The organism is Spirochaeta cellobiosiphila DSM 17781 (assembly GCF_000426705.1).
Lineage (GTDB): Bacteria > Spirochaetota > Spirochaetia > DSM-17781 > DSM-17781 > Spirochaeta_E > Spirochaeta_E cellobiosiphila.
Window position 1 is genome coordinate 115344 of the sequence record NZ_AUFW01000007.1, and the last position, 115343, is coordinate 230686.

At 36.0% G+C, this 115343-nt stretch carries 90 protein-coding genes, 2 tRNA genes and 1 pseudogene (1 of these 93 only partly in view); 51 read left to right on the forward strand and 42 right to left on the reverse strand.

The annotated features are described in order from the left end of the window. The 9 genes and pseudogenes from K345_RS19100 to K345_RS0100520 form a co-directional block, all read left to right on the forward strand. On the forward strand, positions 1-1773 hold the 3' portion of the coding sequence (locus tag K345_RS19100) for a DEAD/DEAH box helicase family protein (protein ID WP_053227936.1). 432 nt of this gene lie to the left of the window's left edge; 1773 of the gene's 2205 nt are visible here — the last part of the coding sequence; the start codon falls outside the window, past its left edge; it ends in the stop codon at positions 1771-1773. Further along, positions 1730-4090: a sigma factor-like helix-turn-helix DNA-binding protein gene (locus K345_RS0100480; protein ID WP_156888248.1), complete on the forward strand. Its 2361-nt coding sequence runs from the start codon at positions 1730-1732 to the stop codon at positions 4088-4090. Before K345_RS19100 ends, K345_RS0100480 begins: the two co-directional genes overlap by 44 nt. A 397-nt stretch (positions 4091-4487) precedes the next feature. Then, on the forward strand, positions 4488-4922 hold the full coding sequence (locus tag K345_RS0100490; protein ID WP_037570686.1) for a GNAT family N-acetyltransferase: 435 nt from the start codon (positions 4488-4490) through the stop codon (positions 4920-4922). 123 nt (positions 4923-5045) lie between these two features. Continuing rightward, positions 5046-5507 (forward strand): GNAT family N-acetyltransferase, encoded by a 462-nt coding sequence (locus K345_RS0100495; protein ID WP_028972500.1) that lies wholly within the window; start codon positions 5046-5048, stop codon positions 5505-5507. Positions 5508-5557: 50 nt separating this feature from the next. Continuing rightward, positions 5558-5812, forward strand: a pseudogene (locus tag K345_RS23735) (HD domain-containing protein); the annotation flags it as partial. A 63-nt stretch (positions 5813-5875) separates the two neighbouring features. Then, positions 5876-6448, forward strand: coding sequence for a GNAT family N-acetyltransferase (locus K345_RS0100500; protein ID WP_053227937.1), 573 nt, complete (start codon positions 5876-5878; stop codon positions 6446-6448). Positions 6449-6841: 393 nt separating this feature from the next. After that, positions 6842-7675 (forward strand): HNH endonuclease, encoded by an 834-nt coding sequence (locus tag K345_RS21980; RefSeq protein ID WP_053227938.1) that lies wholly within the window; start codon positions 6842-6844, stop codon positions 7673-7675. A 320-nt stretch (positions 7676-7995) separates the two neighbouring features. Next, on the forward strand, positions 7996-8469 hold the full coding sequence (locus K345_RS0100510) for a hypothetical protein (protein WP_156888249.1): 474 nt from the start codon (positions 7996-7998) through the stop codon (positions 8467-8469). Between the two features lie 438 nt (positions 8470-8907). Continuing rightward, entirely contained in the window at positions 8908-9528 is a 621-nt protein-coding gene (locus tag K345_RS0100520) for a hypothetical protein (RefSeq protein ID WP_156888250.1), read from the forward strand. Between the two features lie 291 nt (positions 9529-9819). Here the strand turns inward: K345_RS0100520 and K345_RS21985 are convergent, their stop codons facing one another. Further along, positions 9820-10377, reverse strand: a complete 558-nt coding sequence (locus tag K345_RS21985) for an ankyrin repeat domain-containing protein (protein WP_028972505.1) — start codon at positions 10375-10377, stop codon at positions 9820-9822. Between the two features lie 774 nt (positions 10378-11151). On the opposite strand from K345_RS21985, the gene K345_RS0100530 reads away from it, so the two are divergent. After that, positions 11152-11877, forward strand: coding sequence for a metallophosphoesterase family protein (locus K345_RS0100530; protein WP_028972506.1), 726 nt, complete (start codon positions 11152-11154; stop codon positions 11875-11877). 300 nt (positions 11878-12177) lie between these two features. Here the strand turns inward: K345_RS0100530 and K345_RS0100535 are convergent, their stop codons facing one another. Beyond that, a complete protein-coding gene (locus K345_RS0100535; RefSeq protein WP_028972507.1) occupies positions 12178-12600 on the reverse strand; it encodes a hypothetical protein in 423 nt (140 codons plus the stop codon). A 548-nt stretch (positions 12601-13148) separates the two neighbouring features. Here K345_RS0100535 and K345_RS0100540 point away from each other — a divergent pair. The 4 genes from K345_RS0100540 (at position 13149) to K345_RS0100555 (ending at position 15652) form a co-directional block, all read left to right on the forward strand. Beyond that, positions 13149-13439 (forward strand): YciI family protein, encoded by a 291-nt coding sequence (locus tag K345_RS0100540; RefSeq protein ID WP_028972508.1) that lies wholly within the window; start codon positions 13149-13151, stop codon positions 13437-13439. Between the two features lie 147 nt (positions 13440-13586). After that, positions 13587-14288: a class I SAM-dependent methyltransferase gene (locus K345_RS0100545; protein WP_028972509.1), complete on the forward strand. Its 702-nt coding sequence runs from the start codon at positions 13587-13589 to the stop codon at positions 14286-14288. 286 nt (positions 14289-14574) lie between these two features. After that, on the forward strand, positions 14575-15075 hold the full coding sequence (locus tag K345_RS0100550; protein ID WP_028972510.1) for a hypothetical protein: 501 nt from the start codon (positions 14575-14577) through the stop codon (positions 15073-15075). 106 nt (positions 15076-15181) lie between these two features. Further along, entirely contained in the window at positions 15182-15652 is a 471-nt protein-coding gene (locus K345_RS0100555; RefSeq protein WP_037570688.1) for an NUDIX domain-containing protein, read from the forward strand. A gap of 160 nt (positions 15653-15812) precedes the next feature. On the opposite strand, the gene K345_RS0100560 is transcribed toward K345_RS0100555, so the two are convergent. Further along, positions 15813-16298, reverse strand: a complete 486-nt coding sequence (locus tag K345_RS0100560) for a hypothetical protein (protein ID WP_028972512.1) — start codon at positions 16296-16298, stop codon at positions 15813-15815. A gap of 652 nt (positions 16299-16950) precedes the next feature. Beyond that, a complete protein-coding gene (locus K345_RS23005) occupies positions 16951-17091 on the reverse strand; it encodes a hypothetical protein (protein WP_156888251.1) in 141 nt (46 codons plus the stop codon). A 159-nt stretch (positions 17092-17250) separates the two neighbouring features. Between K345_RS23005 and K345_RS0100575 the strand changes: the two genes are divergently transcribed. From K345_RS0100575 to ypfH, 7 genes are all read left to right on the forward strand, one after another. Further along, a complete protein-coding gene (locus K345_RS0100575; protein ID WP_028972514.1) occupies positions 17251-18153 on the forward strand; it encodes a leucine-rich repeat domain-containing protein in 903 nt (300 codons plus the stop codon). Between the two features lie 152 nt (positions 18154-18305). Then, entirely contained in the window at positions 18306-19019 is a 714-nt protein-coding gene (locus tag K345_RS0100580) for a hypothetical protein (RefSeq protein ID WP_028972515.1), read from the forward strand. Positions 19020-19091: 72 nt separating this feature from the next. Continuing rightward, positions 19092-20048, forward strand: a complete 957-nt coding sequence (locus K345_RS0100585; protein WP_028972516.1) for a hypothetical protein — start codon at positions 19092-19094, stop codon at positions 20046-20048. Between the two features lie 126 nt (positions 20049-20174). Beyond that, complete coding sequence (locus K345_RS23740) at positions 20175-20270, forward strand: hypothetical protein (protein WP_425423276.1); 96 nt, start codon at positions 20175-20177, stop codon at positions 20268-20270. A gap of 103 nt (positions 20271-20373) precedes the next feature. Beyond that, positions 20374-20811, forward strand: coding sequence for a GNAT family N-acetyltransferase (locus K345_RS0100590; protein ID WP_028972517.1), 438 nt, complete (start codon positions 20374-20376; stop codon positions 20809-20811). Positions 20812-21519: 708 nt separating this feature from the next. Continuing rightward, the gene (locus tag K345_RS0100595) at positions 21520-22653 is read left to right on the forward strand and encodes an NHL repeat-containing protein (RefSeq protein WP_211227805.1); all 1134 of its coding nucleotides are present in this window, start codon (positions 21520-21522) and stop codon (positions 22651-22653) included. A 561-nt stretch (positions 22654-23214) separates the two neighbouring features. Next, positions 23215-23841 (forward strand): esterase, encoded by a 627-nt coding sequence (gene ypfH, locus K345_RS0100600; RefSeq protein ID WP_053227939.1) that lies wholly within the window; start codon positions 23215-23217, stop codon positions 23839-23841. A gap of 183 nt (positions 23842-24024) precedes the next feature. On the opposite strand, the gene K345_RS0100605 is transcribed toward ypfH, so the two are convergent. After that, positions 24025-24921: an AraC family transcriptional regulator gene (locus K345_RS0100605; RefSeq protein WP_028972520.1), complete on the reverse strand. Its 897-nt coding sequence runs from the start codon at positions 24919-24921 to the stop codon at positions 24025-24027. 106 nt (positions 24922-25027) lie between these two features. On the opposite strand from K345_RS0100605, the gene K345_RS0100610 reads away from it, so the two are divergent. The 3 genes from K345_RS0100610 to K345_RS0100620 all read left to right on the forward strand — a co-directional run bounded on the left by K345_RS0100610 (position 25028) and on the right by K345_RS0100620 (position 28601). Continuing rightward, entirely contained in the window at positions 25028-25723 is a 696-nt protein-coding gene (locus K345_RS0100610; protein ID WP_028972521.1) for a YczE/YyaS/YitT family protein, read from the forward strand. 34 nt (positions 25724-25757) lie between these two features. Beyond that, positions 25758-26564: a MerR family transcriptional regulator gene (locus K345_RS0100615; protein ID WP_028972522.1), complete on the forward strand. Its 807-nt coding sequence runs from the start codon at positions 25758-25760 to the stop codon at positions 26562-26564. A gap of 69 nt (positions 26565-26633) precedes the next feature. Beyond that, a complete protein-coding gene (locus K345_RS0100620; protein WP_028972523.1) occupies positions 26634-28601 on the forward strand; it encodes an FAD-dependent oxidoreductase in 1968 nt (655 codons plus the stop codon). A gap of 62 nt (positions 28602-28663) precedes the next feature. Here the strand turns inward: K345_RS0100620 and K345_RS0100625 are convergent, their stop codons facing one another. From K345_RS0100625 to K345_RS0100645, 5 genes are all read right to left on the reverse strand, one after another. Next, a complete protein-coding gene (locus tag K345_RS0100625) occupies positions 28664-29878 on the reverse strand; it encodes an SH3 domain-containing protein (protein WP_028972524.1) in 1215 nt (404 codons plus the stop codon). A 154-nt stretch (positions 29879-30032) separates the two neighbouring features. Further along, positions 30033-31727 carry an AMP-binding protein gene (locus K345_RS19115; RefSeq protein WP_083963561.1) on the reverse strand — a complete coding sequence of 565 codons (1695 nt, stop codon included), beginning with the start codon at positions 31725-31727 and terminating at the stop codon, positions 30033-30035. An 11-nt stretch (positions 31728-31738) separates the two neighbouring features. Next, the gene (locus tag K345_RS0100635; protein ID WP_028972525.1) at positions 31739-32221 is read right to left on the reverse strand and encodes an FKBP-type peptidyl-prolyl cis-trans isomerase; all 483 of its coding nucleotides are present in this window, start codon (positions 32219-32221) and stop codon (positions 31739-31741) included. Between the two features lie 15 nt (positions 32222-32236). Beyond that, entirely contained in the window at positions 32237-33820 is a 1584-nt protein-coding gene (locus K345_RS0100640; protein ID WP_028972526.1) for a hypothetical protein, read from the reverse strand. A 43-nt stretch (positions 33821-33863) separates the two neighbouring features. Continuing rightward, positions 33864-35864, reverse strand: coding sequence for a DUF6909 family protein (locus K345_RS0100645; RefSeq protein ID WP_028972527.1), 2001 nt, complete (start codon positions 35862-35864; stop codon positions 33864-33866). Between the two features lie 171 nt (positions 35865-36035). Here K345_RS0100645 and K345_RS0100650 point away from each other — a divergent pair, with 171 nt between their 5' ends. Next, positions 36036-39491, forward strand: a complete 3456-nt coding sequence (locus tag K345_RS0100650) for a PPi-type phosphoenolpyruvate carboxykinase family protein (protein ID WP_028972528.1) — start codon at positions 36036-36038, stop codon at positions 39489-39491. 63 nt (positions 39492-39554) lie between these two features. On the opposite strand, the gene K345_RS0100655 is transcribed toward K345_RS0100650, so the two are convergent. From K345_RS0100655 to K345_RS0100675, 5 genes are read right to left on the reverse strand one after another with little or no spacing between them, the layout of a single operon-like run. After that, positions 39555-40442: an ATP-binding protein gene (locus tag K345_RS0100655; protein ID WP_028972529.1), complete on the reverse strand. Its 888-nt coding sequence runs from the start codon at positions 40440-40442 to the stop codon at positions 39555-39557. Positions 40443-40444: 2 nt separating this feature from the next. Further along, the gene (locus K345_RS19120; RefSeq protein WP_245584590.1) at positions 40445-43162 is read right to left on the reverse strand and encodes a DNA translocase FtsK; all 2718 of its coding nucleotides are present in this window, start codon (positions 43160-43162) and stop codon (positions 40445-40447) included. Positions 43163-43222: 60 nt separating this feature from the next. Continuing rightward, entirely contained in the window at positions 43223-44035 is an 813-nt protein-coding gene (locus K345_RS0100665; protein ID WP_245584591.1) for an undecaprenyl-diphosphate phosphatase, read from the reverse strand. A 14-nt stretch (positions 44036-44049) separates the two neighbouring features. Next, positions 44050-46008 carry a flagellar assembly lytic transglycosylase gene (locus K345_RS0100670; RefSeq protein ID WP_028972531.1) on the reverse strand — a complete coding sequence of 653 codons (1959 nt, stop codon included), beginning with the start codon at positions 46006-46008 and terminating at the stop codon, positions 44050-44052. Positions 46009-46024: 16 nt separating this feature from the next. After that, complete coding sequence (locus K345_RS0100675) at positions 46025-46981, reverse strand: LysM peptidoglycan-binding domain-containing protein (RefSeq protein ID WP_028972532.1); 957 nt, start codon at positions 46979-46981, stop codon at positions 46025-46027. Positions 46982-47061: 80 nt separating this feature from the next. Between K345_RS0100675 and K345_RS0100680 the strand changes: the two genes are divergently transcribed. After that, complete coding sequence (locus tag K345_RS0100680) at positions 47062-48423, forward strand: tetratricopeptide repeat protein (RefSeq protein ID WP_028972533.1); 1362 nt, start codon at positions 47062-47064, stop codon at positions 48421-48423. Here K345_RS0100680 and rsmG read toward each other — a convergent pair. From rsmG to mnmE, 3 genes are read right to left on the reverse strand one after another with little or no spacing between them, the layout of a single operon-like run. Next, on the reverse strand, positions 48420-49043 hold the full coding sequence (gene rsmG / locus K345_RS19125) for a 16S rRNA (guanine(527)-N(7))-methyltransferase RsmG (RefSeq protein WP_053227942.1): 624 nt from the start codon (positions 49041-49043) through the stop codon (positions 48420-48422). The two genes, K345_RS0100680 and rsmG, sit on opposite strands and share 4 nt — an antisense overlap. Further along, positions 49044-50888 (reverse strand): tRNA uridine-5-carboxymethylaminomethyl(34) synthesis enzyme MnmG, encoded by a 1845-nt coding sequence (gene mnmG, locus K345_RS0100690; RefSeq protein WP_028972534.1) that lies wholly within the window; start codon positions 50886-50888, stop codon positions 49044-49046. Next, positions 50889-52250, reverse strand: a complete 1362-nt coding sequence (gene mnmE, locus K345_RS0100695; RefSeq protein ID WP_028972535.1) for a tRNA uridine-5-carboxymethylaminomethyl(34) synthesis GTPase MnmE — start codon at positions 52248-52250, stop codon at positions 50889-50891. 89 nt (positions 52251-52339) lie between these two features. Between mnmE and K345_RS0100700 the strand changes: the two genes are divergently transcribed. Both K345_RS0100700 and K345_RS0100705 read left to right on the forward strand, forming a co-directional pair. Beyond that, positions 52340-52789, forward strand: a complete 450-nt coding sequence (locus K345_RS0100700; protein WP_156888254.1) for a hypothetical protein — start codon at positions 52340-52342, stop codon at positions 52787-52789. Then, complete coding sequence (locus tag K345_RS0100705; RefSeq protein ID WP_028972537.1) at positions 52790-53518, forward strand: glycerophosphodiester phosphodiesterase; 729 nt, start codon at positions 52790-52792, stop codon at positions 53516-53518. Here the strand turns inward: K345_RS0100705 and K345_RS0100710 are convergent. The 4 genes from K345_RS0100710 to K345_RS0100725 form a co-directional block, all read right to left on the reverse strand. Then, on the reverse strand, positions 53515-54597 hold the full coding sequence (locus K345_RS0100710; protein WP_028972538.1) for a hypothetical protein: 1083 nt from the start codon (positions 54595-54597) through the stop codon (positions 53515-53517). The two genes, K345_RS0100705 and K345_RS0100710, sit on opposite strands and share 4 nt — an antisense overlap. A gap of 23 nt (positions 54598-54620) precedes the next feature. Continuing rightward, positions 54621-55274: a hypothetical protein gene (locus K345_RS0100715; protein WP_028972539.1), complete on the reverse strand. Its 654-nt coding sequence runs from the start codon at positions 55272-55274 to the stop codon at positions 54621-54623. Further along, positions 55271-56152 (reverse strand): hypothetical protein, encoded by an 882-nt coding sequence (locus tag K345_RS0100720; protein WP_028972540.1) that lies wholly within the window; start codon positions 56150-56152, stop codon positions 55271-55273. The genes K345_RS0100715 and K345_RS0100720 overlap by 4 nt, the downstream gene beginning before the upstream one ends. A 98-nt stretch (positions 56153-56250) precedes the next feature. Further along, positions 56251-58122 (reverse strand): hypothetical protein, encoded by a 1872-nt coding sequence (locus K345_RS0100725; protein ID WP_028972541.1) that lies wholly within the window; start codon positions 58120-58122, stop codon positions 56251-56253. Positions 58123-58188: 66 nt separating this feature from the next. Here K345_RS0100725 and alr point away from each other — a divergent pair, with 66 nt between their 5' ends. Next, on the forward strand, positions 58189-59295 hold the full coding sequence (gene alr / locus K345_RS0100730) for an alanine racemase (protein WP_028972542.1): 1107 nt from the start codon (positions 58189-58191) through the stop codon (positions 59293-59295). A gap of 14 nt (positions 59296-59309) precedes the next feature. Here the strand turns inward: alr and pepT are convergent, their stop codons facing one another. Further along, on the reverse strand, positions 59310-60551 hold the full coding sequence (gene pepT / locus K345_RS0100735) for a peptidase T (protein ID WP_028972543.1): 1242 nt from the start codon (positions 60549-60551) through the stop codon (positions 59310-59312). Positions 60552-60559: 8 nt separating this feature from the next. Beyond that, positions 60560-61000: a flavodoxin domain-containing protein gene (locus tag K345_RS0100740; RefSeq protein ID WP_028972544.1), complete on the reverse strand. Its 441-nt coding sequence runs from the start codon at positions 60998-61000 to the stop codon at positions 60560-60562. Between the two features lie 106 nt (positions 61001-61106). Between K345_RS0100740 and K345_RS19130 the strand changes: the two genes are divergently transcribed. The 6 genes from K345_RS19130 to K345_RS0100770 all read left to right on the forward strand — a co-directional run bounded on the left by K345_RS19130 (position 61107) and on the right by K345_RS0100770 (position 66108). Beyond that, complete coding sequence (locus K345_RS19130; protein ID WP_037570822.1) at positions 61107-62012, forward strand: DUF2156 domain-containing protein; 906 nt, start codon at positions 61107-61109, stop codon at positions 62010-62012. A 164-nt stretch (positions 62013-62176) separates the two neighbouring features. Beyond that, positions 62177-64285, forward strand: coding sequence for a glutamine synthetase III family protein (locus K345_RS0100750; protein WP_028972545.1), 2109 nt, complete (start codon positions 62177-62179; stop codon positions 64283-64285). Positions 64286-64365: 80 nt separating this feature from the next. Next, entirely contained in the window at positions 64366-65706 is a 1341-nt protein-coding gene (locus tag K345_RS0100755; protein ID WP_156888255.1) for an MATE family efflux transporter, read from the forward strand. 24 nt (positions 65707-65730) lie between these two features. After that, positions 65731-65946, forward strand: a complete 216-nt coding sequence (locus tag K345_RS0100760) for a hypothetical protein (protein WP_028972547.1) — start codon at positions 65731-65733, stop codon at positions 65944-65946. Positions 65947-65955: 9 nt separating this feature from the next. After that, positions 65956-66028, forward strand: a tRNA-Arg gene (locus tag K345_RS0100765). A gap of 6 nt (positions 66029-66034) precedes the next feature. Continuing rightward, positions 66035-66108, forward strand: a tRNA-Asp gene (locus K345_RS0100770). A gap of 42 nt (positions 66109-66150) precedes the next feature. Here K345_RS0100770 and K345_RS0100775 read toward each other — a convergent pair. Next, entirely contained in the window at positions 66151-66873 is a 723-nt protein-coding gene (locus K345_RS0100775) for a hypothetical protein (protein WP_028972548.1), read from the reverse strand. 63 nt (positions 66874-66936) lie between these two features. Between K345_RS0100775 and K345_RS0100780 the strand changes: the two genes are divergently transcribed. After that, the gene (locus K345_RS0100780) at positions 66937-67776 is read left to right on the forward strand and encodes a sugar phosphate nucleotidyltransferase (RefSeq protein ID WP_028972549.1); all 840 of its coding nucleotides are present in this window, start codon (positions 66937-66939) and stop codon (positions 67774-67776) included. Here K345_RS0100780 and K345_RS0100785 read toward each other — a convergent pair. Continuing rightward, a complete protein-coding gene (locus K345_RS0100785) occupies positions 67768-68610 on the reverse strand; it encodes a glycosyltransferase family 2 protein (RefSeq protein WP_028972550.1) in 843 nt (280 codons plus the stop codon). The genes K345_RS0100780 and K345_RS0100785 overlap by 9 nt on opposite strands. A 56-nt stretch (positions 68611-68666) precedes the next feature. Between K345_RS0100785 and K345_RS0100790 the strand changes: the two genes are divergently transcribed. Next, the gene (locus tag K345_RS0100790; RefSeq protein WP_028972551.1) at positions 68667-69155 is read left to right on the forward strand and encodes a flavodoxin domain-containing protein; all 489 of its coding nucleotides are present in this window, start codon (positions 68667-68669) and stop codon (positions 69153-69155) included. 25 nt (positions 69156-69180) lie between these two features. After that, positions 69181-70293 (forward strand): hypothetical protein, encoded by a 1113-nt coding sequence (locus K345_RS0100795; protein WP_028972552.1) that lies wholly within the window; start codon positions 69181-69183, stop codon positions 70291-70293. Here the strand turns inward: K345_RS0100795 and K345_RS0100800 are convergent. Further along, on the reverse strand, positions 70290-78176 hold the full coding sequence (locus K345_RS0100800) for a FlgD immunoglobulin-like domain containing protein (protein WP_211227806.1): 7887 nt from the start codon (positions 78174-78176) through the stop codon (positions 70290-70292). The genes K345_RS0100795 and K345_RS0100800 overlap by 4 nt on opposite strands. A 135-nt stretch (positions 78177-78311) precedes the next feature. Here K345_RS0100800 and K345_RS19135 point away from each other — a divergent pair, with 135 nt between their 5' ends. After that, entirely contained in the window at positions 78312-78716 is a 405-nt protein-coding gene (locus K345_RS19135; RefSeq protein WP_083963563.1) for a response regulator, read from the forward strand. Between the two features lie 77 nt (positions 78717-78793). Next, positions 78794-80050 (forward strand): 3-phosphoshikimate 1-carboxyvinyltransferase, encoded by a 1257-nt coding sequence (gene aroA / locus K345_RS0100810; protein ID WP_028972554.1) that lies wholly within the window; start codon positions 78794-78796, stop codon positions 80048-80050. A gap of 1 nt (position 80051) precedes the next feature. Here the strand turns inward: aroA and K345_RS0100815 are convergent, their stop codons facing one another. Beyond that, entirely contained in the window at positions 80052-81350 is a 1299-nt protein-coding gene (locus tag K345_RS0100815) for a CBS domain-containing protein (RefSeq protein WP_037570702.1), read from the reverse strand. A gap of 127 nt (positions 81351-81477) precedes the next feature. On the opposite strand from K345_RS0100815, the gene K345_RS0100820 reads away from it, so the two are divergent. Then, positions 81478-83685, forward strand: a complete 2208-nt coding sequence (locus K345_RS0100820; protein WP_028972556.1) for a methyl-accepting chemotaxis protein — start codon at positions 81478-81480, stop codon at positions 83683-83685. Positions 83686-83969: 284 nt separating this feature from the next. Further along, the gene (locus tag K345_RS0100825) at positions 83970-86060 is read left to right on the forward strand and encodes a methyl-accepting chemotaxis protein (protein WP_028972557.1); all 2091 of its coding nucleotides are present in this window, start codon (positions 83970-83972) and stop codon (positions 86058-86060) included. Between the two features lie 56 nt (positions 86061-86116). Here the strand turns inward: K345_RS0100825 and htpG are convergent, their stop codons facing one another. Next, on the reverse strand, positions 86117-87991 hold the full coding sequence (gene htpG, locus K345_RS0100830) for a molecular chaperone HtpG (protein ID WP_028972558.1): 1875 nt from the start codon (positions 87989-87991) through the stop codon (positions 86117-86119). A 157-nt stretch (positions 87992-88148) separates the two neighbouring features. Here htpG and K345_RS19140 point away from each other — a divergent pair, with 157 nt between their 5' ends. Next, positions 88149-89420, forward strand: coding sequence for a hemolysin family protein (locus tag K345_RS19140; RefSeq protein WP_053227943.1), 1272 nt, complete (start codon positions 88149-88151; stop codon positions 89418-89420). Positions 89421-89462: 42 nt separating this feature from the next. Here the strand turns inward: K345_RS19140 and K345_RS19145 are convergent, their stop codons facing one another. After that, positions 89463-90608, reverse strand: a complete 1146-nt coding sequence (locus tag K345_RS19145) for an aminopeptidase (protein WP_053227944.1) — start codon at positions 90606-90608, stop codon at positions 89463-89465. 111 nt (positions 90609-90719) lie between these two features. On the opposite strand from K345_RS19145, the gene leuS reads away from it, so the two are divergent. Then, positions 90720-93221 (forward strand): leucine--tRNA ligase, encoded by a 2502-nt coding sequence (gene leuS / locus K345_RS0100845; RefSeq protein ID WP_037570828.1) that lies wholly within the window; start codon positions 90720-90722, stop codon positions 93219-93221. Here the strand turns inward: leuS and K345_RS0100850 are convergent. Further along, entirely contained in the window at positions 93207-93845 is a 639-nt protein-coding gene (locus tag K345_RS0100850) for a hypothetical protein (protein ID WP_211227807.1), read from the reverse strand. The two genes, leuS and K345_RS0100850, sit on opposite strands and share 15 nt — an antisense overlap. A gap of 156 nt (positions 93846-94001) precedes the next feature. Here K345_RS0100850 and K345_RS0100855 point away from each other — a divergent pair, with 156 nt between their 5' ends. Continuing rightward, positions 94002-95429, forward strand: a complete 1428-nt coding sequence (locus K345_RS0100855) for a TP0584 family protein (protein WP_028972561.1) — start codon at positions 94002-94004, stop codon at positions 95427-95429. Between the two features lie 4 nt (positions 95430-95433). Here the strand turns inward: K345_RS0100855 and pheA are convergent, their stop codons facing one another. From pheA to K345_RS21990, 3 genes are all read right to left on the reverse strand, one after another. Beyond that, positions 95434-97146 carry a prephenate dehydratase gene (gene pheA, locus K345_RS0100860; protein WP_028972562.1) on the reverse strand — a complete coding sequence of 571 codons (1713 nt, stop codon included), beginning with the start codon at positions 97144-97146 and terminating at the stop codon, positions 95434-95436. A gap of 8 nt (positions 97147-97154) precedes the next feature. Then, the gene (locus K345_RS0100865; RefSeq protein WP_053227945.1) at positions 97155-97847 is read right to left on the reverse strand and encodes a lytic transglycosylase domain-containing protein; all 693 of its coding nucleotides are present in this window, start codon (positions 97845-97847) and stop codon (positions 97155-97157) included. 74 nt (positions 97848-97921) lie between these two features. After that, positions 97922-101197: an ATP-binding protein gene (locus K345_RS21990; protein ID WP_053227946.1), complete on the reverse strand. Its 3276-nt coding sequence runs from the start codon at positions 101195-101197 to the stop codon at positions 97922-97924. A 104-nt stretch (positions 101198-101301) separates the two neighbouring features. Here K345_RS21990 and K345_RS19155 point away from each other — a divergent pair, with 104 nt between their 5' ends. Further along, on the forward strand, positions 101302-101664 hold the full coding sequence (locus K345_RS19155) for a response regulator (protein ID WP_053227947.1): 363 nt from the start codon (positions 101302-101304) through the stop codon (positions 101662-101664). 10 nt (positions 101665-101674) lie between these two features. Then, positions 101675-103261 carry a peptide ABC transporter substrate-binding protein gene (locus tag K345_RS19160; RefSeq protein ID WP_053227948.1) on the forward strand — a complete coding sequence of 529 codons (1587 nt, stop codon included), beginning with the start codon at positions 101675-101677 and terminating at the stop codon, positions 103259-103261. On the opposite strand, the gene K345_RS22710 is transcribed toward K345_RS19160, so the two are convergent. Further along, positions 103169-103885, reverse strand: coding sequence for a TVP38/TMEM64 family protein (locus K345_RS22710; RefSeq protein ID WP_083963564.1), 717 nt, complete (start codon positions 103883-103885; stop codon positions 103169-103171). The two genes, K345_RS19160 and K345_RS22710, sit on opposite strands and share 93 nt — an antisense overlap. 68 nt (positions 103886-103953) lie before the next feature. On the opposite strand from K345_RS22710, the gene K345_RS0100885 reads away from it, so the two are divergent. After that, positions 103954-104451 (forward strand): CarD family transcriptional regulator, encoded by a 498-nt coding sequence (locus K345_RS0100885; protein ID WP_028972564.1) that lies wholly within the window; start codon positions 103954-103956, stop codon positions 104449-104451. Between the two features lie 18 nt (positions 104452-104469). Continuing rightward, positions 104470-105135 (forward strand): endonuclease III domain-containing protein, encoded by a 666-nt coding sequence (locus K345_RS0100890; protein WP_028972565.1) that lies wholly within the window; start codon positions 104470-104472, stop codon positions 105133-105135. A 60-nt stretch (positions 105136-105195) separates the two neighbouring features. On the opposite strand, the gene fusA is transcribed toward K345_RS0100890, so the two are convergent. The 7 genes from fusA to K345_RS0100925 form a co-directional block, all read right to left on the reverse strand. Next, a complete protein-coding gene (fusA, locus tag K345_RS0100895) occupies positions 105196-107280 on the reverse strand; it encodes an elongation factor G (RefSeq protein ID WP_028972566.1) in 2085 nt (694 codons plus the stop codon). A gap of 160 nt (positions 107281-107440) precedes the next feature. Continuing rightward, complete coding sequence (locus tag K345_RS0100900; RefSeq protein ID WP_028972567.1) at positions 107441-108085, reverse strand: CBS and ACT domain-containing protein; 645 nt, start codon at positions 108083-108085, stop codon at positions 107441-107443. A 241-nt stretch (positions 108086-108326) separates the two neighbouring features. Beyond that, positions 108327-109031, reverse strand: coding sequence for an ABC transporter ATP-binding protein (locus K345_RS0100905; protein WP_028972568.1), 705 nt, complete (start codon positions 109029-109031; stop codon positions 108327-108329). Next, on the reverse strand, positions 109031-109828 hold the full coding sequence (locus K345_RS0100910; protein ID WP_028972569.1) for an ABC transporter ATP-binding protein: 798 nt from the start codon (positions 109826-109828) through the stop codon (positions 109031-109033). Before K345_RS0100910 ends, K345_RS0100905 begins: the two co-directional genes overlap by 1 nt. Next, positions 109828-110820 carry a branched-chain amino acid ABC transporter permease gene (locus tag K345_RS0100915; protein WP_028972570.1) on the reverse strand — a complete coding sequence of 331 codons (993 nt, stop codon included), beginning with the start codon at positions 110818-110820 and terminating at the stop codon, positions 109828-109830. Before K345_RS0100915 ends, K345_RS0100910 begins: the two co-directional genes overlap by 1 nt. A gap of 1 nt (position 110821) precedes the next feature. Then, positions 110822-111691: a branched-chain amino acid ABC transporter permease gene (locus K345_RS0100920; RefSeq protein ID WP_211227813.1), complete on the reverse strand. Its 870-nt coding sequence runs from the start codon at positions 111689-111691 to the stop codon at positions 110822-110824. Between the two features lie 116 nt (positions 111692-111807). Beyond that, on the reverse strand, positions 111808-112947 hold the full coding sequence (locus K345_RS0100925; RefSeq protein WP_028972572.1) for an ABC transporter substrate-binding protein: 1140 nt from the start codon (positions 112945-112947) through the stop codon (positions 111808-111810). 564 nt (positions 112948-113511) lie between these two features. On the opposite strand from K345_RS0100925, the gene K345_RS0100930 reads away from it, so the two are divergent. Next, entirely contained in the window at positions 113512-114636 is a 1125-nt protein-coding gene (locus K345_RS0100930; RefSeq protein ID WP_028972573.1) for a hypothetical protein, read from the forward strand. Positions 114637-114760: 124 nt separating this feature from the next. Then, on the forward strand, positions 114761-115285 hold the full coding sequence (locus tag K345_RS0100935) for a phosphoribosyltransferase (RefSeq protein WP_037570704.1): 525 nt from the start codon (positions 114761-114763) through the stop codon (positions 115283-115285). Positions 115286-115343 lie beyond the last annotated feature (58 nt).

Here is a 115343-nt window from a genome sequence, read left to right on the forward strand (position 1 = left end):
CAAAAAGCTGTAATTGATGATTGTATTGAACACACAGAAAATGGCGCAACAAAGCTATTGATTGAAATGGCTACAGGGTTAGGTAAAACTTACACTTCTGCATTATTGATAAAAGAAATTCTGAATATTTATCCATATAAGAAAATTCTTTTCCTTGTACATCAACTAGAAATAATGAACCAGTCTTATATTGCATATAAAAATGTTTTTGGTATTGGGAACTATAGTTATGCTGCATCTGTAGGTGGACAATTGTCTAATTTTAGTGAAGATTTTTCGTTTGGAGTGGTTAATTCTATTTATACCAATTTACCAAAGCTACAAAAAAATCTGTTTGATATTATTGTTATTGATGAAGCACACCATGCTCCGGCAAACATGTATACCCAGGTTTTGCATTATCTTTCACCAAAACTTCTAATAGGAATGACTGCTACTCCTTTCAGAGAAGATGGAAAGGATGTTTTTCATGTTTTTGGTGGTTTTGATGGGCACATAGGAAAATATGATTTAGTTTGGGCTCTAAAAAATAGAAGACTTGCATTTCCTAAATATGTTGTAATGCTCAATGATTTGAATGAGAAAGAGATTTCAAAGATTGAAAAAGGACTTTCTTTAGAAGATTTAGATAAAAAGTTTTTTCTTAATAAGAAAGATGATGAAGTTATTAGATTAATTGAAGAAGCGGTAGAACAAGAAAATATTGAAAATCCCAAAGCCATCGTGTTTTGTCAGTCAATTGAACATATCAATCATTTAGTTCCTTTTTTTAAGCCAGGAACGGCAACTTACGTACATTCAAAAATGGCATCAGAGCAGAGAAGAAGTAATATAAGGAATTTTAGGGAACATGAGTTTCGTTATATTTTAGTATGCGATCTTTTTAATGAAGGAATTGACATACCTGAAACCAATATTCTTGTTTTTTTGAGGAATACAAAAAGCCGAAGAATTTGGTTACAGCAATTAGGACGTGGATTAAGAAAGACACCAAATAAAGAATATGTTCATGTCTTTGACTTTGTTGGTTCATTAGAAAGAATTAATGAGATTAATAGGTTGCAGAATGATTTAGGTGGTATTAAGAAAAAAGTCGAAAGCTACGATCTCGATGACGAGATCATAATTAACGATTTTATTGAAGTCAAATATAGTAAAAATGCGGTTCAAGTTCTTACTTTACTTGAAGAGCAAAAATGGAAATTGCTTCCTGTAATAAGGGCAAGAGAAATACTAGAAAATTATTATACTGTTAACAATTCAATCCCTACTCCTGAAAAGATGTGTGAAGAATTAAAAGACATTTCAACAGATCAAATAAATACTCATTTTGGATCATATTGGGGCTATATTACAGCTGTATTTGGTAAGAATGAATCAATTTATTGCGATCTAAAAAAAAGATATGAAGAATGTTGTCGTAAGTTTAAAAGAGTCAATACAATACCTAAACCTTTAGATATTATTGTTGATACAAGAGTTGAAGGACTTGATATATTTGATTTAAAGAATATAAAAGATTTTAGCTTTCTCGAATCAGATACATTTAAACAAAATGATACTACTTTAGAGATAGAAAATAAAAATGGAAGCATGAGACAGGAAGATGAAAATAGTTTTTTTCTAGAAATAATGAATGTCTTTAAAGATTTCAAAGATCTTAATAAATTGACTGAAGAACAATTATCCTATATTGATGCTGAGTTCACTTCAAGATTTAATTTTTTAAATGAGTATAAAAAATGGGGTGAGAGTAGACATGAGTCTAACTGAAAAAAATAGAAAAATACTTGAAAAAATTGAAAAATTCTGGACTCGAATAAGTAATGAATTTGAAAGTATCGAAATATATCCCGATGATCTTGAGAAATTGACTCCTTCTTTATTATCTGAAGTAAAAGGTTTTGGGGCTAAATATATTTCTGATTATGAAGAATTATATTATAATTTACTTAGTGCGACTGAAAGGCCTTTACTTAAAGAAGAAAAAAAGGCTTCCCTGAATTTTCAATTATCAGAACTCTGGATACAACAGAAAGACCTTCCAGTTCTTGAGAAATTATATGTTCTATTTGGGGACGAATTTTATAATTTTGAATATATTCATTCTCTAGATCTTAATAATATTCCAGGACTTGGAACAAAGTATAAAGACAGCATATACAATTTACTATATAGTCTAGCAGATAAAAATGAAGAATATCATAAAATGGAATTACTCATTAAAGAAATAGATTCAGTCTATCTTAAAGATGAAAGTCAATCTGTTTTATTGAAAAGATATCTTTGTGAATGCTCGAAAATAAGAGATGATTCTACATTAAAAAAGATCATTTTTATTGATTTTAGATGTCTTATTGGCAGAATTAATAAAAATGATCTTATCAAAGTTGTTCAATTTAGAGATAAAATAATATGCGAATATTTGAAATTTAAAGAAGGAAACATTTCAAATATTGATTCTTTTTTTTACTGGTCTTATGAAGAATATTTAAAAAAAGGATTTGATATAATGCAGGACTTGATCAAACTGCATTATAATATTTCATCAATACTAGATAGTCGTTCTTTTGAAATTTATAAACATAGAACAGGCTTTACTGACGAAATAAAAGTCTTGGAAGAGATTGGAGAAATATATGGTGTAAAAAGAGAACGTATTCGACAAATACAGGTAAAGAATATTAATAAAATACAGAAATGTTTACCTGTTAATCCTTCTGACTTATCGTTGATATTATTGAATGAGCTCGAGAAAAATGTAAATAAAATTGATGAGCTAACACAATATTTTTCAGACGAAAATTTTTTTTGCCTATATCTAGATTCATTGAGTAACAACGAAGATGGTTTTTGGAAAGATCAATTTTTTCCAGTGTTTGATTACAAAATCTTCGATGAATTGATTCTAACCCAGCCATCACCATATAGTTACCAAACAATTTCCGAAACAATATATAATTATTACGGATATGAGGGATTTCAACTAAAACGAGTTTTTCACAATGAAATAAAGAAAATATTTCAAGTTGATGAGTCCGGATATAGTCCTAAAAGCTTAAGTCAGCATTATGCAATAACCCATGTATTAGCAAGTTGGCCAAACGGTTTAAAATGGAATACCGTTTTGGAGATTTCAAATAATAGAAAGTTAAGAGACAAAGATTTTGATATTAATAGGTTGATTGGTGATCGCTTTCTACAATCCGGTTATGTATACTTTTCAAATAGATCAAAAATTAGTGAGTATCGTCATACTAAATTTCTTCCAGGTTATGATAAGCTATATGATGACGGTCTAAAAAGATTACGAGATTTTTTAGAATTAAATGATAGGGATGAATATACTCTTGGAGAGTTCTTGGAAACGGATGATATTTTGAGTTTCGGTGTCACCTATTATGATTTCAGGTACTGGATCAGAGAAAATGGAATTAATTATGGTATATATTTTAATGGGAAATCAGGTTCAGATATCATAAGTCTCAAAGAAATTGATGCAAATAATAAGTATACTCAAAAGCAATCAGTCTTAAATCTTATAGAGAAAAATAGTGGATTAACTTTTGTTGATGATATTGTATTTAAGATAAGATCGAAGTCTTATGGTCATGCATATTATTATCTCAATGAACTAATTGATGAACAAAAGATTTTACATTATAAAGAAAGAGCATTCTGTAGCCCAAAATATCTATTTAAGAACGATATAAAAAAAGATAAAATTATAAAGATAATTACGAATTTACCATTTGATAATCATAAAATTATAGAAGTTGACTATCTCAGAATGATTGCAAATCGATTACTCAGTAAGAGTCATTCAAAAATCCTCTATTCTAGCTTGTTGAATTATTTTTCTGATGAATTAAACATTTATAAATCATTTGGATTAGTTTCAAAATCACCTATTCCTTACTTAGGATTCATTTCTATTGCAAATGAGAATTGTGATGAAAAAATGAGTGATAAAGAAAATATTGAGAGATTAAAACAGGTTGTTTTTACAACAGAAGAAGCTTATCGTGTTGTATTAGCGAAATGGAAGCAAGGTCAAAAAAACGTAAGAGGTATAAGCGATACAATATAACAAACGCATTCAACTGACAACTTTTTGTCATAGTTTTTGAGTTCTCAAAAACTACGCCACCCCTTCGGAATAAAATTGCAGGTGATTCGAACGTTAGACGGACCCTGCGGGCACAAGGAGTTATAGTTGATACTAGAAGTAGCTTTTTTACATATAAAGAAAGGTCAGAAAACTCGTTTGAGAGTTCATTTTCAGAAGCTCAACATATTATTTCTCAAAGATTGGAAAGATGTATTGAGACAAAATCTAAATACCTTTTGCTAGTAAATTAGGAAAAAATAGAAGATCATCAAATTGGATTCAGGAAATCGGACCTATATATAAAATGGAAAAATCTATTACACCGCTTCTACGAACCATTTCCTATCGTAGAGCATTTTGAAATGGGAATAGAAAAATGATTAAGATAAGGCCACCAAAAGAAAATGAAGAAATTGAACTGGCTGAAATTAGAGCCAGGTCGATGCGAGAAAGTTTAGAGTCTGTAGGTAGATTTGATGAAACCCGTGTAAGAAAAAGGTTTTTCGATTCATATGATAAAAATGAAACATATGTTGTCGAGGAAAATGCTGATGTGATTGGTTTCTTTTCTATTTCAGAAAATGAACATGAATATTATTTAAAACATCTCTATATAGATCTTAACTACCAGAATAAAGGATTTGGAACTTTAATCTTGAGACATATTATTAACACTTTTTCTGAGAAAGAAATAAAATTGAACGCGCTTAAGGGAAGTAAGTCAAATTGTTTCTATTTAAAAAATAATTTTGTAAAAATCGATGAAGATGAATATGACAATTACTATATTAGGAAAATAGATTTCGTCTGACAACGCTATGTTATGTAGACTCTAGAATATATAATATTTTATTGGTTGAAACGATTTATTTCAAAAAGTAGAATTGTTCAATAAACTTACGGTTATGATGACCTATAAAAGGATTTAGAAGTTATGAATGATATTAAAATAAAATGTCTAGAAAGTGATGAGATTAATAATGTAGTTGAAATGATTATCAAAGATAAAAATGAACAAGGTCTTGAAATAACCGAAGAACAATCAAATAGTATAAAAAACCAATTAAAAGAATTAGTAAATTCTAATAACGCATTAACTTTAATTGCTAAAAATAATAAAGATATTGTAGGTTATATAAATGGACACATAATCCCCTTCCCACTTATCATGAATAAAGAATGTTATATAAGTTGTTTATTAGTCAACTCAGAACAACGTGGAAATAAAATAGGTCACCAACTTTTAGTTGAAATTGAAAATAAAGCAAAAAAAATAGGATGTTGCAGATTAATACTAAATAATCCTAAAAATGCAGATTCATATAAAAGACATTTCTACGCAAAGGAAAATTTTACTGAAAGAGTTCAATTTGCAAACTTTATAAAGACAATATAAGTAATGTTCATTAATTTCGTTAATAGACAAACCTATAACTAGAAGAATATGCTGAAAGCAATACAGATATATCAAGAGTAATAAAAATACTTTTAATTCGTGATTTAGTTGAAATATATACTGGAGATATATTCTTATACGATAAAAAAGGTCGAGAAGATGTAAAACTTCATGAGCAAAGAACAACTAATAAAATTTTTGGATTATTACCTAAATCTCAGATCATAAAAAAGACAGGTTTTATTAAAGATTACTCTTCAGAACTATGGGATTTTACTTTAGATATAATTAAAACCAGACACTAAAGTCGATATTGTTTTATTGAAATAAATAATATATCTTATAATTTTTTAATGTGAGGATTTGGAATGAAAACATATTATATAAGAGATATTCAGGAAAGTGATTTAAAATTATATAGAGAATTAATTCAGCCAGATAAAGAATATCATAAATTTAATGGCCCCTATTATAAGAATAAAACTGAAGAAGAAATAGACGTATATATTCAAGAAATACGAAATAATCTATCTGAAAATAAACTCCCACAAAAGTTCAAAAAACAGATTGTTGATTCAACAAATGAAAATCTCGTTGGTGAAGTTAACTGGTATTGGAAATCAGAAGAAACTAATTGGTTAGAAGTTGGAATTGTCATTTTCAATGATAAATATTGGGGAAAGGGTATTGGATCTATAATACTCCCTGAATGGATAAATCAAGTATTTGATATGTTTCCAGAAATCATAAGAATAGGTTTAACAACATGGTCTGGAAATCTAAGAATGATGAAATTAGCTGAAAAACTTGGGTTAATAAAAGAAGCAGAATTTAAGAAAGCTAGAATAGTAGATAATAATTATTATGATTCAATAAGCTATGGCATCCTAAAAGAAAACTGGTTACAAATTAAAGAACCTACGGTAAGCACACCATTATAATTGTGTACTGGTTCTAATACTTGTGGGACTTCAAATTGTAAAGGGAATGATTGTTATAGGTTCTGATTACTGGCCTGTTCATACCGCATCATATAATAATATGCGAAAATTATCGAAGAATATAATAGATTTAATTAGATAATTTTGACTATTTTAATGATCCTATTTACAGTTTGTTGTATGGGGGAACTAGTAAGTCGGTATTTTTTTAACAAAATTTTTATTTTAAAGGATGCAGATTTGTTTGATTTAATCAGTTATCCATTAGCCTTTTTGATAATTTAGATCATCATATTTTTTAAGAAAATACTTAAAAGAGACAATAAAACAGATGAAATATAACAATCACTTGAAACTTTCAGCCTACTGTCATGCTTTTTGCTTGGATAGAAGATGGTAGATTTCACCACTATACTAGTTGGAAATAAATATGATCGACCTTATCTTGCAAAACTCTGGGGCTATAAATCATTCAATGCAATAAGCAGAGGGGTGTTCACACCACAAAATCAAAAAATTATCGTCCTATTTATAACCAAAGAAAAACAAGAATCATTAACTCAATATGAAGACCATATCGATGAGGATATTTTACATTGGGAAGGTGAAAAGAAGCATGGGTCAGATAAAAGGATATTAACAAAACAGGATGATATACATGTATTTTATCGAGATAGACATCACTCAGATTTTACCTACAAAGGAAAGGCATTTCTAAATAAATTTAGGTTGTATAATGATCGTCCTTCAAAATTTCAATTTGTATTAGTTCAACAGAAAAGATCCTACGCCGATATTATTGCCGAAATCGAATCCGAATATTCTGTTGGTGAAACAGAAAAGAAAGCTATAATAAGTGCTAGGAAAGGACAGGGACTATATCGGAAAAAGTCGATAGATCTGTGGAAGGAATGTTCTGTCACAAAATTTTCAAAAACGAATTTGCTAATTGCTTCTCATATTAAACCTTGGAAAGTATCAAATAATGATGAGCGAATTAATCCATATAATTCGTTATTGCTTATTCCCACATTAGATAAGTTATTCGATCACGGTTACTTAAGTTTCAATAATCACGGTAATATATTAATCTCAAATAAAATATCAGCGGCTGATTATCAAAAAATACATATAAGTGAAGACCTAAAACTGAAAATAGTTCCAGAAAAGACAAAGCCTTTTCTTGAATATCATAATGAATATGTATTTGATTTAATTAATGCCTAAGTGGCATTTATGAATCATTTAGAGTTCGACAAAGCCTATGTCATGGTTTTTGCAGAGGTCCCGGGCGAGGAATAATAAAAGAACCAAGGGACAAGGGCATTGGAGCTTCACAGCGTTGCAAAAACGCACGCCATGCTTTCGCTACGCTCCAGCACGGCTTTGCGACTCAAATGGTTCTTATATTCAATTAAATCTAAACATTTGAAAAAAATATCGCAAATAGAAGAAAAGAAAGACAGAAATTTAGAATTGTACTAAAATGGCAAATTGAAATGACTAAAAACATTAAAATACGTCTATATATATCATTATTCATAATTATGTTTGCTATTATCTTCCAAGCTGTACTTTTTCCATTTAATACGATAAAAGCGGAAAACGCGGTTATAAAACTACTTGATATATACAAAATCAGTGAATATAAAATTAATAGCAATCTAACAAATAAAAAAGTAGATTTTTATTTGTCAATTAATGACGAAAAAGATATTCAATCTATAGAGTCTGATATAAGAGAGATTGCAGATCGTTACTATAGAGGATTTGAAAGTGAAATTATCGTCTTAACACATCATTCAAGCTTTACTACAAATAAACCAGAAGGTACATTTTTTAGATTTGTATCAAAATATGAAATTGATTCGAAATTAAGAATGAATAACCTCGAAAACATAAAGTATTATATCTTTACAAGTGAAATTGAATCGCAAACTAAAGTGACTTTTTCAACAAGTGAAGAAGTTCCACCTTCAGTCTTAGATGAAATATATTTAATATTGAGGAATTATGAATAGCAATGTAAATAATCCAATAAAAGTGAAAGGATGGCTTTTAGTTCTATGTATATATAATACTATTATAAATCCAATTCTTCTTATAATTGGAACTATCGTACCTAAAAATACTGAGGGTTTATTTAGCTATTCAAACTCTCATCAAATGAACTTAGTTTTTCAGTATATAATACTATTTTCAGCAATAATTTCACTTATAGAATTCATTAGTGGCATTTTCATATGGAAAAAGAAAGAATATGCTATCTATTTTTATAAGTTTGTACTAATTATCTCATTAATTATACAGATATATTTAAACGTATTTTCATTAAGTGTATTTAATGAAATGTCATATATCGTTATAGAAACTTTCTTTAAAAATTTATTGAGAGATTTTATCTGGTTTATTATTCCATGGCAATTTATAAAACATTCAGCAGATATAAAAAAATATTTATGAAAAATGATATAAATTACCCTAATGAAATAAACTATTTAATAATATCTGTTAGTTTCTACATTTATTCTCTTTTCGTAAAATTATTACCTGAAATATTACTATTATTTAATGATCATATTGTAATTACACCTCTTCACTATGAGTACGGCTGTATTTTTTCTTATTTAATATTATCAATGTTTGTTCCATTAGTTATATTTAAGAATATCAATTTATATAAAAAAATAATTATCTTATTCTTATCAATATCTATGGCTGATATTTTAGGAATATTTTTTACAAGTTATAAATATGCTCGAATAAATAAATTGCTAATGTTTTTACTATCTCTGGACCGTTTAGAATTTTATATGACAACACTAGTTTTTTCGATTTTTATTGTTCTAATATATAATATCAGAGAGATATCTAAAATTAAAATTCTTTTTGTTTCAATTATGACTGGGCTATTAACTTCTGGAATTAAAATAATGTTTGCCTTCATACAAAATGAACATTATAAGTTTTCAAGTATAGAACATTTATTACTTGGGATTACAATAATCTCCTATGTTTATTTTTTCATTGGCTATGGATATAGTCACATTTCAAAAACAAATTATGTTAATCAAAACTAAAAATCTAACCGTAAACACTTAAAAATATACGGAGGATCCTATATGTATGGTTCGATAAGCTGTGTATATGAAGCTTATTGTAAAAAATGTGGATTTTCAATTTCTAATTAAATGGTAAAATAAATAAACTTTCTTAAAAGATAATAGTGAATAGATTTTTAAAATATTCCTTAAAGACACTTTTCATAAATAATAAGAAACTAATATGAAAAAAGGTATTCCTGAAAAGAATTGTCTCTATGGTGTATTTTAATCGTCACCTTTTCTTCCTCTACTGCCTGCCAGCAAAACCTAAGATCGTTTTTCAAGTGCTTCTTTAAGAAGCCCCTTTATTTTCTCATCCTTGATATCACAAACCAGATCCCATGGTGAATAATCATGGTTGTCATACTTTAAAGGGTTCGCTCCCTTCTCAAGAAGTAACTTAACAGTTTCAAATCTTTTAGACCCCACAGCTTCCATGAGTGGAGAGCATCCGTCTGAATCGGAGACATCAACATCAAAACCTGCATCCATAAGCTTCAGTAGAATATTGTTATGACCCTTTGTTGCCGCGGCATGCATTGGTGTTCTATTGCTGTCGCCCTTCTCCTTTTGAGCGCCAAGACTTATAAGATAATCTACCGTTTCTTCAAATCCGTTCTGGCTGGCATAAAAAAGTGATTTTCCAATTCCAATACCATATCCATCGGTGTCTTTGCCTTTAGAGACAAGGAATTTCAAAACTTCAAGATGACCGTCCTGAGCGGCCATAGCCATGGCACCATCAATTTCACGCCCCTCTTCATAAATCTTCTTTACTTCTTCAAGATCTCCTCTGGATGCTGCTTCTTCAAATTCGTACGACATTTTTTATTCCTTCTTAGATTTTATAAGTTCTGTGAGTTTTGCTTTTTCCTTAGGGTAATTTAATGATAGGAAAAGTTATATTTTCTGTCAAAAGGAATTTATGTCAAAAATGATTGTTTACGAAAAAAAGCTGTCTAAATGACGAGAACAGTATGAGAATATTCAGTTCTCAGAATAAAGCTCTTCCAGATGCAAATACGAGAGAGGAAAATATTATTTTCTATGCGATCAAACCCCACCCAAGGAGGGGCCCTATCAACCTTTAACATGGTGGACAGAAATCTAAAGGGATAAATTACAATTTAGGGAATGAATGTTTTATATCAGGAGAACAGCCATGCCCTTAACGGAGATAACGATCATGGATAAAAAGAAATGATCTGATTCCTGAACGGAAAAGACGTGTTCATGTATAAAGGCGGTATCCCAAATTTGAAATGTAAGAATGTAATGATATTTGGAGTGTCGAGTACAAAGGGCAATAAATATTGCTATTCCCTGTTTTATCATTAAAATAAACGGTCTCTCTAGACCTAATCTAGAGCAGTCTCAGCCTGTTTTTGAAGCTGTCTTTAAGAAGTCTAAACGTCCTTTTCCTAAGAATATAAAGTAAGGAACATCCGCATTGGTAAGGATGATAGTATCTTTGTTGGATCAGCATTCAATGAGCATGAGCTCAAAACTTATGATATAATGGATTATGATTACGTAAAAAGAGTGTAATCAATGTGGTTGAATTTTTGTCTGATTACTTATCCTCAAGGGGCGTAAATAATGAGAATAGCAATTTTAAATGATGTTCATGGTAATATTTATGCTCTCGAAAAAGTGATAGCAGATTTACAAACTCAATCTATAGATAATGTCGTTTTTTTAGGCGACTCAAGCTTTTTGGGACTATATCCTCAGGAATGTTTTGATCAAATCCAGGCATTAAATCCAATTATTAATATAAAAGGAAATACAGATGCCAATGTAGAAGATTTAGATCAGTTTCATCCTACGAATGACTTTGAGCAAATTTTATTGGAAATGTGTGTTTATATGGATCGCAATATGAATTCCAAATCAAAGGATATTTTATTCAAGCTAAAAATTTCTGAAAAAGAAAAATTTGGTGATACTGATATCATTTTCTGCCATGGAAGTCCCTATTCATACAAAGATCAATTGACTGAAGAAAATATAGATAAATTTAAAGAACAAATTTCTGAAGAGAATGTAAAGTCCATTATTTGCGCACACACCCACCAGCCAGCTGAATTTTATATTAATCAAACAATAATCAGAAATTTTGGAGCGATCGGGTATTCATTTAATGGAGACATCAGGGCTCACTATGGAATAGTGGAAATCGTCAATGAGAGAAAGATGAGTTTTATCACACGAGAAGTTGAGTATAGTATTGAAAAATATAAGTCCGAAATCAAAGAGCAAAATCCTCCGTTTAAGGAGATGCTTTTATATTCACTTGAAAATGGAAGACCAAAGCCATATTAATTAGAATATCATTATTCAGGTGAAAATGAATTAATATTCGATATTTTGGATACAGAAGAAGAATCAGAAAATTAAGGCAAATGATATTTTTACATTATTGGTATTATTGGTAAATTGGGATAATCAATATATTCGCCCAGTATTAATTATTGGTTTCTAACAATGACTGCATAACAAGGCCATGAACAGAGACCGAGTCTTTTGTCAGGGTACTTACACTCACTTCGTTCGATTGCAATTAGCTTTAGGAACGACTCGGCTCATTATGACGATGCTATCTAGCAAGGTTTCTCTGACATATTATGTTTTATTACAGTGATATACAGGGTAAAACAGAAATGCAGAAATAATTATTCCATATACGGTTGTAAATCCCGCAATACAAAATGTTTGAGTCAGATTAAAGCCACTTTCTCCAAAGATGCCGCAATAAATTCCTTGAAACGTTGAACATAAACCAATAATAGGGGTAATTAAGGATAGACTGAGATAATATCGAGCTACATTTATATTTTTTGAATTATCATTTTTCTTTTTAAAAGAAAAAATATCTTTAATCCCAAGTATGAATGATTGGTAATCTTTTAAGCCAAGTGTGAATATCGCTAACCCTATAAAAATTATAATAATGCTATCAACATTAATAAAATAACCGACATCACCACAGAAATATGCAGACAATAAATAAAGAGAAGATATTAAAACGAAAGAAATAAATATCAAAATGAGCGATCCTCCTATCCATTTGATATTTTATTATACGCTTCAAAATAAAAATAGTTTAAAAAAATAAATGCTTATCTGTATTTCAACAGTGGCCGTTCGTCGTCGTGGACCAAAGTCGATCCTGACTTTTAATATAAATTTGGTTTTGAAATGGATAAAGAATACTACTATGATAAGGATATCACGTTTACGAACGAATCATGGGCAGGAAGAATGTGAGTACTTAGAGGAATTAGTGTAAGAAAACCAGTATATTCAGACCCAGTACAGCCCGAACAGTATGGTCGACATGAAAGGAGAACACCTACTTCAGTTCACTCTATATCAGAAAGAGAATATTCCTGAATAAATTCCCGACTGGGAATACCCTTCTCCCTTAATTGTGCGCTATGTAACTCATACTGGTGGTTTAAGAATTGGCTTTTTATTACGAGTACATTAATGGGAAAAAACATTGGACTCTAGGAAATGAGAAACGAAATTTATAGAAAATAATATGCGAAAATTATCGAAGAATATCATAGATTTAATTAGAAGGAATTAATATGAAAGAAAAAGATCAACTTTATGTTCGAATTGATAATAAATCAGTTGCCGAGAAGCCCTCGATTGATATTTTTAATAAACATTTAGAATACCTCAAGGAAATATCTTTAAAGAGTGAGTTTTATGGTGGTGGATTTTTTAATAATCCCGGTGGGATGATTATTTTTAAAGCAAGTAGCATAGACAGAGCAAAAGAAATTTGTGATAACGATCCTATAATTAAATCTGGATTTTACAAATATACCTTACATCATTGGGAAATTGTCATTTGTAATAATGTATCAGGATAGATTTATGAGATATTATAATCAGGAAGATTGTCGTCATTTTGAATGATTAATTTTCAAGAAAGAAATTGTTGTTTTGAACAGAAGAGTTATAGTGTAAATCACTGTAGAGCCCTACGGTCACAAATACTGCTTCCCAGGAGGGAATTATTGGGTAATAAAAAATACCGATTGGAAAGTATTGCAAAATCATATGATAAAGCCATTGAGTATGGGCGAAAAGGGATTAATTTATATGAAAATCTTCCAGATTACATAACAAATAACCCCGATTATCCAAAATTTGCCCAATTAATGAATAATGGAACTCTTTCTGATAGTAAGCGTATAGAAATTAAAAATTTTTTATCTCCAGAAGAGAATATGAATTTTATAGATTTAGGATGTTGTTTGAATCTTATGTTCAATAATTATGATGAATGGGCATCTAATTATTATGGAGTTGATATTAGCAGTAATACTATTCAACTTCTCAATGAATATATTATGAAAAAGCAATTATCAATAGGGTCATTGTTCTGTGGCAGCATACATGAGACTCCCTATGAAGATAGTTTTTTTGAAATTGCAACTTGTATTGGTATTCTTGAGTATTTTGAGAAAGACTTTGTTCAGAAAGCAATTATTGAAGCACATCGTATATTGAAACCTGAAGGAAAATTTGTTTTGGATATACCCAATTTAGACAGTTCAATCTTTGGAATTACAAAACAAATAGAGGAATATTTAGGACGCCCTGATAGATTTGATATCTCAGAGAATGATTTTAAAAAAATGATAGAGAATTATTTTGAAATAACGAAAACAGAGGAAGTAGCAGGAATGGTTCAATTCTTTTTAATTCATAAGTAATGAATATGTGACAATAGAACTCAGATAGTCGAGACATTATTGAAAAAGATAAGGATCTAATTCATTTAAGCTACTATACTTAATTGGAGCAAATAAAAGCGGTATAACAAGGGTTTGGACCTGATTGGGCTATGGCGAACAGGTGAAATCGACGTTATATGCACTTAAAAAAGCTTGTGATATTAACTGCTCAGATATGAATATAAATCATTGGATAATGTAGATAGGAAGAGGACAATTATGAAGCGCTTAAGCAGATATTTTGGCGTATCAATCAGGAATCCAAATGCCAATTAGTGCTCTTGTTTTTATTACATTCACAATTCTTTTCATACTCTTATGGTTTTGGATGGCAATAGCAATGCTATGGTATTTTAAAGAGATTCAATCCATTCGAAATAAAGCAACTGAGGTATCGAATAGTAGAAACACCATTACTTCTTTTGAGTTATCTGAATATGATTTGATTTATCCTATGTGTAGAATTTATTTAGGAAAACGAATTCCATATTATGCTAAAATTTATGGTAATGATAAAGAAATAGTAATCTATTCTAATTTCGAGAATATAATTTTATCGATTTCGACATCAAAAATTGAAAATGCCTATATTAAAAGAAATCCAATTGCTCCCTTACTATCTCTAATAATATTAGAACACATTTCAGATTCCATTACATCACCAGTTATCCTGGAGCCTTATGCAGGAGCTTTTAATAGGAAGAAAATTTATTATTTGGTTAACTGGTTAAATGGTAGATACAGAGAAGCATCAGATCTAGAATAATCAATAAATCAGAGGTTATGAAAGGGCATATAAAAAGGACTTGGAGACCGATTTGCCTATTGTCACGGCTCAAGTCGTTGTTATATACCATGTATAAGAGGAAATTATGAAACTACATCCCGTTAGAACTTCTGCTAAAGCTATAATATTACACCAAAATAAAGTATTAACGATAAAAAAGAAGCATGGAAATGATACCTTTTATGTATTACCGGGGGGAGGTCAAAATTTAAATGAGAACCTTCATGAAACACTAGAAAGAGAATGTCTTGAAGAAGTAGGAGCAGAGATCCGAATAAAAAACTTAGTACTAGTACGAGATTACATTTCCAATAACCATGAGTTTGCCAAAGAGCATCCTAATGTACACCAATTAGAGTTAATGTTTGAATGTGAAATATTGAATCTGGAAAATTTACATGTACAAACAGAACTAGATGAATATCAAATTGGAATTGAATGGATCTCAGTTTGTGACTTAGAAAACTATAAATTATATCCCTTAGAAATAAGGTCTAAAATCAAAGAAATAAATAATGATAATTACTCCCCAGTTTATCTTGGAGATATCAACTAAAATAATTGAAGACAAAACTTGAACTATGATGATATAAGATAGATTATTACAGAAGAAGAAAGAATTTCGGACAGTATTGAGAGATAAATTGAGAGAAAGAAATATTTATGTATTTGTCCAAGGTTCATATAATTATCTATAATTGACAATCCCCTTCGCTTTATTTAACTAAACCGTTGTATTTCCATTTAATAAGCTTTGTAGACAAATACAATGATAAATACATCGACAAACCAATGCCAAAATATATAGATATTACCCAAAAAACAGTCCAATCATAATATCTGCAATGAATTATCGCTCCTAGTCCTTTAGCCACAAAATAATTACCAGCTTCAAATAACCATGAAGGTGGATTTGTTAAATCCAATGGTAATGATTTAAATGTTGGTAGATACCAATCTTTTTTCAATGAGGAAAACAGTGATCCCTGCTTCAGCCCATTTGAAATTGTGGCACCCAACTTTAAGCTAAATGTAAAGAAAAGAACTGTAACAGGTATTATAAGACAAAAGGCTACCCAATCAATATTGGAAACTCTTGATATTGTTTCTCCATTGAATCGTGATAGAAAAATCATAATGCCATAAAATAATATCCTGATAATTATCCATTTGTTATCTTTAAAAAAATTAAACTTACTCATAATAACCTCTTAGATTTATTTGCGAATCCTACTTATTCAATCGTTTTGTTAATATCCTGTGTTTACTTATTTCTATCAAATTGTTTATAGATATTTTCTAAAATACAATCATTATTATAGACAAAGTAATAAAACAAATAATAGTAGCACTTAAAAACCAGCCTATCATTGTATATACTTTTTCAAGTTTATTCTTCCATTTCGAGTTCCTTTTATCCCGATATTCTTTTGAAAAAATGTATCTAAAGAGATTTATAAAACCTAATAGAAATTCTAATACAAGCTCAAATAAATCAATTAATAAATCGATTAAAAAATCCATAGTGTTCTCCCTATAGAGGATTACTAATTCGCCAGATTATACTTACATACATTTAAGTTTGTCAAAGACAACCAATATACCTCTTTTCTCCAATGAGAAACAACACAAAATATTCCCTGCAATAGAATCTCAACTGTCCATATGCAATAAGCTTGAATAGAATAGTCAGAAGCTCTGCGGCAAAGCATACTGAAACAGTCTTCAAAGGGGAACTATTAAAAAAGCGTAAATTGCCCAGTGTAAATAAGAAGCCACTCCTTAACCAGTCAATGTATTATTGGAAAGAATCAAGAAGGATAAAATCAAAGAACTATCATTTGATCTAACAATCTAAAAAATCCGGATAATTCGCAAACACCAAATGGGTAAAAAAGTCTTTTCAGTGGCATAGGATTTGTATTGAAGGCTGAATATAGCCATTATAGCTTGTTCAATCTGCCATTCTTCATATTGATCTATTCTATCTTTCATATGGTCCTCTGAACAATTATTTATATTGTTCATAACTATTGATTTTTTAACTTTAATTGAAGATTTGGGTATACAATGAAAATTATTTTGTAGTTTTTAGGATTTTATTTGATCACAGGAAAAGTTGAGATGTAATATGTTCTACAGAAAAGGAATCCAATGAACGAAATTTTAAGAAATAAGATAGAATCCTTTAATTTTCTTTCTTGGGAACATAGAAAAGAAAATCCACCTCAGAATATTTCATATACAAAACAATTAACAAATAATGAAATTGACTTACGTCTAGTAATAACCCAGCTAAATTTGAGTACCGGTAAACAAAAGAAGTTAAATGATGAATGGGCAGAAATTTTACCTTATTTGAATAATGTTAAACAACTATTTTTATATAGTTCTGTTCCTCAGAAAATCTTTGATGCTATAACTCGAATGACTAACTTGGAAGGCCTGTTTGTCAAATGGAGCGGAAATAGAATCAGGAATTTTGAAAATATAAGTAAATTGAAATCGTTAAAACGGTTATATCTGGGAAGTTCAACACAGACTTCAGATTTAAAGTTTATAAGAAATTTATCTAATTTAGAATGGCTGGAGATTCATGAACAAAAAAATTTACATAGTATAGAAGGAATTGAATCTATTTTAAATTTAAAAGGATTCATACTTTCTGGTGGTATAAATGGAAAACAAAAGATAAATGATATTGAACCAATAAAGTATCTTCACGAACTAGAATATCTTGGCCTTCCATCAACATATATCGAATCAGAAAAATTGAATCCAATTTGTAATTTAAAAAAATTGAAATACTTAAACTTACCGATCTATTATCCTATGAAGCAATATGCAAGAATTGCTGCCTATATTCCCAATTGTGATCATGGCATTAATGCATATAGGGAAACTGGGTATAAATGTACAAAGTGTAAAACTGGAGTTAGAGTAAAACCTATGAGAAAAAACAGCAAAGAACTATGTTTAAATTGTGATAACATAAAAATTGGAGTTATCATTAAAGAATTCAATGACTTGAGAGAAAGATATGTAGATGAGATGTAATCTGGAATCTGTAGAACAAACCAATGCAGCAGACCTGTCTATTGTCACAATCTTTCCATACGCTACGATTACGCCAACTTAACACCATACTGCTGATTAGACCATTATATACGCATATCTGAAGATAAAATCGCCAGAGAGGAGTTTAGATTTTGAATAAAAGAAAATTTTTTCAAACTGTTACACGAATAAATTCAATTCTATTTTTAGGAGTTCTTTCAGTTTTTTTAATCCTGCTTTTTATTTTATTAATCGATATTTTACCATTTAATCAAAGAAGAATTGATAATACCATTCAAGTTAATACCACTGAGGAAAAAAATGATAATAATACTAAATACAATTTAGGCTATATTAAAAATATTTACGGTTCAGATACATATATTATAGAACTAAAAACGATTGATACTACAAGTAAGCTAAGTTATTCAGGAGAACCTTCCATGATTAAGAACCTTCTTTTTATTGAAGGAAATCAAATGAATACGCGATGGTTGTTCGAAAGTAACAACCAAATTATAAAAAGCTATAATCAATGGCGGATCCAAAGTGATATAAATTCTAAACCTGGTGATACTTATCAGCTTGTTTTCGATTTAATAAAATATGATTCGGATAATGATGGGAAAATAACTCTTTTAGACAATGTCACAAGAGTTATTACCGATCCTTCCGGGAAAAACCTAATTGAACTAGGGACATATGAAAGAATTCTTAAATCAGATATTGACGTAGCCAATAAGCAATATTTATTACTCGCATATAAAGATGGCCAATTTATTTTTCAACGATTTGATTTAGATGATTTTTCTCTCATCAATGAAATAATTCTGGATGAATTATCTATTCCAAATTTAGAAATATAGATAGCGTATAGACCGACTTGCCTATTGTCATGAAAAAGGTTTTTCAAGCAAAAAAATAAATGGATAGGACTTATGATTACACTTAAAGATTCGGAGCTAATTCTTGAAAGTTTGTTAACACAAAGGGACTGCTGGGAAATTTCCCAAATTGATCAGATAATAAATAAGGTAGTAATAAATTTTCCTTTTGAAAGTGATGAAACAGATATGATAAATTCAATTTTAGATAGAGTTAAACAATATTACAAACCAACTAAAGAATTAATTATAACAGAAGAAAATAGAGACACCTTCGAAGAAGAGATCAATAAAATATCACGATTTGAAGATCTTCATATTCAACTACGTTGTCCAATTCCTAAAATTAGACTTGATAAAAAAATTAAACTTAGATCAATATGGATTTTTTCACCAGAAAGTCTACACTTCTTAAATAATATTGAGTCAGTTGCATATCTACGATTAGCAGAATTAAATAAAAAATGTGAATTTGTTTTACCTTTCAATATTGGTGAATTAGAAATCTTTGGGACATTTTATGATGATTCAATATTTAACAACACTATTATTAATAAAATCAGGTTAACAGGTGGTTCAACAATAGCACTTGAAGGTATTGCTAATACCAGTAATTTATATGAACTCGAAATTTTTAAAAATAGTAGAGTTGATGAAAGGTCTTTAAATTTTATAAATGAAATACCATCTATAAAATACTTGATGTTAGACTATTTACCCAAAATTCAAGATTTTAGATGGCTCCATAATAATGAACTAAGATTTTTGTATATTGGATTTTTATCTAAACTAGGATCACTTAATGGCTTAGAGAATAATAAAAAACTTACTAGAATTGCGTTTTATCGTGGACTTGAAAATTTATTTATGAATTTATTAAAACTTAAGCAAATAGATTTTCTGTACACTTCAGATAATTTATATAATAAGATAGCTGAACTCAAGAAGAGTTTTTTAATAGATAATAGGTTTAACAAGAATATTATATATAAAAGAATAGTTAACACTTAACTGATATAGTTGAAATCAAGAATTTATAGGTAACAAAAGCTGATGCAATAGATCCTTTTGGTCATGATGTTAAATTAATTATGTATGTTTTATAGTTTAAAAAGAGAAGAAAAATGAAAAATCACCATACTAGGCGGCGGAAAATGGGGAACTACCCTTACAACAATTTACGCAAATAAATATAAAGATGAAAATATAGTTTTTTGGATTAGACCACTATAGTTACAGATTTTGCTTTGCAAAATCAGCACCGACCAGCAAACTGGTCGTAGTACGTTGTGTATTCAAAATACGTCAAATGCAATTCAATTTTTGAGGAACTTATATGGTAAAGGTTTTTATTGAACAAGACATACCAGAAGTTGTTGAAATTTGGAATGAAAATTCTGATTTCTTAACATCTGATGGAAAGAAGCATTCGATAGAATCATTCACTGGTTGGCTCGAAGGAAAGCGTCATGTAAATCATGAAATCTATAGTTTTTTTGACAATCAAAAAATTATAGGCTTTTGTATACCCAAAGAAGATCCTGATATTTCTTGGGTAAAAATGTTTGCACTCTCAAAAGATCATCAAGGAAAAGGTCTTGGATCTGGTTATCTGAAAACAATTCAAAGACTTCAAAAACATGATATCGTTCAATGTGAAGTGAAAAAAGATAACGTCAAAGCTCTAAATTTCTTTCAAGAGAATGGTTATAAAGAAATGGAATATGATGAAGAGTATAAAGAATACATTTTGCAGGCACACCTCAAAAATTGAGCTGTACTTAACTAGGCATACATGGCTCCACTCCTTCATCACCCCCTTAAAGGGGTTCCCTGGCAACTTCATGTATGCCTGAAACGTTAAATGAAAGACAGCACTAAATAATTCCCAATTTGGGACAACTTATAGTGCTTCCAAGAGTCGGTACAGTTCCTAAATTAGACCACTATACTTTTACTATTATTTATTAGTTCTACTATCTGCTTCTTGAACTGGTCTGAATATCTCTTTGAAATAATTACTCCTAACATATTATGCAGTATTATGTCTGAGAAAAAACTGTATCTAAGTATGTAGCCAATCTAGTGTATGAAAGTGGTGTGGTTACCAACATTTCAAAGGAGGATTTACTCTTTTTTTATCCTTTCACAACTTTCGATCATAACTCTTCCTGGTGGGTTACGCTGCTATTTTAAGGATGAGATCTGGTTGTTCATCCAGTATTCCTTTTAAACAGAGGCCTTGCGGGCTGTATAGTCTTCCGTTTATTCAATCAGCTGGAATGATGCCTACCATGTTTTTCGAGAAAGGGATGAAAGAAAAGAAATCCCCAGCTAAAAAGGCTCTCTGATTGGGGTAATTCCATTAAACCTCTTCTTGAAAAAAAAACCGGCTTCTGTTGAAAAAAGCATTTAGCGTGCTATAATACTGACCAACTAGTCATTTATAATGACTAACATTTTACATATGAGAGGGTAAAAAGTGAAGAATAATTCAGTAAAGACTCTATTAGGCGTTTGCCTTCTGACTTTAGTAATTATGTTAACTGCATGCAGCAATCCAGTTGGTGGTGGTGACTCTGGGAACTCTGGGAACTCTGGGAACTCTCAGAACTCTGACAACTCTGACAACTCTGACAACTCTGACAACTCTGACAACTCTGAGAAACCAACGCCTTCCAATATTCGTGGCTTGGTCACCACTCTGGCAGGATCTGGTTCTTCCGGTTCTAAAAACGGAACAGGCAGTACAGCAAGATTTGACGGTCCAGCTAGAATCACAACCGACGGGACAAACCTCTTCGTAGTTGATACTTATAATAAGCAGATCAGGAAGATTGTAATTGCAACTGGCGAGGTTACTACATTCGCAGGGTCGGGTGCTGATGGCTCTGACAATGGGATCGGTGCTAAGGCAAGCTTCAACCATCCACAAGGAATCACTACTGACGGAACAAACATTTATGTGGCCGATAAAAAGAATGATCTAATTCGAAAGATTGTAATCGCAACTGGCGAGGTTACCACATTTTATGAGACAAGCTATGGTGATCCATATGCAATTACCACAGACGGGACAAACCTCTATGTCACATATGTTTATGATAACCTAATTCAAAAGATTTCGATTGCAACTAGCGAAGTTACCACATTAGCTGGAACGCACTCTTTTGGCTATAAAGACGGAATAGGTACTGCGGCAATGTTCAAATCCATACAGGGAATTACTACTGACGGGACAAACGTCTATGTAGCTGAACAAGGAAATGACCGGATTCGGCAGATCGTAATTGCAACAGGCGAAGTTACCACATTAGCTGGGTCGGGCTCTGAAGGCTCTGACGACGGGATCGGTGCTAAGGCAAGCTTCAATAATCCACTAGGAATCACTACTGACGGAACAAACCTATACGTGAGCGATTCTAGTAATAACTCAATTCGAAAGATTGTAATTGCAACTGGCGAGGTTACCACATTAGCTGGGTCGGGCTCTCAAGGAGCAAATAATGGAATGGGTAAGGAGGCAAGTTTCTATCTCCCAAGAGGAATTATCTACTTTGGGGCAAGCCTCTATGTGGCAGATTTCAGTAATAATCTCATTCGGAAGATAGAATAACGTTTTGAAATGTGTGTAAAAAAAGGCTGATCTCCATTGAACTGCCCCCAAAAATGGACAATTGGTTCTAAATAGACTGGCTCAATGGCTCCGGTATTTAACCGGAGTCATTGAGGATGTAGGTAATATCCACTCAAGGAAACACCAGCTATGGAGCATAATAGCGAAATCTTCTAATGCTCACTCATTTCCCTGAGAAATCGTTTCATCCACTGTAAGATTGTAGATACGACAAATAGCTCTCAAGGAGTACTTTTGTACTAGTCTGAGGTCCACTACTTATAGCTTGAACAAAAATTTTTAACGAAAAAGAATTGTGTATATCAACTGGTATGGCAAAGAGTCTTTAATCTGTTCTTTTCAAGTTCATATTTTATATCATTTTAATTGTTTTATCTCTTCTGGAGAATGCTTCTGTATTGAATCTGGTGAACTTCCTAAATCTTTCCCTCGTTTAAGTAATCTCTTTTTTTAACTTAATTCTTTTGACTGATAACATTACTTTTCCTATCTTCTATTAACACTAAGTGTTAGATGCTCAACATCTACTAGGAGAAACAAATGTCATTAAATTACATCGAATATCCACCAAAAGACAATGGGGAATATTTAGTTATTATAGCTCATGGTGTAGGTAGCAATAAGGAAGATATGGCACCCATCGGTAAAGCAATAAATCAAACTTATCCAACAGCTCACTGCGTGGTTGTAGATGGTTTCGATGCCTTTGACAGCGGTTTTGGCGGAAGACAATGGTTTTCCATAAAAAATGTGACTGAAGAAAATCGAACGAAACGCATCACATCTGCTTTACCCCAATTTGTAGATATGATTAAAGCACTACAAAAACAACTGGGGTTTTCAGAAAAACAAACAGTGTTAGTTGGTTTTTCACAAGGCACAATAATGTCCCTCGAAACGGTTAAAGCACATGATGGGATAGTTGCAAAAGTATTAGGGTTCTCCGGTCGCTATGCTCAGCTACCTAATGAAGCCCCCAAAGAAACGGCTATTCATTTATTCCATGGAGAAGCAGATCCTGTTATATCAATTCAGTTTGCCACTCAAGCCTTTGAACGATTAAAAAGTTTAGGTGCAAAAGTGAGTTTGGATACAGAAAAAGCTGTCAATCATAGTATTAGTCAATACTTATTTAATTGTGCCATAAAGCGTTTTTCTGAGAAATAAAGGGGAGGAAACTTCTCTTTCTCCTTTGAAAACTTCCACAGATGACTTAAATTCTCGCTCATTGTATTTTCTGGATGTTATCCATTCTATTTCCTTAATTGCCTTCATATGTAATCCATTTCACAAAAATATTCAGGATTGATAATGGGGATAGAGAATTATGACTTGTATTACTAACGTATTTTACCTATCAAATGCCATCCTATACTCCCTAGGAGTCACTCCAAACTTTTTCTTAAACTGTCCAGAGAAATATCCCATGTCGCTAAAGCCACAACGATAACCTATTTCAGAGACAAGCCAATCAGTTCCTTCCAGATATTGAGCAGCGGCCATAAGTCTATACTGAGTAACATAGTTCAATGGTGTCATTCCCAGAGTGTTTTTAAAAAACCGCAAACAAGAACTTCGACTCATAGCCATTACATTAACAATATCCTCTAAGGAGATGGGCTCATAATAATGACTGTGTATGTACATCAGAATTTCTTTCAGTCGTTCATTATTCCGTCGATCCTTTTGGCACTCTGGAAAACTTTGTCCTTGATGATTTTCAATAAGAGTTAAGATGACTTCTGAGAGCGCATTACGAACTCTAAGTTCGTAACCAAATTTGTCATAAGCCAGAATCTCCCAGGATTGATAAATGCCTGCAAGGATGGACTTCTGCCAGGGGATTTCTTCAGTTAATTTGAGAACCGGGAGCTGAGGATTATTAATGAGAGGATTTATATAGGTCTTCCATATCGACTGAGTATTTGCTTCTGCTATGAGTCTAGGATGAAAGACTATAGTAAGAATCATAGTACGGATCCCAGGAACCGCTTCTGCACTGTGAATAACATTGGCATTGATAAATATCCCTTCTCCTTGATTCAATACAAGCTTCTCTGTTCCGAATAGGATTTGCAATCGCCCTTTGGAGACAATGATGAACTCAAGCTCATCATGCCAATGTAAAGGAATGGTTGATTCGGGAAAATGAACACAATAACAAGCGACAGGTAAGAAAAGAGAACCATGGGATTTCTCTTCTCGCTGATTAATGTCTGCATAACTTATACTAGAGGAAAGGGCCATACAATATTCCTACTATTGACGATATTCTCATATAAATCAGAACTATTCTTCTAATTCCTTCTTTATTTATAGTGATATTCTAATATTTAAAGGAAGGAAACTCCAGATGAAATTATTCAATAAAGATTTTACAAGACGGTTTCTGTTGATGTTGTTAGGGATCGTTGGTATGGGTGTATTTTTGTCTTTTCTAATTGAAGTGAATTTTGGTTTGGATACTTCCACCTTTCTAAATATGGCACTTTCCGAAAAGTTCCACATTAGTTTTGGCCTTTGCATGATATTGGTTAATCTTGTTCTCTTCATTCCCCAACTGATATTTGGCCGTAAGCTTATCAATATTGGTACCATTTTAAATATGACACTTATCGGTAATATAAGTGATCTGTGCCGTCACCTATGGGCCCTCTATCTTCCAGGGCAAATCTTTATAGATCCCGCTTATCGAACAACGGTCTTTGTCCTGGCTTTGATTCCTTTTCTTATTTCTGTGGCCTTGTATATGAATGCAAATCTAGGACAAGTACCCTATGATGCAGCACCTACCCTTCTTACTAAGGCATTAAAGCTTCCCTTCCCTGTTGTCAGAATCTGTTGGGACTTCACTGCCATCATCATTGGGCTTCTATTGGGACGGGCCTTAACGGTGGGAACTGTAATAATGGCCCTAAGCATTGGTCCCAGTGTAACTCTTATTGGAAAATTATTAGATCCCAGGTCAAAGAACAAAGCCCATAATCCCCCTATACATCTTCCTAGAGAAAACAAAGATCTTTTAGTTGACAGAAGGAATGAGGGCTAGTCATCATAAGGAATCCTAGACAGGAATAGAGGGAATGAAATATAAACCGCGTGATATACAGAAAATTCTGGGAGTATCAGTTGATACGCTACGATTCTTTGAGGGCAAGGGACTTCTGGCCCCGGAACGAGATAGCCAAAATAATTATCGATATTTTGAATCAACAGATCTCAACAAGATAATGGCCTACAAACTATACAGAGAACTGGAGTTTAACCTTGAGGACTCTCTTAGTATGGTAAATAAGGGTAATGATTTCCAAATAGAAAAGTTGAAAATACAGGAAGAAAAGATTGCTAATAAACTGAAGCACTACCAGAGTATCCAAACCCGTATTAAAGAACTCCTTGATGATCATGAAAACGCCATTGAATTAAACGGAAAATACAGAATTGTGCACAGTCCTGAAATCTTAATTTACTATAACCAGAAAAACAATGAGTTCGATACCAGTGATAAGGTTCTGGAAGCTAATAAGGTTTGGATTGCTCATCTTCCCTATATAGAATTATCCTTTTATATACAGAGGGACAAAAAGGGATTAGCAGGAAACATTAATTTTGGTTATGCCCTAAGATGTTCTAATTCCGTATTAGCTGAAAAACTAAAGCATCATAGCTCTCAGAGAATTCCATCCCAATTATGTCTTCACACGGTAATTCAAAGTTCAAGTACTTCCCCCATATCAACAGGGCATTTTTCCGAAGCTCTTAAATATATTGAGGATAATGGATATAGGCTATCCGGGGATATTACCGGTTGGATACTCAATGAAGAGCAGAAAGACACAGAAAAGATACAATATTTTGAATGCTGGCTTCCTATCTCAGAAATCGCTTGACTCCGTATTTGCTACGGAGTTTATGCTTCTATTTAGATAATTTATTATCTATATAAAAGGAGTAAGTTGATGCATTTGGAAAAAAGGAAACGATGGGAGTTCCTAATATTGAGCATTGCCCTAGTGAGTATCTTCTCAATAAGTGGATGTTCAATGAAAAATGGGGATTTTTCATTCAAACCAGGTACCTACACGGGAGAAGGGGAAGGCCATAATGGTCCCATAAAGGTTGAGGTAACAGTAGATGACAAGAAAATCACTGATGTAAAGATCCTGGAGCATAGTGAAACTGATGGTATAGCGGATGCCGCTCTTAGCAGAATCCCTAAGGCTGTTGTTGATACACAATCTATTGCAGTTGATACAGTCTCAGGGGCTACCATGGTTAGTAATGGTATACTTGATGCCATTAAAGCAGCCTTGCTTAATGCAGGAGCTAAGGATGAACAGTTAGGTAGAGATGTTGTTAAGAAAAACGAAGGGGAAATTAAAGAACTACAGACAGATATTGTGGTCATAGGAGCAGGAGGCTCTGGTACAGCCGCTGCCGTAACAGCTGCAGAACATGGTGCAAAAGTAATTGTCCTGGAGAAGACAGCAATTCCTGGTGGTACTACAGCTAACGGGGGAGGATTCTTTGCCGCTGATAGTGAAAAAGCCCGGGAATTAGGTCAAAAACCTCTTAATATAGATTTGATTTTTGATAAATATATGGAAGAAATGGACTGGAAAGCTGATGCCAATCTCGTTAAACAATTCCTTGAATTATCAACAACTACAGCGGACTGGCTCCAAGCTCATGGCGTTGTATTTCATAAAATGGAAGAAGCAGTACAACAAAGCCATACAGAAGGAACCAATGGTTATCACAAGTATGATGATTTTACCAAGACTAAGGACCAACTGGGGGCCATGCTTGACACAATCAAAAGTAATAATGCAGCTCTGATTCTCTATGAAACTCCCGCAAAGGAACTCATGGTTGAAGATGGTATCGTCAAAGGGGTAATAGCGAAAGCCCACGATGGAACAACCTATAAAATAAATGCGAAGTCAGTAATTATAGCTTCAGGTGGTTTTGTTGGTAACTCTGAGATGGTATCCAAAGCACTAGGCGGCCCCCATGTTAAATCAATCGGTTATGATACCAATGTGGGAGACGGAATCAATATGGCTGTAGACCTTGGGGCAGCAACCAGAGGTATGGAAGCAATGGTTCTTCATACTTTTTCTGTAGACGGAGCCAACAAGGTAACAGGAGACTTTGATCATCCTTTAGCTAAGACCTATGCCACTTCAGCCATAGCCTATACACCTATAATACCCTGGTTAAATCCTGGTGGTTTTAGATACGCCAATGAAGATATTGTATACGATAGAGCCTTAAGTACAAATGCCCTTGTTTCCCAAGGAGACTATGCATGGTTCCTTTATAATGAATCATTATTAAACACTCTTGAACAAAAAGGAGCTAGTGCTGCTGGAATGAATGAACCTATTGCCATGGGACCAATTCATGAGCTGACTCCCATACATAGCGGATGGCCTAACCTGACAGAAATCGTTGATCAAATGGTTGAAGCAGGTGACGTAAAAAAAGCGGATACTCTCGACGAATTGGCAAAAGAAACAGGAATGGATCCTGTGGCTTTAAAAGAGACAATGGCCAAATATAACAGTGATGCGAAGAACAAGAAAGACAGTCAATATGGTAAGCTGGGTCAACATATGTATGATCTAAGCTCAGGCCCCTATTATGCTTTTAAGATAAGACCTAATAACCTTTGTACTGTTGGAGGTGTTAGGATAAACGCCAATCTACAAGTAGTTCTTAATGATCCTGACCAAGGATATACCCCCATTAAGAATCTCTATGCTGCCGGTGCTGATGCAGGTGCTATTTATTCAGATCATTATGCTCACACCATAGAAGGTGCAGCTCAGGGATGGGCCTATAATTCAGGAAGATTAGCAGGAGCAAGGGCAACAGAAAATGCCCTTGGAGGAAAAATTGATCTTCTAGCGGAAAGCAAATAAGCTAATCGATAGAACGGGAAGGTTACCACTATTGGTAACCTTCTTTTCTCATGGAATATGTGTTACTGAAAGTTTTTATTCTTCTTTTTGCTCATTATAATAGCTATTACAATTAATAAAACAACAATACCTATAATCATAGGAACGAGATACACTAAATCATTAGTAACCTCTTTAACACTTCCTCCAAAGCACCAACCATAATAACCTTTACTTGTTAAGACATGATACCAAGGAGCTGTTATACCATCGATAGTATCCGTGGATCCTTTTTCTATTAACTGGACTTCTTCTCCCTTCGGCAAAGTGGCGAAGAAAGCAGAATCTATGGAATCTTTAGCTCTCATTTTTAAGTCATTTGTTAAAGTATGTGTAGGTTTAAATGTAGGTAATAATTTAGGGTTTCTTATGGGATAGTCCATAGAACCATCAGCTCTTGTTGGCCAGTTTAGGTTGGAAATGTCAGCTTCAAAATTTGAATAAACCTCCTCCCACAAAGCATAATAAAAATCACTATCAACTAGTATCATTTCAGCAAGGGGATGATTTATATCATCCAGGTATATGTTCATGTATTTATTATCCTTGACAAATAACAAACCAAAAGTACGTCTCTCACGATATGTAGGAAGATCTAAAAGATAGTCTTCTTGATATTCACCTTGCTCATAATATCTTTTTAACCTGTCAGTGGCTTCAACAGTAGCAAGGTATCCTCCCTCTTTTTTCTCTATATTATGAATCCAATAATGATATGTTGTTAAATAACTGAGTGAAATAGAAATTTGAGATATTACAAAATTACTGGATATCTTGTACTTACCTCGACCATGGCTCAATAAATATTCATTAATTTTACCATAATATTTGTTAACTATTTCTTTACTCTGTCCGGATACAATATCCAGATTAAAAGCAGGAATCCAGATTTCTGCATCTTTTGAAGCATCTAAAGTCAAATAATCATTGGGAAACAATGTACTTGTATTGGCTAACACTAAGGCATTTGAAAGCAATTTATAATTCTTTGTATCATAATTTATAACAGCAAGATAACATCTATTATTATCAATATTACCTAAGTATGAGATACGTTCTCCATAGACTATGGTTCCAGCATCTAATTCAAGCAGGCGATCCTCAGTAGTAAGAGATCCTTTGTCTGGGTACAATATTGCGTCATTTATCAATTTTAATTCTATAGTATTAGTATTCTGACAGTTCAAATCTATTATTATTGCTAAAACCAGGATTAATACAAATATTTTACTTTTCATATATCCATATTATATATCCATTGTAGTTCTATATCTTCATTTTAACCGGTCTAAATCTCGATAGATATTGACGTTTATTATTTGCATCATCTTGATCTTAATAGTATAGGGCACAAAAAAAGCTGCTGTAATGTCTTACAGCAGCCCTTATCTATTATTTATTATTATCTTTCTTTGAACCACCATCACCACTACCAGTAATCTTTTTATACTGGGTATAAAGGAATCGACGAATCGATTTCTTCGGCGTTTTTTCAAAAGGTTCTTTTTGTTCAATTACTTTATTGATTCGACTAAACTTAGCCACCTGTTTATTGATCTCTTCCTGTACGTGATGAAGGTATCCCCCGATATCTTTGGGAATGTGGCTTGCTGATTCTGCTAGATGTGAAGCACTGGAAGCCAGTCCTTCAAAGTATTTGGATATAGAGTCATAATCCAAGTGAATACGGGCCACAATAGATTTATCCTCTTCTTCATACACTAGGGATTCTTCTACAAAGTCCATATTATTAATAAGGGCTTCGATAGCTTCAGGATAAATATTCTCTCCACTAGGTCCAAGAATCACATTCTTGAGTCTGCCCTTAATGAATAAGTGCTTCTTCTTATCGATAAGACCGAGGTCTCCTGTTCGGAACCAGCCATCCTCACTGAGAACTTCTCTGGTCATCTCCGGTTCTTTATAATAACCTTGCATGATACTGGGTCCTCGAACAACGATCTCACCGACACCCTCTTCATTAGGATCATCGATAACGACTTCCACTCCCGGAACTAAAGGACCTACTCCCTTATATTGAACGTTCTGAGGATTTGATCCTGCAATAAGAGGACTGGTTTCTGTCAAACCATAGCCAATGCAATAAGGAAACTTTGCTTCCCTTAGGAATAATTCCACTTCAGGATCCAATCCTGCTCCTCCAATTCCAAAGAAGTGCATACGACCGCCAAAGAGCTTTTTCATTTGCTTACCTGCGATCCGGTTAAGAATTTTTCGGAAAAAGGGAATTGAATGTAATTTGCTTAGAAGCTTGCTCTTCTTGAATTTGGGGAGGATATTCTGACGATATATCTTCTCAATCAGCAAAGGCACACTTAGTAGCATATGTGGTCTTACTTTTTTAAGAGCTGGTAATAAAATAGAGGCAGAAGGGGGCCTTTTTAGATAAAAAACCTGACCACCTCCTAATATAGGAAGAAGGAATCCCAGGGAACATTCATAGGTATGCGCCATAGGTAACAAGGATACCATGATCTGTTTCTCATTATACTTGGGAACATCAAGTCCCATCCAAGCATTCCAGGCAATGTTCTTATTGCTAAGCATTACCCCCTTAGATTTACCTGTTGTTCCGGAAGTATAGATAATACAGGCTGTATCATCTTCTTCGATCTCAGGGACATCTAGTGATTCAGGCACTGGTAAGTCAAAAAAACTTTCTGTAGAAAATACTTGGAAATCCTTGGCTAAGGCTCCTGTATCAACTTTGGATTTTAACCGGGAACTTACAGCAATGGCAGAAGACTCTGAATGAGTCAGAATATTAGTCACGTCAATCTTTGAGAATTCTGTCATTATAGGAACAATAATAGCTCCTATGTTATTAATAGCGAAATAACAGACACCCCACTCAGGTCCATTCTCGGCCAATAGAGCTACTTTATCTCCAGGCTTAATGCCTTTTTGCTGAAAGAAAGCAGATAAAGCCTCCACCTTGTCCTTAAGATCATTATAACTTAAGGGCGTCTCATCAACATAAGACAGCACTGGCAGTGTGGTGTATAGTTTTGTAATTACCCTCCATACATTCTGAAGAGTAAATTTCTTAATATCTGGTCTACTCATATATCTATCTATTAGTGATGGTGTCCATGTTCCCCATGAACATGGCCATGTTCGATTTCTTCGCTAGTTGCTTCTCTAACAGAAACAACCTCTACATGGAACTCTAGAGTTTTACCAGCAAGGGGATGGTTCCCATCAATGGTTATTGTATCCTCTCCAATCTCTTTAACATAAACAATCTGGATCCCCTCTTCGGTTTCTCCTTCCAGCTCCATCCCAACTGCCAAATCAGGAATTTCCTTCAGGTAATCCTTGGGGACATCCTGAACAAGTTCTTCATTATAGATACCATAACCTTCTTTAGGTTCAAGCTTGATATCAATTTTGTCACCTGCGGACTTGTCTTCTAAGGCTTTTTCTAAGCCAGGAACCAAATTCCCCATTCCATGTATGTAGGCGATGGGGCCATGATCTGAACTGGAATCAAGAACCTCACCTGTTTCACTTTTTAATTCAAACTCCAAATACGCGACTGCTTTATCAGCAATTTTCATAGGACTCTCCTTTCATTAGGAACCCAAACGTTCACCTTTCTTGTTATAGGCTATTTTATGGCTTCCTACCTGACCTGGAATATAATCATAACGGTATATAGCAACACCACTTACATTCTCAGTTAATCTTTCATCAATTCCCAGATGTGATACTTGGACAGGTCGACCAAAATGATCGTAGACCCAACGATAATAGGCAACACCCTCTGAGTCAAGAATGTTCTGCTTAAAGATACCCAAGTTTTCCTGTTCTTCTAGCAATCCTTCCTCAGTATAGCTGTAATTATATTGGGAAACAGACTTATTATCTACGGTTAAACGATTATCTATTCCATAATTGCGCTTGCTTAATAGTCGTCCATCACTGTCATACTGGTAGGATATTTTGAAAACCCCTTCAGGTCCTGCCCCTGGTTCCTCATAACGGGAATAGTAACTGATTTCATCAAGGAGACCTTCAGGACTGAATTTCCATTTATATATTCCTACCCCATGGGAATCTTTTTTTAGTATACCATCGATTCCAAAGAAGCGCTTTTCAATTGTTTTTCCATTTTTATCAAGTTTTTCACTATAGACAGCGATACCATAATCATCTTCTTTTTGCTCTAAATCAGTGCCATAGATACGTTTTTCAAACTCTGATCCCTGTTGGAAGAACTCCCATTGATACATCGCTACACCTTCAAAATCCAGAGTAAGCTGATCCTGTACATCATAATGTCGTTCTTCAACAAGGTTACCTGCTTCATCCCGACGGTAAAGATATTCATGAACCCCATTATCATCAGCCACAGGCTTATAGTTTTCATTATAGAAAGACTTGGATATAGCATATCCCCGATCGTCATAAGTCCATTGCGTGTGGGCTATGCGGTACATGTTTTCCCAGGGATTCCCATGGGAATCCAGGAAGGTTTCTTCAATTAGATTGCCAAGACCATCATATTTCCATTGGACCTGGGCATAACCACCTTCACTTTCTGTGAGTTCGCCTGCATCATTATACCCGGCGACAAGGGTCATTTGACCTTGCTGATTCCATTCAAAGCGTCGTTCCTGTAGCCCGTCTTTGGCCACGACAGGACGTCCTTCTATACTAAAACGAAGGGATCTAAGGCGATTACCTTTGTCATCGCTTTCCCAACGATAATAGGCAACACCCAGGTTATCAGGCATGAGCTGGCCATATCTGTCGTATTTGTAGAGGCCTATCTTTTGACCCTTTGCGTTTTTTTTGATTCGTTCACTATAGGCACCTAGGGGATCATGATCGGGCCAGCCCAGAGCATTTTTATAAGATCGTTCTTCATAATCCCCATAATATTGAATATCAATGGATGCCACTTTGAAATTCTCATCCGGAGCAGGAATACCCATTTTAAAATAACTGACCTTAGTGATGCGGCCCTGGCTGTCCTTTTGTATCTTATAGACATTTTGAAGAGCGAATTCTTCTTCACTTACTGGATATCGACCGACAAACTCATAGTTACCGTCAAGTTCAACAAAGCGGTACAGGATTGTTCTGTCCTGTCCAAAGAGAAAAGCTGGTAGTAAAAAAAATAAAGTAAGTATTACTTGTTGAACGTGTGACATATATAACCCCCCTCTTCAACTATCGGCAATTAGGGGGGCTTGTTTAACGAATTATGTGGTTGAGGATTTCCCTGGTGATTCCATATAAGGGTGGTAATCCTTCAGATCGTTTTAGAGGCTGAGACAGATTACTATGATGGCCTAAGGGGAGATCAGAGACATAGTAAAAATATCGTTGATCTATGTTTTTTGACAAAATTCCTATATCACTTAACTCACGGATAGGACGGGAATAAAAACTTCCTTCCATCTCAAGACCAATACAACCCCATATTTTTCTATAAAAATGAAGCATTTCCTTATTCTGTAACAAGGTACCAGATACAGTGAGGAGAGGACCTTTATGAACTCCTACTTGAAGAGTGTCCCGTAATCTCTTACAGGCCTCATCACAGGGTTCTTGTAATAAGAAATATCTGTCCTCCACCTGTTCCAGAAAGGCTGTGGGAACAAGAATGTCTCCCCGTTTGCCTAACAAGGCCCCTGCCTTTCCCAGAATATTTATACTCCTGATTTTGTGACCATAGAGCATGATAAGGTTACGTATTATCTCTTCAGCCTGTTCTCCAAAGGCATAATCAATATTGACAATGAGCTTCTTTTTCTCAGTATTAATAGCTTCTAAAGAATCGTCTAACTTCCAGCCTTTGAGTTTTTCCATATTAACAAGCTGAACTTGAACCCCTGTGCTGGCTGTGTTCTCTATTCTAAGAATTCCATGTTCCAGATCTTCCTTGTCAGATAAAACAGGGCCCATATCCTGTACATAATCAGGGAAAAGCGCATAGGAAAGATCTGTTTGATTCAGCCAGTGTTCTGATAAGTAGGGATGTTGTCTCTCTTTAGCCCAGGAAAGGATAGCTTCTCTATGACTGGCCAAGCTAGGATTTAGACAGTTGATAACCGAATGAGTATTAGAACTAATGATATGAACTTCCCAATCTTCACTTAAATCAGCAGGATCGACTTGCAAAAGATCCTCAGTGGCTTGACGAATCTGGAGTGTCCATTTCTCACTTCGTCGACTATTGTAATTATCAATCTGCTTATGAAGCGTTAGATTGAATGCTTCATTATGGAGAAGAATATTCTGGATTTGTTCTGAAGTATTGTTAGCCCATATATGATATAAACCTTCGGCCTCCTCCTTTGAAAAGGGAAGGCCTTCTATCTGGCTGGAACTTTGAAGGAACCCAAGCCACTTAGGTTCGGACAATCTCTTCCGTATTTTTTCCGCCTCCACACTATAGGTACATAGACAGCTAATGAAATCAAGCAAATCTGAGAAACCATGTCGAAGGAGTATTAAATCCTTACCTTCCATCATTTTCCAAGCCTCTCGCCTTCGTCCTGCAGTAGGTATACTGTCAAAGAAGTCTCCCGGTGAACGATACTCAGGTGGCACATCATCTGTCAAAAGCCAGGAAAACACAGAAGTCACATTCTGGGGTAATCTGCGAATAGCATAGGATAAGGCATTAGTATCAATGAGAGCATTATTCAATACTTCCGGATGAAGAGCGGGTTGTAAGGTTCGGTATAAACGCAGAATTTTACGCCAATCCATAAAGCTTGAATTAAGCCCTCGCTTAACCTCCGCAGTGTAGTGATCAAAAGCATCAAAGAGCCCCTGCTTGTCCCTTAGAATATTACCTAAAGAATGAGCAAAAGCCCGTGAATGAATAACCAAAGAGATAAAATCAGATCCTTTGAGCGACCATAAAACACAGTCTGATAGAGCTTTGGCACTAAAGATTCTTTCAGGTTGTTTAAACAGGATAGCCCTTTCTCCGAAGTAGTGGCCACTCCTGATCATACGTAAGGGCTTTTGTCGATTAGGGGTGATACTTCCTGTCCCGACCAATCCTTCTTCTATCAAATAGATTTCAAAGGATCTATCACCCTTTGAAAAAATGAATTCTCCTTCCCTAAAAGTCACCCTTTCCATCCTCTGGGTTAGGGCCTTCTTTTCTTCTAAGGCCAGGAACCGGAAGGGAATCATATTTTCCAATAATTCGATAAGCTTTTTATCATTTTTTCTCAACTTCTCATCCTCTTTATGTTAATATAATAGTGTAGTCCATCTTGAGAAAGGTGAAGCTTCTTTTAAATAAATAAATTTTTCTTCATTTTTCCATTGATGGATTTCCCCATTATGTGGGATTATTGTTGGGTTTAAAAGCACAGCATAAATATTCTAAACGGAGGCATAAATATGAAACCAAATCGAGATGTTGGTGTTCATCTTGATCAAAGTGATCCCCAGTACAGAGAACGTATCATCCGATACATCAATCTCAAACTGGCGGCGTTGGGTCTCCCTCCTTATACCAAGGCGGGAAGTGAAGATCTTGAGATTGCTCATGATCTAATAGAAGGATTCCGGGAAAAGAATAATCTGCTGTCAGAATACCTCTGTCCAGTCGATCAAAGAATTCAGGATTTCTTGAATGAGTACCTTGATGATGCAGAGGAAGATACAGTTCCTCGTTTACCATCAAATACCTTAGTTCTCGACCGTTATGGTTTGGCAAGAGAAATGTCTATTCCTGCAGACGGTGATGAGTTCATTACTGATATAGTTCATTCTTATAGAATAAAACAAGGGGTTCTTCATAATCCCAAAAATGATAGAAGAACAACAAAAGGATCCTTTCACGTTTGTGAAGGCGGACTACCTGTACCTTTTGATAAAAAATCTGTTCCCAAGACAGCTTTTGCCCGTATCTTAAAAGCGGCCTTAAAGCCTACTGCTGAGTTAAGCCTATTACCCTTCTCTGCAAACCAAGAAGAAAAAGCTCATACCATGGTATCCCTTCTTCTTAGACCTATTGTTTGCCCAGAGGTTCCTACTTATACATCAGAAAAATCTATGGAAATCAGATTCTTTGCTCCCGGTAACCTCGTTAGTAACCTGGACTTTGTTGAATCTATTTTTGGTAATGCAGGAGATCCTAACCTACCTGACAATGATGCAGGATTGGATCCTCAGCATTGGACAGGACATACAGGTTGTGTAATCCTGGCTCCCCATGTGAGTCTTTTAACTAAGAAAGAACTGGGCCTTCCCCAATGGGATAAGGCAACAGAACGACAGAAAAAAGACGGTATGGCATGGAAAAAAGAAGATGAACTTTATAATGATGGAACCCCCTTCAAACTTACCGCAAGAAATGAAGAAGGTGTCATTGTTACTATCATAGCAGATAACTACTTTGGTTATTCCAAGAAGGAAGTTAAGACTCAGATTGGCTATTCTGCTAACTTGTCAGGACTTTGTGAAGAGGAACATGCTGGAGGGGCTTTAACTTTCCCAAGTTACAATCTTGGTGTTAAGTTTGTTCCCGATTCAAACCTACGTAGTAAGGGTCAAACTTTTGATACTATAGTCAAGATATTGGGAAGCACCATTGATGTTAAACCTGAAGGTTATGGAGTTGATACAAAATATCCAAACATCATCTTCCTTCCTGAAAATGCGGTTATTGATCTGGAAAGCCAACAAGCCTCCTGGAAAGAGGGAAGTAAGACTCATTCCATTAGAGTTCTACCTGAAAACACTTATGTCCATCCTACTGGTTATAAAATTCGTATGGAAAAACATCCTAACTCACCCAATTGGCGTTTAGTAGGAACTGTTGCAGAAGGAACACTTTGCCACAAACCATGTACCGTATCTGGTGGAGGTAAGTCAGAGATATCTAAATCTCTTTGGGATGCCATCAAATTCGGTCCTGTTTATATCAATGATTTTGAAAAAGACATGGATATGGCGGAAGCTATCATCAACAGAGATTACCACGACAGATTCAAACCGGAGTTCCATCCCGGAACAAAGGCTTCACGGACTATTCTTAGTGAAAGGAGATCTCTTGGTTCTGTTATTAAACTCTTGACCCCTACAGAAGATTGTACAGATGAGTTTAATGATTGGCTTAGATCAATTCCTAATCACATTAAAAGCTTGGTATTCTCCATAAAAAGATTCTACCAACCTGAATGGGGTGATAATTGGAGAGAGCATTTCAGCGTTGATATCATCAACGGTGTATCTGGTAACCAAGTTAAATTCAAAGGCCTTGATTTAGTGGGTTCTTATTTGAGAGTTGGTTCTAGACACGATGGTTCTGGCTGGACATATAAGTTACGACAAGACTTTATGCCTGCTGATAAGGTACAATGGGAAGATGATATCTCTGCTTCTGTTATCGTTCCTTCCAAAGAACTAGAAGGGTTAAGCGAATCTTACAAAAACCGATCTGTTAAAATCACTACAAACTGTGAGTCAAGATTTTTCCAGAGACCTGATGATGCAGTTAAGAAAGGTTATGATAAACAAGCAGAATTGGATTTATCCAGCCAAGGGAACTTTATCAGTAACTTTGAGCCTTTGAAACAAGAAGAGGCCAAAGAACTAATGCAGGATACTATAGACTTTTATCAATACACTGATCCCATGAAGGATTGTATTGAAGAAATGGCAACCACCGATAAAGACAAGTACTTTATTGTGTCCAGTCATCCTCGTATTGTAAATGGAGCTCCTTCAAAGAATGTTAGATATCTACAAGTTCGTCCAGACTTACTGGATGATACAGACCTTTATTTAGCAGAATTAGGAACAAGACTTTATAGACAGATTCCTATTGATAAACCTGTCTATAATCCTGTTAATGCGGTATTACCGGGAAGACGAAACAACCCATCAGATCATGAAGCGGGTATTAGACCTTTAGCCGTATATAACCCCATTCATTACCAGGAACTACCTGAGATCTTTATGGACTTTACTTGTTCTCTAACTGGTAAGTCTCCTTCCACAACAGGTGCTGGGACAGAAGGAGCGTTAACTAAAGCTCCTTTTAATGCCTTGGTCGCCACAACTGACCTTAACAATGCTCTCTTAAGCTTTATTCTGGGAGATTACAATGGATTTACATCTGCGGCAGGACATATTGGTCCTAACTATAAGGTAGATCATGATGTTAGTTTGTTCATTCCTGAAATGTGGTCACGAATGTCAGAAGCTGAACGGGATCCTAAGTATCTATTAGATAATGGGTATCTGGAAAAGCTGGAAGACTTCGAATACAAAGGGGAAACGATTAAGGCTTCCTGTTTGGGATATAGAATCACTAGAAAGTTTACAACGAACTTCCTTGGAAGGATTTTTGATAATCCTGAGACTGTATTCAATGACGATATGCTTAAGCCTGAACTTCAAAACATGGACGACTTTGTTGATGGGATTAAGAACATTACCGAAACCTTTGCAAAGGTAGCCAAGGAATATCTTGCAGATGGTTCTGTAGAAGGATTTATTCCACCACTTAAAGCTATACTCCATATCATGGTTGATGGAACTTATGAAGGTAAAACAATACATGATCCTGAAATCCGTAAATTATTCACCAGAGAATATGTCATTAACTCTGACTGGTATAAAGAAAGATTAAAACTTCAACAGAGTAAGAAGATTGATCTTTATAAGAAGCATATTAAAAATCTTACTAAGTTTATTAATGATAAAAAGAACAGCAAAACAGTTGAACGTCTTGATCTTAAATCCAGACTAGCATTGGCAGAGAACAATCTGGCCCTATGTAGTGAAGCTGGATATCTAGATAAACTTGAAGGAACAATTGGAGCAGATCCTCTCTACAAGATCTAGAGAACGTTTCGATTAGAAAGGAAGGGCTATCGCCGAGTCAGATGACTTAGGTTGTAGCCCTTTTTATTGGTATTGTTCTAATAAATCATTTAGGGCAACACTTTTGCCTTTAGAATGACAGGCCGCTATGATTTTCTGTGCAGCCCTTCGTGCTCCCAAAAGAGATTTCTGACTATGGATTAGTTCAAAACGAACTGGTGAATTAATATGCTGTAAGGTAGCTTTGCGTCCTTCGATAATGACAAAGGAATCAGAATTGTCTTTGATAAAACGATTGGTAAAGTTAATCACTTCCCCTTGTAGATAATAAGCAAAGGAAGGAAGTAATCTATTGATTTCATTTGTCTTAAACAAAGTATTCTTTACATCCTTTATGGGAATCCTATGAACGCCATCATTATAAAGGACTTCGTTCCCCTCTATACTTATTAGCTGTCTAATGACATCCAATTCTTCTAGACTAATACCATCTAAATTATCTTTTTTACTAGGAAAGTTCTGAAGGAATAGATAGGTATAGAGGCGAAAAATATCCCCATTGGACCATTGAAGAGCATGAGGATAATGGGAGGATAGTAAATCTACTAAGGTACCTTTTCCAACACCAGACTCACCACAGATCAACAAAGTGGTTCCTTTTATATTGTCAGGAAGACTTTTTACTATTAATTGAAGCACATCATCGGGAGTCTTGCCTTCCACATCAATAATGGACCAGCGGAAATTCTCCTTATCTGAAACTGATAGTATTTTCTTATCCAAAGCATAATCAACGCCTCTTTGAAGTTTTTCAGCATCTTCTTTATCCCTTTGAACCAGAAGATTTGCTTCATCCCGGGATATCTTTTCAAATAAAGGATTGGCGTCTAGTAGTTGGATAAGAAAGGATGTCTGTTGAGCAGGATTGAGTTCTTTTATGGAATGAAGTAAATCTCCAACAGTAGAGTTCATGTTTATTCTCCTGATGCTGTAAAATGAATGACTTGTCGTGGTTTAGAACCTTGAGCAGGACCAACGATACCCCGTTCTTCCATCTCTTCAACAAGCCTAGCCGCTCTGTTATACCCTATCTTTAATCTTCTTTGCAAATAAGAAGCACTGGCTTTGCCTGCATGAAGAACGATTTCAAGAGCCTTATCATAAAGAGGGTCTGCATCTTCTGCAAAAAGACTTGCAGTGTCTGTATCATTTTCATCATCTTCCATAAAGATTTCGTCATCTATATAGTCTGGTTTCCCCAAAGTTTTAACATGATCAACTACATTTTCTACTTCATCTTCTGATAGGAACGCCGCCTGCATTCTCACAGGGAAAGGTTCCGATGAAGAAGTAAAGAGAAGGTCTCCCTTACCCAGTAATTTTTCAGCCCCCATTGCATCTAAAATGATTCGACTATCTGTCTTACTGGCTACCATAAAGGCGATACGAGAGGGAAAGTTAGCTTTAATAAGACCAGTAATAACATCAATACTTGGTCTTTGTGTTGCTAAAACAAGGTGAATACCAACGGCCCGGCTCATAGCAGCTAATCGAGCCAAAATACCTTCTAACTCCTTACCACTTGTTGCCATAAGATCGGCAAACTCATCAACAACTACCACAATATAGGGAAGCTTATTTGTCGCTAAGGACCGTTTCTCTACCTTATTATTATAACTGGTAATATCACGAGCCCCTAAGGCATCAAGAAGGGCATAACGTCGTTCCATCTCATACAAACACCATTGGATGGCCTGTAATGCTTTCTTAGGATCCGTAATGACTGGTGTTAATAAATGAGGAATATCATTATAAAATTTCAGTTCGACAATCTTTGGATCAACCATCATGAGTCTTACTTCGTCTGGGGAACGCTTATAGAGTAAGGAACATATTAAGCTATTCACACAGACAGATTTACCAGACCCGGTAGCTCCTGCTATAAGCAGGTGAGGTGTCTTGGATAGATCAACAATCTGGACATCCCCGGAGATATCCTTCCCTAGTACGATAGGCAAAGCTTTGTCATCTTGTTGGAATTGCTCAGAATCAATCATCTCTGAAAAACTTACCAGAGATCGTTTTTTATTAGGAACTTCAATACCCACAGCATGCTTACCAGGAATAGGTGCCACGATCCTAACCCGGGAGGCGGCTAACCTAAGAGCTATATTATCTGCAAGATTTGTAATTTTGCTTAGTTTAACTCCCGGTGCAGGAAGGATTTCAAACATGGTGATAACAGGACCTTTACGAATACCAGTTACTTCTGCTTGAATTTTAAATTCTTCCAGGGTCATTCTGAGCTTTTCTGCGGCTTCTTGAGTAGCTTCATCTATTTTTAAGTAAGACATGTCTCCATGAGGTCTTAATAGGCCAGAAACAGGAACTTTGTACTTACCACCATAGGAACTTCTTAGATCACGTTCTACATGAGGGATACCTTTAGGAAGGTTTGCCTCTCGCAACTGTCCATCCCTATCCTCACCTGGTAGAAGATCCTCTTCATCATCTTCTTCGTCGTCTTCCTCGTCTTCATCATCCTCGCCAAAGTCTTCTTGTTCCAGCACAGGAAGAGTCTCAATAACATCTTCCTTTTTTGCTTCTTGGCAGACAGGTTCTTCAGAATCTTCAATGACTGGCTCAGGCACCACTTCATCTGGAGGAAGGTCTTCCTGTGTTTCCTCTATAGGGGTGGAAATAACTTCTTCTTGATAATTGTCTGGAATATATTCCGTTTCTGGAGGCTCTTCCGGGATTATGGGGTTACTTTCTAAGACTTCACTTTGACCTTTTAATTCTTTTAGGACTTGTTCTTTGGAAAAATAAGTTCCCTGACTAGGAGGTATAAATTGATCTATACCCTTTGGCATAGGATGGGTAACTAATCGTTCCCATTCTACAACCTCACCTTCTTCGGGTGGATTATTGAGCTGATTTTCATACTCTTTAAGCTCCTGATTAAGCCTTTCTTCCATCTCATACATTTCTTTGATAAAAGGGTCTTCTTCATAAACCATTTCTGACTGAGCCTCAACAAAGCTTTGATTGATTAACTCATTACGTTCTTCATAAGAATGAAGTTCTCGATCTAAATCAGGTTCTCTTCTTTCCTCTATGATCGGCTCTTGTTCTATAACTTCTTCTTCTACAATTTCTTCATTCTCATTATCATTTTCAGACCCTGGGAAGAAGCGTTTCTTCGCTTCCTTAGCAATACTAGTCAAACTTTCCTTTACTGATAAACTTTGATTGGCAAATCGCTTGAAAAGGAATTGATATAATATGAAGAGCGCTAATATTTCTATCAGAATAAATAAAGAAAAAAGAACAACACTTCCTGCTTCCCCTACTGTATTACGATAATAATCAGCACCTGGAGAGCCTTCTACTCCAGATACAATCTGAACCATAAGGGCTAATGTTAAATAAGGAATGAGGGAAGCATTCAGACAATAAACCAGCTGATAATGGTTTTTCTTAGATAATAAGAGATACAGAAGCATACCCAGATAGATAGGTATATACCAGGATAAACCGAGAAAAGAGCGATAAAAAAATTTACCCGGAGCAGCAATGATACCTATGACAGGCCAATCTGCCGCACCTAATGAATATAATAAAAGGGACACCCCAATAAAGCTAGCCACTCCAATCAAGGTGTTCTTTACAATGTTGCTAAAAGAATCCACAAGCATCCCCCTTCCCTTTTTATCGGATTATTTAGAAGGATCTTTATAGGGGGCTTAGATCTAAAAAAAGATTAAGCCCAGAACTCCTAAAGGAATAAGATAAAAGCTGAAGTAATATAGCTTTCCTTTTTTAAGTAACCTCAAGAGCCAGGTTAAACTGACCAACCCAACTAAAAAGCTAGCTATTATACTTATGACTAAAACAAAAGGTGTCACAGAATCAAATAGGTTTCCCGCATCTTTTAGGTCAAGGAGTACAGCTCCCAAGATGGCAGGAATGGCTATAAGAAAGCTATATTCACCTGCTTCTTCTTGAGACATTCCCGCTAAGCGACTGGCAGATATGGTAATACCAGATCGCGATATTCCCGGAAAAACTCCTAAACCTTGGGCAAAACCAGTAAAACAACCGACAAACCACATACGCTTTGTGCTTAAATCTGTGCTTTCCTTTTGCTTGCCTTTGTAGACATGAAGAAAGAATAATATCAGACCTGTTACAATAAAAAACAAGAAAGTAAATTTAGGATACTTATCAACTTCTAATTTTTGGATTAATACACCAATAACGCCAGTGATTAAGGTTCCAATAAGGATCATACCAACCATAATTATATTTTTATTATCAGCTTCATTTTTGTCAGACTTAGAAAACTTCAATAACGATGAAATGATACTTCCTATCTTCTTACGAAAAACGATAAAAATGGCCAATAAAGTCGCCAAATGCAGTAATACATCAAAAAGGACAGGAACATCTCCCAAGCCCAATAAATTTCTTAGGACTAATAAATGTCCTGATGAAGATATAGGTAAAAATTCAGCCACACCCTGAAGTGCACCAAGCATTAAGCCTTGCCACCAATCCATCATGTTTCTCTATCCTTTTAGAAAAATTTATCCAGAACCTCTTCTGCTGTTCGTTGATCATAGAGCATACCATAAAACACAGAGGAGACAAGTACCTTTTTATTATAGTTACGTGTCTCTTCAAAAGGTATAACATCAATAAAAAGATCCGACGGCCATCGACTATATTGATTTTTCCATCGACGAAGCCTTGTTAGACCAGCATTATAGGCCATTAAGGCATCACTATAAGAATCTGTTCTATCCCTTAAACGTCTCAAATAATGACTACCTAGTGTTAGATTATCATTAGGATTCTTTAAATCAAAATCCTTCAGCTTTATTCGTTTAGCTTCTTCAGCAGCAGTAGAGGGCATTAGCTGACTCAGTCCTATAGCTCCAGCATGAGATCCTATGTCTGCCTGAAAGTGACTCTCTTCCCGAACTAAACCCCAAAAAATGGGACTGTACAGTTTTTCCTTCTGAATCACCTGATCCATCATTTTCTTATAAGCTTGAGGATAAAAACGGAGGAGTTCTTCATTATTGATTTCATACCCACTATCCCAATACAAATTCATTATTCTAATACTCAATAAAGGTAAATCTTCCTTTATTAGCTCATCTGCGTACCTTAACAACAAAGAAGCTGACAGATTGGGCTTTAGAAGATTTATTTTTTCAGCTCCCTCCTGGACTACTCCAAACCACAAATAAGGTTCCCAAAGGGCATCTTCATATACTACCGATTTGGGTCCACTAGTTTTTCTTAGCCCATTGGGAAGCCCATATTCCTGATGAGTCTTGTAACGACTCATAATTGCGTAAAATCCCCAAGGATAGGCTTGATAGGCCTGATTAAAATAGTATTCTTCGTCCTTATTTATCCATCCTATTTGGGACATTCTAGCAATTGTATAAGCATAGGAAGATTTTATTTCAGCTGTTCCATATTGGGATAACAGTGGCCATAGTTTTACTAAGCCATTCCCCTGTCGTTTGCTGATTTGTTTTAATCGAATATTTTCAAAGAGATCTTCGAAGTATTCATCCCATTGCCAAACAGAGCTATTATTACTTAAAAGTTCAATACCTTTATCAAAGTCAGTTCTAAAAGCAGAATCCAGTTGATACCATAAGACTCGCCTCATTGGAATAGAACTTGATTGATCCTCTATCTCGCTAAAGGAAGTATAGGCACGATCATAATAACCATATTGACGGTCTAATAATCCTTTATAAAAAGAACTATCAGTATCGCTTTTCTGGCCAAACCATTGACTACCCTTTGTGTACTGATTTTGATTCAGAAAATATCTATATATTGAATAATACAGAGAAGAGGGAATATTTATTTTTTGATCCAATAAATCATATATCTGGTTATAGGAATTCCTGGCTAAAGCCAGTCGGAGGTCTTTTATGGCTAATAAATCCTCATCAAATAATTCATCAAATTCGGGATGGATCTCTACATAACTAGCCAATCTTAGATCTAGCGAAGAGGGGCTGGTTTTGGTAAGTAAACTTATCATTTCTGGAGGAATGACTCTTATTCCCTTTTCCCATAAACTTACGCTAAGGATAAGATAATATTCTTCTTGTAATGTGGATGATAATTGTGTCAGATCAACCTTTTCCCATACATCTAAAGATTCGACTCGTTGATCTTGCCAGTACATGGATAGACCATAATTATATAACCAAATATTACGGGGCTTATCCTCCTTTACAAGAGGTTCTAAATAGTTTTTAAGGTTAGCCCATTCACTATTCTGATTATATAACTGGATGACACGTTCAATAGCTTCTTCCCGCCAGGGAGACTCCCTGTCAGTACCTTCTTTCTTAAGATATTCCAAGCGTTCCTGAGGGCTAAGATTTTCATCAAGAGAAGTAAAAAACCAGTAACCGTGAGGATAAGTGCTCCTGTGAAGAGGCGCTTTCTTCTGTGATGCCTGATAAAGGGTGAGTGATTCGTCAGTATGACATGACATTAATAATAATAGGAAACTACTTTTCAGGAATAAGTAAAGTATCTCCCGCATAGATAAGATCTGGATTTGGTATTTCATTAAAATTAGCAATATGTCCGTATAACCAAGGATTTCTATAGTAATTAGCAGATAAATCCCAAAGTGTATCACCCCATTTAATTAAATGTGTCACAACTACAGGATCTGCTGCCACTACTTCATCGTCCGAATTAACCTCTACCTCAACAGGCGCTACTTCTTTCTCAGGCTCTATGGTAACTGGTGTAGGTGGTGGAACACTTTCATCAGCTTCCTCCATCACCTGAGATACAGGTTCTTTTGTCTCCATAGAGGGTTCAGACTCAGGTCTATCTCTAAGATAACCTAGCACCAAGTATATCACAATTGCCAAAAGAGCCAAGGCTAAAACGATGAAACCTGCCTTTAATATGGTGGAACCCTTTTTACTTTCTCTTTGATCATCACCATAATAGCTACCATCATTATCAAGATCATTTTCATCCATTATGGCAGTAGAGAACTCTTCTGGTTCTTCTTCATATTGACCAGCCACGTCTTCAGCATCAGGGAACTCATTCAAAATGTCCTGGGCTGTCGTACCTTCATCAGGATCTAAATCAAAATCTGGAACATCAAACATACCCAAATTCATAGTATCTGTCTCAAGACTTATAGATAGATGCTGTTTTTCACCTGTTTCGGGATCTTCCAACGTACCAGAAAAAACACTTTCACTATCAACACCAACAGTCAAATGGAGTTCAGGACTAGAGGAACTATCCTGACCTAAATCAAGTGTCAGGACGCCTACAGGAGTGGCATTGGCCATTTCCTCGCCCTGCCCTTTAAAGATTGGGACTTTGACACCCTTTTGACCACCATGACTGGTTGTAAGTACAACTCTCTTACTCGTATTTTCCTTCTCATCCATAATGGCATAGAAGGTTCCGTCTGCTTGTTTAATCCCCAACATATATTTATGTCTCCCCTTACCATTCTGACCACTGATTTCCTTGCTTGACAAGGGCTTCTATCAGGTACAATAATTTAGCCATGATTGACATACTACCTTTTTTGGTTATCGGCTCATTAGTCCTATTAATTATATTATTTTTCTTTATAAAAGTCTTGAATTTAAGTGGAAAAGACGGGTCTGGAACAAAAAACAAGAAAAGAAAAGACAGAAACGCTGTCCTTAGAGAAGCAAATAGAAAATTAAGTATTAACCCAAAAGATACAGGAGCCCTTAGTGCTCTAGCGGATATCTATTATACAGACGGAGATATTGAAAAAGCTTATAAGGCCTATGGAGCTTTGTTAAATTTGGTAGCCATGAATCCGGATTTGGATGAATACACTATTAATTTACGTTACGGCCTCTGTGCGATGAAGATGAAAAACTTTGATGAAGCTTATAAAAATCTCGCCATAGCAAGAACGATGAAACAGGATGTTTTTGAGATCAACAATAATTTGGGAATCATAGAATTTCAACGTAAAAACTATGAGAAAGCAGCTGCTTTGCTTCGACAGGCTGTGGCAGAAAAAAGTGACCTTCCTGAAACCTCAAAATATCTTGGTCATAGTTTGTACAAAATGAAAAAATTCAAAGAATCAAGCACCATGCTTAGAAAAGCTCTAGACCTGGAACCAGACGACAAAGAAAGTATGTTCCTTTTAGCACAATCCTATTTTGAACAGAGTCAAAGTGACAAAGCCCTAAAAATCTTTACCCATTTGAGACCAGATCCTGTTATGGGACCTCATGCAGCATTGATGGCAGGAACCATTAATCTGCAACTTAAAAACTTTAATAAGGCTATTATGGATTTTGAAATTGGTTTGAAACACCAAAATCTCACTTCTGATCTTGCGATGGAATTGCGTTATCGTCTGGGAAATGCTTATTCTAATACACAAGAATTAGGAAAAGCTCTAGCTTTATTTAAAGAGATCAGGAATATTAATCCTAGTTATAAAGATGTTAGTGACCTGATAAAAAAGTATTCTGAACTGCACTCCAATAGAAATCTTCAAACTTATTTATTGGCACCTACCAGTGAGTTTGTAACCTTATGTCGCAAGATAACACAGAATATGTTTAAGAAGTCTCGAGTGAAAATTATTGATATTCATGTCAATAAAAATGAGTATGCTGATGTGCTGGCAGAAATATCAACGGCAAAATGGGAAGATGTCATTTTATTCCGATTTGTTAGAACGACGGGTCAAATTGGTGAACTATTTTTAAGAGATCTTCATGCTAGAATTAAGGATATGCGAGCTGGTCGGGGATTCTGCATGACCCCTGGTGAGTATTCAGAAGGGGCGCAAAAGTTTGTTGAAGCTAGACTCATCGACCTTGTAGATAAACAGAGGTTAATGGACATACTACAAAAGTCAGATCGTTTTTAAAACTTGAACTGAAAACTCAATAAATGACGTTCTCTTCCTTTCATAGGAAGAGTGTCTATATTGCTGTTTAGAATCTGTTCTTTGTAGGGAGTTATTTCTTGTTCTGTATGCTCCCTTTTTCCTTTATAGGCACAAATCCATGTGTCCTTATGGGCAATGTTTTTAATATCTTTAACAATATCTTCACTGAAAGGTCGAAAGGCTCTAAAAGTGATCAGATCAAACTTTGATTGAACTTCACCTAAGTTGCGATCAATGATATGAACGTTTTCCAATCCTAACTGAAGTATTGTTGCCTTAAGGAATTTCACCCTTCGACTTGATCTTTCAACAAGATGGATATGCTTATCAGGATTAAAGATAGCCAATGGGATTCCCGGCAATCCTGGACCAGAACCAAGGTCTGCCAAGCTCTCATACTTATGACTATTGATCAATGGCATAGGAGCCAGCGAGTCAACAAAATGCCAATAGTCAAGCTCATCCTCATCTTCATAATTGACCAAACCATACTTAGGATTCCAGAAAATTAACTCTTTCCTATACCTCAAAAGTTTTTCATAGTGAGCTTTATCAACAGTTATGCCGATTTCTTCCAGAAGGGTCTTTATATCTAACATTTACCTTCTACCCAGGGAAACCATCAATACAGCAATATCACCGTTTCGTACTCCATTGATACGGCTTGCCTGACCAATAGAATGGGGTAAAACATTTTTTAGTTTTTCCCGACCTTCCTTGCTCAATCCTTCTATTTCATCGTAATTAATACTAGAAGGAATGATCTGCGTTTCCATTTTCTGAAAGCGTTTAATCTGTCTTTCCTGCTTTAAAATGTACCCTTCATACTTGACATCTAATTCAACTTGGTTCAACCATTCAGGAGAATGACCAAAGGGCATTGTTTCATCTAATTCCAATAAACGTTTTAGGGACACCTCTGGATCCTTAAGGACATTATAAAAATCCTTTCCCTGATGTTTTTTTAGAAGTTCATCTTTCGCTATATCATCACGTGTAAGCTTTCTTTTGTGAAGATATTCCTTTATATGAATGATTCCCTCTTGTTTTTGTTTGTGTTGTTCATAACGTTCTTGAGTATGGAGTCCTAACTGGTAACCTTTGTCAAAAAGTCTGGCGTCACTGGAATCATGACGTAATCCAATACGGTGTTCAGCCCTGGAAGTAAACATTCTATAAGGTTCTTCTGTTCCCATGGTAACCAAGTCGTCAACTAATACACCAATATAAGCTTCTGCTCTAGAAAGGATTAAAGGCTCCTCTCCACGCATACTTAGACCAGCATTAATACCGGCCATCAATCCCTGTGCAGCCGCTTCTTCATAACCACTTGACCCATTTGTTTGACCTGCTAAATATAAACCTTTAAGGATTTTACTCTCTAAAGTAGGAAATAGTTGACTAGGATCACAATAATCATATTCAACAGCATAGCCGGGGCGCATGATTTCTGCATGCTCTAACCCAGGTAAGGTATGAATAAAGGCTTCTTGAACATCTTCTGGAAGAGAACTGGATATACCATTGAGGTACATCTCTTCAGAATCTAAACCTTCTGGTTCAACAAATATCTGATGTCTATCCCTGTCTGGGAATTTTACGACCTTATCTTCTATACTGGGGCAATACCTTGGTCCTGAGCCTACTATTTTTCCAGAGTAGAGAGGACTTCTATGCATATTTTCTTCAATAATTTGATGTGTCTTTTCATTGGTGTAGGTTATATAACATGGTAAAGTTGGTCGTTTAACAGAGGAATGACCAAAACTAAAGGGGACTACATCTTCATCTCCATATTGTAATTCCATTTTTGTAAAGTCCAGACTACTTTTGGCAACCCTTGCCGGGGTTCCCGTTTTCATACGACCTACATTAAAACCAAGTTTTCTTAAAGTAACATCCAAACCATGAGCCGCGGGCTCTCCAATACGTCCTGAGGACTTTTCAAATTCCCCAATAAAGATCTTCCCAGCTAAAAATGTACCAGTGGTCAAGACAACCTTATGACAGGTAAATTTCTTTCCCCTTTCTGTGATAACACCTGTTATCTTCTTATTTGTTGTGTCTACCTGAAAATCAGCAACCGTATCCTGGAAGAGACGCAGATTTTTTTGCAATTCTAACGTTCTCTTGGCCATGGATTGGTATTTCCATTTATCCGCTTGAGCTCTGGGGGCCTGAACAGCAGGGCCCCTACTCTTATTCAGAATTCTGAATTGAATCATCGAAGCATCAATAAGACGGCCCATTTCTCCACCGAGAGCATCGATCTCTCGTACCATATTACCTTTTGCTAAACCACCAACTGCTGGATTACAGGATAACTTACCTATAGTATCCAGGTTCTGAGTGATTAACAGTGTATTAAAATCCATTCTGGCGAGAGCCAAGCCAGCTTCAATACCAGCATGCCCTCCCCCTATAACTATTGCATCAAAATCCATTTATTTCCCCACACAAAAATTCGAGAACATATTATTCAGAATATCAGCGGACGAGACTTCTCCCGTTATCTCACCCAAGGCATCCAGAGCGTCTTTCAAATCAATGGCAATCATATCCAGAGGCATATTCCCATTTAAACCTTCTATTGTTTGTTCCAGACTATCATTAGCTCTATCAAGGAGATCTTTTTGTCTTTGTGAATCTATAACAACGTCTCCCTTAAGCTCATGCCGACCCATAGCCAGTTTATCCTGAATATGCCTTTCTAATTCAATAAAACCGACACCAGTACTGGCACTTAAAGGGACATACCCATCAGGTTTATTAAGGAGAGATACATCCGTTTTGTTCCAGATACATATGAGCTTATCACTATCATATTGATTAATATTTGTTGTATCTTCTATAGAAATTCCAGAGGCACCGTCTATGAGATATAGAATGATATCAGCAGAATCGATTACATCAGCAGTTCTTTTTATTCCTTCTTGTTCGATAGGATCATCTGATAGTCTTAGTCCTGCCGTATCATAAAGCCTGACAGGAATACCTTTAAGGTTGATCCACGATTCCAAATAATCTCTTGTCGTTCCATGTATATCAGACACAATGGATCTATCTTCCCGAAGAAAGAGATTAAACAAACTGGATTTACCAGCGTTGGTTTTGCCAGCTAGAACAATTCTTATACCTTCCTGATATATTTTTCCAGTATTGTATGTTTTGAGTAAAGTTGAGATATCCTCACGAGCCTCTTCGATCCGAACGACAGGTAATTCTACTGCTTGAACTTCATCTTCTGCATAATCAAGTTCAAGAGAAAGGGCACTCAAAAAATTAAGTAATTTGCTTTTAATGGCATTGATTTTTTCTTCTACACCGCCACTCAGACGATTCATGGCTAAAGCTTGAGCCCTATTCGTTTTTGCAGTAACCAATTCATGAATGGCTTCTGCTTTGGTTAAATCAAGTTTGCCCGCCAAAAAAGCCCTCATAGTGAATTCACCCGGAGCAGCATCTCTGAAACCTGTTCTACGCAGCAAATCCAAAATTCTGGATATCCCTGGTCGACTGCCATGAACAAATAACTCAACAGATTCTTGCCCAGTATAACTCTTGCCTTCACGATATATAGCAGCTGTTATCTCATCTACCTTCTCCTTGCTTACAGGATCAAGGAGATAACCATAATGTATTGTATATCCATTGGATTCTAATAACTTTTCTGGCTGGGAAAAGATAGAACTAATGGTCCTGATGCAGTCAGGTCCAGAAGTTCTAATAATAGCCAATGCGCTTTCACCCCAAGGAGTAGCTAAAGCGGCTATCAGATCCTCTGTTTGGTATTCTAAATCTTTCATCTGAATAAAAATAGTGAATTTACTTGACTAGGACAATAGGGTACATATTGATACTTGACTATTTTATAAGCTCAATAGAAACTGTTTTTATGAATGATGAGCCTAATATAAACGATCTAGGCGGATTTGATTCCCTAGACGCTCGAGAACAGATTAAAAATGTAATACTGGCCCTAAAGGAAACACAAAGACAGCATAAAAAGAAAGCTGAAGAACTTAAGCTATGGGAAAATAGGCATAAGCTAGCTACCCAGGCCAGTGAAAGTGAATTGATAAAAGCAGCAGAAACACGTGTTAATGAACTAAAAACAGAAATTGATAAACTTATTCTAGAAGAGTCTTCCCTAAAATCATCAATAGATGTTATGAAAGGACAGTTGATCAATATTGATATTGAAACAGACAAGACAGTTGATGCAGAACTGCTTTTACAGGAATTTGAAAATGTATTAGGCGTAACAACTGATAATAACACGGAAGTAGATTCTCCCGAAATTGACAACGCGTTAAATGAACTCAAGAAAAAGATGGGATTATAAATGATATTTGAAAGAACTAATAAACCTCGCCTATTTGGTCATAGAGGTTGCTCTCAGAAAGCTCCAGAGAACACTCTGGCAGCCTTTTCCCTCGCTAAAACTTATGGCATTGCCGGAGTTGAATTAGATATTCATCCTTGTCAGACAGGTGAAATTATTGTTCTCCACGATACAACCCTGGACAGAACAACAAATGGTTCTGGATCTGTGTATAATTTAGGTATTAATCAGATCAAAGAATTTGATGCAGGTAGCTGGTTCGGTCCAACTTTTTCTGATCAAAAAATACCACTCCTTTTGGAAGTATTTGAATTGTTAGGTAATTCAGTCATTTATGATATTGAAATCAAAAGTGGAAACTATAAAGTAGATGAGTTCCTGTATAATCTTAATCAATTAATATTCAGGTATAATCTACAAAATCACTGTCTAATATCCTCTTTTGATCCATTCATTCTAAGGAAATGGAAGAAGAGTTATACATCGCTCCCAACAGCACAATTATATAGTACACACAAAGAAGTTCCCTTTCTTTTTCGAGGGGGGAAGTTACCAACACTCATATCTAAAGCGGATATGGAAAAACCTCATCATGAACAAATCAAACAAGGGGGCATGAAGCATCCTTTTCTGGCATGGACTGTGAATGATCAAGCTGAATTTGATCGACTAAAAGCATTGAAAGTGTGGGGAGTCATAAGCGATTGTCCGGAAGATTTAATAATCTAAGGTAATTCTTCCTTTAGTTTTTGAGCTAAATCTATTCCTAATTGTCTGTAGGATGAGTTTAAGGTGCTATCCAGGTTCTGACCTTGCATTAGTTTATATCTACGAGTGCGAAGCAAAACTTCACCTGTTTGAACATTAAAAACGCGAATATCGCCATACACTTTAACAGAATAATTTTGACCATCGTAGGAGAAGTCTTCTAATTGAGCAGTTCCAATAATGATTCTCTTTATGGTATCGCCATAATCTCTTTTTATTCTATCAAGTACAGCATTATTATCCTCTTCTAACACATATAAATGATCCAGATTATTAACTTTCAATTGATAACCTGATTTTTTTAAGTGCGAATCTAAACCCAATTCTGTTATGTTTTGTCCAACGGGCTTACCTCCCGAATCAAGATCTAATATCAAAGTACTCGTAGTAATATTCTGTGCCATTGAATATACATTAATCTGAACAGATGATTTTTTTTGTTCTAATAAAGATAATACACTGTCGTATAAAGATTTATTTTGTTCTATCAATTTCTCTAATTCTGGGGGGTATAAAAAAGCTTTTACATTATATAGTCCAACAGATCGTTCCTCAGGAGGAGTAAAAAGAACATAACCCTGACCAGAAGAAATTAAAACCAAATGTTTATCCGTCTTTTTTCCATTTTGAAGTTGGGTGGAATAATTAAGTTTAATGGGAATAGCTGCAAGTTTCTGATTTTCTGAAGAAGTCTTTTGTTCAACGTAAAATTTAAGACCTTGAGATAATTGCTCTCCCAATCTTACGGATACTTTATCTTCTTGACCAGAGCCCATATTAAGATAAGGAAGAACCCCTTCTATTCTACTTATTATAAGAGAATTCTCTTCAATATTACTGGCAGTAAGATAAGTGACGAAAGCTTGATAGTATTGTTCATCAGCAGCAAAAGAATCACCTTTTTCTATAATAGACAATTCTTCATCAAGAACTCCCGGTTTATCACCGGGAGTCGAAATATTATCTTGTGATTCTGTGGTCTTACACCCCATAAAAACGATAAACAAACAAATACAAAGTACACAATTGATCAGTTTCATGGGGGTAGCCTCTTGTTTTGAAACTATTCTAGTTCGTTAAGAGCCTCTTGAACTAAGTCCTTAGCTCGAACTTTTGTTTCTGGCTCAGCTTCGACACCATCCATAGCATCCTGGATTTGTTCATCAAGAAGATCTTTCTGTATGGAATAAAGATAAACATAAGTATAAGCATCTTCATCTACATCACCTTCAGGTGTGAAATATCTTCTTAATACCCAGTAGTCACCTTCTTTCTTTAGACCAGAAATACTAGCTTCTGAAAGAGAAGTAACAACTTTTTCCATATAAGCTTCAATATCATCAAGATCGCCAACAGCAGCACCAGAAAATTTAGCTCTTACTCTTGTATCGATCATTTTAACAACATCACTAGCAGCTTGAAAATCTTCTGTCCACATTTTCAAACCTTCTAAGCTCTTTCCTCTAGGAGATTCTAGTTTAAACAGATAAACATCTTCATATTTATCGAGTTTTTCTAATTCACTAATGTCCATTAAAACCCATTCAGGAACGTCTTTGCCCCAGGCATAATTCTTGTGGTCAATTATTTCTGGACGTTTAGTGACAACCTCTAAAGGTGCTGAAGCTGGTTCGTTAGTTTCTTTAGGCGAACTAGCACAGGAAACAACCATCCCAGCCAAAATCAGTCCCAATACAAGACCAAAAAATCTTTTCATTTTTTTCCTCCGATTGGGGTGTTTCCCCAATTAAATATCAATTTATTACGAGATTGGGTTACAGGCTTAATATAACTCAATCCTGTAGTTTCTTCTGTAATACCAAGTATTATATTATTTAACTCCATAATATTTCCAATGTAATACACAATAAAAGTTATTTCAAAGTCTGTTACTGCAGTTGATCTTACTTCCACAACCTTTGAAATAAGTTCTTTTTTGAATACAGTTAACAATCGTGTATCAATATTGCCAGTAATAACTAGTTCGTATGGAATACCCATCATAGCCCTATCGATTGCATATCTATCTAATTCTTCGAGAATAACAGGAAGGATTTTTCCAATATCTTTGGAAAAGGTTTCTTCCATCGAGTCCTTCAACGAACTCTCTATGGGAAACATAGAAATTTTCTTTTTTGTCAGAACATCATAAACAAGGATGCTGCCAATAATTTTATTATTATCAAGACTGAAGAACTGAAGCTCTATGTAATAGTCATTACCTTCTTCCATTGCTGCTATTAAATTGTCTGAACTATTAATAGCAATATCCTGGTTGTAATTTGTTATGATTCTATTATGCTCTTCAAAATAACTTTGAATAAACTCAATTCCAGAAAGAGCTAATACCGGATCCGATATTTGAGATTCAACAATACCAACGTAATAACTAGCATCAAGAACATAAGAAGCAATTGCTTTTGACTGTGTTGAAGTAAGATTTGTTTTTTCAAGATAGGTGTTGATATCCCATTCAGATTTAGCGTTTATTCTACGATCCTCAGCAACTGTATCATTATCAGACTCACTGATAGTTGAACAAGAGAAGACTATATTAATCATTATCAACAAACCCAATATAGGTAACCGTTTCAAAAACAAAACTCCACTTTTACTATCTATTACTAGTTAAACAATAATTTCTTAATAAACTAACACTTATTTTGATAAAAAACAAAGTCTATGTTTATTAATTAATAGGAGACTAGGGAGCTAAAAGATTCAATATTAACATCAGTATATGCAAGTTGGATTTGGGGCAAAATGATTGATTGATCATGAGTATCTATCTCAATATGAGCATTTATGTTGTCATCATAACCAAAAGGTAAGGGTATTAAATCCTTATTGGGTATTTTAAAAAATAATCCATCCTGGGCTAGCTTTATTTCAAAATCATAAGTATTGAATGTCGAGGAAAAAGGATACCTAATATTATCGATGTAGTAGAAATCTTTAAATATTCGTATAGGTGCTGCATTATAGTTCTCCCAAACTATTTTTATTTCACCATCGTTCAAAAGGATATTACCTAAACCTATATGAACCCCTGAACCTCGAATTTCAAAGGAAGGAGTCTTCAAATTACTGTCGGGATACAATTCAAAAGAACTTATAAGACTATCACCCATACCTTGTAAATATAAGGAGGGATTTAGATAAAGACTATCAAACCCGTCTGCAAATATTAATTGCCCGCTTAGTAGTTCCTTTTGATAGCGTTCAAATATATATCCATCTGTAGAAGAGCGCCCAAGAGCATCATGATCATAGAGACCCAATTCATCAATTAGTATTTGCCCGTTATATGCTCGCCCGATAATGGTTTGCCCACTGGAAAGATCTAAGTTAATTGCTGAAATATTAGTAATATTGGTTATCCTTCCATAACCATACCATAGAATGGTATATCCATCAGAAGTCGGAACAAAAGAACAACTCAATTTAAAAGGATTATTTTCAGGAGTCCACAAAGAATAGCTCAAAATCTCATTAAGATAACTTAGATAAAAACCTTTTTCCTTATCGTACCCCAACTTAAGGATTTCAGTTCCCTTACTATTTACAAAAGTAAGTATTCTGTCCAAATTTTTATCCTCCAACAATAAGCCGTTTATATTTATTGTTTGAGGATTGAGCTGTATTCCATCAAAAGTAAGTAGAGAGTCATCTAATGTCAGATAATTATTTTTATCAAAAACATAACCAAACTGTCCTTTGATTATGTTTGGATATTTCAATCCCACTTTGGAAGTAATTAGCCTCTGATGGGAATCAATAGGATTTGTATTTCCTCTAAAGTGGAAGAGTGTTGAATAACTTTTTTCGGGACCTAATTCTTTTGGGTCTTCATGATCTTGATTTCTTACGATTATCTCTAATGGAATACTTATTGATGAGGGACTATGGATTTGTGAAGCATCAGCAGGAAATAACTCTAAGGTCAAAGGATAAGCCCATTCCTGATGGTTAAAGGGAGCAGTCCAACGCAACAAATCTTCTCTATTGTCTGAAAATCCTTCTTTAAGAATTGTATCCCCTTGTTTCCATCTTAAATAATAGTTTTGATTTCTTTCATTTAACACAGCTAATATAAGTGAAGTTGAACCAGGACTTAAAATATTGGGATAGACTTCTACTGCTGGCAATTCTGGATTCTTTAATACATAGAAAACTCTTATTTCCTCAGAACCTACTTTCTTTCCTTTTGCCAAAACAGAAAAGAAAACCTTTATCAGGCTATCCTCTTCTATTACCCTACTAAGGTCTGGACACAAAAACTCAAATGATTGTGTATCCCCAGTTATCTTTATTTGATGTTGGTAAAATGCTTTACCCGACATATCCGTCAGTTCAAACAAAAGAGAATCAATATCATTTGCCTCTTTCCTTGTAAAGGTTACTGGTATAGTCATTCCTTTTTGGATTATAGTAGCTTCGTTCAAGGTTTTTAACTTGAAGTCTTTCACAGATTTATTGGTAAAGACATTGGATGGAATCTTTCCACAGCTGACTATGATAACAATACAAAACAGAGGGACTATGTACTTAATTATGCTTTTCACGTTATCTATAATTTATCACACCCCGAATATATATACCAAGAGTTTAAACTTAAGGAGCTTGCATTAATGCGATCAACTTATGCCAACATTTACATGGATAACCTCAGACATAACTACAATGAAATACGGAAATTACTGCCCAGGAATGTCAAAACCTGTGGAGCAGTCAAAGCGGATGCCTATGGTCATGGACAAAACCAGATAGCAAAGGAATTATCTAAGTTAGGTATGGATTACTTTGGAGTTGCCACATATGAAGAAGGGTTATCTTTACGTTTAGAGGGCATATCAACACCTATATTAATGTTGGGATATCCAGAATCTCATAATTTAACAGAGTTAGTAAGCAACAATATAGATATCATGCTCCCTGAAGAATCTATGATAGAACCTATTGTTAATGTTTCAAAAAAACTAAACAGAAAGGTTAATATCCATATTAATATCGATACAGGGATGGGCCGAATTGGTATCAAACCTGAAGAGGTTTTCTCTCTAGGTAAAAAACTACAATTGTTTCAGGACCATATAATAGTTAAAGGTTTGTGTACTCACTTCCCTATTGCTGATCAAAGCCCTTCTGAATTCACAGATATTCAATTAAAACGATTCGAAGCATCACTGGCTACACTAAAATCCCTCAATATTAATCCCGATTTAATTCACGCAGCTAATTCAGGAGCTATCATTGATAAAGCCCATAGTTTATTTAACATGGTAAGACCAGGAATCATTCTCTACGGCTATTATCCCTCTTTAAGTCAAGAACGAAATATTAACTTTAAACCTGTTATGGAATTAGTATCTTCATTCACCCAAATCAAGAAAGTTGAAAAAGGAACAACTATTGGTTATGGAAGAACTTACATAGCAAAAGAAGATACTTATATAGGTACTGTACCCGTGGGATATGCTGATGGATATTTTAGAAGTTTATCTAACAAAGCAAAAATATATAGCAAGGGGAAATATTATCCTATTGCAGGAACAATTTGTATGGATCAGTTTATGGTGGACCTTGGTGAATCAACAAACATAAAGTCAGGTGACTCTATTATACTTTTCGGACCGAGCTGTGGAATCACAGCTGAAGATTTAGCCGGTTTGTGTGGAACAATAAGTTATGAAATTCTCTGTAGTATATCCAAAAGGGTTCCTAGATATTACATCTAGGAACCACTTAATTCTTATTTTTCAGTCCATAGTTTGATTAATTCCAATAACACATCAACAGACTTAACCATTGTTGGAAGACCTACCCATTCTTTACAACTATGAAAGTTATGACCACCAGCAAAGACATTAGGACAAGGAACACCTAATTCGGTTAGCCTGGCACCATCAGTCCCCCCTCTAATGCTTTTTTCCTTTGCTTCTACACCAGCATTTTCCAACGCCTTACGTAGTTTATCCATGACCAGGGGATGTTTATCCAACTCGTCCTTCATATTTAGATACTGCTTCTTAGCCTCTACAGTAACAACACCACCAGGAAAAGCAGCTTCTGTTGCTCTTGCAAAAGATTCAAGAGCCTTAACTCTACGCTCAACTTGTTCTGTATTAAAATCACGAATATAAATATCGATAAATGAGTTTTGTACACTTCCCTGGATCGTCTGTGCCCAATAATTACCAAATCTACCATCTGTGGCTTCAGGGCTTTCAGAACGGGGAATCATATTCATATACGCAATCGCCATGGATATGGAATTAACCAATCGCCCTCTAGCATAACCTGGATGTATGGGAATGCCTTTAAAGGACACTCTTGCATAATAAGCAGTATAACATTCAGCTTCTATCTCACCTTCTTCACCCGCATCCATTGTGTAAGCATATTTTGATCTAACTTTATCCAAAGGAAATCTATCCATTCCAGCACCAGTTTCTTCATCTGGAGTGAAAATAATTTCCAAGGGAGGATGTGGAAAATCTGGATGAGCTTTTAAATACACAAGCATTGTCATAATTTCAGCTACACCTGCTTTATCATCAGCGCCCAATAGTGTCGTCCCATCTGTTGTAATTACGGTTTTGCCCACATATCTCAGTAACTCTGGTTCTTCCTGAGGATCAATAGTAATACCTTCTTTTAAGACGATTTTATTACCATCATATTGTTCATGTAATTGGGGTTTGATATTTTCACCAGGAGCATCTTCAGCTGTATCCACATGAGCCATTAGTCCTATGTAGGGTAAGTTTTCATATCCCTTTGAACCTGGTAATCGTGCAAACAAAAACCCTTTGTCATCTAATTCTATGTCTGACATACCTAAATCTGTTAGCTCTGCTTTTAATAGTTTAAGTAAATCCCACTGGTTATCTGTGGTAGGTACTTTTGAAGAATGCCTATCACTAGTTGTATATATTTGAACATATCTTACAAATCGTTCGCAGACATCCTTTTCTATTGCATCCTGATTCATTCCAACTCCTATCCTTTTATCTCTTGAGCCACTTCTTTAGCCCATATTGTTGCTTCTTCTACAGCATCATCTATTCTAGAATCAACCTTTAAACTTTGACTGAGTAATTTGCCACCATTGTTTTTTACACGATTTTCAAGTATGTCTACAGCACCGCAAAACATAGCAAAACTCTTATTGCCTGCTCCAAAACAAGCAGCCCATTTGCCTGTTAAATCAAGTTCTTCAAACTCTCGTTCGAAAAGAGCCCAGTCAGATTGAAGATCACCTTCGTCCCAGGTTGATGACCCTAGGATAAGATTCTCATAATCTTCCAATTCATCATTACTAGCTTCATAGGCATTGCGTACTGTAGTATCAATACCTTCTGCTTCAAAAACATTCTTGATAGCCTCAGCCATTTTTTCGGTAGTACCACGTTTACTGCCAAAAACAATTATTGCTTCCATGATAGGACTCCTTTCTACTGTTACAAAGATGTTCAATCTGGCAAATCACGTCAAGGCTTTGCGATTTTTACTGGACAAATTTTGTAACTTTTATATATTCATTTCTATGAACATACCTAACTATCCAGATTTTATTCCTGTAACATTAGATATCAGGGATGAAATGCACCCTTTTTTTACAATTTTACCTCAGGGTATAAGCGAATATACCTTTGCAGGCTTGTTTCTTTTTAGAGACACTTATCAATATAAGATTTCAAAACTTCCAGGAAAAGACAAAGATCTATGTGCTATTTCAGGCATAAAGGAAGGAAAAAAGTTCTTTATGCTTCCTTGTGGTTTTCCTGAGTGGGAATGTTTTGAAGATCTTATGAATAATCATGATTATCTAAAAGGTCTAGCAGAAGATTTAGCTGACAGTCACTGGTGTAAGCTAGAGCAATCTGGTTACAAGATTCAGGAAGATAGAGATAATTTTGATTATCTATACAATAGAGAGGATCTAGCCACATTAAGTGGAAGGAAATTTCATAAGAAACGAAATCTTGTAAATGCCTTTATTAATAGCTATTCCTATGAAGAAGTCCCCCTTACACCTGAACGAAAAGATGATGCCTTTTGGCTCATAGAAGAATGGAGAAAAGATCGAGAGGATGACGGGGATTATAAAGCAGCGATAGAAGCCCTACAATTATGTCAGGAACTAGAGCTCAAGGGATATATGGTTTATGTGGATGGAAAACCAGCCGCTTATACTCTTGGCGAAAGTCTAGCGGCGGGTAAGATGTTTGTCGTTCACTTTGAAAAGGCTATTAATGAATATAAAGGAATTTATCAGTTTATTAATAAAGCTTTTGCATCTATTCTCCCAAAACACTATAATTACATCAATAGAGAACAAGACCTTGGAGATGAAGGACTCAGACAGGCCAAAATGACGTATAGGCCTTGTGGATTTGTTAAGAAGTACAAAGTTGAAAAACTACAGACGAGTACTCCTCCAAAACCTTAAGCGACAATTTTGTAGGCTATGAGTTTACATTTTCGTAAAAAGCACATCCTTGTAAACAATAAATTGTTACAAAGAAAAGACTTAATCTCTCATCTCTTATATTGGCATATATTTTGCAACAATTATAAACGTTAAAAGGAAATTATTTTTAGGAGATATGAAAAATGGCTACAAGTGTAACGGACCTATATGGTGTTAATGCATTCAGTGACGTGGTAATGCGAGAAAGATTGCCCAAAGCTGTTTACAAAGAAATAAAAGCAGTTCAACAAGGACTTATGGTGCTTTCTTTGGAATCAGCCAACGTTGTAGCAGCTGCTATGAAGGATTGGGCAATTGAAAGAGGAGCAACACACTATACTCACTGGTTCCAACCACTAACTGGTGCTACTGCAGAAAAGCATGATTCATTCATTGAGCCTACAGGCGATGGTCGTGTATTGATGGAGTTCAGTGGTAAAGCTTTAATTCAAGGAGAGCCTGACGCTTCTTCCTTCCCCTCAGGAGGTCTACGGGACACTTTTGAAGCTAGAGGTTATACAGCATGGGATACAACAAGCCCAGCTTTTATTAAAGATGCTACTACAGGAAAGATACTTGCCATACCAACAGCATTTATTGGTTATCATGGACAGGCATTAGATAAAAAAACACCCTTATTAAGATCCATGGATGCTTTGAGCACTCAAGCATTACGAGTGTTAAGAGCATTAGGCAACAATACAGCAAAAAAAGTTACAACAACTGTGGGACCTGAGCAAGAATACTTTCTAATTGATAAGGAGTATTTTGCAAAGAGACCTGACCTTCTTCTATCTGGTAGAACTGTGTTTGGTGCTATGCCTGCAAAAGGTCAAGAATTGGATGATCATTATTTTGGCGCTGTTCAGGATCGTGTAGCAGGATTCATGAAAGAACTCAATATCGAACTTTGGAAGCTAGGTATTGATGCAAAAACACAACACAATGAAGTTGCTCCTAACCAATTCGAATTAGCAACCATCTTTAACACTTCCAACGTAGCAGCTGATTCTAACCAACTGGTTATGGAAACTATGAAAAAAGTGGCAAAAAGACATGACCTTGTTTGTCTTCTTCATGAAAAGCCATTTGCTGGAGTTAATGGGTCTGGTAAACATAACAACTGGTCAATGAGTTCTGATGATGGTCAAAACTTACTCGAGCCTGGTGATACTCCTCATGAAAATGCACAATTCTTATTATTTGCTGCCTCTGTTATTAAAGCCGTTGATATGTATGCTCCATTACTAAGATTGGGAGCTGCTAATTCAGGAAATGACCACCGACTAGGGGCAAATGAAGCTCCTCCAGCGATTATTTCAATCTTCTTAGGAGATTTGCTAACTGAAATATTTGAAGCGATTGCAAAAGATGGAAAACTAGAAGCCAAAGAAGGGGGTAACCTAAAACTTGGTGCTAATTGTCTTCCTGACCTCCCTAAAGATCTAACAGATAGAAATAGAACCAGTCCTTTTGCCTTTACTGGTAATAAATTTGAGTTCAGAATGTGTCCTTCCTCTGATTCCATATCTGGTGCTAACGTTGTACTTAACACTGCTGTTGCTGATATTCTAATGGAAGTTGCTGATCGATTAGAAAAAGCATCTAACATAACATCAGAGATGACCGCCATTGTTAAAGAATACTATAATGCCCACGAGAAAGTTGTGTTCAACGGTAATGGGTATTCAGACGAATGGGTTGCAGAAGCTGAAAAAAGAGGTTTACCTAACTTAAAGTCAACTGTAGCAGTTCTTCCTGAACTTATTAAGGATTACTCCAAAAACTTATTTACAAAGCACAAAGTTTTCATAGAAGAAGAAATTGTGTCCAGATATAATGTTTATGCTGAAAAATATGCTAAACAGATTAATATAGAAGCGAATGTAATGGTTGAAATGGCTAAACAGCAAATTGCTCCTGCAGCTTTAGAATATGCTTCAGAATTAGCTAGTGAAGTCGCGTCTATAAAAGAAATTGTTTCTGTGGGAACTTCTACAACTGAAGCATTAATTAGCGATATTGCAAGTAATGTTGAAACTCTTCTCAAAGAAACTGCAGTCCTTGAAACAAAAATTAAGGAAGCTCAGGAAAAAGAAGAAGAGGGAGAGTATGCTCTTGCAAAAGCTTTCCGTGAAAATGTATTCACACAAATGGCTAAAGTAAGAGAACCTGGTGATTGCCTTGAAAAGCTTGTTGCTAAAGAATACTGGCCATTCCCTACATACGAAGAAATGCTCTTCAAAATGTAATTCCTGTATCATTTCAGGTATTAAGAGATCCGCTTTTGCGGATCTTTTTTTTTATTCATCAACCCTATATACTCACCTGCATGAACTCAAAAATACCAATCTTAAAAACTTTAATTGCTTTAGCAACGCCTATCATGCTTCAGAGCTTCTTACAAAACTCATTAAGCTTTTTTGATACATTAATGATTAGTCAATTAGGAGATGAAAAGGTTGCTGCAGTTGGTATAGCAGTACAATTAATTTTTATTTTCAACATGATCCAGTTTGGTCTTCAAACCGGTTTATCTATTAATACATCTCAATACTATGGCAAGGGTGACTATAATAGTATCAAAAAGATACTTGGAATCCAAATCCTTTTCAGTGTGGTATCTCTAGCATTACTCTGGATTGCTATATTTGTTTTACCAGACCACATTCTTTCACTATATACTGATGATATAAGGATTAAGGATACAGCAAAGTCATACCTTCAAATCAACGGGGCATCTTTACTTTTTGCAATTTTAATCAACAGCTACACTCTAAATCTTCGCAGTACAAATGTCGTTAATCTACCTACTATTGCTAGTGGTATCTCTGTATTTATAAACTTAGGTTTAAACTATGTCTTTATATTTGGTTGGGGTGCTATTCCTGCTCAAGGCGCCAATGGAGCGGCTCTAGCAACAGCCATAGCCAGATTTGCTAACTTGGCGATACTATTATTTTTCACATATAAATTCAAATACATAGCAGCCGCTTCCATAAAAGAAATGATAAATTTTGATAGTGAATTTATCAAAAAAACCTTCAAAGTCACATGGCCTGTAGTACTAAACGAAAGTATTTGGGTACTTGGGGTGAGCTTGTATAGCTGGGTGTACGCCAGAATGGGGACTCAATCTCTGGCTGCTGTTAATATATGTACATCCATTGAAAATGTCCTATATACACCTTTTTTTGGTATGTTTGCAGCAGGAAGTGTCCTCATAGGTAACCAAATTGGACGTGGTGATACCTCTCAGGCAAAAGAATCCGCAAAATTAATCATAATTATGCATACCCTATTGGCTATATTCACAGGGATTATCCTCATTGCTTTAAGAGTTCCCATAATGAGGATATACAATGTATCAGAAACCACAATGTACTATTGTTCCAGAATCCTTATTATCATCGGTATCACTATGGGCCTAAAAATGCTTGACTACACCTTTACTGTTAGCATTTTTAGAGGAGGTGGTGATACAAAATTTAGTCTATTCCTGGATTTTTCTGGTGTCTGGCTCATTGGTGTACCAATATCATTAATTGCTGGAATGATATTTAAAATACCAGTATATTGGTTAGTAGGCTTAGTAAAAATAGAACATTTCTATAAAATTCTATTAGCCTGGGTGAGGTATAAGAAAGATAAATGGATCAGGAAAGTGATCTAAACATATTTTATGAGGAGCCTAATTATGGGTAAACGATCTGAAAGCACCCTCAAAGGGGTACACAAAAAAGCCGGGAGAGCGATATTACCTCCCAATAAAGTCTTCAAAGATAAGAAGAAATATACCAGAAAGTTAAAGTATAAAGGTAAGCAAATAAATGATGCTTACCTTTTTTTATTTCCCATAAAATTACATGTTGACACTTTCGATCTTAATAAGTATAGTTCCATTCGTCGCTAAGAACGATTTGCCCTGGTAGCTCAGGGGATAGAGCAACCGCCTCCTAAGCGGTAGGTCGGACGTTCGAATCGTCTCTAGGGCAGATTAAGGGGGTGTGGCGAAGTTGGTTATCGCACCGGCCTGTCAAGCCGGGGATCGCGGGTTCAAGTCCCGTCACTCCCGATATAACGCAAGGTTTGTACCTTGCGTTTTTTTTTGCCTTTTTTAAAAAACGATCTTAAAAGTTATAGGATCATTTAATGTTAACAAATCTAAAACAGGAATGGTGATTTTAGCTTCATTACCATTAGCTTCTCCACCTTCGATGGATGTAATGACTGAAGGACAATTAATACTAATCATTACATTTTGCTGAGTTAATGTCTTTTTTATAACATCTTCTGAGGCGTATTCCTCAAAAATAACTTCAACCATGGATAGATATTCCTCGGTACTAATAGTATCTCCCTCTACAGGTAAAAAATAGTCAGCACCTTCTTGAGGAAAGGAAATAAGAGACAATAGTGTTGAAGAATTCTGTTTATTCAAGTTGAACTGAACCACAGATTGGGAACCCTTCTTATGAAAGGAGAGAGGAAAATTGTCATCCTGTGAATCTAATAATTGTGGTAAGTTAGCAAAATCAAAGGATACCTTTAGATTACCAGTAGTTTTTTCAGAATACTCTAGATGGCTAATACCCGGTAAGTCATTTATACCTTTCTGAATCATATCCAACTCGAATAAATTAAAATTATCTTCTACCTCTTGTCCACTCATCGCAGCTATTAAATCTTTAAAATAATCATTAAGAAAAGGGGAAGTATTGATACTGTACGTAACACTTCCTGACAAATCTTTATTTAATGTCATTTTCTCTGTAGATTCACAGGAAATAATCAAGAATAGACTCGTTAATCCTAATAGTAAGGATCTCATTCTTTTCATTTTTAAACTCCTATTATAGTATAACACTTGTAACTCACAATTCTATTTAAGGAAACACTACTTATGAAAGGTATAATAGTAGCAGCAGGTTACGGAACTCGTTTCCTACCTGTAACAAAAACAATTCCTAAAGAAATGCTTCCCCTTGTTAATAAACCTTCCATCGCTTTTATAGTCGAAGAATTCATTAACTCTGGAATCAAAGATATCATCATTATCACATCAAGACGAAAAAAATCAATGGAAGACTTCCTGGATAGGGAATTTGAACTGGAAAGTATCTTTTATCAAGAAGGAGCAAAATCCAAGCTTGAAAAGATAAAACCCTATTTCAACGCCCGCTTTGCCTTCATTCGACAACATTCCATGTTAGGAACGGGACATGCTTTATTGGAAGCAAAATCTCTTCTGGGAGGAGAACCAGCCGTTGTTGCCTATCCTGATGACTTACATTTTGGAAAGATCCCTTTAACAAAACAATTGATTGATGTCTATAATGAAACCCATTGTTCTGTCTTAGGAACAATTCATAATCCACCTGAAATCAATCGTTATGGAGTATTGGAATTAGCAGAAGATAAACTTCATGTTAAAGATATTGTAGAAAAACCACCTATTGGAACAGAACCTAGTAAGGAAGTCTCTATAGGTCGTTATTTGTACACACCCGATTTCTTTGACTTCTTAGAAGAAGGATGGGAAGCTCATAGTTCTGGAGAATACTACCATGTATATGCTCTCAAAAAACAAATGGAACTCGGACGGGTTGTTTTCAAACAAGTAGAAGGGGATAGACTTGATACGGGAGCTCCTGAAGGTTTTATCAAAGCCTGGTTACATTATTGCAAGACAATTCCAGAATTCAAACAAATACTAACAGAAGAAACAAAAGATCTACACTAATCCTTCTTCCGAATAAGAGGAAGCTAGGGACATATATTTCTTATATGTATCCTGGTGACCTCTTTTTAAAGCACCCTTACCATAGATTCTACATTTATAGGCCATTACTTTTCTGGCTAATTTATCATGAGTTCTATTGAAATATTGTCTATCGATAAGTCCTTGTAAAGCCTTTATTCTAAAGATTTCTATTTGACCATATTTGGTAGATAATTGCTCCCAATCTCCTGCCTTCTTTATAACTAACGGCTCATCAATATATCCAACTTCATATTTAGCAGTTATCCGGAGCCAAAACTCATAATCTTCTGCGATCTCTATGGACTCATCGAATCCCCCTAATGCTAGATACAGTTCTCGACTTAATAGAACGGTAGAGGGTCCAATAATACATTTATCGAGGGAATCCTCAAAGATGTCCCCTTCCCTCTTATGTTTCATTTTTCTTTGGCTAATGATCTTATTATTTCGTTGCCATGTTTCTCTTGTGTGAACTATTTTACAATCTAAATGGGTTCGAAGATAGTTCATTTGTGTTATCAGTTTGTCAGGAGACCAAATATCATCAGAATCAAGAAATGCTATCCAATTAGCATTCGTCAATCTCACACCTTCATTTCTCACTTTACCAGGAAGACCAGTATGAGAGATTCTCTTGTATGTAATTCTATGGTCCTTTGGAATGATATCTTCCGTATTCTCTTCTGAACCATCATCAATGATAATTAGCTCCCAATCAGTAAAACTCTGATTTTGAACAGAATCGATAGCTTCTGTCAGCTGAAATGATCGATTATAGGTTGGAATTACCACAGAAACTAAAGGTTTAATCATAGGAACATACTAGTTAAGTATAGAAATCAAGTCTAGCTTTAGTCTAATATATGATCATGCAAACACTTGTGATCTATTACAGCAGGAATGGGTTCACTGAGAAAGCTCTTTCCATATTAGCGGATTTTTTAAAAGATCCGACAGATACTATCCATATCAAGGATATGAATAATGAAGTTGACCTAAACAAATACGATAGAATCATTATTGGGAGCCCTGTTTACAATAATAGGGTAAATTCTAAGATCTTAGGATTCTGTAAGAAAAATATGGAAATACTCAGTGAGAAAAAATTAGGCTTTTTTGTGACAAGCCTAAGTGATATTGAAACAGCTAAGGATTATCTATTTCAATCATTCCCTAAGTCACTTTTAAGAAGTACTCGATGTAAATCTTTTTTTGGAGGCGAAATTTCCTGGGCGAGCTTGAGCCCTGTAGAAAGATTGACATTACAAATGACTAAGGGAATTACCACAGATGTGTCTAATATAGACCTTAATGAAATCGAAAAATTTGCAGCATGTTTAAGAAAACAATGCAGATAAGGATTAGATAGTTTATAGTCTAGTTATGCGAAGTGTCTATATATATATACTGTCTATATTCATTCTATCCTTTATATCATGTGATATCTTTGAGGAACCCAATATTGGAGCGCCTCATCTTGATGGAATAAATTTCCTGGCTTCAGCTGACTTTAACAACTGGAGCTTAGGGACTAGCAATCAGGAAGTAGACCCCAACAATACAGGGACAAGCCCCATTATGTATGAAACAAATTATGGAAGATTGAAAGATGAGGTAACATTAAGTTCAACAGACTCTCCTTCTGGAAAAGAAGTATATAGTTTAGAAATGTTCAATCTCTATAGTGGTGGCACTTTTGATACACCCCCTACTTTGACAGACTTTTCATCTTCTAGTGGCAGTCCAAGTTATGCGGCGACATCTGGGAGAGAAGGAACAGGAGCTGTATCAATACCTATTGATGATAATGAATATGTTGACATTGACCTGACAACACTCCCTTCAGATCTTCTATCATATCAAGTATCACTGGATGTCAAAACAACGGGGTCAACCACATTAATTCAGCTGGTTGAAGATGGTAATGCAGAGACCAGGAACACTTTTGATATAACCAGTAACGATTGGGTATTCTTACCTTCAGGTGTATCTCCTAATCTATTAGGAAGCAGTACAAATGCTTATTTATATTTTGGAGAGCCCGCCTCAATTACATCAGCAGAATTAAGTAGCCAAACCATTATCATTGACAATCTGCTTATCTACCCCTTAAAGCCTTGTCCGTATCTTATCTATCCCCTAACTAAATCAGAAACAGGTAGAGAAGACATTATTGAAGGTAATTACACTTTTAGCTTTTATATCAAACAAGTCACGGGAATTGATTGGCCTAGTCAGTATACAACTTTTGGCTTTATCTATCTTCCTGATAAATTCCCTTTAAATAAAAGGAATAGCCATTCTCGACACATAAATGCTACATCTTATAGTGATTGGAAACAAATATCTGTAGACTTTTCTTATAATGAAGAAGAAGGAAACGGTAATATTCTAGGATATTTTTATATCATCCCCTCTTTCTTGTCAGGCACAGTAAGACAAAAAACCGTAGGAACTATTTATATATCAGATCCTACCCTAATTTATAAAGACTAGTCTTTTACAACCAATACCTTTCTATATTCATCTATTCCACCAGCTGCAGTTACTCTAACAAAATAAATACCACGAGCTACCATATTCCCAGATTCATTAGTTCCATTCCAACTGACCATATGCTCCCCTGAACTTTGACGTCCACGTTTCAAAACCCTTACTAAGCTACCATCTAGAGCAAACACTTGTATGACAACAATCCCGGCTGAATCTAAGTCATAGCTTATAATGGTTCGATCCCCTTTTACAGGATTTATAACATTATTGAGAATGGTAACGCCGCCTCGTTGTTGAACAACATCTTTAATCTGAAATTTCCAAGGTTGAATAGTTCTAGGATCTTTTAGATTTATTATATTTACACACTCTAAACCTCCTAACATTAATGTAAATTCAATCATACTTTCAGCTTGTATTTCGTCATCTATTCCAGGTATTACAAATCTATATAGATTATTATCATTCACATAGGGAGATAAAGTTCTAGCCTCTATATTTGCTTGAGGGATAAGTTCACTTATAAAACTTGTTAGCCATAAACCAGTATTAATAATCTGAGATAAGTTTTTAGGGGCTATATCATAATTTAATAAAACTGGCTGAGACTGATAATTCTTTGTACTGTTTATAACCTCCAACGTTATATCTTCATCTCTCAAACGTTCTGATCCATCAAATATAGAAATCGCTGAAAAGTCTCTTCTTTCTTCATTCCCATCTATGTATTCAGTACTATCGTTTATAGAATCAGAAGCCCAAACTGGAGTTAGAATGTTTAAACCTAAATTTGAGATTCTGTATTCATTTGTAGAGTCCATAACATTCCCAGCAAGATCTTTTATCGAATCAGATGAAGCTAAAATCTTACCATCAATTATCTGATCAGCAGTTAAAGTATGGCTCAGTGTCAAGAAAATACCCCGGCCGCCCCTAGTATTAGCTATGCCTTTAGAATCCTCTCCCCTATCTATTACTTGTAAACTTTTAATGGATATACCAGGTAAATTATTCAAATTAAAATCACTAGCTTCAACATCTTCTGCCACACTACCAACTGTATAAACAGGCTCATTAAAATAAACATAAACTACATCACTATTTGCTGCAGCCAGAGAAAAGGATATTTCTGGTGGCTCCTTCTCAATGGCATGTAATGATGTAAAGCTTCTTAACAAGTTTCCAGCTCTATCAGTAATATAGGCTAAGCTCTCATCATAGTTTACCCATAAGTTACTTAATCTATTCCAATTGTGACCCCCACTTGGGTCAATTGTTAAAGTATAATAAGGATCATCCACTGTACCATTAGCAGTGCCATCAGAAGTAAAAAGTAAGTTAGAGACAGAAGAGGATGCTCCATCAGTATAGGAACTAAGCAAGGGAGTTACACCTGCTTCTTCAAAAGAAAAAGCTAAATAGGGAGCATCAGTTTGTAAATAAATAGGATAAGTAAATGAAGAATCTCTAATCCCACCAGTACTATCTGGATGATTAAGAGCATCCCAATAAATTGTCTTATCCCATGAAGATAAAGAATCCCATCCTTCAGAATAATTATCCAGGAAGTGAAATTCCATTTTATTAACCTTGTTGGTGGAACTATCAGTAGCAGATACGATTTCATAAGCTTGATCAGCTCCTCCCCAAGTAATACCCGAATCATCTGGATTGGATATATAGGGAGCAACCTCAGGCCGCTCGATATCCCAGGGGGATACTTCTGTAATGGTGACCGTAGATTTGGCATCATAATTACTATAACCAGTGACAACTGTTGGTTCTAAAAGATTTCCTTGAGAATCCGCTATATTAGTATTTGAAGGGACAGTGATCGTGTAACCATTTGGATAGGTAATATCACTAGGATTTCCACTCCCATCATCATTATAAAAGTAACCAGGGTACCCATTGGCATCTTGATAGCCAACTAAAGTAATGACAACACCGTTCGGCCCATAGTCATTAGATATAGATCCTCGGCTTATACTATCTGTCCAAAGGGTTCCGTCTTTTGAACCACTTTTGTATTCCACAGTGTTAGTCGTTTCAAAAAAACCAACGACCTCCAAATGATTTATTCCATTCTGTAAAACATAACCACCCCAGTTACCACTTACCCCTGCGGTATCTGTTACTCGGATACTAGTCGTATCATCTGGCGTAGTATCAAAAGCACCAGTGGCATCCACATTGAATCCAGCCTCTGAGGAAGCATTATCCTTATCAATGCTTACAGGTTCTGAATAATGGAGCTGAAACGCATTATGACCATCAAAAATAGTATCTCCTGAAGTCACATCCAAATCATGGCGTACCAGCTCAACAGCAACAAGCACAGGTCTTGTCTCATCTGTAATAGCAGTATAAGAGGGAAAACTATTCGTTCCATAATTTGGTGATAGGTTATAAGCTCCTGAATCCCAGAAAACCCCCTTTAGAGTAGAAAGATAGGGAATAATACTTTGGGAAGTACCTTGACGATCTGTACTATAGGCCCCGCCAGTACTAGTTCCGTCAGCATCAGTATTCCATGTAGTGTTACTAGTCTTTATAAAGAACGTACTTAGATCGCCTTGTCCATCAGTGGTAATTAAATCAAAGGGATACGTACTTCCATCTCCATCATTATCTATATAAGAACCAGTAAAGTAGAGAGTAGAATCACCGTTAACATAGAGATTGGCTAAAGCAGAACTTATCTCATTATTAGTGTTTTCAATGGGCTCAGAGAATGTAAGACGTATAATATTATCGGAAACAGTTTCTGCACTAAGTAAATAGGGAGCATCAAAATCAAAACCGACAGAACCTGGACTTAGAGGATCGTGAGTTGTGTTTCCTCCCCCATCAACAACATTGTTACCTTTTTGAGTAATGATATTCTCAGCTGCTGATATAATACCTCCGCTAACAGATATATTTGTAATAATAGAATTATAGACAAGAGAATACTGGGATCCTAATGAAGGAGTGGTATCATTAAAAGTAGGTTTGAAGCTTGAGTTATCCTTTACATTTAGAGTTAATGATGTAGTAGCATTAAGATCACTCCCATTTACATATAGGTTTCGTCCTATATTAATTATGTCTCCATCAAGAGAAGCAGAGTCGAACAGACCAGTGAAGCTGGGACTACTAGTATCAAACATGGAGAGAGAGGGGAAGACACTTGTCTTATCAGGATATTCCCATTCATAATCTGTTCCGATCACACGATCGGTATCATTATTATTAAAATTACTTCCTAAGAGTATTAAATCATTTGTCAAAGTGATACTTAGAGAACCTGACAAGTTAACAGTCCCATTAAGAACAGCCCAATAATCAGCTGTAAAATCGGAAGCCATTGTAATTGTACAACCAGAAGCACTGATAACTAGACTATCTACAGTAAAGGCACCCCCAACATCAAAGGTCTTATTATTTGTATTGAGGATTTGTGTCCATTCCGAACCTGATGTAATTGTGAAATTACCACCAATAAGATATGAAGCATCATCTAATTCAACATATCCATTTTCCAATGAAGAAGAGTCTGAACTAGTTAACACAACATTCCCGGTAGCCCCATTAGTGGCCCCACTGGTTGTTATTCCGGATAAAACAATGTCATTAGCTGTAAGATCAATAGTAGTAAAAGGATTTAAATATCCTATAACCCCATCAATTTGAATATCACCATCACCAGTAGTGATAACAAGAGCAAAAGAACTGGCATTCGAACTTAGATTACCAGTAAACGTAGCCTTCCCATCACCAGAACTTGTGTCCAATGTAAAATCACTATTTATATAAACATCAGAGATGGTATAAAAAGCATTACCCGTCACATAGTGATTTCCATCAAAATAGGCAGCATTTCCTGTAATATCAACAACACCAATAGGAGTGCTGGATAAACCCAAACTATCATAAGTTGTAAGAGTTCCTGTACCTGTATCAATAGTTAAACTTACAAGTGTACTTCCATATCGAGCTCCTTTAAAATCCACATTGCCATTAGTTACCAGACTTATGTCTGTGGCATCCGTTGAGCCTCCAGAACTCAATACAATCACACCCGTTATATCAGCCCCCAAATCAATGTTGGCACCAGCCCCCTCACCTGTACTATCGATATCACCATATAAGGATAGATTCCCAGTTGTATTTATATCCAGGCTTACACCACCGTTACCATCACCTGTTCCAAGAAGGGCGTCTCCGAGAACAACTGAAGTAGCAGAAATATCTAAATGATCCAAGCTTAATATATTAGAGCTAGACAAATCAACATTAGCCCCAGCAGCAAGGATAGTTAATCCATCATCCCAAGAGATTTCACTATTAAAACTTGTTCCAGTTTCGATGTAAATATCCTGGGAACCAGTGATAGGAGCACTTTGAGAATCTAAAGTTATTGAGCCATTAGCGGCACTGGCATTTAAATCTAAAATAGTAGTGTATATACTTATAGAGCCTGCTACGGCATCAGTATCACCATCAGTATTTATATCATCATTGAAGGTGAGAGTTCCCCCTATCAAATTCCCTGAAGAGCCAAAAGATAGATCTCCTCCTAATGTAATAATACGATTAAGGGATACATCATTAGATTCAATAACAGTAATATCACCTAATTCATTTCCTGCTGTTGAACCTAATGTATCACTGACTGTAATATCACCACTAGAGCCAGCATCTAGTGTTAAAGCATTTACTTCACTGGTTACAGATATCACCTGATTATCAAATGTAATATCGTTACCACTGGAACTTCCATTACTATCAAAGGTAAAAGTTCTTGAGAATCCATTGCCATCTAGTAATATGTTACCGGTCATAGAAATTAAACCACCAGCATTGTCAGCAGTAGTATCTATCAAAATATCACCAGTATCAGCAAAAAAAGTTATTTGAGTAACAGCATTAATATCTAAGTCATCTTCGATAGTTATATTTTCTACCTGAACAGTCCCCGAACTAATAATCAAATCATCTAAAGAATTAACACCGCCAATATCATCACCGATAAGGACAATCCCTGATCCAGTATTCATTGTTAAATCCCTGTCATTGATACTGGCATCCGCGTTTATGGTGTCATTTACTGTGATAGTCCCATCATTACTTGAATTAGCACTGTCTATTGTAAGGGAAGCAGATAGAATCACAGGACCGGATAAATTAATAAAACTACTCCCCTCATCCTGCATCATAAGGTTTCCATTCAAATAGATAGAGCCATCTGTAGTTCCTGTACTATTGATGGAAAGGGAAGACAAGACAGTAGCATCAAATAGAGAAATATCTCCACCTGTTGTCCCCTGTGAACTTAAGGATAAATCTAGATTAGGAGAACCATCACCTGTGATTGCTTTAGTAATACTAATATCACCGCCGATACCATTATCACCATCCTCTGTATCAATGGAAACAGAACTACTACTAACGACAGAAATAGGTATATCAATATTTATGTCAGCCCCATCTGTTAGCAGATCTCCAGCCAATACTAGTGTGGGATTTCCTGAAACAAAATTAATAGTACTTGTACTATCTCCATTAATAGTACTAAGGGTATTATTGATGAATAGAGAGCCTGTTCCCCCTGTAAAATCAAAACTAACAGGAATAGACAAAATGAGAGGAGTTGTCCATGACCATTCAAAATCACCTGATTCGGTTAATCCAATATAGAGTTGAGAGAAGTCTGATTGAAGTACATTGCTTAAGGATACATCAGTAATTCCCATTCCTGATCCAGCTGTTAAGTACGAGTTGGAATCTCCCATTCCTATATTGCTTGAACCATCTTCTGTTCCAATATATAGAGAGGCCCCTCCTGTAGAGGACTCAAAACTTGCTCCTAGAGTAATATCATCATTCGCTCTCAGTTCAATGTCCGCACCATTACTATCGACTCCTGACAAAGAAAGAGCCGTAGCAGAATTATTAGCACTAGCTATAATTCTAATAACCCCTCCCGTTGATATGGCTCCACTTATAACAACACTATTAACAGCACTAGTAGAAGCTGTATCCATCATTGTAGAGGAACTAGTTCCTATTAATAAACGTCCTGAGGTAGTAATAGAACTAACAATCAAATCCTGTAAGTTATAGAGAACAAGATCTCCAGTGGCATTAACAGAATTTAAAGTAACATCATAGGCATCATCAATAACCAAACTGTTTAGTCCTGTTATGGCTCCTGTTATATTAATATCACTCTCCCCAGTTCCCACTTGGCCTGATGACATAGTTAAGTCATAGTTAGATCCACTGACAGAAGCTATAATTATGGCACCACCTGAAGCTGAAGAATTAGTATCAATAATTCCATTTGAACCAAGGGTTAGAACTCCTATAGTTAAATCACTATCTGTTGTAATGAGAGAACCATATAAAGTGAGCGTGCTTAGGGTGTGACTAAATCCCCCGGTAAACGTAGCAATATCCGTATCTGCGTTGCCTAATTGAACAGATCCTGTATTGTCTAAACTCACACTATTGGTCACAGTAATATTAGCTGTCGTGATTATATCAAAGGCTTTATTTGTCCCAATTGTTAAACTATCCATCACCGTGTCGTTAGTAAAAGTAACTGAACCTGCAGTCTTTGATATGTTTATAGTGCCGTTATTTGTATTACTGAGATCTACTGTTTGAGATGCTGTTCCTGTTAGGTAAAGAGTCATTAAGGCATAACCTGTTATATTTCCGCTTATAGTAACATTTCCTGGAACAGTAGCAGACAAACTATTGATTATAGAAAAGGGAGAATTTGAATTAAGCTCACCGCCAATTGTCAATACTATCGTATCAATACTGGCGTTACTGGAAATAGTCATATTACTTGTCACATCAACAGATCCATCACTGAGACTCACAGAATTCGCTAGTATCCAATCACCTGTTAATGACAGGGTATTTCCTCCTAGGCCAATGATATTGCCATCAGTAAAATTGAGAGTATCTATGGTTAGATTACTATTCAAAGTCACCGTGTCAGAAGTATTTGATACAGTGATAATACCTATATCACTAGTACTTCTGAGTGATTGGGCAACAGTTCCACTTAACTCAAGAGTAAAAAGATTATCATTTGTTATAGTCCCACTAATATCAACATCACCTTGAACGACTATTGTTAAAGCAGAACTTACACTGAAGAGGGAAGTTGTATCAAAACTTCCTGAAACATCAATGATCCCGTTACCAATGCTCACATCATTAGCCAAGGCCCAATCCCCTGTAAAGAATAGAGTATTCCCACCTAAAGCAATTGTATTACCATTCAAAAGATTAAGAGTATCTAGTGTTAAATCACTATTAAGAGTTACAGTACCAGAAGTATTAGATACAGTAAGGATGCCTAAATCACTTGAACTAGCCAAGGATTGAGTACCAGCTCCATTTAGTTCTAAAGTCAAAAAACTATCTCCAGTTATAATATCACTAAAACTAACGTTTCCACCTACTGTCAGAGAAACAGCTGATAATATCGTAAAAGGAGAAGAGGAAGTGACATTTCCACCCACTGTAATAGCCGTACTATTGACACTAAGGACATAATTGATATCTAAGTTACCTGCTACATCAATAGTCCCATTTGTAATGGAGGAAGCACCAGAGATAGTCATATCATTGTTAATGATTAAGCCCTGTCCTGTTAAAGTTAATGAACCACCTATCATCTCAAGTGATCCTACAGTAGTATCAATATCCAAGGTTGGGGAACCAGATAGGATATAAACATCATCAGCAGAAGTGGGTACTACTCCCGAAAGCCAATTGGTTCCCACACTCCAGTTACCAGAGCCTCCCCCCCAAAAGATAGTCGCCCCATTAGCAGAGGAAAGAGGAACAATGAATAAAATTAATAAACAAAATCGTTTCAAGATGTACATAAACCGCAAACTACCTCTTAAAACATTATAATACTAACACCTATAATGATACACCAATAAGAATTAAATAACGATATTAGAGATTTATGACTTGTAGATTTTAATGTTAATAAGGTATTATAAACTATGGTCGATACTGTAACTAGAGGTACCAAAATGAATAAGGGCAATATCCTCGTCGTAGAAGACGAGCGGATCATATCTCTGGAGATTCGCCTAATACTTCAAAAACTTGGTTACACAGTGATTGATATTCTTCCCACGGGAGAAGAAGCTTTAGATAAAGTTCTAAAAAATGAACCAGACCTTATCCTCATGGATATCATGCTTGATGGGGCCATGGATGGGATTGAAACTGTGGAAAAAATCCGCAAAAGATCTAATGTACCTGTCATATATATGACAGCATATTCAGATACTAAGACAAGAAGGCGGGCGGCAGCTACAAATCCCATACATTTTCTTGTCAAACCAATACCAATGAAAATACTCGAAGAACTACTTCCTGACATTCTCTACAATCGTGTTTAACTTAATAACAATATCACTGTATATCTTTACTTTATTACCCCCATTATCTAAAATGGCCCACACTATAAGGGGGGGATATGCAAGTTCAAGTATCACAAGCACGATTAGCAGGAGAAGTCTTAATTCCTGCATCCAAATCACATACTATTAGGGCATTACTTTTAGCCACAATGGCATCAGGAACAAGTCATATATATAACCCTCTTGACTCCTCGGACACAGAAGCTGCTTTGGCTGCCTGTCGTGGGCTAGGTGCTAACATAATTGAACATAAGGACTACTGGGAAGTCGAAGGAGTCTCAGGTGCCATACAAGCAGCAGACAATGTGATTGATACCATGAATTCAGGAACAACTCTATATTTAGCAGCCTCCTTAGCAGCTTTAGCTGATAATTGGACTGTATTCACAGGGGATGCTTCCATTCGTAATAGACCTATCGGGAATTTGCTGCAATCTCTTCAGGACTTAGGAGCTCAAAGTATATCAACCAAGAATAACGGTAAGGCTCCTTTCCTGGTTAAAGGGCCATTAAAGGGGGGAAAGACATCCATTGAATGTCCTACTAGCCAGTTTCTATCAAGTCTATTAATCGCTTTACCACTGGCTTCTGGAGACAGTGAAATATCAGTTCCTCTGCTTCATGAACGACCATATGTGGAAATGACCCTAAAATGGTTAGATGAACAGAAGATACAATATACTCACAACAGTGAAATGTCCCTTTTTACCATACCTGGGAATCAAAAGTACAAAGCTTATACAAAATCTGTCCCTGGTGATTTTTCTTCGGCTACCTTTTTTCTATGTGCAGCGGCTATTTGTGGTACAACAATCACTCTTAAAGGTTTAGATATGACAGATAGTCAAGGAGATAAAGCGGTAGTACATATGATGGAAGATATGGGTTGTAAAATAAGTATAACCGAAGAAGCCATTACGATTGATGGAAGCCATTTTCATGGAGCAACATTAGATCTTAATGCCACACCAGATGCTCTTCCCGCATTAGCAGCGGCGGCCTGTTTTGCTAAAGGAACCACTTATTTAACGAATGTACCTCAAGCGCGTTTAAAAGAAACAGACCGTATTGCAGTAATGGCACAAGAATTAACCAAGATGGGGGCAGTAATAGAAGAAAAAGAGGATGGCCTAATCATTCATCAATCTTCTTTAACAGGTACAAATGTTAATGGTCATCATGATCATCGCATTATTATGGCATTGGCTATAGCCGGTTTGGGCTCAGAAGGGATAACCAGAATAGATACAGCAGAAGCAGTAAGTGTAACCTTTCCCAATTTTTTTGAACTAGTTGATTCTCTTAAAATTTGATTTACCTTTCTCCTCTTAGGGTTGCAAGATAATCAGAACGGGTAATAAGACCAAGCACCTTGTTCTGATCATCTACTATGGTTAAATATTTTATATTTCGCAGAAAGAATATCTCTTCAACCTGTCCTAAACTCCAGGTTGGAGGGGCTGTAATAAATTTACCATTCATATAGGCGGTGACCGGAGCCTTCATAGCCCCTGACTTACGTCCTTTCATTATGTTCTTGAGGGTTATAATTCCAACTATCACTCCCTCCTTATTGATTACAGGACCACCGGAATGGTCCAATCCTTCTAAATACATACTGGCTTCATATAGACTCCAATGAGCATGAATACATCCCACATTACGTGTCATCATAGAAGAAGCAAGGTAGTTATGTTCGATTCTTAATTCTATGTCATCTATTAAGCTATCCAGATATTCTACTGTCACACAGGCATCAATGGTCGCGGAGGCTGCTTCAGGATGACCTACCACTTGATAATCCTCTAGCAAATCATTGAGGTTCATCCCACTAATTCCATGGCGAATGATCAACACCGCTTTCTTAGGTCCTTGATATAATAACACCATAATATCCGGGCTTTCTAAGGACATAACCTTGTCAGCAATAGGGGCTAAACCAAAAACCATCTCATCAAGAGGTATAAATCCATATAACAAAGAATACCCCTTTATAGATTTCCAATTCAGATGACTAACGGTATGATGTAACAAACTTCTGTCTTTGCTTTGTTTAATAGGATCCAATAAACGGTTAATCACTTTAAGCCTAGCACCACAGCGAACGAGATAAGCACCTGCCATATAATCCTGAGCATGACAATTATTATGGCTAAAATAACCAGTATCAGCTAATAATCCAGCCATAGCAATGGTCGCTTCTTCTGGAGTGATACTAATATTTTGAACCATTAACTCCTTCACAAGAATTGTGACATTGGCCCCATAGGGTTCTTCCATGAGTTTTCCAGAAGGAATATCACAAGGAATCTTTATGTGATGATCATAAACACAGACCCTTTGTGCTTTGGGAACCAATTTAGCCCAATCACCTATTTTGCCCATTCTTCTTGTATCCAGGATACAAATAGTATAATCGTCTTGTAGAACCAATTCCTTTTGAGGCACAAAATCGAGATACTCTTCATACAAATTATAAAAAACTTTTGCCAAAGGATGAAAGCGCTTTGGCATAAGAGGAATAAATTGAGGATATATTTTTTTTGCTAAGACCATGGACCCAAGACAATCTAAGTCCATAAATTCATGACCAATGATGTATCCGTTCTTCATATTTATATATTAGATGACGATTATATACATGTCGAACAGTTATTAGCAAAAAAAAATAAACAAGGTATAAATATCTGGTTCTTTAGGTTACATTAGTATTATATAAAATTTTTGTGTAGGAGAAAATATGGCAAAATCTATTCAGCAAAAAATCATGCTCCCGACTTTAGTCTTTATAGGTGCTACATTTATTGGATTATTCCTATTTAACTATATAAGCCAGCGTCGCGTTATACGACTAGGTATGGAGAGTAAGGTAGAGAACGTACTCTTTGATTTCTATAATAGAGCGATCTCGACTGCAAAGCAAAACGAATTTGCTACGGATATGCAAAACAAGGCGTATAATAACCTTATATACAAGCTAAGAGAAGAAGTAGAAAAAAAAGTTATTAGTAACAGAAACCTAGAAACAGCTATTCAATTAATGGATGTTTTTGCCTTAAGTTATGTCAATTCTGATGGGACAATACAATATTCCAGTTATGATGATTATGTTGGGAAGAAACTATCAGAAGATCCAAACAGAAAAACCTACTTAGCCGGGTTAAACAGAAAAGGATACACTTACAGTTCTAGCATCTTTGATGATGATGGAATAAAGAAAGATTATGTTGTTTCCAATTCAGAAGGAAATGGATTAATCATTTTAACCATAAGACCTGAGAACCTTAATATATTACTTCAAGCGACAGACAATTCTATCCTCGTGAAAAACATGAAAGTCGATAACTATGCCGGTTATGGTTTTATCCTGGATATTACAGGAACTTTTATCTATCACCCTGATACAGCCTATATAGGTAAGAACATTGAGGAACTTAAGCTACCCCAAAAAGTTGTTGGAGAAACCTCTTCTGAATTCTATTATAAGTTGGACAATACATCAAAATTTCTTGCCTTTCGTCGGGGTGGAGGTTATTACTTTGGTGTAAGTGTAGATGTAGAGCCCTATTATGAAGAGTTAAACCATACTCTAATATTTGAAGTAATTTTTAGTGCTATATGTATGATTATTCTAGGACTTACCAGTACAATTATTGTTCATATAAACGTTCTTAAACCTTTAAAAATGATTCGATCAAAAGTATGGGAAATATCTGATGGGGAGGGAGACCTAACTCATAGACTTCCCAAACGTAGTGATGATGAGTTAGGAGATTTAGCCAAAGGTTTTAATACCTTCATGGGAACTCTAGCTGAAATAATTACAGAAATAAAAGAATCTTCCAAACAAACAGGATTCATAAGAGATGGACTTACTGCCAGTAGTGAGGAAACAGCTGCAACGATTGCAGAGATAACAGCCAATATAGGGTCTATAAAAGGACAAATCGAGTTTTTAGACAAGCATATTGGATCTACCACAGAAAAAGTTCAATCTATCCGATCAGAAGTGGATGTATTGGGAGCGGAAATAGAGAATCAAACAGCCTCTACAGAACAAGCCAGTGCTTCTATTAATGAGATGGTTTCCAGCCTTTCAAATGTTGCTAATATTACTGCAGTCAAAAAGAAAGCCACAGAAAAACTTAATATGACTACCCAAGAGGGAGGTAGTAAGCTCGAAGAAATGATTACTATGGTTCGTGAGATCCATAGAAACCTGGGATCCATTTCAGATATGGTAGGTCTTATCAATTCTATTGCTGCCCAAACAAATCTTTTAGCCATGAATGCTGCCATTGAAGCTGCACATGCGGGAGATGCAGGAAGGGGTTTTGCAGTTGTAGCCGACGAAATTCGTAAATTAGCAGAAAATTCTGGTAAAAATGCCAAAAGTATATCCAAAGAACTAAAGGAAATCGCAAGTCGTATCGAAGTCGCTGCAACAACCAGTGATTCAACACGTGTAGCGTTTGATGAGATACAAAAAGAAGTTCATGGAGTAGATCAAGCCTTAAGCGAAATTTCATCAGCAACAGAAGAATTAAATGTTGGTGGTAAAGAAATACTAAATGCCATGATTACCTTGGCTGAAGTTAGTGATAAAGTGAAAACAGCTTCTCACATTATAGTAGATGACACAAAAACAATAGGTTCAGCAATGACTGACATAAGCCGTATTTCTAGTGAAGTAAGTGGATCCATGGATGAAATTCAAGCGGGATCCTCTGAGATAAAAAGCGGAGTTAATCACCTTAATAATTTATCCCAGAATCTCAATGAGACCACTTCAACATTAGAATCTCACGTAGGACAATTCAGAACTGAAACTAAAGACACTGACAAGGAGACACCTCACGGTGAAGTCTTTAAACCTGATGAGGAAGAACTTCCTTCAGAGAATGATTTTGAAGATGAAACTGGAGTAACCAGCGAAGACGATCAATGACACCACATTCATTTCAAAAGAAAAGAGCTGTTGCAAAAACTTTGTAGCAGTTCTTTTTTTTCCTCTAATGAATGATCCTTTTAAAAAGAGTGAGTGGGGACCACTGACTAATTATTTTAAATTATTTACATCAAGTAACATAGCCCCAGAGGAAAACTCAGTATATTTCTTAAATTCTGCAAAAGACAAGAATTATTCTTGAACATATATTTTATTAAACATTCATTAATCAGTCATAGAATTGTTAAAAACAATAACTATACTATAATAATAGAGGTACATAAATGAAAAATAAAAGAAAGCATCATAACCTAACCAAAAGGTTTGTCTTAATAATAGGCCTACTTTTTATTTTGATGTTTGTCATACAAAACTTTCTTTCGATAAAAAGTGTACAGCAATCTACAACAAAAGATTACCAGAGTTTTAGTAATGCAATTTTGCAAGCCAATGCCACCAACCTAACTACCAATAATAGTAAGTACACACAGCAAGTTCGTATTTATACAAAAGACAGTATTATGGATACACACGATCCTGAACAAATTATTGCCTGGTTGAAAACACAAGAAGGAATACGAAGTGGCGACTTTACCTATGCCATGTATATTGATCCTGATGGAGTCGCCCATAGTGATACTGGAGCCACAGAAAATGTTGCGAACCAGGCTTTCTTTAAAGAAATGTTCATTAATGGTGCAAATCAATATATTGGTGATCCTATTATGTCTTCTATATCAAACTCAATGATCATTCCCATCACAAAAGGAATGTTTAAGGGAAATGGAGATGGCTTCATGGCTGTAGCTCTGCCCCTGGAATCCATACAAAAGAAAGTAGATGGTATATCTGTAGGTGCCAAGGGTTATGCCTTTTTACTTGCTGGAGATGGAACAGTACTATCTCATCCCGATAAATCTTTTGTACTAAAAAAGAACTTTGTTACAATGAGTGATAAAGAATATAAAGGGTTATCTAAGGTAGCCAAAGACATGATTGCAGGGAACTCAAATACAGAATGGATAAATGATGGATCTCGTGGTCGTAGTTTTATTACCTATATCCCCATCAATAAAACCCCTTGGTCTCTTGCCTTAGTTATTCCTGAGAATCAAGTATATAAGACAGCTTCAAATTTACAGATTAATATAATCTTTATTAGTGTCATCATTGTTCTTATACTCCTCATTGTCTCTGGATTTTTAATTCAATCATCACTAAAACCTTTAAAGAACGTTGAAAAGACTATTCACGGTATTGCAACAGGAAATGCAGACCTCACCCAGAGAATTGAAGTTAAGAGCCGCAATGAAATAGGTTCTGTCACATCAGGATTTAATAGCTTTGTAGAGAAGCTCCAAACTATTATGCAAGAAGTGAAATCATCAAAGGATCAGCTTTCAGAAGCAGGAAGTGAACTTGACATTAGTACAAAAGAAACATCCTCTTCTATTACTGATATTATTCAAAGTATTAATAGTATCAGCAAACAAATCGCCTCCCAGGCCACTGGTGTTGATAGTACAGCTGGTGCTGTTAGGAAGATAGCCGAAAATATTACTACCCTCGAAAAGATGATAGAAAATCAGTCTGCTGGTGTTACAGAAGCCTCTGCTGCTGTTGAAGAAATGATTGGGAATATCACAGGAGTCAATGGTTCTGTCGAAAAGATGGCCCTATCCTTTGAAGAACTAGAAGAGAAAGCCAAGAGCGGGATTGAAAAACAAGAAAGTGTTAATGAACGAATTGGTCAGATAGAAAATCAGTCACAAATGCTTCAAGAAGCTAACACAGCCATTGCAAACATTGCCAGTCAAACGAACCTATTAGCCATGAATGCGGCCATTGAAGCTGCCCATGCTGGTGATGCAGGAAAGGGTTTTAGTGTTGTCGCAGATGAGATTCGCAAATTATCTGAAACATCAACTATCCAATCTAAAACCATTGGAGAACAGTTAAATAAGATTCGTGATTCCATTGGTACCGTTGTTGATGCTTCTGCCGAATCCAGTGAAACTTTTAATGCCGTTGCAGAAAGTATCCGTTTAACAGATCAGCTAGTCCGTCAAATCAAAAATGCCATGGAAGAACAACAACAAGGATCTAAACAGATCAGTATCTCCCTATCCAGTATGAATGACAGTACTTCCGAAGTATACTCTGCATCTGCTGATATGTCGAAAAACAATAGTGAAATATTAGAAGAGATAAAACGCCTTCAACAAGCTACAGACATTATGCAAGAAACCATGACTAGTATGTCTTCCGGTGCCAGTCAAATAAGTCAAACCGAATCATCCCTAATTGAAATTGTTTCTAAAATGAAGGAAGCCATTGATAGAATAGGAAATCAAATAGACCAGTTCCATGTATAGAATAAAAGCTATTGAACGTAGTCATAAACTAGTTCAATAGCTTTTTTTATATGAGATTAGAGAGCTCTACCAATAACTCGATTTAATCTTGTTACAAACCCAGTTGGATCTTTAAGTTCTGCTCCTTCTGCAAGGAATGCTTGATCTAATAGGAGATTGGCTACATCAGTAATAAACTCTTTATCTTTTGAATCTTTTATCTTTAATACAATGTCATGATTAGGATTTATCTCCAGGATAGGCTTGATTTCTCCCATTCCCATTGATTGGCCCATAGCCTTCATCATTTGTTGCATTTGAAGACTAGGATCATTTGCATCCATTATTATACAAGAAGGACTATCAGTTAATCTGTTTGAGGCTACAACATCCTTTACTCTTTCACCAAGGGCGTCTTTAACCTGTTTGATAAAAGGTTCAACTTCTTTTTCCTTCTCTTTGTCTTCTTCAGTTTTAAGATCTTCTGCCGCATCAGACTTGTTAATAGCTTTAAGGTCAATTTCATTGTATTTACCAATAGAAGGAATAACAATGTCATCGATGTCATCATTCATGATAAGAACTTCTAAGCCTTTTTTCTTATAAGCCTCTAGAAGGGGAGACTTTCTTAATACCTCTTCCTTATCACCAGTTATGTAATAAATAGCTTTTTGGTCTTCTGGCATTCTATCTTTATAAGAAGCTAAGCTTGTATAACCTTCTACAGAAGTAGATTTGAATCTAACAAGTTCAAGAAGAGTATCTCTGTTAGCATAATCAGAATAAAGACCTTCTTTAAGAGGTCTATTGAACTCTTGGATGAACTCATCGTACTTCTTTTCATCTTTTTCTGATAAGTTCTTTAGTTCACTGAGAACTTTTTTGACAGAAGCATTCTTTATACTTGCAAGAACTTTGTTCTGTTGAAGAATTTCACGACTCACATTCAATGGAAGATCTTCTGAATCAATGACCCCTCTAAGGAATCTAAGGTAAGTGGGCATTAATTCTTTTTCATCATCTGTGATAAATACTCTTTTTACGTAAAGCTTTACCCCAGGTTTATAGTCAGCTTGATATAAGTCAAAGGGGGCCTTCTTGGGAATAAAGAATAATGTTGTATATTCTAGTGTTCCTTCAGCCTTGGTATGAATGTGTAAAAGAGGATCTTCCCAATCCATTCCAAATGTTTTGTAAAACTCATTATAATCTTCGTCCTTTAATTCGGACTTTGATTTTTTCCATAGGGCAGAGGCATTATTGATCTGTTCATTTTTATGAACTTTCTTTTCTTTTCTATCATCGCCCTCACCTTCCCATTCAGTGTCTTCATAATCAAGAAAAATAGGGAATGCTATGTGATTTGAGTATTTTTTTACAAGGTCCTTTAGTTTCCATGCAGAAGCATACTCTTTGCCTGCTTCATTAACAAAAAGAGTAATCTCTGTTCCTTGTTCGTCCTTTTCTGCATCAGCAAGATCATATCCAGTTTTCCCATCTGATATCCATTTACAGGCCTTGTCTTCTCCTGCCTTCTTACTAACAACTTCAATTTTGTCAGCAACCATGAAGGCTGAATAAAAACCGACACCAAATTGACCAATCAAATTAGAATCCTTTTTGGCGTCACCAGAAATGTTTTTTAGAAAGTTCTTAGTGCCAGAACGGGCAATTGTTCCAAGATTTTCAACAAGATCTTCTTGATTCATTCCAATCCCGTTATCAATAAATGTGATGGTACCAGCCTTTTCATCTAGCTTAATAGTGATCCTTGGATCGAATTTAAGTGATTTAAATTCATCATCAGTCAGATTCAGGTACTTCAACTTATCCAAGGCATCTGAAGCATTAGATACAATCTCTCGTACAAATATCTCTGAATGAGAATAGAGAGAATGGATAATAAGATGTAGAAGCTGGCTTACCTCAGTCTGAAAGGTATGTTGGGACATTTCACTTCTCCTATTTGTTTAAAATGTAGAATTTTGTGAAAATATAATGTTTTTTTTGACACCGGGCAAGCCAAAACAACTTGCTATAAAAGGGATAAACTGGATAATCTAAGTATATTATGTTAGACCCTGACCCTCTACCGAATAGGATGAAACAATGGCCACAAGTATAGGTATTCTCATAATACTGATTCTTGTATCTGCCATGTTCTCATCCAGCGAAACTGCTTACACTAGTCTGACACCTGTCCAGATCAGAAGATTAGAGCAAAAACATGGAAGAAGAGGCAAAAATATTGCCAAATTAACCAATCGGCCGGATGTGTTAATCACTACAATACTTGTAGGCAATAATTTAGCGAATATCGGAGCCTCAGCTATTGCCACAGAATTAACCATTCGTGTATTTGGTAATGCCTTTATTGGAGCCATGACAGGAGTATTAACTCTGATAATGCTTATCTTTGCAGAAGTAACACCAAAACAATTAGCTATTTATTACAACGAGCAATTAAGCTTACTCATGGAACCTATTATTGGCTTTCTCTGTTGGGTATTCCGACCCATTACATGGATTATTAGCCTGTTTAGTAACATTCTTGTTAAGATAGTAGGAGGCAAGAAAAAAAGAACCTTAACTCTAGAAGGATTACTACAAATGGTTAATCTGGCTGAAAACCTAGGTGTTGTCAAAACCCATGAAGAAGAAATGGTACGTAATGTATTTCGGATGAACCAAACACCAGTATCGGTTGTCATGACACACAGAACAGAGGTTTTTAGCCTGGAAGAAAACCTGAAAGTAAAGGATGTTGTTGATCAGGTACTGAATGAAGGCTTTAGCCGTATCCCCTTATACAATAAAGATCCCGAAGAAATAACAGGAGTTTTACTTAGTAAGGATCTCATGGAATCCTTTGCTTCAGGAGATACAGACATATCTTTAAGAGAATTAGCCGTTCCTCCTATTTTTGTTCCATTAACAAAGAAAGTTAATCAACTATTTTATCAATTCAGAAAAGAGAAGCTAAACATTGCTGTTGTCTTAGATGAATACGGTGGTTTGGCCGGTATCGCCAGTCGAGAAGATTTAATTGAAGAAATCATGGGTGAACTCTATGATGAAGATGAAGTAGCAGAAAAGGATAAAATTCACAATATAAAACACAATGTTTATAGAATTATGGGGGATACTCCATTCTATCAACTAGAAGATAAACTAAACCTCAAACTACCACATAGTAAGACTATTCAAACCTTAGGAGGTTTTATTATTGAACAGTTAGGGCGAATTCCGCAGAGGAATGAAGTTCTTATGACAACGCGGGGTAAATTCGTTGTAGAATCCATTTATCGTAACCGTGTAAAATCAGTTAAATTTTTCCCTAGAATTTATGATTTGGAAAATGACAAATCAATTGATAAATAATCTAAACGCTGGGATCCTCGGATACCAGCGTTAATTTAAGTTCTATTGAAAAGAACCTAATAAGTCAAAATCAATGATACCTTTATCCATCCACTTAACAGAAGAGCCATCGCCTAATTTGCTGACTATTGTTGGTTCAGAGATAATACCATCAAGGTGAATGAGTGCTGGGGCATCGTTGTCATAATTACTTCCAATGGCAATATGACAGGTACGGTAAGCCTTTTCATCGACCAACATATTACCTATAACCTTAGCTTGTGGATTCAAGCCTATGCCTAATTCACCTAAATGACGGGCATTTTGCGCATAGTATTCAGCTTGTCCAGTAGGAACCTTACCTTCTTTTTCCCATTCATAGGCCTGTTTGGCCCCTATTTGAAGACTCTTTTCTAGTCGCTTTGCTTCTTCAGCACCTACTACATCAGTGACAAAACCCTTCTCAACTTTGCATATAATGGGTGTATCTATTACGATGTCACCATCATAAGCACTAATCGAACCATTAAAGGCAATCTGACCTTGGGAAGTTCCATTTTCGGGACTAATAAAGGCTTCACCAGCAGGAAGGTTCCCTCCTTTTCCAGAGAGAGAGAAGTTACCATCATCCAGGAAGGCAATTCTTTCCTTTAATCCCATTTCTAAATCAGTTCCTAATGGGCTAGTTATATGTACAAACGTTGAAGAATCTAGAACTTTTTTGACAAGAGAGGCTTCTTTTCTTAGTCGATGGTAATCGATAGGAACTGATTTACTGAAGATCTCTGTTGTTATACCGGGACTCCAAAAACTTCTCGTCTTATGAATTCCGTACATAAGGTGGTGATAGATATGCTTTTGTTCCTTACCATCAACAACATAGGGATGCTCCATAGCCTCTTTATCTTTTCCCATCTTACCTTCACTCATGGATATAACCACATCAGGTTCTGACTTAAGAGCTCCAATAACGGCTTTATCTGTAAAGTCCAGTTGAGACTTTACCGGTTGAACAATAAGAACAGGATTTACTTGTTTTTTGATAGCGGCATCATAAAGGGCTTCTGAGATTCTCATCACATCTTGACAGGGATTAGTGACAATCAATAATGACTCTCCAGATCTCATAGCTAATACTTCTGTTATAGCTACTTCTGCAGCTTTTTGTGTATCAGGATCAAATTGATTCCATTGATTAAATGTATTCATAGAAGAAATCTAAAAGTTCCCTTTGTCATAGTCAATATTTTTCCCAGAAAATGTATATTGAAAAATCTATTCGCATTGACCGACATCCTCCGTACTAGTATGATCTTCGCTATGAGTAAATACGCCTTTAATGAAATAGAGCCGAAGTGGCAGAAATACTGGGAAGAAAATAAGATATTCAAAGTGGAAGAAGATCCCAGTATTCCAAAAGAAAAAAGATTATATATTCTGGATATGTTCCCTTATCCTTCCGCTGCGGGCCTCCATGTAGGACATCCAGAAGGATACACGGCAACAGATATTTGGGGTCGCTATAAACTCATGAATGGCTTCAATGTTCTTCATCCTATGGGTTTCGACTCTTTTGGTTTGCCAGCAGAGAATTATGCCATAAAGACAGGAACACCTCCAAAGGTTACTACTGAGCAAAACATTGAACACTTTATTAAACAAATCAAATCTTTGGGTTTTGGATATGACTGGGATAGAGAAATCCGAACTCATGATGAAGACTATTATCATTGGACTCAATGGATTTTCCTTCAACTGTTCAAGAAAGGATTAGCTTATGAATCCCAAATGCCTATTAATTGGTGTCCCAGTTGTCAAACAGGTTTAGCGAATGAAGAAGTCATAAATGGTAAATGTGAACGATGTTCAACTCAAGTCGAACGACGAAATATAAGACAGTGGGTTCTAAAAATAACAGCCTATGCTGATAGGTTACTTGAAGACCTTGATAATTTGGACTGGCCAGAATCTGTAAAAGCTATGCAAAGGAACTGGATCGGTCGATCAGAAGGAGCTAATGTTACCTTTGAAGTTGCAGACTGTGATTTTAATTTAGAAGTCTATACAACAAGACCGGATACACTTTTTGGAGCTACCTATATGGTAGTGGCTCCAGAACATCCACTTATAGACAAAATGACCAGCCCTGAACAAAAATCGGCTGTAAATGAGTATATAAAACAAGCGGCTCTTAAGTCGGATTTGGAACGAACAGACTTGGCAAAGAGCAAAACAGGTGTGTTCTCGGGAGCTTATGGAATTAATCCAGTCAATGGGAAAAAGATTCCTATCTGGGTTGCTGATTATGTTCTTATATCTTACGGATCTGGAGCTATCATGGCTGTACCCGCACATGATACACGTGACTGGGAGTTTGCCAAACAGTTCGACCTACCTATTGTCGAAGTATTGAAAGGTGGTGATGTTCAGCAAAAAGCCTACACAGAAGATGGAGTACATGTTAATTCAGACTTTCTTGATGGCTTAGGAAAAAAAGAAGCCATAACCAAGATGATCGAATGGTTAGAAGCTAATAAATGCGGAACAAAAGCTGTAAACTACAAATTAAGAGACTGGATTTTCTCAAGACAAAGATATTGGGGAGAACCAATCCCCGTATTACATACAGCAGATGGTATCGTTCCTGTAGATGATAGTGAATTACCCATCACCCTTCCTAACGTTGATAGTTATGAACCTTCAGGAACAGGAGAGTCACCTCTTGTCAATATATCAGAATGGGTAGACGTAACTTATAAAGGGAAAGCGGCCAAAAGAGAAACCAATACAATGCCCCAGTGGGCTGGTTCTTGCTGGTACTATTTGCGTTACTTAGATCCCAAGAACAAGGATCGTTTTGTTGATCCTGAAAAAGAAAAATACTGGATGCCTGTTGATCTCTATGTTGGAGGAGCCGAACATGCTGTATTACATCTCCTCTACGCACGTTTCTGGCACAAAGTATTATTTGATTTAGGTCTGGTAACAACTAAGGAGCCTTTTCAAAAGCTCGTCAATCAGGGAATGATAACGTCCTTTGCCTACCAACGAAAAGAAGGAAGCCTCGTTCCTATTGATGAAGTAGAGTCTCCTGAAACAGATAAATACATAGAGATAGCAACAGGGGAAGAGGTTCAGCAAGTTGTTGCTAAAATGTCCAAATCTCTTAAGAATGTAATCAATCCTGATGACATTATCAGTGAATTTGGTGCTGATACAATGCGTCTCTATGAGATGTTCATGGGCCCCCTAACAGTCTCAAAACCCTGGTCTACCCAAGGAGTCGTAGGTGTTCACCGCTTCCTTAACAGAGTTTGGAGGGCTTCCGATTGGGAAAGTACCACAAAGGAAGCGCCAAAACATTTGATTAAAAGCCTTCATAAGACTATTAAGAAAGTTAGCAGTGATACTGAAAATCTGGAATTTAACACCGCTATCAGTCAAATGATGATATTTGTAAATGATCTTTATAAAGAAGAAAAGCTTTATACAGAACTTTGGAGTCAATTCCTTTTGTTGCTTAGTCCTTATGCCCCTCACTTAGCAGAAGAGTTATGGCATAAACTAGGAAAAACAACCTCTATAGCCAAAGAACAATGGCCTAGCTACGAAGAAGACTTAACCAAAGAAGATACTATTACTTTAGTATTACAGATAAATGGTAAAGTTAGAGCCAAAATCGATACAGAAGCGGATATTGACAAAGAACAGATGCTAAACATTGCTAAATCAAATGATCGAATAAAAGAATTCCTGGAAGGTAAGACTATTGTCAAAGAAATAGTAGTACCAGGCAAATTAGTCAATCTAGTGATCAAATAATATATGCCCCTGGCTATCTAGCCAGAGGGCTTTTTTAATACCTACTTCATTCCAATATAATGTCTGTCCTATAATCAAAATCACATGATCACCTGGAACTTTAAGCCCTTGCCAGGGGTTACAGAAGTAAAATTGTTTATCACAACCTCTAGGAAGGACAACTTCCTTGTTTTCCAGACGTTTAAAAGCAAAATAGTTCATCTCTCCCTGCAATAACTTATTGATTAGATGATAGCTATTGAGTAAGTACAGATTCCCTTTTGTTACATCACAGGCTCTTTGGGCAAAACGTTCCCAATTGATATCTTGAACATTATAACCAGCTTCAATCCATTTAAGCATATAGTTCGTTATACAGCCCTGATCTTCGTCTAGCTCATAATAACCCTTTTTATCCCCCCAATATCCCATAGAAGCCAGGCTATCATTGTCAAAACTATAATAATCAACCTGAACAAGAACCAGTTCATCTGATAGGAATAGAGACTCTGTGTTACCAGGATAAGTTATCTTCTCTTGAATTTGATTGCCTTCGTTCAACCAATACATATAACAATGATCAATTTTTGGAATAGCATATTGTCTGACAGGAATGGAGACATCCATAGCAGGAGATGAATCCAAAAAAGAACAGGAAGAAGATATTAATAAACATATGAAGATTATTGGCATATAATTAATACATAATCTTAAAACAATGTGATTCATAAAAATTAATTGACTTGATTAAATAAGCCGTTATTGTAAGAATCGGAGGAATATTCGATAATAGAAAATGCTATGGAAAATACTACTAATGACTTTCAAGAGATATTAACCAAAAACCTTATTGCTAAGGGAAAAGAAATTGACTCAGAAGTAATGCCTCAGTTGAAACAGGAATTTCATAAATTCAAGGCGTCCTTCTCCTCTATATATCAAACATTGCTAAAGAAAGGACTCATCAATGAAGACCCTTATCAGTATGACCTTAAGATATCTGAAGTCACAGCACCAAGCAGAGATCCTTTCATGGAAAATGAAAGGGCTGAACAAATGTCCATTCGACTAGCTAATTATGATTCTCAATTAGATTTCCTCTTAAACTATTACCAATTCAGTGCGGAATTTCTGAACCTAAGCCGCTTAAAGAAACTTATAAATTTTATCAAATATATACAATGGGATAAGTTATCAACAACAGCTTCAGATACGATAACACGCTCATTTGATGAACTTACATCACGTTTGAAAGGTGGTACCGATAATATTGTCACAGGAGTCATAGCCGACAACCAAAACATGGCAAAAAGTTCCTATGGGAAAATACTTAACTATCTAAAAGTTCAAACTGTTTATGCAAAAGAGGCCTATAAACTTGAGATTCGCGTCAAAGTCATTCCTGAAGCTAAGATTACTGAACACCTGGCTCAAACAAATAAAAAGGAAGCCATAAGGCAAATAAAGCGTGTTTTTGCCCAAAACATGAAAGGTAGTAATTTTTTTCCTGAATTGGTAACTGAACTTCTTGAAGAAGATTACTCCATGGATAAAGCAAAATTACAAAACTCTTTATTACAAAGACTCAGTGTAAAAGAAAAAAAAGTAGAAAAGAAAGATAATTCAGCAGAGATGAAGGGGTATCTATTCGATGGAATGAATGCTCTGGCTTCAACAAATGTTCCACTAGAACAGGCTATTAAAAAATTAAACGATAATAGCCAACTCCTTGAATCACGTAAGCAGAGTTTTTCCATAAAATTTCGTAAATGGGTACGTAAAATGCTCGGCTTGGATAAAGAAGGAATCTTTTATGAAGCAGAAGAGGTAGATCCTTTTACTGGTGCTACCCGAACCAAGATGGTGAATTTCACAGAGTTCTCTGCAAAAGCAATGAATAAAGCCCGGTCCTTAGCATCAATACGTGCCAAACTTATTGGACAGAAAAATAAAGGAATATCATATACAGAAGAGCAAATGCTTAGTTTTATTAGTACTAATCAAGATGATTTGACTGCTTTTTCCAGAACGATGAATGGATTAGATATATTCTTCAAAACAGAAGCATCAAGAGGAGAGAGAAACAGAATCCGGGGAATTAAAAACGAATTAGGCGTTATTAAAACTCAACTAGGTAAAGCCAATCAACTCCGCCATGAATACACAGCAGTCAAAGAAGAAATGGAACAGCTTGAGAAGCTTGGTATTGATACCAGTACAATCCAATAGAGTTTTACCTACTATATTCACCTAAAATACGGAAAGTTAAAGCTACTTCCCTTAATTGAGTAATGGCTCTTTGGTATTTAGCTTTATCCTCAGGTAGATCAACATCTGTATAAAACATGTAAGTCCAGGGCTTACCATTAATAGGCCGCGACTCTAGCTTATGCATATTTACATCATTGTCTTGCAAAATAGCTAAACTACGAACTAGGGAACCTGGTGTATTTTGAGTAGAAAAGACAAAAGTAGCAGCATTGGCATTCACTATATCTGGTTCAGATCGTCCAGCTACAATATAAAACCGCGTGTAGTTCATCGGATTAGTTTCAACACCCGATTGAAGGATCTTCATTTGATAGACTTCTGCTGCCTTTACACTGGCAATGCCTGCCAGTGTCACATCACCCGTTTGAGCTATCTGCTTCACAGAACCAGCAGTATCATAATAGGGAATCTTTTCCCATTCAGGATGACTATCAAGGAATTCCTTACATTGGGCTAAGCCCTGGGGATGACTGTACACCTTTTTAATACTCTTCCAGTCAGCCAAAGGATGGCAGATAAGATTGTGCTGAATCCTAATCTGTTGCTCACCAATGATTTTGATATCAGGGTATTGTAATAATAAATCATAGTTTTCATGTATGGAACCTCCTAGAGTGTTCTCCACTGGTAGAACACCATAGACGATTTCCCCTTTTAAAACGGCTTCAAAGACTTCCCTAAAACTACTATATGCTATAGGTTCAGCTTTATTCTCATCAAAGTAAGTAAAAAGAGCCTTTTCAGAATAAGCCCCCCGTTCTCCTTGAAAGCCTATAGGCAGCTTCTCAGTAAACTCCTGGATAGTCTTATGAGATGAATTGATTTTTAAAGGCAACCTACTTAACTCCATATCCATCATGGCAGCTAGACCTATTATATTCATCATTAACTCTTCAAATTGAAAAAGGTTTAAGCTATCCTTATTCTCATGAACTTCTAATATAATTCCATTTACACCCGTAAGAACTGAAGACAGAATTAGAGGTATTACTTTCTCTTTAGACAAGGGCATAGAACTACAGTCTACAAAAAGAGGAAGATGACTAAGTTCTTTTATTTTAATGATACTTAGAGAATCCGATAATTCTGTGAGCAAATCCATAAACAAAATGATGTTTACATTATTATTATCCAGAAGTAAATGACTGGCCCACAACCAATCACTGATATTATTGAAAATAGAGCGGGGCAATAAAATAAGTCCAGATCTGCTTACAGGCCACTTATCCGGAAGGTAATTAAGCTGTATTGGTACATATTCTGGTATATTATCCAACTCTTCTTGAGAATTTATAACAACAATATAAGGAATTGATGATTGAGGAGCATCAAAGCTGTTGGCTATTCTAACAAAAGAAGCTCCATTGACTATCACACTTTGGAATAGATCAGGAGAAGGCTGATCTATTCCAATCGTTAATCGATTATCTCCGATCTGTAATGAACCAAGTGAAACTGTTGTATTATCCTTCTTAAAATGACGAAGGGATTTGGGGATAACAACTGAGGCAATAACATCTTTATCTGCACATAATCCAGATAAATCACCATCTATGGATACTATAGTATAAGCCCCAAAATTATGTTCCTCATAAGTACAGTCTTTTGAAGCAATACTATCATAGAATTTTTTACTTTGCTCTGAACTTATATTGTGTTTTAATGCAACGATCATACCCCAAACTAGTTCAGGGTATTTTTTCTGTCAAGAAGAAGCTTAACCTTTTTGTGTGCCTTTGTTTGGTAGGCGGCTTTGGAAGGAGTTTTTATTAAAGCAACTTTAAAAGAATCTTCCAAAGTTGATTTATACTCAAGTATCTTATCAATATAGTTAAGTGTCATCTTTGGAGTTCCCCCTTGAGCGACTCTAGAAGCACCTGCATTATACATAGCAAGAGCCACAACCTCATTACCACCTTTATCAAGACAACCTTTTAAGTAGGATACACCAGTCTTGATATTTAATTCTGGATTAAAGAAATCTGCTTCAACCATATGGGGAAAGCTTCTGTTATTAAGTTGAAACAATCCTCTATCAATACTTGTAGGATTCTGATTAATTGCCTGAATATTGAAATCACTTTCTGCCCAGACTAAGGCGAATACCAATGAAGGAGATACCCCTTGCTTTATAGATTCATCTAAAATCATTTTTGTTAAACTTGGATTTCGTGTATATCCATTAAAAAACTTCTTTACAAGTTCCTTAGTAATAGGGTTATTATAATAATCTTCAAAGCTTCCCTTACTTGGCCAATGGTAGGATTCGTTTATATCTGGAACACTGACTACATTAGCTTCTTCTACAATGTGTTTATCACATCCGGCGATAATGATCGTAAAACATAAAAACAACAATGCACGCTGTACTGACATTATTTACCGACTCCATTTATCTTATATTTGCTTGGATTCTAGCTATCGAGAAGGAAAAATCAAGAACCAAACCACTAATCTTGCAACATTTCTTCTAATTTTTGCAGAATTTCTTCCGATTTGAAGGGTTTGTGGAGGAGACACAGCTCTTCACTAGCTATTCCATGCTTCTGAATATAATCATCAGCATAGCCAGAGATAAAGAGAGTTTTTATAAATTTGAAACGACTTTTTAATCTTTTAGCCAATTCTGGACCGCTCATTCCAGCCATAATAACATCGGTAATCAAGAACGGGGCTTTCGTATATGTCTGAGCATATTCCAAAGCCTGATTACCATTACATGCTTCCTTAACATCATATCCAGCCTGTCTGAGAACCCTTGAAGCAAACTCTCGTACAGGGGCTTCATCTTCAACTAGTAAAATAGGGCATTCCCTATTATTGCTCACAAGACGAGAAGAAGATAACTTTTCCTTATCATCCTTGGATCCCTGTTGAATTGGCTTAAAATATATCTCAAAGCTTGTACCATATCCAGGTTTTGTCAAAATTTTTATATCTGCTTTCATTTGTTCAATGATCCCGTACACAGTGGCCATTCCTAAACCTGTGCCCTGCCCATGACCTTTGGTAGTGTAAAAAGGTTCAAAGATATGAGCTTTAACCTCTTCCTCCATACCTTCCCCATCATCCTTTACTGTCAGTAAGAGATATTCACCAGGCAATAAAGCTCCACGGATTAGATATAAAGTTTCTTTTAACTGAACATTGCTAGTCTTAACGGTAAGATGACCACCACCGCCTAAAGCGTCCTTTGCATTGAGAACAAGATTCATCAATACTTGCTCCACTTGACTCTTATCACCTTTTATATAATCAGACTGGGCTTCCAAGTAAAAGTTCAAGAGAATATGCTCACCTAAAAATCTTTCGAAGAGAGTCTCCATTCCCCGAATGATTTTATTGAGACTTAAAGAGGATAGACTTACTGTCTTTTTTCTAGAAAAAGAAAGTAACTGATTGGTTAAAGAAGCCGCTTTGATTCCTGCTTCTCTGATTTCAGATATATCTGAATAATAAGGAGATTTTTCTTCTAACTCTGCTAGAATTAATTCAGAATACCCATTTATTACAGTTAGCAAATTATTAAAATCATGGGCAATCCCTCCAGCCAAACGCCCTAAACCTTCTAGTTTTTGGTTTTGAATCATTTGCCGTTCCAAGGATTTTCTAGGAGTATTATCAAAGACATATCCCCTAATGCTCTGCAAACATCCGTTCTCATCAAATGTCCCGATAATATTTGCTATAATATCAACAACTTTTCCATCTGGTCTAACCAATTGTGTTTCAAGGTATTCAAAACTCTTGGTTCTAAAAAATTGCTTTGCTAAACGCTTAAAGTCTTCATATAGGGGGAAATAATTCAACATACTACTCCCTATAGCCTGATTTGTATTCTTGTACCCAAAGATCCTGGCAAAAGCCACATTGCAATCAAGAACTCTCAATTTGTTGTTAACAATAAAATCACCAGTAAGATCATTTTCAAAGAAGTCTCTGTATCTTTTCTCACTTCTACGAAGCTTATCAAGTAAAAGTTCTTTGGTAGCAATTTGAATCTTCATCTTTTTATTTAGCTCTTGTAGGGCTTTAGTACGAACATTTACTGTGGCTTCCAGCTTCTCTGATTGTTTTCGTATTTCACTTAATAGATAGGAGCTTTGTAATGCCACAGAGATAACAGAACGAATAGATTCAATTATAATAAAACAGGGTTTAACCAGTTCTAATACCAGTATTCCAAAAGATTCTTCAGCTCCAAATAATGGCAAAAACAAGGTAAAGGCTTCACTATCATGGGAATAATACTGTTCCCATAGCTTTTTTGCGGTATAAGCTTGGCCTTTGGGCCATTTAATCTTGTATTCTCCTCCAGGGTCTAATCGTAGGATCTCTCGCAAAGTCCAGTTCTTATCTGAATCCCAAAAAGATACACTTAAAGAGTGCACTCCAAACTTCTGGACTTCCTGAGCCATGGTATCCAAGAAATTCGTCATTGAATATTGGCTAGCAGACACACTTAACTTTTGATTGAGTTCATAAAAAGAAAGCTGTTCTTGATATTCTCGCAGACTATATTGATTAATGATAAAATGACCCAATACTCTTAAACGATCACGTAAGGCTTCTGTAGGAATATCTAAGAAAGTTGATAAATACTGATCAAAATGGCCAATGTACTCAATAATACGAGGCCATAAACTCAAATCCAGAATATGAAAGTAAGCCGACTTTATTAAGACTTGCAGACTATTAAAATTAACTTCCTTACTTTTTAAAGACTCCATAAGAGGTATAAGAAATTTGTCTATCCATAATTCTTTGGAAGGAAAAGAGGGTAATAAAAAGGGAGGCTTAAAATGTCCAATTAAGCAATCTGCCAACTCATCAAGAGAATGAATAGAAATATCATTCGTATTTTCTAAGAAGTAGTTGCCCGTTGATTCACGCCATTCAATACTCCAAGGATAGCTTACATATTCTGTACAATAATCGGGGTATAAGATCTTTAAGACCGCTTCCATACCAGCATAATACCCACCCCGCTCTACGGTTGTAATATTTGGTATGGCAGACATAGTTTCTGGTATATTATCAAAACCGGTAATCCAGATATCATCTGGAATTTTATATCCACGATGAACCAATTCTGCAGAAGCACCTAAAGCTAATTCGTCATTTATACAAAAGACAATATCAAAGTCGATATTCTTTTCAATCGCTTCTTTTACACCTTGCCCCCCATCATAACTAGTGTGATTATTAAGAAAGATCTCACGATTACTGTCTATGGGAATACCTAATTGTTCTAAGGCAATATGAAAGCCTCGTAAACGATCTTTAACAAAATCATGTTTAAGAGGTCCTGAAATAAATAGATATTTCCTATCTTTATTGGACTTTAGCACAAGATAGACGAGTTCTTTATAGGTACGAACATTGTCTATCAAAAGAGAATCATATCCCTCTAGAGGGCTTCCTATAAAGACTATAGGAATCAAAAAGTTTTCTTTTAAATAAAGAATCTCCTCAGCAAATTGTGTATCCCTGTTGACAGTGGCCGTTATCAATATTAGACCATCAATCCCCAGTTTTAGTAGTTTAAGAACTTCCTGGCGCATAGAGAGTTCTTTCTGACTCTGGACATTCTCAGTTCCAGCGGATACATAGATGATCTTAATATTTTTTTCACGAGCTATAGCATGTATTCCTTTAAGCATAAGAAGAGGAAAACGGCTATCAAAACCACCAATATAGACACCTATAACTTTTTGCTTTAACATCTCATACGCTGAACCCTTACCATTTAATTAAACAATTTATGAGTATTCTCTCTAAAAATTATATATAATAAGAGGGTGGGTCTGCCAATAATAGGGAGTTAAAATTGTCAATTAAAGATATACTATACGCTGAAGACGAGTTTACAAACCGCAAATTGCTTCAAATTCAATTCGAAAAGAATGACCTTCAATGTGATCTGGCCCGTGATGGGAGAGAAGCTTTAGATTTAGCTACCTCAAACCAATATAAAATGATTATATTAGACCAGTATATGCCTGGTTTAAATGGCGATGAAGTAGCTAGAACGATTAGACAGACAGATCCAAACATCCCCTTGATCGCCATAACAAGTGATGATATGGAAATAGAGAATCTTCGCAAAGCAGGATTTAATGAAGTCTTCATTAAGCCCTTGAGAGGAACTGGACATATAGATAAAATCAAGGAATATATCAACAAGGTTTAGGAACATTATTTTGCGTAGATTAATTAGTCTTATAGTACTTTCAGTTCTTTGTTATCAAGGTTTTAGCGAGGACATGACAGTCCTCATCGACACATCAGATGTTGCTATGGATCCGGCACATGCCATTACAACAACAGAAGCACAATTCTTCACCGGCATTTATGAGGGTATAGTGACCTATGATCCCCAAACCCTTGAACCTCTTCCGGCAATAGCCTCTTCCTGGGATATATCAAAAGATAAGTTAAGATACACCTTTCACCTAAACCCAAATGCAAAATTCAGCGATGGCACTCCTATTAAGGCACAAGATTTCTATGACTCCTGGATGAGATTAATCCTACCACAAACCAATGCGGACTATGCCTCCTTATTGGATATAGTTCAGGGAGTCAGAGACTACCGCCTGGGTAAGATAAAAGATAAAAAAACAGTCAAGATAACCGTAATAAATGACACCACTTTACAAGTAGACCTTGTTAGACCAGGAGCGCATTTTCTAAACATATTATGTCACCACAGCTTCATCCCCTACACATTAAATAAACAAGGAGATCCTAAATTCTCAGGGGCTTTCTATCCTGTAAAACAGGACTATGGATACGATCTCATTAAAAATAACTACTATTGGGATAAAGCAAATGTAGCCTTGGATAAGATCAAATTAAAAGTAGTTGATGATCCTTCAGAGAAAACAGATATGTTTAATAAAAATCAGGCACAATGGGTTGCTGATGGTTTTGATTTTAATGGAGTTAGCTGGCGACCAGCCATTGTATACAATAGCTTATTTGCCACAAGTTACTTTTACTTTCAAGAGTCCAATGAGGTTTATAAGAACCCCAAAGTTAGACTGGGCTTAATCCAACTATTACCTTGGCAAGAAATACGAAAAAATCAGTATTATCAAACAGAAACCTTAGTTCCCGCTTTCCAATCCTACCCCAAAGTGGAAGGAAGTGCTCATACGGATATTGAAAAGGGAATGGCCAACTTAAAAGAGGCCGGTTATCCAGAAGGAAAGGGACTTCCCACCATAAAAATCCTTATATCCCAAAGTGATGAGTTAAACAGGATCGCTCTCTTAATGAAAAACACTTGGGAAGAAAAACTAAAAGTCACAGTAGATATCGAACAAACACCTTATAACCAATATTACAGAGCCTTGGACGAAGATAGCTATACATTAGGATCCATAAGCTGGATAGGAGATTTTGCAGATCCGCTTACTTTCCTACAAATGTGGACAAGCAACAGTAATCTTAACGATAGTCAATATTCAAATAAGGCATATGATGACATAGTAGAGCAATCCTCTGGAGAACCCAGACCTGACCGCTTTAAAACACAAGCGGAGGCAGAAAAAATCTTACTCGATTCGGGTATCATTCTTCCCTTAGGGAATTCGGCAGTGTTTAATCTGATTGATACAAACTATATTAAAGGATGGTATGCAAATCCTTTAGATATACACCCTTTTAAGTATTTAGATTATGGAGAAGGACTAATCATTCCTGGATTGGCCTTTATCGATTCCCGAAATACGCTGAACCCACTGGTGAATTTGATTCCGGAACAACATAGTTCCCACAGCTAATAAAGCGGTTAAAACAAACAAAATAATAGCAACAGTCCACTGCCGCTCTGCCAGAGAGGATCCCATTATCGTGCTGCCAATAATACCTGGGGCTCTTCCTATACCAGACAGAACAAGGAAGGAGATAAAGGATATTCTTGATACTCCTGCTACATAACACAAGGCATCCTTAGGAATTCCCGGGATAAGGAAAAAGAGGAAAAAACCTGCTTTAGCTTTGGAACTAGAAATTAGCTTCTCAAACTTTTCGACTGATTCCTTAGATAAGACCAATTCTACAAAGGGATAACCTAATAGCCTTGCCATATAAAAATTAAATACAGAACCTATCAGTATTCCAATGACGGAATAGATAGTCCCCCATAATGGTCCAAAAATATATCCTGCAGCTAACTGGGCCACTTCTCCCGGTATAATAAATATAACCACCTGAATAAATTGGATGCCAATAAAAGCTAAAGGTCCCCATTTCCCTTCCCTAAGGATGAAATCCTTTATTTTGTCAGGATCTGTAAAAACTGGAATCCAGAGCTTTCTGGTAAAATAAGCTATAATAATGAGAAGAATAATTAAGAGAGGAAACAAAATTCCTAAATATGATCTACTTTTTAGTCTCTTCTTCATACCTAATCTTAATATAATGCCTCTTGTCCGATTTGACTACATCCAGCTTTTTTTATATAATTGCGGCTATGACTGAAGCAAATCCGACTTTCTCAGAAGGTCAAAAAGTAGTTTACCCTTTACAAGGGGTTGGGCAAGTTAACAAAATCATGCAGAGAGTATTTAAAGGGAAGGAAACAACCTATTATGAAATATACTTAGCTGCCAGTGATATGACAGTTCTTGTTCCTATTGATAAAGCAGAGGAACTTGGTATTCGAGCCATTGTCGATAAAAAAGAAGCTCAGACAGCTCTTAAGATTTTCCAAGAAGAACAAGACGTAGTTCCTGCTGATTGGAAAATGCGTTACCAGATGAACTTGGACTTACTAAAAAAAGGTTCTGTTGTTGATATCGCACAAGTAGTAAAAACACTTTATCATAGAAGTAAGGTGAAAGAGCTTCCTATTATGGAACGTCGGTTATTTGATTCTGCACTTAAATTATTAATTGATGAAATATCTTTCTCTCTTGATAAACCAAAGGAAGAAGTAGAACAGTTAATATTTGATAAATTGGAAGAATAAGCTTTAGTTTTATCATCAATGAACCATAAGAATGATAAATACTGGGATGAACTTTTTAATAAATTAGAATGCTTCGCTCAAGACATTGAAACACCATCAGTAAGTATACTGGCTTTAGAAAAGGCAACACCTTTTATGTTGCTCATATCAACAATACTATCATTAAGAACGAAGGATGAAGTGACATTAGCTTCATCCCGTCGTTTATTTAAAACAGCTTCCACTCCAGAAGAGATAATACAGTTACCAACAGCAACAATCGAAGAACTCATCTATCCAGCTGGCTTTTACAAACGTAAAGCGCAGCAGATTAAAAACATAAGCCATATAATAATAAGTAAACACAAGGGAGCTGTACCCCAGAGTAAGGAAGCCCTATTGGAGCTTCCCGGTGTTGGACTTAAGACAACAAACCTTGTCTTAAGCTTAGCTTTTAACATACCGGCTATTTGTGTAGATACCCATGTTCATCGTATAGCTAACAGGATGGGATGGATTAGTACCAAGACAGCAGAGGAATCAGAACCAGCTTTATCAGCAGTTCTCCCATTACAATACTGGATACCGGTTAATGAATATCTTGTGGTATATGGACAAAATATCTGTAAACCGACAAGTCCCTATTGCAGTATCTGTATGTTCACTAATAGCTGTCCCAAAATCGCTGTTACAAAATCACGTTAAAGAGAGATAAAAAAAGCTGCTCCCATAGGAAGCAGCTTATATCTACATTTGCTATTAAAATTATTTCTGTTCAGCAGCTTTCTTAGCTTGGTGTGATTTGATCAATTCATCAGAGATGGATTGAGGAACTTTACCATACTTTAAGAATTCCATTGAGAACTCAGCTTTACCTTGAGTAGAAGATCTCAAAGTAGTTGAGTATCCGAACATTTCACTTAATGGTACTTCCGCTTCAACAACACAGCTGTTTCCTTCATCAGAAGAAGAAGAAATCATACCACGTCGTTGGTTAAGAGAACCAAAGATATTTCCCTGGAACTCATTTGGACCTTCAACAGTTACTTTCATGATAGGCTCAAGAATAATAGGATTACACTTCATGTAAGTTTCCTTGAATGCATTAAGAGCTGCAATCTGGAAAGCCATATCTGAAGAGTCAACAGCATGATACTGACCATCATTGATCATCATCTTAACACCTACTACAGGGAATCCGATCAATTGACCTTTTTCCATAGCCATCTGGAAACCACGATCAACAGCAGGAATGTATTCTGTAGGAATAGATCCCCCTTTGATGTTGTTTTCAAATTCATAATGTCCTTCTTCCAGAGGGGACATTTCACCAGCAACTCGACCGTATTGTCCAGATCCACCAGTTTGTTTCTTGTGAGTGTAGTTGAAAGGAGACGAGCCGGAGATAGTCTCACGGTAAGCAACTTGTGGCATACCAGTTTCAACTTCTGCCTTGTATTCTCGTTTCATTCTTTCGATATATACATCAAGGTGAAGCTCACCCATACCTTGAATAATAGTCTGATTAGACTCTTGATCCACATAGGTTCGGAAAGTAGGGTCTTCCTTAGTAAAACGGTTAAGAGCCTTAGCCATGTTATCAGCAGCTTTCTTATCAACAGGAGTGATAGAAAGGGAAATAACTGGTTCAGGTACATACATAGAAGTCATAGAGTAATTCAAACTTGAATCACAGAATGTATCTCCAGAAGCACATTCAATACCAAACAAAGCAACAATATCACCAGAACCTGCTTCTGTAATATCTTCTGTATGGTTAGAGTGCATTCGGATAAGACGTCCAATCTTGAATCTCTTACCTGTTCTAATGTTTGTAAGTTCTCCACCCTTCTTAAGCATACCTTGGTATACACGAACGTAGGTCAACTGACCATATTGTCCATCTTCCAATTTGAAGGCAAGGGCAACAGTCTTTTCATTGTCATCTGGCTTAAGAACTACTGGTTCTTCATCTTTGTCCAAGTCTAATGCTTCGTTTTTAACATCAGGAGGAGCAGGAAGGAATCGGGTAACAGCATCAAGTAATAACTGAACACCCTTATTCTTATAAGCAGATCCCATGAATACAGGTACAAGAGCTAGATCAAGGACACCTTTTCTAGCAGCTCGGTAAGCTACTTCTTCAGGAACTTGTTCTCCTTCCATGTGAATCATCATCAATTCATCATCGAAGTTAGCAAGTTCATCATAAAGGATACCTTGCTTTTCTTCTGCTTCCGCTTGAAGTTCAGCAGGAATGTCTTTTTCAATAAGATCAACTCCGCCTTCTCCTTCAAAATAGTAAGCTTTCATTCTAATTAAATCGACAACACCTTCATGCTTGTCTTCCAATCCGATTGGAATTTGGAACAATACAGCATTAAGATTAAGCTTATCGACTAGCTGTTGTTTAACATTGTAAGGATTGGCACCAGTTCTGTCACACTTGTTTACGAAGGCAAGTCGTGGAACATTGTACCGTTTAAGCTGTCTATCTACAGTAATGGATTGTGACTGAACACCTGAAACAGAACAAAGTACAAGTATAGCTCCATCAAGTACACGGAGAGCTCTCTCTACTTCAATTGTAAAGTCAACGTGTCCTGGTGTATCGATGATGTTAATAGGGTGATCTTTCCATGTTACATTTGTAGCGGCTGAGGCAATTGTGATTCCTCGTTCTTTTTCCAACTCCATAGAGTCCATAGTTGCGCCAACACCATCTTTTCCTCTGACTTCGTGGATGGCGTGAATCTTGTTACAATAGAACAAAATACGCTCAGTAAGAGTCGTCTTACCTGAATCGATGTGCGCACTAATTCCGATGTTACGCATTTTAGTAATATCAATACTCATTTTAACCCAAACCTCTCTTGATAAATATGGGGGATTTACAGATCCAAAAATTATTCCGGCCTATTATATAAGATTGAACATAAAGAATTCAAGTCCCGCCAGCTAATGCTATCTCCTTTTTATAGAAAGGCTTAGATTTAATCAATCACTAATGTCAGACTTCTCTCAAATCAATGAGTATTTCTTGGTGAGATTTAAACGCCTTTTGAACGGTATCCACATCAACACCAGATAACTTGATGATTATAAGGCCGTGACTGGCTTCCTCTCCCAGGAAAGAACCAATACTTACCACATTGGCCCCAATAGAGCGTATGGTATCCGCAATATCAGCCAATTGTCCCTGTCTGTCAGGAGCCTCCAATGTTAAACGTATCCCCTGCTCTCTAGCACCAAAGAGTTCGATAAAGGTCTTAAATATATCAGATTCTGTTATGATACCAACCAGGAGCTCTCCCTTTACAACTGGTAAGCCACCGATATTATTATCTGCCATGGTACGAGCTGCATCTTCAATGGGATCATCAGCGTTAGCGGTAATAACTTTTTTGGTCATAATCTCTTTTACTTTGAGCTTGGATAACAGATTAGTCATTTCATACACATTGAGAGTGGAAGCAGGACTGGGAGAGGCATAGAGTAGATCTTTCTCTGTGACAATACCAATGATCTTCTTATTTTTGTCTAAAACAGGTAAGCGATGAACCTTTTCTCTATTCATGAGTGCCTGGGCATCTGTAACAGCCATTTCTGCTGTAATGGTGATGGGATTCTTGCTCATTCGACGGGCTACGTTCATATAAAGTCCTCCTCCTTCAATCGTAAACCTAGCCAAATCAACTGTCAAATTGTTAAATCACAGTAGACATATAGATTTTAGAAGGGGCTTCTAAAATAGTTAGAAGGACCAGCTAAAACTTTTAGAAGGGCCTTCCAATATCTTTAGAAGGCTCTTCTAACTTTTAATATTAATAATTAAAGCACAAAAAAACCCATTAAGCCCTCGCCCAATGGGTTACTTATTACTATATCTTATACTATTAAAGGCCTAGATAAGCCTTCTTCACTTCATCACTTTCCGCAAGTTCACTAGCAGATCCACCAAGCACGATAGAACCTGTTTCTAGTACATAAGCTCTATGAGCAATACTCAAGGCCATGTTAGCATTCTGCTCAACAAGTAAGATGGTGGTACCAGTCTTGTTAATATCTTCAATAATACTGAATATATCTTTTACCAGTAGAGGCGCCAAGCCCATAGAAGGCTCATCAAGCAATAATACCTTCGGTCGGCTCATAAGCGCCCGTCCCATGGCTAACATTTGCTGCTCCCCCCCACTTAAAGTACCAGACAGCTGATTATATCGCTCTTTTAATCTAGGGAATCGCTGATAGACATTTTCCAGATCTTCTGCAATGGCCTCATTGTCTTTACGAGTGTAGGCCCCTAGAAGTAGATTATCCCGTACGGTCATATTAGCAAAGACCCGCCGACCTTCAGGAACTTGGATCAATCCTTTGGGAACTAAGGCATCGGCGCTCATCTTGGCCACATCTTGTCCCATAAACTCTATGACACCCTTAGTGGGAGTTTCTAGACCGCTTAAGGCACGAAGAGTTGTTGTTTTCCCCGCTCCATTAGCCCCAATCAAAGTAACGATTTCCCCTTCATTCACTTCAAAGCTGATCTCATGGAGAGCTTGAATATTGCCATAATGAACACTTAAGTCCTTTACTTTCAACATTATTCATCAACCTCCTGTCCTAGATAAGCTTTAACAACTTCCGGATTCTTACTTACTTCAGCAGGCAGACCTTCAGCAATAATACGGCCATAGTCTAATACGACAATACGCTCACAGATCCCCATAACTAAATGCATGTCATGTTCAATAAGGAGAATTGTTAAATCAAACTTTTCTCTAATGAACCGAATAAGGGTCATCAACTCCTGAGTTTCTTGCGGATTCATACCAGCGGCTGGTTCATCTAGTAATAATAATCGCGCTCCAGTAGCTAAAGCACGAACGATTTCCAACTTTCGCTGTTCACCATAGGGTAAATTAGAAGCAAGTTCATAAGCCTTTGAATCTATCTTGAAGATTTCCAAAAGCTTTAATGCTTCCTCCTTCATATTCTTTTCTGCTTTACGAAAGGCCGGTGTCCTTAATATGGCCTGGGCAACATTATACCCTGAAGAAAAATGGTAAGACACAAGAACATTTTCCAACACTGTTCGTCCTTTAAAGAGCCGAATGTTCTGGAACGTTCTCGCCATACCCATTCTTGTTACTTCGTGAGATTTCTTACCTGAGATCACGGCGAGAGCACTAGAGTCTTCAGACTTCTTGTGTAAAAACTCAATAGTCCCTTCGGTAGGGGTATACACACCAGTGATCATATTAAAACACGTAGTCTTTCCTGCTCCGTTAGGCCCGATTAAACCAACAAGCTCACCCTTCTTCATTTCCAGGTTAAAGTCAGAAACAGCCCGAAGACCACCGAATTGCATAGTAATATCTTTTGCTTTTAATATAACCATTATTCGTGAACCTCCTTGCTTTTGAACTTGGAAACAATCTTATCAAAGAGTCCTGTAATAGACCATTCTGAACTTCCCATAATCCCTTTAGGCCTGAAAAGCATCATTATTATAAGGAGAAGTGGATAAATTACCAATCGGAAGTCCTTTAGGAAACGAAGAGCTTCCTGAAGATAGGTAAGAACAAAACCTGTTAATACCGTACCTGTAACAGATCCCATCCCCCCAAGAACAACAATAATGATGAAATCGACAGATTTCTGATAACCAAAGGAACTTGGATTCAAATAGCGATTAAGAGGGGCAAAGAGTCCACCAGCCATACCTGCTATAAAAGCAGATAGGACAAAACTAAACATTTTTGTATAAAAAACATTAACTCCCATAGAGTTGGAAGCAATCTCATCTTCCCGTATGGATATGATAGCGCGCCCATGACTGGAATTAATCAAGTTATGAATAAGAGCTATAACCAGCACCAGAATCACCATAACCCATACAAATCCATAGATATGGTTCTGCCTAACCATGGAAGTAAACCCGGGGACTCCTTTCAGACCTGCAGCCCCACCTGTAATATTGGGAATGTTAATCATGATAACTCTAATAATCTCACCAAATCCCAAGGTTACTATAGCCAGATAATCACCAGTCAGCCTTAAGGTAGGGAACCCGATGAGCAATCCAAATAAACCCGCCATTAAGCCACCCAAGACCAAAGCTAGGGGAAGGGGAATAGGGGTATGCATCATAACAACTGCTGTTGTATAGGCTCCAATAGCCATAAAGCCCGCATGCCCCAAGGCTAATTGACCTGTAAAGCCCAGAATCAAGTTAATACTAAGAGCTACAATAATGTTGATTCCCGCAGTGGTCATAATATGAACAGTATATTTATTAAAGACTTTGGCTTGTATAAGAAGGGTCATCCCTACAATAAAAACAGCAGAGACTACAAAAAGTATTAAGGTATCACGAATATGTTTGTTCATATCACACCTTCTCCTTGATATTCTTACCCATAATACCTGTGGGTTTAATGAGCAGGATAACAATCAACAAACCAAAAACTACAGCATCAGCAAGCTGAGAATTAATGAATCCTTTAGTAAAGGTTTCTGCTAAACCCATAACTAGTCCACCGATCATAGCTCCAGGAATGCTTCCAATACCACCTAATACAGCAGCAACAAAAGCCTTTAGACCTGGCATAACGCCCATATAGGGATCGATTTGAGGGTAAGCCAGTGCATATAATATTCCTGCCGCAGCCGCCAGGGCAGAACCAATCGCAAAAGTAATTGATATCGTTCTATTAACAGATATTCCCATCAATGCGGAAGCGTCTTGATCATAGCTAACCGCACGCATAGCCTTACCTGGTTTGGTATGATCAACAATCCATGTTAATAAAAACATAAGTAAAATGGAAATAACAATAATCATTATCTGAATGTCACTGATACCTACGCCACCAATAAAATGACTCTTGGCATCAATTGTGGGAAAAGGACGCGGATTTGGTCCTAGAGCAGGAAGGACCCGAGCTCCATTTTGTAAAAACAAAGAAACACCAATAGCAGTAATTAATGAATTAATTCTTGGCATATTACGTAATGGTTTGTAAAACAGACGCTCCACAATTACACCTGTGATAGCACTCAACACCATAGATACAACAAAGGCTATTACTAAGGTAAGAGGTGAGACTCCTAACCAGGTTAGAATAAAATACCCATAGAATGCTCCAAGCATTAAAATTTCACCATGTGCAAAGTTAATCAACATGATGATTCCGTAAACCATGGTGTAACCTAAAGCAATCAAAGCATAAATACTTCCTAAAGCTAAACCGTTAACCATTTGCTGTAGAATTTCTCTAATCAGCACCACAATAAACTCCCTAATTAAATAAAGGAGAGATTACATTAGCAATCTCCCCCTTATCGGTAATTTTGATAACTATAGTTTATATAGTATTATGGATTAACAGTTCCTGCATAGGAAGTAGTTAATGCACCGTCCTTCTTTACGATTTCAACCATAACCGCAGACTTAATGGTGTCTCCAATGGAAGTAAAAGAAATATTACCGGTAACAAACTTAGCGTTTGTAGCAGCAATCTCTTTCTTAATAGCTTCAGGATCTGTACTTCCAGCTCTCTTTATAGCTTCAATAAGAATCTGAGCAGCATCATAACCTAAGGCGGCTAAGGCATTGGGAGTTTCACCATAAGCTTCTGTATACTTATCTACGAAGGATCGTACATCTGCATCATCTGATTCTGGAGAATAGTGGTTAGAATAGTAAGATCCAATGATCTCATCACCAGCACTATCTGTTATTGTATCCCAACCATCAGCACCTAACATGGGAACATCAAGACCAGCCGATTCAACTTGCTTAGTAATCAAAGCTACTGTTGAATAGTAATCAGGAAGAAAAAGAACATCAGGGTTTTGAGCTTTGATTTTGGTAATTTGAGCATTAAAGTCTTTATCCCCTGTGGCATAGGACTCAGAAGCGACAATAGTGCCCCCTAATGATTCAAACTTAGCTGTGAAGTTTTTAGCCAATCCTACAGAGTAATCGTTTGCTACATCAAATAAGATAGCGGCTTTCATTGTTTTCAGATCTTCTGCTGCGAATTGCGCAACAACAGAACCTTGAAATGAATCAGAGTAACAAGCTCTGAAGATATAATCTCCAGCAGAAGTTACTGTATCATTGGTAGAGGTTGGTGTAATCATTGGAATCTGACTTTCCTGAGCCAAATCAACAATTGATAAAGTCATGGAAGAAGCTAATGCACCGACCAAACCTACTACTTCATCCTGGTCTACCAATTTTTTGAAAGCAGTAACTGTTTCACCAGCATCCAACTTATTATCTTCAACGATTAACTCGATCTGGTGACCTAACACTCCGCCTGCAGCATTGTACTCATCAACAGCCATTTGAATACCGTCACGAGTTGTAATACCATAGGTAGAAATAGGTCCTGATATAGGCATTATGGCACCAATCTTAATGGTATCACCTTCCCCCTGGCCGTTTGCAAATGTAAATACGGACGCAAGTAAAAAGGCGGACAAAAGAAACGCTTTAAGTTTTCTCATTCTCTTTTTCTCCTTTAAAAAATTCTACTAAAAACTGACTTTGTTAAGATTATGAGGACAACAAGGGATGAGTGTCAATCTTTTTGTATAAATATTCCCAGTATGTATAAATAAACATTGTTCTTCATGAATAAAGATGTACCTTACTGAAACTACATTAAAGATTAAAGCATATAAAACTATCAAATATATTTACACTATTTATTTTACATAAAACAACTTAATGACATCATCTTCATTATTTTTAAATTAATTGGATTAATACTAATAATAATATATATTCTTACATAATACATTTTTATTCATTTAATAAATTAATGTGTCAATTACAAAGCCCTTTATACGACATTACCTTACATTTATGTATAAATTGATGTATTGCCTATGACATATTCGTAACATGTATTTGTATTTGAAACTTTTTGACACATATACACACTAATGTGTAATTTATTTCCATAAACTCTGGACATGTCACTTGTTCCTATGGTACCTAAGCCTTAATATCACAATTAGCCCATGCGTGAGGGCTTAAAACAAACTCAATTCTTTAGGAGAAAAGATATGAAAAAACTATTAGGACTGCTTTTGATAGCCAGTCTTGCTGGAACTGCTCTATTCGCAGACGATGCACAGGTACTCCCTGCTGGTGTTATGAGACTTTACTTAGTTGAGGCTTTTAGCAATGTTGATGAAATATATGATAAGGATGGGGAAGCACAAGATGCTAAAGAGGCATCCTACTCCATTTTCAATTCTGGCGCTGCTTTAGAATTAGGTGTCACAGAACAAATATCTGCAGCGGTTCAATGGGCTCCAGGATATACAGTTACTAGTGAGTTTGATGGGGATCCTACTTATGGTTATGCAAGTATCTTAGCAGGTATTGAAAAAAATAGTGGAAGTGCTAATGCAAGTGCAGCAAGTACGGTGTTAAAAGCTAATGATAAAGCTACAATAAATGAGCCACAAGATTTATTTGCAGGAGCTAAAATACAGATTCTTGGAAATCAAGGTTATATTCAAAATGAAAAATTCCGATTTTCGATTGCACCAGGTATACAGATTCCAACAGCAAATGTAGATTACACTAAAGAAGTAGAGAACTATTTAGACGGAAAAGATTATACACCTAGCTCTGGAAGCAGAGAAGTAATGGGATATGGTGGACGTATTTATGCTGATTATGTTTTCAATGAGATGTTTTTCATAAATATATATAATCAATCTATTTATTTCCCTAAAACAAAAACAAAGGACTTTAAGTCTGCCTTAACAGATTATGCAGATGGTGCTTATGCCACTTATGCTGTTCAAGAAGGATACGAATTATCTCCTTCAAAACCAAGTGCTAGCGACTATGTAAAAGACCATGACTTTGAATATGGTTATGAACTTACTTTTGAATTAGAACCACATTTCAGCTACCCAGTTGCAAAGAAGATGGATTTTAATCTTGGTGTTCCTTTAACTTATGTTACTTCACCAGCTGTTAAAGTTGATGGAGAAGAAAGAAAAGATACTGACAAATACACCTTAACGATAGGTCCTTCTGTAGGATTATTCTTCACAACTATGATTCCTTTTGAAATTAAAGCACGGTATGTTCAACCATTAGCAGGAAAGAACGCTAATAAGTCTTCTAATTTTGTCTTCCAAGTTCAGATCTACGGACAACTTTGGAAATAAAGAAGACCTCCTAAAAAGTCACAATACCAAGCCTTTGTTGGTTACTCCAACAAGGGCTTTTTTATTTCCTATAACAAATAAGATAAGTATTGAGGTTTCAAATATTATCCTTTAGATTACTAAGATGAAACGCTACATCACTTATAACCAAATACATAAAACTGTTGCTACCTTAGCAGACAAGATTAAATCTACAGACTTTCAAACGGATGTCATTGTGGCCATAGGATCCGGTGGTTACATCCCCAGTCGAATGCTTAAGACTTTTATTAAGAAACCAATCCTAACTGTTGGTATTGCCTACTACGATGTAGACAATAATCCCATGGATGAACCACACAAGATTCAATGGATTGATGAAGTTGAAAAGAAGCTCAAAGGCAAGCGCATCCTTCTTATTGATGAAGTGGATGATACAAGAGTTACTTTGGAATACTGTATAAAGGAACTATTGCGTCATGAACCTGAAGAAATTGCCGTTATGGTTCTCCACAATAAGAATAAAGACAAAAAAGGCATCATTCCTGGTCAAGTAAGTCATTACTTTGCAGGAGAGCAATTAGGTGATGATTGGATCGTCTATCCATGGGATGCAGAAGATATTGAGTCCCATGATCAATTATCTGGTGATTTAACAGAATTTAGCTAAGAAAATGACTTACAGAAACAGAAGCTGGTGAAGAGTACAAACTCCTCAACCAGCTTTT

What these genes read in the sequence shown, in the direction of transcription:
- K345_RS0100795 (WP_028972552.1), top strand. Translation starts at nt 69,181, where the DNA reads ATGCGAAGTGTCTATATATATATACTGTCTATATTCATTCTATCCTTT.
- K345_RS19145 (WP_053227944.1), bottom strand. Translation starts at nt 90,608, where the DNA reads ATGAATACATTTAATCAATGGAATCAATTTGATCCTGATACACAAAAA.
- K345_RS0100740 (WP_028972544.1), bottom strand. Translation starts at nt 61,000, where the DNA reads ATGGAAGCAATAATTGTTTTTGGCAGTAAACGTGGTACTACCGAAAAA.
- alr (WP_028972542.1), top strand. Translation starts at nt 58,189, where the DNA reads ATGCGATCAACTTATGCCAACATTTACATGGATAACCTCAGACATAAC.
- K345_RS0100935 (WP_037570704.1), top strand. Translation starts at nt 114,761, where the DNA reads ATGAAACGCTACATCACTTATAACCAAATACATAAAACTGTTGCTACC.
- K345_RS0100655 (WP_028972529.1), bottom strand. Translation starts at nt 40,442, where the DNA reads ATGAACTCTACTGTTGGAGATTTACTTCATTCCATAAAAGAACTCAAT.
- K345_RS0100480 (WP_156888248.1), top strand. Translation starts at nt 1,730, where the DNA reads ATGAGTATAAAAAATGGGGTGAGAGTAGACATGAGTCTAACTGAAAAA.
- K345_RS0100620 (WP_028972523.1), top strand. Translation starts at nt 26,634, where the DNA reads ATGCATTTGGAAAAAAGGAAACGATGGGAGTTCCTAATATTGAGCATT.
- K345_RS0100650 (WP_028972528.1), top strand. Translation starts at nt 36,036, where the DNA reads ATGAAACCAAATCGAGATGTTGGTGTTCATCTTGATCAAAGTGATCCC.
- pepT (WP_028972543.1), bottom strand. Translation starts at nt 60,551, where the DNA reads ATGAATCAGGATGCAATAGAAAAGGATGTCTGCGAACGATTTGTAAGA.
- K345_RS21985 (WP_028972505.1), bottom strand. Translation starts at nt 10,377, where the DNA reads ATGTCGTACGAATTTGAAGAAGCAGCATCCAGAGGAGATCTTGAAGAA.
- K345_RS0100750 (WP_028972545.1), top strand. Translation starts at nt 62,177, where the DNA reads ATGGCTACAAGTGTAACGGACCTATATGGTGTTAATGCATTCAGTGAC.
- K345_RS21990 (WP_053227946.1), bottom strand. Translation starts at nt 101,197, where the DNA reads ATGTTAAAGCAAAAAGTTATAGGTGTCTATATTGGTGGTTTTGATAGC.
- K345_RS0100900 (WP_028972567.1), bottom strand. Translation starts at nt 108,085, where the DNA reads ATGAACGTAGCCCGTCGAATGAGCAAGAATCCCATCACCATTACAGCA.
- K345_RS0100855 (WP_028972561.1), top strand. Translation starts at nt 94,002, where the DNA reads ATGGAAAATACTACTAATGACTTTCAAGAGATATTAACCAAAAACCTT.
- K345_RS0100825 (WP_028972557.1), top strand. Translation starts at nt 83,970, where the DNA reads ATGAAAAATAAAAGAAAGCATCATAACCTAACCAAAAGGTTTGTCTTA.
- K345_RS0100635 (WP_028972525.1), bottom strand. Translation starts at nt 32,221, where the DNA reads ATGAAAATTGCTGATAAAGCAGTCGCGTATTTGGAGTTTGAATTAAAA.
- K345_RS0100550 (WP_028972510.1), top strand. Translation starts at nt 14,575, where the DNA reads ATGCCAATTAGTGCTCTTGTTTTTATTACATTCACAATTCTTTTCATA.
- rsmG (WP_053227942.1), bottom strand. Translation starts at nt 49,043, where the DNA reads ATGTTAGATATAAAGACCCTTCTGGAAGAAATCGGCATAACTGTTGAT.
- K345_RS0100890 (WP_028972565.1), top strand. Translation starts at nt 104,470, where the DNA reads ATGAACCATAAGAATGATAAATACTGGGATGAACTTTTTAATAAATTA.
- K345_RS0100575 (WP_028972514.1), top strand. Translation starts at nt 17,251, where the DNA reads ATGAACGAAATTTTAAGAAATAAGATAGAATCCTTTAATTTTCTTTCT.
- K345_RS0100680 (WP_028972533.1), top strand. Translation starts at nt 47,062, where the DNA reads ATGATTGACATACTACCTTTTTTGGTTATCGGCTCATTAGTCCTATTA.
- pheA (WP_028972562.1), bottom strand. Translation starts at nt 97,146, where the DNA reads ATGATCGTTGCATTAAAACACAATATAAGTTCAGAGCAAAGTAAAAAA.
- K345_RS0100820 (WP_028972556.1), top strand. Translation starts at nt 81,478, where the DNA reads ATGGCAAAATCTATTCAGCAAAAAATCATGCTCCCGACTTTAGTCTTT.
- K345_RS0100500 (WP_053227937.1), top strand. Translation starts at nt 5,876, where the DNA reads ATGAAAACATATTATATAAGAGATATTCAGGAAAGTGATTTAAAATTA.
- K345_RS0100605 (WP_028972520.1), bottom strand. Translation starts at nt 24,921, where the DNA reads ATGGCCCTTTCCTCTAGTATAAGTTATGCAGACATTAATCAGCGAGAA.
- K345_RS0100790 (WP_028972551.1), top strand. Translation starts at nt 68,667, where the DNA reads ATGCAAACACTTGTGATCTATTACAGCAGGAATGGGTTCACTGAGAAA.
- leuS (WP_037570828.1), top strand. Translation starts at nt 90,720, where the DNA reads ATGAGTAAATACGCCTTTAATGAAATAGAGCCGAAGTGGCAGAAATAC.
- K345_RS19130 (WP_037570822.1), top strand. Translation starts at nt 61,107, where the DNA reads ATGAACATACCTAACTATCCAGATTTTATTCCTGTAACATTAGATATC.
- K345_RS0100885 (WP_028972564.1), top strand. Translation starts at nt 103,954, where the DNA reads ATGACTGAAGCAAATCCGACTTTCTCAGAAGGTCAAAAAGTAGTTTAC.
- K345_RS0100780 (WP_028972549.1), top strand. Translation starts at nt 66,937, where the DNA reads ATGAAAGGTATAATAGTAGCAGCAGGTTACGGAACTCGTTTCCTACCT.
- K345_RS19140 (WP_053227943.1), top strand. Translation starts at nt 88,149, where the DNA reads ATGGCCACAAGTATAGGTATTCTCATAATACTGATTCTTGTATCTGCC.
- K345_RS0100705 (WP_028972537.1), top strand. Translation starts at nt 52,790, where the DNA reads ATGATATTTGAAAGAACTAATAAACCTCGCCTATTTGGTCATAGAGGT.
- K345_RS0100920 (WP_211227813.1), bottom strand. Translation starts at nt 111,691, where the DNA reads ATGGTTAACGGTTTAGCTTTAGGAAGTATTTATGCTTTGATTGCTTTA.
- K345_RS0100865 (WP_053227945.1), bottom strand. Translation starts at nt 97,847, where the DNA reads ATGTCAGTACAGCGTGCATTGTTGTTTTTATGTTTTACGATCATTATC.
- K345_RS0100915 (WP_028972570.1), bottom strand. Translation starts at nt 110,820, where the DNA reads ATGAACAAACATATTCGTGATACCTTAATACTTTTTGTAGTCTCTGCT.
- K345_RS0100670 (WP_028972531.1), bottom strand. Translation starts at nt 46,008, where the DNA reads ATGTCATGTCATACTGACGAATCACTCACCCTTTATCAGGCATCACAG.
- K345_RS19135 (WP_083963563.1), top strand. Translation starts at nt 78,312, where the DNA reads ATGGTCGATACTGTAACTAGAGGTACCAAAATGAATAAGGGCAATATC.
- K345_RS0100710 (WP_028972538.1), bottom strand. Translation starts at nt 54,597, where the DNA reads ATGAAACTGATCAATTGTGTACTTTGTATTTGTTTGTTTATCGTTTTT.
- K345_RS0100555 (WP_037570688.1), top strand. Translation starts at nt 15,182, where the DNA reads ATGAAACTACATCCCGTTAGAACTTCTGCTAAAGCTATAATATTACAC.
- mnmG (WP_028972534.1), bottom strand. Translation starts at nt 50,888, where the DNA reads ATGGATTTTGATGCAATAGTTATAGGGGGAGGGCATGCTGGTATTGAA.
- K345_RS0100665 (WP_245584591.1), bottom strand. Translation starts at nt 44,035, where the DNA reads ATGATGGATTGGTGGCAAGGCTTAATGCTTGGTGCACTTCAGGGTGTG.
- K345_RS0100815 (WP_037570702.1), bottom strand. Translation starts at nt 81,350, where the DNA reads ATGAAGAACGGATACATCATTGGTCATGAATTTATGGACTTAGATTGT.
- K345_RS0100495 (WP_028972500.1), top strand. Translation starts at nt 5,046, where the DNA reads ATGAATGATATTAAAATAAAATGTCTAGAAAGTGATGAGATTAATAAT.
- K345_RS19115 (WP_083963561.1), bottom strand. Translation starts at nt 31,727, where the DNA reads ATGAGTAGACCAGATATTAAGAAATTTACTCTTCAGAATGTATGGAGG.
- ypfH (WP_053227939.1), top strand. Translation starts at nt 23,215, where the DNA reads ATGTCATTAAATTACATCGAATATCCACCAAAAGACAATGGGGAATAT.
- K345_RS0100540 (WP_028972508.1), top strand. Translation starts at nt 13,149, where the DNA reads ATGAAAGAAAAAGATCAACTTTATGTTCGAATTGATAATAAATCAGTT.
- K345_RS0100625 (WP_028972524.1), bottom strand. Translation starts at nt 29,878, where the DNA reads ATGAAAAGTAAAATATTTGTATTAATCCTGGTTTTAGCAATAATAATA.
- K345_RS0100490 (WP_037570686.1), top strand. Translation starts at nt 4,488, where the DNA reads ATGATTAAGATAAGGCCACCAAAAGAAAATGAAGAAATTGAACTGGCT.
- K345_RS0100925 (WP_028972572.1), bottom strand. Translation starts at nt 112,947, where the DNA reads ATGAGAAAACTTAAAGCGTTTCTTTTGTCCGCCTTTTTACTTGCGTCC.
- K345_RS22710 (WP_083963564.1), bottom strand. Translation starts at nt 103,885, where the DNA reads ATGAAGAAGAGACTAAAAAGTAGATCATATTTAGGAATTTTGTTTCCT.
- aroA (WP_028972554.1), top strand. Translation starts at nt 78,794, where the DNA reads ATGCAAGTTCAAGTATCACAAGCACGATTAGCAGGAGAAGTCTTAATT.
- K345_RS0100755 (WP_156888255.1), top strand. Translation starts at nt 64,366, where the DNA reads ATGAACTCAAAAATACCAATCTTAAAAACTTTAATTGCTTTAGCAACG.
- K345_RS0100510 (WP_156888249.1), top strand. Translation starts at nt 7,996, where the DNA reads ATGTTTGCTATTATCTTCCAAGCTGTACTTTTTCCATTTAATACGATA.
- K345_RS0100930 (WP_028972573.1), top strand. Translation starts at nt 113,512, where the DNA reads ATGAAAAAACTATTAGGACTGCTTTTGATAGCCAGTCTTGCTGGAACT.
- K345_RS0100615 (WP_028972522.1), top strand. Translation starts at nt 25,758, where the DNA reads ATGAAATATAAACCGCGTGATATACAGAAAATTCTGGGAGTATCAGTT.
- K345_RS0100905 (WP_028972568.1), bottom strand. Translation starts at nt 109,031, where the DNA reads ATGTTGAAAGTAAAGGACTTAAGTGTTCATTATGGCAATATTCAAGCT.
- K345_RS23005 (WP_156888251.1), bottom strand. Translation starts at nt 17,091, where the DNA reads ATGAAAGATAGAATAGATCAATATGAAGAATGGCAGATTGAACAAGCT.
- K345_RS0100760 (WP_028972547.1), top strand. Translation starts at nt 65,731, where the DNA reads ATGGGTAAACGATCTGAAAGCACCCTCAAAGGGGTACACAAAAAAGCC.
- K345_RS0100610 (WP_028972521.1), top strand. Translation starts at nt 25,028, where the DNA reads ATGAAATTATTCAATAAAGATTTTACAAGACGGTTTCTGTTGATGTTG.
- K345_RS0100520 (WP_156888250.1), top strand. Translation starts at nt 8,908, where the DNA reads ATGAAAAATGATATAAATTACCCTAATGAAATAAACTATTTAATAATA.
- K345_RS0100585 (WP_028972516.1), top strand. Translation starts at nt 19,092, where the DNA reads ATGATTACACTTAAAGATTCGGAGCTAATTCTTGAAAGTTTGTTAACA.
- K345_RS0100775 (WP_028972548.1), bottom strand. Translation starts at nt 66,873, where the DNA reads ATGAAAAGAATGAGATCCTTACTATTAGGATTAACGAGTCTATTCTTG.
- mnmE (WP_028972535.1), bottom strand. Translation starts at nt 52,250, where the DNA reads ATGAAAGATTTAGAATACCAAACAGAGGATCTGATAGCCGCTTTAGCT.
- K345_RS0100715 (WP_028972539.1), bottom strand. Translation starts at nt 55,274, where the DNA reads ATGAAAAGATTTTTTGGTCTTGTATTGGGACTGATTTTGGCTGGGATG.
- K345_RS0100700 (WP_156888254.1), top strand. Translation starts at nt 52,340, where the DNA reads ATGAATGATGAGCCTAATATAAACGATCTAGGCGGATTTGATTCCCTA.
- K345_RS0100590 (WP_028972517.1), top strand. Translation starts at nt 20,374, where the DNA reads ATGGTAAAGGTTTTTATTGAACAAGACATACCAGAAGTTGTTGAAATT.
- K345_RS21980 (WP_053227938.1), top strand. Translation starts at nt 6,842, where the DNA reads ATGGTAGATTTCACCACTATACTAGTTGGAAATAAATATGATCGACCT.
- K345_RS0100560 (WP_028972512.1), bottom strand. Translation starts at nt 16,298, where the DNA reads ATGAGTAAGTTTAATTTTTTTAAAGATAACAAATGGATAATTATCAGG.
- K345_RS0100530 (WP_028972506.1), top strand. Translation starts at nt 11,152, where the DNA reads ATGAGAATAGCAATTTTAAATGATGTTCATGGTAATATTTATGCTCTC.
- K345_RS0100785 (WP_028972550.1), bottom strand. Translation starts at nt 68,610, where the DNA reads ATGATTAAACCTTTAGTTTCTGTGGTAATTCCAACCTATAATCGATCA.
- htpG (WP_028972558.1), bottom strand. Translation starts at nt 87,991, where the DNA reads ATGTCCCAACATACCTTTCAGACTGAGGTAAGCCAGCTTCTACATCTT.
- K345_RS0100640 (WP_028972526.1), bottom strand. Translation starts at nt 33,820, where the DNA reads ATGTCACACGTTCAACAAGTAATACTTACTTTATTTTTTTTACTACCA.
- K345_RS0100675 (WP_028972532.1), bottom strand. Translation starts at nt 46,981, where the DNA reads ATGTTGGGGATTAAACAAGCAGACGGAACCTTCTATGCCATTATGGAT.
- K345_RS0100910 (WP_028972569.1), bottom strand. Translation starts at nt 109,828, where the DNA reads ATGGTTATATTAAAAGCAAAAGATATTACTATGCAATTCGGTGGTCTT.